The organism is Candidatus Paralachnospira sp. LCP21S3_A2 (assembly GCF_052118925.1).
Classification (GTDB): domain Bacteria; phylum Bacillota; class Clostridia; order Lachnospirales; family Lachnospiraceae; genus Lientehia.
On the sequence record NZ_JBQKGG010000007.1, the window covers coordinates 1 to 114056 of the forward strand.

Genomic DNA, 114056 nt, shown 5'->3' on the forward strand with positions numbered 1-114056 from the left:
AATCGATATAACCAATATATCATGCCTTGGAAAGGGCTGTAGAAAAAGTAAACTAGACCTTTTATAGCCATTTTCAGTTGTCAAAGTACAGGTTTAATTTTTCATTTTAGGCTTATCTGATCCTCATTATAGCTCCTTAGCTGTCCAATAAATATACCTGCTGTTTTCGATTTGTTACTATTCGCGGTTTTTGAGCTTCTGTCAATCCTGAAGTATCAAATTTCTCAAATCAATCCCTTGAAAAGTCTCTCAATGCAGTGCTTTCTTGGGGCAGACCTTCGTACATTCATAACATAAAATACATTCCGTCCCGTTTTTCCGCTTTCGCGATTCGTTGCAGACCTCCACATTCATCGGGCAGACCTTCTCGCATTTTCCGCAGTGCACACATTTTTCTTCCTCGCAGTGAACCCGCAGCAGGGAAAAATAGCTCATGGGCTTCAAAAAGGCCGTGACCGGGCAGAGATACTTGCAGAACGCCCGGTTATCCTTAAACAGAAACGCCAGAAGGATTCCTGCCCCATAATACATCACATTTCCCAAAAGGAACAGCCAGAACATGATCTGTTCCAGATGAGACACTCTGCTGAAGAACAACGCTGCGACCAGCACAAACGACAGTACAAACATCACGTATCGAAGCGCCCCCAGCTTCTTGTTCCGCGGCTTTTCCGGTATTTTATACGGCAGAAAATCAAGAACCATAGCTGTCCAGCAGGCGTAGCCGCACCAACCCCGCCCAAACAGAAGCGGTCCGAAGATCTTTGCCACCGCGTAATGGATCGTCGCCGCCTCAAATGTTCCTGAAAACAGATAATACCAGAAGCCCTCGATCTGCATGTTCTCCCGCGACAGGATTCCCAGATAGACCAGCATATAAAGCCCCACTGCCAACTGCACGACATGTCTCGCATACCGTTTTCCGGCAGTGAACAGCGTAAGCCCCGCCGCCAGGCAGATCCCGATATAGCTGAAGTTCAACAGATAAAACAGATTGTCCTTTGTAAGCCACAATACGACAGCCACTGTCTCAAACAGCATCAGTATGGCCGCCGACGGCAGATACTTCTTCATATGCGCTCCTTTTCCTGCTTCATTATTAGTTTTTAGGTTTCCTGTCTGTTTCTGATCCGCGTGTTAATGCCTCTTGCATAGAAGAATCAGTATTACGGCAAAGCATGTACCGACAGACAAAACTGCAAGGACAGCCCATATCCAGAGTATGCTGTGATCTCCTGTTTTCGGTGCATTTGTCTGCTTTTCTGTTGGCTTAGTTACATTTTTCGAAGGACCGGTGGGCTTTTCCGAAGGAGATGTCGGTTCTTCAGTCGAATCGCCGGGTTTCGGAGCATCCGCAGGCTTGCTCGGATCTGTCGGCTCGCCGTGATCCGGCTTTTCAGCATCAGAATAGCTGCAATTGATCGATCCGATTGTCAACACGCCGCCAGCTACAGCATTAGGATACCTGGCTGCCTCAAAAGCACTGCCGGTATTCTGGTCGATCAGTTTCCCGGCCACGTCGCTGTTTGCGACCGATTCCACTTCATTGATTACAATGGATGGTTTCTGCGTTTGCGCTTCTGTTACAGTATCCGCTGCCAATGCCTGCGAGGGTGCCAGCATGGCTGCTGACAGAAACGCGCATAGCGTTCTTACTGTTCGTTTCATAATCGTCCTCCTGCAAATGGATCTGAAATAGCCAATATTCTATTTATCATATTAGAAGGAGATAAAATCCACAATCAATTGCAGGTAAAATATCCGTCAACTCCGCCTCTCCTGTAATTGTTTCTCCAGTGCCGACTGTTTTGCAAGAATAGCGTTCACTTTATCATAAAGATCTTCAATCATGATTTCGGTTTTCAGATTGACCTTATAGTCATTTTCGGCTCTGCGTCGGTCTTTTTCCTCCTGGCGGTTCTGGCTCATCATAATGAGTGGTGCCTGGATCGCAGCAATGCAGGATAAGACCAGATTCAGCAGAATGAACGGATACGGGTCAAATGCTCGCGCAGCCATTACCGTATTTATGACCATCCACAACACCAATCCACCGGTGAACGAGAAAATAAATGCCCAGCTGCCGGCAAATTTTGCAATAGCATCTGCCGCTCGCTGCCCCAGCGTATACTTTCCTTTTCCACTTTCGGGGCTGACCGAAATCTTGCTGTCTGCCAGCAGGTTTAATACCTCTTCATCAGTCATGTCATGACGGATATCCTTGAGTACTTCTTTTAACAGCTTTCTGTTTTCTTTCATATCAATTATTCCTCTCTCTCTGTTTTATTTGTCGTATACAAAAAGAAATCAGGACTCTTTTTGTGAATCTCACATGACTAAAGCCTCGCGCTTCTCAGCCGCCTTAAGCGGCAAGACTAAATATCGGCGGATACGCCTGTGACTTAGACCCGGCACGGTTACGCGGTTTCGCAGACCGGTCACAGTTATATTCCAGGCGCTGACTCTGGATACTCTGTTTGATTTGCGGTCCTTTGGTGTTCGCAGTTGGGGATGGGTTTTAGCTGCCGGCATCATTCTTAACCAACACCTGCCGCCTGCATTGTGCAAATGGCAGGCTTTTTCAGTTTATCGTTTCAGGACGCTCTTTCTGACAATAGTGATCCCAGCCAAGATTTCCGCAACAGCCAGCCCCATCAGCAGGCCAAGGATCTGCTCATCTTCATAAACCCGCACACTGTCTTCTGCCGCATCCTCGCCGTCCATCAGCTCAGGAAGCGTAACGGAAAGCTCTTTGCAGAGCTGTTCGATCATGCTGTAATCCGGCATACTCTTGCCGTTTTCTCATTTAGAGATCGTCTTGTTTGACACACTGAGTTTCTCTGCCAGTTGCTCCTGCGTCAGATTTTTCTCTCTGCGCTTCTTGAGAATATAACTTCCGATAGCTGTTTGATTCATTGAGTTTTCCTCCTGTGCTTAAGATGCCTCGAATATACAGCAAAAGCCAATGCAGATACATCCCCCGGCAGTAGAATATCGGTAGAATACAGAGAAATCATACTGGTTCTCGACTTTACCAGTCAAAAGCCCCCTGGTCGACACATTCAGATATACCTATCCACGATAATAATACGACGCTCATGTAAAATCCAGCAACCCCTTTTTGCGAAAAATAGGTGAAAATTTTCGATGGTGGCTTGTAACAAACAGGTTAAAGCCGGCGAATCCGGCAAAAAATATCCCGTTGGTTTCCAATGAGGCTCACGATTGTTGCTGCTCTCTAACCTGTTTTCAAAGTCATCTAAAGCAAAAACAGCCAGCGTATCATGTGCTCTACTCCACAAGACACGCTGGCTATTTGTTTTCACCTACTGCTTGTACCGCAGCATACCATTTTTCAATTCAATAAATTTCCCATCAAAGATTTCCTGCAACACCTGCTTGCATGGTATCCGTTGCAATCTTCTGACCTCAGACGTTTCCATTACACGGAAAGTGGTTTGGTGATGATCCTGATAAAATGCAATGAGTGATTCAATGTACGGCTCGGCATCGGCAAGTGTCCAGTTTGATTCTTCTTTTAAGCGTGAGAATACTGATACCAGACTGATGCACCGATTGAGTTCTGTCACGATTTGTGCGTGACAAAAGAACTCATACTCCGGCAATTCCACGACCCGATCAATCAAATGATTATCGCTTTCATCCTGTTGATGAAATATGTTCCTGCTTTCAAACAAACGCAGTACAACTGCCTTATAGGGCATTGCAAACATATCCATTAGCATCAGGATGGAATCTACCGAAACTAAATCTTTATCAAGCCCATACAGCAGAATCTGCTCATGGAGCAGTTGATCCGGCATCAGAAGAAGCCCTGCAAAGGCGTTCGCTTCCAAGTCCTCCTGCGTTCTTCCTGTTTCATCACCAGTTGCCGAATCCAACATAGAACCTTTTTATATAGCTCTGGTCTGCATTTTCCACATAACAGTAGATATGATACAGTTCATGCGCCGCAGCAAAAAACTGCTTACAAAGCGGAAATGCTGTATTTACGAACACAAAAATCGTATCCTGCTTCAAAAAGGTCAATGCCCATAATTCATCATCATGGATCGGGTAACGAAGCATTTCCAGCGCGATTTCTTTCTGGCATAGTTCTGTATAACGGCAAAGATATTATCCTTGATAATGGAATTGCCGACATACTCTGCCAAAAACTGTCTGACGATGGATTGGATTTCATCAAATTTCTTGTTTTGGCTTACAAAGAGGCTATCTTCCAGAACATTATTCATCACTTATCCTTCCAGGGCTGCTCCATCTTTTTGCCATTCTCGCACACCCTAGTATGGAACAGAATCATATCGGACAGTTCATCCGCAAGCTGGATTCCCTTTCTTGCTTTCTCAGTTTTAACAGGACCCATAAACACATGAATCACATTTGTATCCACCTTATTGCCCACGACAGTGATGGCGCTCAGATTATAGTGATTAGTATTGTAGATTTTGCCGTCCGCAGTTATATTGCGCCCAATCTCATCACCGCCCAGGTCGATGACACGCCATCAATAAAGTAATAATAAGTACAATTTTCTTTTATTTGTTACAAGCCAGCCAGCGCAAGGAATTTTTTATCTGACTGAATACTCTGGGTCAGAAACCGACCGTCCCGAAACAGAGCATAGGTCGTGACCGGTGCTGGTACATTCTGTGCAGATTCTTTGTCAGTAATATGGATGGCCTTGAACGGGATACTATGTTCCTTCGCCGCCTCCTGCACCCTTGGAACCCAATAATAGGTATATGGACACTGATCGGTGTAATAAAGAACAAAGCCTGCCTCTTCAATCTCCGGATGCTTCGCACATTCGCGGAATCTTGGCATCTGTGCGGTCGGTTCAATGGGAAGGTACATGAGATTGATCCTGCAATCGGATATGTCTGCCACATGGAATCCCTTGTAAGCAAGGAATTTCGGGTCGGCGAGAAATTCACGCTTCCGCCCCTCCGCGCACAGAATGCAAATCCCTTTCTTCCCCTGCGCTTTGGCATCACGAATACAGGCCTCCAGCAGATCATTCGAGTATCCGTGTCCCTTCATGGAGCCGGATACCCATAAGCAGTTAATGTAAAGATAACCCTCTGTCGTAATAGGCACCCAGGCGTTTTCAGCCGGAATGTATTCGATAAAGCATTTACCGCGCTCCTCGCTGTGATAGAAAACAAGTCCATCATCAAAGCGCTGTCTCAGCCATTCCTTTTTTGCGACACTCTGCTTGCCGGACATGGCGCAGCAGACATGTTCCTTATCAATATTTTCTTTTGTGATCCGAATATAGTTCATCCGTTATTCCTCCTGTTCAAAACAGCTGTCCCGGCAGCTTCTGCTTTTCTTTTGCTGGAAAAGTGGCTTCAAACTGTTTAAACCCCTCCGGGTCTTTCTCACAGACAAAATACCCATCGGGGTCTTTGTATGTGCCGGAGATGCCATCCAGAAATCCGGTTTTCAGTTCTTTGATAAGGAAATAGTCCGCATCCGGGTCGTCAGCATAGCGTACGCCCTTGGTTTTGGCCGGAACAAAGCCGGACTTGCCATAAAAGTCTATATTGCCGGTAATGGCAAGCGCCCCTGCACCCATTTTCCTGGCTTTTTCCATGGAATAGTCGAGCAGCTGCTTTCCGTAGCCCTGCCGCTTGTATGCGGGTGCGATGCTGATGGGACCGAAGGTCATGATCGGCAGGATCCGTCCGTCGTCGCACTCGATTTCCGACCGTACATAAATGACCTGCCCGATCAGCTCACCGCCCAGTTCCATCACAAAATCCAGCTCCGGCACAAATGCCGGGTCATCCCGATAACAGTGCAGCACATAGTGCTCCATGCAGCCGGGGCGATAAACATCCCAGAATGACTCGCGGGTCAGGTTTTCGACAACTCTGTAATCGTCTTTCGTTTCCGGACGAATGATAATATTCTTTTCTGACATAACGCTTCTCCTTCTCTCTTATTAATGATTTTGTGTGATCGGCAGTGCCATAACGCTTTTCGTCGCGGACGCGATATGGACACAATCCGTCCGCTGCTACCTGTTCCATTCCGCGGAGCAGATCTCGTTTCACAATCCATGAATGATCCGCGCGATTTCCATCGTCGCGATTTTCAGCACTGCGCCACTCGACATCACATAGAACCAAACCTCGCGCATCTTTTGTGTTTTTGCAATCGGCGCAGCAATAACGGCAACAATAATCAGCAGTGCGCCGACACAACCAGCAATGACAGGCACGCTGACGAGCGGGAACAGCCCCGGCGCGCAGCTGCCGTCAATGGTGTGCTGAATGGTCTTGTCCAGCCCGTCCCGTGCCGCCGCAAAGCAACATACCACAAGACCGAAAATCAGCAAAACTATGCTCCTGCGCCCCCAGTATTGAATGCTCGTGCGATTGAGAACCGACCAGCCGATAAAACCCAGCAGGGCAAAAAGCATCACAGTTGTCACCGTAGTTATGGCGTTTCCAAAATAAAGTTTCATTCTCACTGCACCTCTCAATACTGAATCATGATCGTTCTGCACACATCACAGCAGTAGGCTTCCACGCTGGTACGGCCACCGACCTTTAAGCCGGTGAGCTTTACAAAACCATCCGTATTTTTTGCATTTTCCAAGGCGCTCGGCACTTCGTCTGCAAAGCTGAACGCGCCGTCTTTACTGCTGAATAAATAGCCCTTTCTCATTTCTTTGCCGCATTTCGGACACATCATCATAATTTTCTCCCCTTCTTTCTGTAATCAGACTCAACCTTGGCAACGAAGTGATCAATATGTGTCTCCAACAAAGAAGATATCGATTCTTTTTTCTCTGCACCATCGTAGACACTGTATAAAAGATACATTGGGCCATAGAAGTCCAACGCCAGCTGCATAGCGTCCTCATCAGAATCTGTCAGCTTACGGAAGATGGCCGCCATGTACTCCAGAGGGCCGCCCGCCAGATAATCATGGTGGAGCTGTGCAAGCTTTGGATCACGATATTGCTCCAGCGTCAGCATTTTACGAAAATTAGAAGAAAACGGTTCCTTTGTCCAATGGTCAAACTGGGCCAGGCTGTATGTGCGAATTTTTTGAATCGGTGTATGCAGATATGCTTCTGCAAAACCATCCGGTTCCGTTTCCGGCATTTCATACGCCTCAGCGCGCTCATAATCCATCTTCTTCATTCGCTCCACGATCTTATCCAGGATTTCCTGCTTACTGGCATAGTGTTTATACAAGGCGGCTTTCGTAAATCCTAACTGCCCTGCAATATCATTCATAGACGTCCCCAGATAACCGTTCTGCGCAAACAGTTCCAGCGCTGTTCTCAAAATCCGTTCCTTTGTACTCTCTGCCATAATTATCTCCTTTATCAAAGTAACCATTCGGTAACTTCATTATAGTTACCGAATGGTTACTTGTCAAGAACTAATGAAAAAATATACCCTTTCGGTAAAGAGCCGAAAAACGGGCAACACCTGATTTCTGCATGAAACACCGTCCAAAGGAAACTCATCAGAACAGCCTATCAAAATGGGGTGATTTGAAGACAAATCCTTTCAAATTAACCCATCGGAATCATGTGATTTCAGGCATAGAAAAAGCCCGGAAAATGGCGTATTTCCGGGCTTTTTTAGCATTTCTAAGTTGTAGATTATCTCTTGCTGAACTGAGGTGCTCTACGAGCTGCCTTGAGACCGTATTTCTTTCTTTCCTTCATACGAGGATCTCTGGTCAGGAAGCCAGCCTTCTTGAGGGCAGGACGATAATCCTGATCTGCCTGAAGAAGCGCTCTGGAGATACCATGACGAATTGCACCAGCCTGGCCGGTGAAGCCACCGCCACGAACAGTTACGATTACGTCAAACTTTCCTTCTGTCTCGGTTGCTGCGAAAGGCTGACGAACAACAACTTTCAGAGTCTCAAGACCAAAGTACTCATCAATGTCTCTTTTATTGATTGTAATCTTGCCGGTACCAGCGGTAAGATATACTCTTGCGATAGATTTCTTTCTTCTGCCTGTTCCGTAGAATTTTGAATTAGCCACTTTTATTTCCTCCTTTCAGTACCTTTCAGTTAAAATGTCAGAGCTTCGGGCTTCTGTGCCTGATGCTTGTGATCAGGACCAGCGTATACATGAAGCTTGTCGAACATTGCTCTTCCTAAAGGTCCCTTGGGAAGCATTCCCTTAACAGCCAGCTCGATAACCTTCTCGGGCTTCTTAGCCATCATTTCCTTTAAAGTTGCTTCTTTCATTCCGCCTACATACTCGGAATGGCTGTAATAAATCTTCTGCTCCAGCTTCTTGCCGGTGATCTGTACCTTCTCAGCGTTTACAACGATTACATAATCGCCTGTATCAATATGAGGTGTGAATGTGGGCTTATTCTTACCTCTCAGGACTGCTGCTACTTCAGATGCCAGACGTCCTAATGTATATGCGGAAGCGTCAACTACATACCATTTTCTCTCGATGGTTGACGGGCTAGCCATAAAAGTTTTCATTGGTTTGACCTCCTTGGATTTCACCTTTCAAATCATTTTCTTACATGGTTTCTATTTTATGACAGCTGCGGGATTCCGGGGCTTTGGTATCCGGCGCCGTCGATGAATAGACAGCTTCAGGGCGCACTCCTTGCGCCACAGCTTTTATATTATAATACACGATTCCAGGCGTGTCAATGGTTTTTCACGATTTTCCAGCTGTCCGGCGCCTGTTCCTCTCCGATCCATAATTCCTTTCCTCCGTCTCGAAATACGTGCTTCGCCGTCCGTTCCTCCATCCGTTCCCGCTCTCCGGGAACACACCGGTGGATGATCATTTTTTCGATTCCCCGGTCATAAAGCTCTGATCGGTCCAGCGTGTAATCCACCCAGTCATTGGTATTCCGCTCCAGCTCCGGAAGGCGGTCCAGATGACGGATCGATACCAGGGTCAGCCCGTTTGCCGGAGCCGTTCCTCCGGCCTGCCTCCGGTCTCTCGCATTCAGGATCCGCTTCATGTCGTCCGGTGTAAGGAATCCCTTTCCTACCTCCAGAAGCGTTCCCGAGATGATCCGTACCATATTATATAAAAAGCCGTTTCCTACCAGACGGATCACGATCTCCTGGCCGTCCGCCTCCACCTGCGCGGTTATGATCTTTCGGATCGTATCCTCCGCCTGACTCCCGGCAGAACAGAAGCTCGAAAAATCATGCTCCCCTGCCAGGACAGCTGCTGCCTGCGCCATGGCCTCCACATCCAGCTCCCACCGGCAGAAATGGGCATACAGGCGCTTCGTCGGGTCCGGAAATCTTCCGGTCATGATCCGATATTCATAGGTTTTCAGAGAATTGCATTTTCTCGGATGATAATCCTCCGCCACTTCATCGGAAGCCTGTACCACAATATCCTCCGGCAGCCGCTGGTTTAAGGCATAACAGAATTTTTCTGCCGGAATCCTCGACTCCGTATGAAACACCGCAATATTTCCTCTGGCGTGGACGCCAGAGTCGGTCCGGCTTGCCCCCAGCACATGGATCTCCTCCCCGGTGAGTCCGGAAATGGCCTTATTTAATTCAGCCTCAATGGTATTTCCGTTGGACTGGAGCTGCCAGCCGCAGTATCTGGTGCCATCGTATGCTACCACAAGACGTACTTGCTTCATGTTCCGCCTCCAACCTGATCAATTATAAAAGGATCCGCAGCACAATCATCGCCGCCAGGAATACAAACAGGATCAAATAGGACAGACGATCCCGTTTCTCATAATGGAGCGGCTTCATCTTTGTCCGTCCCTCACCACCGTGATAGCACCGTGCTTCCATCGCCATAGCCAGATCTGATGCACGCCGGAAGGCTGAGATGAACAGCGGAACCAGCAACGGAATCATGGCTTTTGCTTTTTTGATCAGTCCGCCTGTCTCAAAATCAGCGCCGCGGGCCATCTGTGCCTTCATGATCTTGTCCGTCTCCTCCACCAGGATCGGAATAAACCGCAGTGCAATGGACATCATCATGGCGATCTCATGAACCGGCACACGCACATAGCTTAAAAAATGGAGACTTTTCTCCAGACCGTCTGTCAGCTGATTAGGCGTTGTTGTAAAGGTCAGAAGGGACGTTCCCATGACAAGAAAGATCAGACGGACTGCCATGAGCACCGCCCGGTAAATTCCCTCTTTCGTGATTTTAAAGATCCAGAGCTGTACCAGTACCTCACCGCTTGTCAGGAACAGATTAAACACAGCACTGAACAGCAGCAGGAAGATTACCGGCTTCAGACCCTTTAAAATATGCCCCACCGGCACCTTCGACAGCGCAATGACCAGAAACAGGAATACCGCCGCCAGCACATAGCACACCGGATTATCCGCCGTGAACAGAGCAATAATCAGAATCAGAGTTGCAAACAGTTTTGTTCTTGGGTCCAGTTTATGGAGCACTGACGGCACCGGATAATACTGGCCCAGTGTAATATCTCGCATCATAATGCTTTAGCTCTCCTTATCCGCGTCAAGAGTACAGAGAATGGCTTCTTCCGCCTCCGCCACGGTAATCACATCGGTTTTCATGGGAAAGCCCGCGTCCGCCAGGGCATGGGCAATGTACGTCACCTGCGGAGCCGCAAGACCGATCGCCTCCAGCTCCTTATAATGGGCAAACACGGCACGGGGCGAATCATTGAACACCAGCCGTCCGTGGTTCATGACCATGATCCGATCCACATAGTTTGCCACATCCTCCATGCTGTGGGACACCAGAACTACCGTCTGTCCCCGCTCATCATGAAGCTTTTTTAACTGCCCCAGGATCTCGTCCCGTCCTCTTGGATCAAGCCCCGCTGTGGGCTCATCCAGAATCAGTACATCCGGCCTCATGGCAAGAACACCTGCTATAGCGACACGCCGCTTCTGACCCCCGGACAGCTCAAAGGGCGATTTTTTATATAATTCCTCGGAGATTCCGACCATGGCAAGCGCTTCTCTCGCCCGCGCCTCGATCTCTTCCTGAGAAAGCCCCTGATTTTTCGGCCCGAAACATACGTCGCTGAACACATCTGCCTCAAACAGCTGATGCTCCGGATACTGAAACACAAGACCCACATGGCTGCGGAGCTCCTTCATGGAAAAGCCCCCGCCATAGATACTGGTCCCGTTATAGAGAATATCCCCTGACGTTGCCCGCATGAGCCCGTTCAGATGCTGGATCAGCGTTGACTTTCCCGAGCCCGTATGGCCGATAAGTCCGATAAACTCCCCGTCACGGATCTCCAGGCTTACATCATGGAGCGCCTCCGTTTCCATGGGCGTTCCTTCATTATATTTACAATCCACATGATTTAAGGTAATCATTTTCCGGCCCTCACTTTTACCAGTTCCTTCACCAGGGTGTCAATATCCAGAATGCAGGGGGGCAGCGGCACACCTTTCTGCCGCAGCTCATGGGCCAGCTCTGTCACCTGCGGAACGTCCAGCCGCAGCTCCTTCAGCTTTTCCACCTGGCTGAAGATCTCCTCCGGTGTTCCTTCCATGGCAACTTCTCCATCGTCCATGACATAGATTCGGTCCGCATGGATCACTTCTTCCATATAATGGGTGATCAGAATGATCGTAATCCCTTTCTTCTTATTTAACTCCCGAATGGTACGGATCACCTCATGGCGTCCGTTGGGATCCAGCATGGCTGTCGGCTCGTCCAATACAATACACCGCGGCTCCATGGCCATGACACCCGCAATGGCGACACGCTGCTTCTGTCCGCCGGACAGCTTATTGGGCGACTGCTTCCGATATGCCTTCATATCGACCGCGCCCAGACATTCATCAACCCGTTTCCAGATCTCCTCCGTGGGTACGCCGATATTTTCCGGCCCGAATCCCACATCCTCTTCAACCACACTGGCAATGATCTGGTTATCCGGATTCTGGAACACCATGCCCGCCGTCTGCCGGATCTGCCAGAGCGCACTCTCGTCCTTCGTATCCTTCCCGTCGATCCAGACCGTCCCCTCAGTGGGCAGCAGCAGTGCGTTTATATGCTTGGCAAGCGTGGATTTCCCAGAACCGTTATGTCCCAGAACTGCCACAAATTCTCCCTCTTTGATATCAATATTTACCTGCTTCACGGCCTCCAGGACTTCTTCCACCTGATCCTCTTCGTCCCGCCGGATATAGTTATAAATCAAATCTTTTGTTTTAACAATTCCCATGCTTCACCGTCAACTTCCATTGAAACAACGTTTACATTTATTCAAAGCCTTATTGTACTTGATTCCCCGGCAAAAATCAATAGCAGAGGACAGTTCCCGCTTCCGTCTTTTTATCCAGGCAGATTGCCCCGGCCATCCAGCCGCTTAAAGCCCTCGCCGAACACATCGCTGGTATCCGTCACCATAACAAACGCCGACTGATCTGCATGGTTTACCAGCTTTTGGATCTCATAGGCCTGAGGCTTGGTACAGGCACACAAAAGTACCGTCCGATCCTCTCCGGAATAGCTCCCCGTGGCCCGGATCATAGTCGAATCGCGGTCTGAAACTTCACCAATAAGTCTGGCAATGGCACCGCCCTCCTGGCTCACGATAATAACCAGTTTTCCGGCTCCGACACCGCATAAAATTTTATCCATCGTAAAAGAGCATGCAAACGTGTAAATCAGACCATATAATACTGCATCCATCTTTCCGAATACCAGCCAGCCAAGAGAAATAATCGCAAAGTCGATAAACATCGTCACTGAACCAACAGACAAATGGGGCTTCTTCATTTTTATAGCAGCTGTCAGATAGTCTGTTCCGCCGGAGGACGCTCCGCACATGAAAAAGATCCCGATCCCCGCCCCAGTGCAGATTCCTGAATACAGAACCGCCAGAATCGGCTCTCCTGAGTATGTCGGGAAATGAGGGAATACCAGATCCAGAAACACTGTACAGATCCCCACTGTCAGCACCGACTTAAAAATAAATTTCTTTCCCACGATTCTATAGCTCAGAACCATCAATGGGATATTGATAAGCAATGTGGTCAAACCAATGGGCGCCCCCACCAGATGGTGCGCCATCAATGCCAGGCCGGATACTCCGCCTGGTGCAAAGTCGGCGTTTTTCGCAAAAAAATACAGACCAAATGCATATATAAAACCGCCAAGGATATAGAAAGTTCCTGTTTTCAGTATCTTTTTACCATTTTTCATATATGCCCCCTAAAAAGCATCGTATCACATGAAAGAATATCATAAAAGTCGGAAAATGCAAAGGGGGGATTTCTGTTTGCTCTTCCTGGTGCTTCATGCTATGATAGAGACAGTCTTTATAAAATGATACAACTGTTCAGAAACTGTTCTGATCTATACGTCATGTTTCCGCGCAGTTTTTGATCGAAGAAAGGAACGAATACAACATTATGAATCTCATAAAAATCCTCTGGGGTACTGCCAGAACCGGAGAGCCCGTCTACCGCTATCATCTGTCCAATTCGCATGGGATGTCTGTGGATCTGTGCAATATCGGCTGCAGTATCCTCCGGCTTCTTGTTCCGGATAAATACGGAACTCCGACAGACGTTTCTCTGGGCTACCAAACCTTAACGGAATACGAGCATAACAGCTCTAACTTTGGCTGTATTGTCGGCCGATACGGAAACAGAATCCGAAAGGGACAGTTTTCTTTCCACGGAAAATCTTACCAGCTGGAAACCAATGACCGCGGAAATCATTTGCACGGTGCCTCCGACGGTTTTGCATATCGCTTCTGGACCTGCACAGACGAAGCTGACGATCATGTCACCTTCCGCCTGGAAAGCCCGGACGGGGACGGCGGTTATCCCGGCAGCCTGACTGCTGAGGTTACCTATCGTCTTTCCGAAGACAATGCCCTCACACTTTCTTATCATGCTGAAACCGAAACGGCTGCATTCTGTAATTTGACCAACCACAATTATTTCAATTTATCCGGCGCCGGAAACGGTACGGTTCTGGATCATGAGGTCATGATTTCCTCCGATTCTTATACGGAAACAGAGCCCGATTCCATTCCTACCGGCAGGATCCTTCCAGTCGATGGAACCCCACTTGATTTCCGGAAGCCCAAGCCCATCGGTCAGGATATTCATGCAAGCTGGGATCCGCTCACCTGGGCCGGCGGTTATGATCATAACTTTGTTCTAACACCCGGCATACAGCCTGCAGCTTCCGTTTATGCACCCAAAACCGGAATTTTCATGGAGGTTCTGACCACCTCCCCCGGTATGCAGTTTTACACAGGAAACGGACTCAATGATCCGAATCGAAAAGACGGAAAATCTTATATGAGGTTCGGCGGCTTCTGTATGGAAACCCAGTTTTATCCTGATTCCATCAACCATCCGGAGTTCCCGTCCTGTGAACTGACCGCGGGACATCCGCAGGAATCCCAGACCACCTATCGGTTTTCCTGCCGCTGATCCATGATTCATTAACCGTTTTTTGATTTCTGTTATCAAATGTCCACCCTAAACCTGCAAGATTAATTTTCAACATTTGGGAGGTAATCTATGTCTGACTCTTTTCTTAACATTTTTCAACTCTTCATCGCTATTTATCTATTTTATATGGCTTGGAAAGGCGACAGCACGACCTTTCAGATTGAAACGCTTCCAAAGGATGATCAGCTTCGGACAAAAAGGAAACTGAAAATTCTTTATGTTATCTGTGGGTGCATCGCACTCTCGGAATTCGGTGTCAGCATCCTGAAAAATCAAATGTTTGCTCAAACAGTTTCAGACAGCGGTACACTCACTATTACTCAGAATTTTAAGATCCCGGGGATGTCATTTATCAGTTTTCGTTTACTCAGTATGCTAAGCACTGTCTTGAGTATTCTCGTCTTTGTGATGCTCATCGGAATCGTTATCTGGATATACAAAAAAATCAAAAAAGCAAACGTACAGTCTTAATCCCAGATACACTTTTATATAACAGGAATTTCCAAGGAGTTTCCTGTTATATAAAACATCCGCCAGAATGTTCTTGCCCGTCCGTATTATAGACATGAGCAATTTCATTCTGGCGGATTTCTTTTCATCTGGATTCTTTACCGCTCAATCTTCACTTTTTCTGCTGTTTTCATGAAATCAAGGATCTGCTGCTCCGACTCAATATATAAATGAGCCCCCAGTCCCTGGGAATTCAGTGCTCCGGCCGCACAGGCGAATTCTGCGCAGTCCTCCGGCTCCATGCCCTTCAACAGGCAATGAACAAACGCTGCCACAAAGTTGTCGCCGCATCCGGTCGTGTCCATGGGTTTGATTTGGAACGGATCGGTATAGAACCGTTTCTCGGCATTCTTAAAGAAACAGCCTTCCCCGCCAAGCTTCAGAACCACATTTTTCACACCATGGGCCAGAAAATAATCGGCAATTTCATCTGGATTCTTATTTCCGGTCACATACTCCGCCTCATCAAAGCTGGGCATCAGATAATCTGTATAGGGAAACACTTTATCCACTCCATGAGGTCCCAGTCCGGTACTGTCAAAATTCATATCTGCCACCGTAAAAGCGCCGGACTCCTGCGCTTTTTTAAAGATCTGGTCAATTCCATCGGTGTCCAATTCTCCCAACGCAAACAGACTTCCTGCTGTTACCGCCCTGGTTTTTTCAAATACGCTCATATCAAAATCAGAAAGCTTCGGTGTGAAGTTATGGCCAGGGCCATCAAAAAAGATATGATCTCCCTTCGGATTGATCACAACGATCGCAGTAAAAGTCCGACAGTCATCCGGACGGATCAGCAGCGAGGTATCAATTCCCTGTCTGATCAAATCTCCATAGATCATTTCTCCCACCGCCTGCTTATCCAATCTCGTCAGCAGCGCTGCATGGTTCCCCAGCTTTGCCAGGATTGCTGCCTCATTCACAGCATCACCACCGGAAGACATCAAAATTTCATCTGCCATAAACGTATCTTTTCCACAGGTCATGGCATCCTCCGGAATATTCGTCACCAGAATATCCTGCACAATCTGTCCAATACTGATCACATCAAATTCTTTTTTCTCCACAGTCTTTCCTCATTTCCTTTTTATTTCAGAGGCTTTTTCTTCTGTGAGAAAAAGCCTCTTCTTCCTTATTCTAATTATAATTACACAACAACCCTTGTAAATTCTTTTTCATCCAGCAGAGCATTCATTGCTTTGGCTTCCTCTGACGAAACAGGCTGAAGCGGCGCACGCATACAATCATATTCCAGCACACCACGATGCTGCAGTACTGCTTTAAACCTTGCCTTATCATAGTCATGGCACATAATCTGATTAAGCATATTAGTCCGATGCTGAATCTGCATTGCTTTTTTTGCATCTCCGGCCTTTACAGCTTCCCATACCGCCACATAATGCTCCGGAATCGCCTGTGCATTTCCGGATACAATACCATCCGCACCAGCCAGTGCTGTCATTGCAAACATATCATCGCAGCCACTGAATACTGAAAAGGTTCCTTCTCGGATCTCCATAAATTTCTGAAGCCTGATCATGTCATTGAAGCTGTACTTCAAGCCGATCACATTAGGACACGCCTCAGCAACACGCGCAGCAAGCACCGGGGAGATATCGTTGACCGCACACTGCGGAATTCCATACAAATAAATCGGATAATCCGCCGGCATACTTTCCGCAACAGCCTTATAATACAAAAACAGCTCGTCATCGCTGAGTTTAAAATAGGAAGGCGTTACTACTGCAATTCCATCTGCTCCAACAGATGCGGAACCCCCGCAGAGTGTTGAATGTATGCGGAGCTTTCGTCCGCACGGTTTCAGGAAATCCTTGATCGATTTCCGTTATAAAAAAAGCGATACAGCATTTTGCTGCATCGCTTTAATTATCAATTTAGAAAAGAGATACTGCACAGTATACTCTTCCGGTATTCAGACCGGAAATTCCAATACCATGAGATTCATCGATTGCGTGGATAATCTGGCCGCCACCGATGTACATTGCTACATGATAGATGCTTCCACCGTTTGCGTAGAAAATCAGATCACCAGGCTGAAGATCACCTACAGAAATACTTCTTCCTGCACCGGCCTGAGAACGGGAGGTTCTGGGAAGGCTGATTCCAAAGTGTGCGTACACACCTCTGGTAAATCCGGAACAGTCTGTTCCGTTTGTCAGGCTGTTTCCACCAAACACATACGGATTACCAACAAACTGCTTTGCATACGCTACAACTGCGCTTCTGGTTGCATCTGCAACTGCTTCGGTAGGAGCTGCCGCAGGAGTTGTATTCTTCGAAGCTTCCGTTTCTCTCTTGGTTTCTGCTGCTGTTTCTCTCTTGGTTTCTGTCTTCTCGGAGGTTTCTTCCCGACGGCTTGCAGTCGTCTCAGCTTCGGTTTCCGCCTTCTTAAGCTCTTCCTCAGCCTTTCTTGCCTCTTCCTCTCTTCTCGCCTGCTCTTCCAGCTGCTGCTGTTCTTCCTCAAGAGAAATTGCTTTATCGAATTTTACATATGTATCAACATAATCCTTGGAAACGTATCCAGTAACATCATTGCCATCATCGTCCTGTCCAAGAGAAAGCTTTACGAATTCCTCAGTCTGGTCAACAACCGTATAGGTATCGCCTTCCCAGAGCGTATCAATTACGTTGCTCTCTGTTGTAGGCTCTTCACGGAGTCTTAAACCGCCCTCGGAAACCTCGGCAAAGCTCTTTCCGATCTTCATGGCAACAGCTTCTGCTTCATCGCCGGTTACGAAGTAATCAGACTTAATGTAACCCTCTACATTACCGGACTGGATCTTGTACCAGTCACCGTCTTCCTTTGTAACAGTTTCTTCGATGGTCGCCGCACAGTTATTATAAATCTTTCCTACCACCTCAGCATCGGTTGTTGCATCGGTACGGACATTTACATAACCCTCATCGCTCCCCACCTGGGATACAGCAACATTCGCGTACGGAGATACCTTTTCTTCTACAGGTGCCTCTGCCGCCGGAGCTGCCTGTGCCGTCTCCGTGGTTCCGCTCTGAAGATAATCCTTCAGCTCACTTTCCGGATTCGCAGATCCTGCATAAAAATTATTCATTGCTACGGAAAGACCAGCCATCGCAGAATCAATTTCAACCTTGTTTGCTGCATTGATGGGGGACGTTCCTGCTATCAACATGGATGCGCACACACAGCCTACTGTGACAACAATCCTGTTTTTTCTCATATATTTAACCTCCAGCCTTGTCCAACTGCCATTTGTTACATTTTTGTTACATCCAGAACTATTATACCGTTTTCCGCCCCTCCTGTCAATAAATCACAATCAAAAAGAGTGGCTTTTCCTGCTTTTTTCCCTGCTTTTGTAACAAGTCCGTCACAATTTTATGAAAAGTATAATAACCCTAATATGGAACTAATTATAGCAGTTATCCACAGTGCTGTCAACGTTTTACGCCGATTTTCCACAATTCCTGCGGAGCAAGCTCCTGGTTTTCCACATGAGAAGCATAAGTTTGTAACAATTTCCCTTAAACTTCCCTACCGTGTCTCAGACACCAAAATATTCACATACAGCCCGCGCGATCGCATCAAAGCCCTTTATGGTTCCGAGATTTCTCCCCGGCTCCGCGTTTTTCCCGTATACCAGCCAGGGCACATATTCTCTCGTATGATCCGTGGTCTTTAAAAAACCGGGATCGCAGCCATGATCTGCTGTGATCATCAGAAGATCCTCATCTCTCATACCGGGCAGGAACCGGTCTAAAAACTGATCGAAGGCCGTCAGTGCCGCCGCATACCCGTCAATGTCCCTGCGATGACCATACAGCATATCAAAATCCACCAGATTGATGAAGCACAATCCCTCAAAGTCACTCTTCTGCTTTTCCAGTGCCAGCTCCATACCCTCTGCATTCCCACTGGTCCGGCTGCATTCTGTCTGCCCGGCTCCGGCGAAAATATCATAGATCTTTCCGATGCTGATCACATCATACCCTGCCGCCTTCAATCGCGTGAGCATGGTTTCACCGGGCGGTGTCAGTGAGAAATCATGGCGGTTGGTCGTCCGCTTAAATGTTTCCGGACTGTCCCCCACAAACGGACGCGCGATCACACGGCCCACCGCCAGACTCCCCGTAAGCATGCTCCGTGCGATCTCACAATACCGGTACAGCTCTTTTATCGGAACAATCTTCTCATGAGCGGCAATCTGAAACACGCTGTCCGCACTGGTGTAAACAATAAGCGCTCCGGTGTTGACATGCTCCATGCCAAAATCTTTTATAGCCTGCGTACCGGAATAAGGACGGTTACAGAGGCATTTTCGTCCCACAGCACGCTCAAACTCCCTGATAAACGATTCCGGAAATCCGTTGGGAAATGTCGGCATAGGACGATCACTGATAATACCTGCAATCTCCCAGTGTCCGATGGTCGTATCCTTCCCCCTGCTCAGCTCCTCCAACCGTCCGTAGCTGCCGATAGGTGTGCTGCTTCCCGGCGCTTTACATGTCACACCGTCAATCTGAAACAGCCCAAGCCGCTCCAGATTGGGAACCGAAAACTTCGGGCTCCTGGCCACCGTTCCAAGCGTATTGGCTCCGCAATCCCCAAACTGTGCCGCATCCGGTGCCTCACCGATTCCAAAGCTGTCCAGAACAAACAGAAAAATCCGTCTTGCCATGCTCATACCGCCTTTCTGATGCTACTCCTGATCCTTATAATGATCCAGAAAATGAACACGCTCACCATGCTGCTTATAGGCAATCACCGTGTCTATATTTACATTTTCCATGCTTTTAAAAATATTTTTTTCCACAAAGGGATTTACTTTTTTCAGATCACGGATCAGATTTTTGATCTCCATCCGCTTCGATACCGGACTGCCCTCGGGCCGGCAGGTCGTACAGGTGTCTGTAAACCGGCAGGCACACTGAATGAATTTCAGGCCGTTTTCGTCCCGCCACCGCTTAATATCATCCTCCCTGACCAGATACATGGGACGGATCAGCTCCATCCCCTCAAAATTCGTGCTGTGGAGCTTCGGCATCATGGTCTGTACCTGCGCGCCATAAAGCATGCCCATGAGGATCGTCTCGATCACGTCATCATAATGATGCCCCAGAGCGATCTTATTACAGCCAAGCTCCTTCGCCTTGCTGTATAAATATCCGCGCCGCATTCTCGCGCAGAGATAGCAGGGCGATTTTTCAATCTCATAAACCGCCTCAAAGATCTGCGTTTCAAAGACTGTGACCGGGATCCCCAGATGCTCCGCATTATGCTCGATCACCTTCCTGTTTTCCGCATTATAACCGGGATCCATTACCAGAAAGACCAGTTCAAAGGGGATCTTGTTGTGGCGCTTCAGCTCCTGAAACAGCTTCGCCATGAGCATGGAATCCTTTCCTCCGGAGATGCAGACCGCGATCTTATCACCCGGCTCCACCAGTTCATAATTGGCCACAGCCTTGGCGAATCTGGTAAACAGGCTGCGCTTATAGGTTTTCCGAATACTGTCCTCGATCTCCTCCCGGCTCTTCTCTCCGGTAACGCCGCTTTCCATCTGGCTCATGAGCCAGCCGTTATAGCCGCCGGCAAGGCTTCCCGCCTCGATTCCCCGCTCTTCCAGTTCCTCGCACAGCTCCTCGCTGGCCGTTCCGCGGATGCAGAAAAATACCGGGATTTTCCCCTCCGGCAGCTTCTCCGGATCCTCCAGGATCTCCTCCCGTGTCATGGCAATGGCCCCGGGAATCGTCCCGTATCTCCTGGTTTCCTCGTTTCGGATGTCGATCAGCTGGATATCCGACCGTTTCGCTAAGTCCTTTAATGTAATTTCCATCGTTCTCTCTCTTTCCATGCGTTGCAATGCCTATTCACTGAGCAGCCAGTCAATCAGATTCAGCGCCTTTATGCCATCATAAGAATTGATGAAGCTACGATCCATAGACAGTACGATCTTTTCGTAGTTATCTCCGATCATGCGCAACGGACGAAGCTCCCGTTCACGGGTCTCTGGAGACTGCATACTCTCCGTCACCTGAATATATACCTTATCGTTCGGTTTTTCCGCAACGAAGTCGACCTCCGTCTCTCCGACCTTTCCGACATATACCCGATATCACGATGTAACAGCTCCAGAAATACGATGTTTTCAATAATATGACCGCTGTCTGCATCCCGGTAGCCCAATAGCATATTACGAAACCCCATATCGATGATATCGTTTAGCACAACAATTCTTTTTTTAAATCAAAAACCATAATAGCCTCCCAAATTCCGATTTGAGCGAGTAAAGCAAGGGGCTAATGCCCTTATGCTTTTCTCTTTTCTTTTGCTGTTTCAATTCAAACATTCGCAGTTTTTCCGCTTCTTTTTTCTCTTTGCTTCTAATCTTGCGTTCCTGTTTGTTTTGTTCCTGTTATAATTTCAATGCCTGCTGCGATTTTGTTCCAATACCTGTTTCCTGCACCTCATAATCTTTTGGTTCTGCACCAAAAGTCACCTTTGCTACAGACAACTTACCATCCTAGATACGCTCAAATACGCCTACCCAGAATGGTTCTTCAAAATACACCGTCAGTTTTCCATTTACTTTGTCCATAAGAATCCCTCCTACAATAATTGTTGAACAAAGAATGGACAACCCGGAGGGGCAGGTTACTTACCCTATTTACATATGACGGCTGAGCTACCTACCAGCTCTAGTACATTGCGTTTTTATCTTTGTATCTATAATCAAGCCATATGGCACGATTAACTTAGCATGTCAAACAACGATTTACACTACTCTTCGTATTTCGTGTATTTATCAAGCTGAGCATCAATATCACGACCGCCATACATCACTCGCATAACGGAAACTGTCCTATCATCATTATCTACAATATATAGAATGCAATAATTATCTACCGGAACAATATGAAGTCCACGACTTTTCCACGGTTCTCTATCATAAAAACGATAGCGCTCTGGCATGTCGTCAAGACTCATAATACACTTTTCAATTCTGTCCAGCTGACCACTGGCATTCTCCGGTGACTGCAGTTCGTAGGCAATATACTCATAGATATTACGGATATCATTATCTGCCTGATCTGTAATTTTGATAGCATATATCATAGATTATAATCCTTACGGATGTCTGCAAAAACTGCACTTGCTTCTCTTGTTCTTCCTGCTTTGATATCCGCATACCCTTTCTCAAATTCTGCATTCAGTTCTGCTTCTGATAAAGCGGACATATCTACAGGACGAGAAGATGGAATTTTCACTTCAAAAGGAAGTCCTCTCTGAAGAATTATCTGTTTATAAAACATATTGATAGCATTGGATGCAGGAATACCAAGTGTGGACAAAATGCTTTCTGCCTTTTCTTTTACCTCCGGTTCAATACGAGCATAAAGATTCGCTGATTTTGCTGCCATATAAAGCACCACCTTTCACATATTCTCTGATTATATCATACTCGTTCGTGCGTACAAAAGCAATACATTCCATAAATCTTTACAGTTTATTCACCAAAACTTATCAAAGTCCTCTGCGTTGCAATGCTGTCATATTTTACAGAATCGTTTCCTTTCTCCGTCCAGATATCCATCAGCATTCCAATGGTCAGATAATCCAAGTCTCGAATGGAAAGACCGATTTCTAAGCAGTGCAAGAGGAACAAGGGAGTTGGCATCTCCCTGCTACTGCGTTTAAGTTTTTTTAGAGTCAACATCCGTGATAAGATTCGTACCCCAAAGGGCAAGAATCTTCGGCAGGACTTCATAGATGGAAAACATCTCAAACTGGTCAAGCCAATCATCGATAGCGAACTCTTCTTCCTCTTCCTTACTGCCTTTATAGGGGCTTTCCAACTTTGCTAATTAATTTTGTTTTCAGATGATTTGCTTTGAAAGTAGTCCATATTGTTTTGTCAAATTCATTAGCTATTGAAATATTAAATCCAGCTCTTTCAAAGCCAAGATCAAGACCACCACAACCTCTAAACAAGCTAATAACATTCATTATTTTTCCTCCCATACCTTTGAGTCTGCTTCAAAGGAAATATTGTTTTTTACAAAATTCTTTAGTTTTCTTTAATACCTGACAATTCGGAATTGCCTTTTCATTTTCCCAACGATTTCTGTTGAAAAAGAGACACCAATCGCTTCAGCGAATTCTGTTTGATTCAGCAGACATTTTCTTCTGATATCTTTAATCTCAGTGCTTATACTCATGAGTGACCTCCTTGTCCATTTATATAGCGTTATTACAGCAAATATAAAGCAAAAAGCAAATTGGTTAAGACAAAGATACTATTTGTTGTATTCCATTGTATTCTACAATATCATTAGGCACATACCAAAAAACGGACATCTAAAGTCAATATTTTTGTCCACTCACCCCCAAATCAACACTTCTATCTATCCAACTATAAAATTCAGCCTCTCTGCCGCTCCCAAAACGCAGAAAATCCGAGGACCTGGATTTACGTCCAAATCCTCGGAAAGCCTTATATTTCAAGCATTTTCACACTCTCAATTGTGTACTTTAGTCAACAGAACCACGCTCTCGACGTCGTTTTCGTTGAGCAACACCCTACCACCAGCTTCAGCGTCATAATCTACGCGGAATTTAAATCTGATTCGCTTCAGGATGCTTCCATTTTCCTGTCTTTCAGGAAACAGGTCAATCCTTTCAATAAGTGTATATAAAAACTCTTTTCTCTCCAAGTCGGTCATTTCTTCAAACATTTCATCGAATTGGAGAAGAACCTTGCAGAGCTGCTTTGATGTCAGGTTCTCATCATAGGCTCCGGATATCTTATCAGTCACATCATCGATCTTTTCTTCCAGGTCAGCGATCCTGTCATAAAGTGTATCCAGACGGTCTTGCATGTCCTGATACTTTCGATCGTAATGCCTGTCAGTAACATCCAGTCTATCCAGCTGCTGCATCAACTTATCCTTTGCACCTGTCGCCTGAACCAGCTGAGTCCTGAGACCTTCACGCTCTGCTTCAAAGCTTGATACATCCACCTTCTCATCCAGCTTGCCTCTGATGAAAGCTTCAAACTGTTCATCATTCACCATGTCGTGAATAACACCAATTATTTCGGCATCTGTATCAATCTGGTTTAGCGAAGGTTTGAAATCACATTTCTTACCAGTGCTTTCAATTCGCTTTCGGTGTAAACATCGATAGTAGAATGTGGAATTCACCTTGCCGCTTGGATACTTCTTCCGTCGAACTGTTCCGGCAAGAGAAGCTCCGCAGATCGGGCATTTCAGGATACCTGCCAGAAGATGTTCATGGTCAAGATCATGAATCTTATTCCATTTGACACCGGTCTCTTTTCGCTTCTCACGAGCTTTGTTCCAAGTATCTTCATCTATGATAGCATCATGTCTTCCATCAGCGACAAGATAATCATCCTGCTTAACTCTACGATATTGATCTCTGGTTCCTTTGACTTTTTCTGTGGCACTCTTACCATATACGATCTTACCAACATAGACTGGATTATCAAGTATCTTCATGATATGGCTGCGAGTAAAATAACTCACTTCAAAGTCACGGCTCGTATTTTTCGTATAACCATGATCATTCAGATAATTGCTGATTGAGTCCGCGCCCATATCAGAATTGATGAATTTATCGAAGATAACCTTAACGATCTCAGCTTCCTTCGGATCAACGACCAGTTCGCCTTTTTCTTTATCCAGGCGATATCCAAATGGAGCCAAGCCTCCGTTCCACTTACCCTCTCTGGCCTTCTGCTTCCGACCTTCCATTGTCTGAACAAGAATGTTCTCACGCTCAATCTCTGCAACAGCGGAGAGAACGGTGATGGTAAGCTTACCAGAATCCTTGGAAGAATCGATGCCATCCTCAACGCAGATCAGATTCACTCCGTAATCCTGAATATACTGAAGTGAGTTCAATACATCCGCAGCATTTCTTCCAAATCGAGAAAGCTTAAATACCAGTATATAGGATATTCCGTCTCTGTCATCAGTGATATCCCGAAGCATCTGCGTAAACTCAGGACGACCGGTTATATTCTTTCCAGATCTTCCTGCATCGCAATACTCCCTTACGACCTCCATTCCCTGATAATCAGCAAACTTGTTAAGTCGCTCTCTCTGAGCTTCCAGACTGTATCCTTCCACCTGCATGGAAGTGGAGACGCGGATATATATGTAGCATTTCTGCTGCTTCTTTTTCTTCTTTTCTGTCATACCGCATCCTCCCTGTACTCGACATCCTGCTCCATCAAATCATAGAACTTCAGTGCCTCCATAATCAGCAGTTCTTTTTCTTTTGTGCACTTCGGCACATGGTTCTTATTCTTCTCTGGTTTATTATATGCTTTTCCGATCTCCAGTCCGTACTTTCTCTTGATTTGTGCGATGTAAAGAGTCGGAATCTTGACGTTATATTTCTCAAGAATATACGCCTTAATATTGGCATATGTTCCTTTTCGTACAATCACCTTCTGGCTACCGTCAGCTTGTTTCTTCATGATGATATTGCCTTTGTCCGGCAGATCAATATCTATATCAGCGCAATCAAGCTTGAAAGATATTGTATCTTCTGGCTTAGAATTCTTAACCAGTGGCTTTCCATCAAATACCATCGGAAATTTGAAGGATATGCTTTTTATAATCTTGCCGTCTGTCCTATCCTCCGGAAAAAGCTCAATTTCATCAACAAATGCCTGGAACATTTCCTTCCGCTCTTCCTCCGACATTTCCTCATACATAAGAGGCAGGTTCTCTATAAATGTCATAATCTGAACTGTCGAATCCGCCTTTTGTTTCAGTGCCTCAAGCTTTTTCTTGGTAGCGATAACATCTGTTTCCAAATCATCAATTCGATCATATATGCTGTCGAGCTTATCAGATGTTTCTTCGTATTTCTTGTCATAATCCTTACCAAGAGGATTCAGCCCATCAAGCTTTTCACCAAGCCGGTCTTTGGTCAGCTCCGCTTCCCTAAGCTCCTTACGAAGATCCTGGAGCCGCTTTTCTGTCTTATCAATATTCCCCTGATTACCCAAGGCCACCTGCAAAGCATCTTGGAATTCCTTGTATGTCTGGAGCTTTTGCAGAATCTTCATGACCAAACCATCTATGATTTCCTGATTTAAGCTCTGATCGAAAGGACACGTTTTCCCGTTTTGTCTTGTATTATACCGGCACTTATAGTAATAAATCGGCTTATAGTATCCATCACCTTTCAGGTTCTTCGTTCTACTAATCATCCCGGTGAGTCCCTTACCGCAGATTGGACATTTCACAATTCCCGAAAGCAGATGCACATGGCCACCGTCTTCTGCCTTTTTGTAGCGTCCGGCGATTTCAGTTCTCTTTGCATGAACGCTATCCCACACTTCAGGCGAAACAACAATCTCATGCTTACCCTCAGCCATGATGATATTATCCTCATCCAGCTTTATGGTCTTTCCATCCCTGTCCTTCTTATTGGTTCTTCTGTTGTAATAAACTCTTCCACAATAAAATGGATTATCCAGGATTCTTGATACAAACTCATAAGTGAATGGCTTCTGCTCTCCTTTTCCAGAGATACGAACCAGATTGCTTTTGTTCAACTCATATGCCACAGCAGAAGCTGACATGTTTTCCTGCTGATATAGCTCATATATCTTTCGGATCACTTCTGCTTCAGGCGGAACCAGAACCAATTCATGATTAACGTTCTTATAACCATAAGGAACTGCACCACCAGTCCATCCGCCTTCAAGCATCTTTTGTATTTTTCCGGCCATAAACTGAACAGTAATATTTTCTCTTTCCATTTCAGCAACTGCAGAGAGAATAGCCAGTGTCAATCTGCCACCCTGTGTAGATGAATCAATAGATTCCTCGACACTCACGAGATCAATACCAAAGTCTTCGAGAAGCTGTATCGACTTCAGAATATCAGCTGCATTTCTTCCGAAACGTGACAACTTGAAGACCAGAACAAATGAAATATCATCCTTCTGGCTCTTGATATCAGTCATCATCTGTCGGAATGCTGGACGACCTTTTATATTCTTGCCGGATTTGCCGGCGTCACAATAGCTTCCGACAATCTGCAGTTCCCTATATTCCGCATATGCCTTAAGGCTTTCTTCCTGTGCATCAAGGCTATACCCTTCAGTTTGAGCGGTGGTGGAGACTCTTGTGTAGATATAGCATTTCTTCAATGATCTCCGCCTCCTTTCTTTGGGTGTTGCTCTTTGTCACACAGCAGTTCCTTGTTTGATACAATACCACGATATCGACAGTTTTTCAATACGGTTTTCAAATGAAAAACCGGCAATAGGAATCCTCCCACTGCCGATTTCTCACCACGCTTGAATATGATTTACTCTGCAACTATATCTTCTGACTCTTTGTTTGCTTCCAATCGTTCTTTCTCTTCAATCTTTGCAAGAACCTTTTTACCGTACTTTTGTATCATACGCGCCATGAACTCAGCAGCGATAATCATATTCTGTCTGGATTTTTCATCATCTTCCGGCATACATACTTCAATGCCGTTCTTCATGAAAGTTGTCATTCGTGGCACCTCCGGGAATCAAAGTGAGGTTCTTCCCTCCTATCTTCCTAAGCGCCTTTGGAAAATATTTTTCCGGTCAAAAGGCAAAAAAATAACGGCCAGCAGAGAACTCAATCTCCACCAGCCATCATTCTTAAATCCTACGGACGAAATCCAACGATATCCATCCTATTCCGCTCTTCAGCCTACCCCATCCGGCAGAGCTGCCTTTGCCACTTCTCACTTCCATGATTGTGTACACACCAATCGGAATAAACTGAACCCTGTCATAATCGGTTCCCGGACCCTTCCTGATATTCAGATCCGAAATACTGACCTTCACCAGGAACGGCACCTTCACCGCAGTCTCCGCCGCCTTCGATGCATACACTACCTTGCCATCCGCATCGAACACCTTATATCCCGGATTCTGATCCGCGCATTTCTTCGCGTTGTCCAGGACCTTATAAGCTCCCTTCTGGCTCTTGGCATCCGCCCATGACTTTCTAACACGGTACCAGCGGATCACCTCACCGCCGGTGTCCTTAGCATCATACTGAGTCAGGTTCCACCTTTCGATGATGGAGATCAGCTTCTCCACATAGGTCAGGCTCGTTGCATAGCCGCCATCCTTGATGATCTGCACAGCCTTCTTATAATCCAAGCATCCCTTCAGCCCATCATATCTCAGCTTACTGCCGTTCTTCGCTCCAAGCAGATAAGCGGAATGGTCAGCAATAGAATCCTCGATACAGGGATACTTTCGGAAGTCAGCCGTGATCGTGACCATGCTGCCGTCAGGATTCTGTTCCTGCGTCTTCTTCGTGTACTTGCTCTTACCGTCCCAGCTGGATCCGCTCCAGCTATTCCCAGACAGGCTGCACTTCATTCCGAAAATATTGTTGGCGTTCTGAGCCAGCTCACTCTTTCCATACCCAGATTCCAGAATGAACTGGGCCAGCGATACCGAAGCCAGGATACCGCTCTTCTTCTGATCCGCAGTGAAGAGTGCACCGACCTTCTTGATCGCATCCACCTCAGACAGGTTCTTCAGGACAGAGACCTGTGTCCCCTTTGCAGCCCAACCGCCACCGGAATCAGCGGTTCCCTGCAGTGCCTTCGTCACCTTCTCAGCCAGATCTCCCATCCTCGCATACATCCAGTTCCCCGGACAGGACTTATTCGCAAACCACCTGTGAACGGTCAAGATCATCTCCCCGCTCTTAGGAGAATAATTAAGCGTCTTGTCCTTATCTCCGAACCAGATCAGCTTGCTCTTGCCATTGCGCTTGCAGATATCTATGCAGAGCTTGATCAGCGTCTGATACACCACATCCCTGAAAGCATAAGGCTCTGTGGTATCGGAAGCACACTCGATCGTGATCGCCCTCTGGTCATTGGCATTGCTGGAAGTACACCAGGAACGATTCTTCTCTTCCACGTACAAAGCCACCCTGCCGTCACGATCAATGCCGTAGTTGCTGGATGCCTGCGTGGACTGCTTCTCAAACCATTCCCCCAGGCCTTCCGCCGTACACTGACCGACCACACAATGAGGCGTGATCCGGTCAATGCTGTGCGTCCTCTGGCCAGAATGGTTCGGAGAAAGCTTCTTATAAACCACCATAGAACTGTTCGTATAAGCCATTATTCTTCACCTTCCTTTTCGTCTTTGCCATCCTTGCCATCATCTTCCTTCTCACTTCTGTCATGCAGCTGCTCCAGCACCTTGTGAAGCTTTCCCGGAATCGGAAGTCCCAGATACGCCGCATTCTCTACAAGGCTCAGACCTTCATTGGAAATGTAGAAGAAAATGATCGCGGTTCTGAGCACACCGGCTTCTCCGAAAATGTGAGTATCCAGCAGATGTCCGATACCTACCATCGCAAAGATCAGAACTTTCCTGCAGATCCCCTTGAAGCCCACGGCGCTCGACAGCTTCTTATCTGCCACCGCGCACATGACTCCTGTGATGTAATCCAGCACCACAAAAGCCAGAAGTGCATATAGCAGGCCGTCATTTCCGCCCAGGAAATAGCCAAGCCAGCCGCCTACAGCCGCAAAGATCGCCTGAATCACATTCCAAAACTCCTTCATTTCACATGCCCTCCTTCGCATAAAAATAGGCGGCTCCCATATCGGGATAACCGCCTTAACAACACCTATTCATTTATCCAACCCTTACGTCACCGTCTGCTCCGTCAGCGTATACGTGATCTTCATCGTCTTATCCGCATTTTTGACCACAGCCTGGCTCAGATTACAGATCGTAGCCAGATACGGAGTCAGCAGCCAGGTGTATCTGTACTGATTCAGATAAGCGCCGCCCCAGGCAAAGACATATTCCTTGTACTGGAAGAACTGTGTGGACACATTTCCGCAGCGTTCCCCGGCAAAGGTCGCAATCACGTTATCATTCACATCGATCTCAAAATCATAGCCGATGATGATATCATTCAGAATACTCATGCAGCAGTCACAGCTTCCCGTTTCACCGATGCACCGCATCTTGGAAGTGAACCCCAGGCTTATCAGCGTCACGTCCGTGCTATTGGAGATATTGATCTTGTATACGCCGGTCTTGTCATAAGACGGCACATACAAATATCCGTTTCTCACCACAGCGCTTCTGTTTCCGGAAGGATAACTGGAATCCTCCCGGAAGCTTCCCACCGCCATCAGATGTGCGTTCGACAGCGTCCAGCTGCCTTCCGTAAATGTATAATCACTCTTCTTGATCTTTATCCAGAGCATCGTTGCATTCCCGGAAGAATTCGCCTGATTGGAGAAGCCATACCAGTACCCATCTCCGCCATCGCAGAAGATTCCATACGGTGTGTAGCTGCCATAGAACTTAAAGATGGAACACTGCAGAACCGTTGTATCCTCCAGCACCAGTGTGGAGTCATCCAGCTTCTCATTCAGCCCGATATCAAACACCGGGATTCGGTACCTTTTGATCGTGACCGTATTACTTGCGTAGCCCAGAGAATAAAGCTTCGCATTCTCAAAATCCACCGTCACTGTCCGGAACAAATCATTGATGAATCCATCTTCATCATTCAGACTGACCTTCTTGATCTGAAGCAGCGTAGTGTCCACCGCCACATCGGAGCCATAGGCGTTCGCCCCGCCATGCTTGGATGTAAGCCCGACCGCCGTGATCGTGCCGTTGCCCTGCGAAGGTGTAAACTCCCAGACGAACTTATAACCGTCTGTCAGCTTCGTACTCTCGGTCAGGTTCATGCTTCCCCTTTTCGTATTCGCCGTAGCATTAACATCATTGGAAGCATAAGCTACCGGCAGATTCGTTGACGGCTGATAAATGTTATCCGCCTGCTCCGTAATGGAACTTGGAAAAAGCAGGATGCCTCCGATCATGTTCGGGCAGATCGGAAGCAGCTCGTTATTCCAGGTCAGAGAATCATCATACTCCCCACCGGCCTTATACATGACACCCATCGGATTTACTCCCAGAATGTCATTGACGGCATTGGTGACCATGTTGGTCTCCGATACCGTCTCCACATTTCCTGTATTCTGGTCTTCCAGTTCAATGACCAGATTTCCTGTATATCTCTTCATCGCAACCTCCTTACGCGTTACTGCCCGGCACGTCCACAACCATCGCAAAGCCTCCGATGCCGGATCTTCCGTTCTTAACATCCGAATAGTACCGTCTCATGGTTTCCTTGACCTCCCACTCATCCGCATCCGTGAACGCCTTCACCTGAAGTCTTCCGTTCTGTCTGCCGTTGCCAATCCGGAACAGATCCACGTACTCTTCAATATCGATTCTGCCGTCCCATGCCGCCGAAGCACCCATGCTCTGACCGGAGATGGAAGCAATGCACATCCCGGTATCCACCGCTGCTGTGCCACCCTCGCAGCGCATATAGACATTGAAGATATTCGTATAGTTCGGCACCACATTCTCGATCGGATAATACAGAAGGATCGTATGTCTTCCCGAGTGCCAGTTTTCCTGCGGATAATGCACCGGAATCATCTGGTTATTGAACTCAAAGGAAAAGATCACATCCGCATGACCGTCCTCCTGCCAGCTCATCGGAAGAGATACCGTAATCGTCTGCTCTTCCGTGCTGCCGATCACCACCGGCTCTTCCTCCGGATCTTCCGGATCCACAGGTACCCCGTCAACATTCACCGAAGGGATCACCACATCACCGGAAGCCGTCACCGACCTTGTCATCGGCTGGGCCGTCACATCTACGATCACCTGCCCGAAGAACTGCGCATGGTTCGCTTCAGTCGTAGCAAACTCGATGGAAATGATCTTCGTGTCCACATCCGTCACAGAAAATGCTGAAGCGTTAGTGAAGGTATGGATCCCGATCTTTCCTGCCTCGATCTGAGCCAGAAGCCCTGAAATGTTCTTATCGTTCTTACTCTTCGCCTGGGACAGCTTCGGATTCTTTCCCACGCACTTGATACTCTGCCTGCCGCCGATCTTGATGCTGTTCGATGTGATGCAGGCATACTTCGTGGCATCCGCTTGTCCACCGCTGAATGACAAAACATCGCCAACATCCAGTGCTGGATTTCCGATGGTATCCGAATCAAACGGCACGTAGTTCACGACGGCCAGATCATTCAGGATATTCTCACAGAGTTGCCGCCTGGTCTCTTTCAGACCGAACTGCAGCAGAGGATTAACGCCCAGGTTCATCGTCAACCCATCATCCGGATCCAGTGCATAATACTCCGCAATCTGTGTCCGAAGGTTCGTTGAACTGACCGCTGTATATCGCGTGATAAAGTCCGAAAAGCTGGAAGTGAACCTGTGCTTCCTCTCAACTGTCAGCACCGGCGTATTCCCATACTTCCGAAGCTCCAGCTCCCCGGCTCTGTTGATCACGAAAAAACCGCCAAGCACCTGTCCCACATAGAACAGCACATCGCGGTAAGTCTCAATATCATTATCAGAATAGATGGACAGGTTCTCGGTTCCGTTCGGCATCGCCTCAATGGTTGCCCTGTCCTGAGCCAGCGTCACCTCACAGGCCGTACTGCAGAGCACCATGAAGTCATAAGCGTTACCGATGGATTCAAGGGAAGTGAAAGCCTTCTCAAAGCGAACCATGTAATCATAGGCCTTGATCTCCAGGCACTTAGCTTTCCTGTTCGCCTCTGATACTTCAAAGATCCCCATCGGGATCCTCTCATAAGAACCACCCGCTATCTGCAGGTGATAGAAAAGCTCCACCTTCGCATCTTCCAGCGTATACCGGTTGATCTCGGAGAATAGCGATATCCCCATCTCAGCCGCATAAACCGTTCCCAGTTCTATCTCTGTGGATCCGCAGCACTGACTGGTAATATACCCGCTGCCCTTGACCATATCATCCTGATCAAACTCATAAACTGTTCCGGCAGTCGTTGTGATCCTGCCGGTCCAGTAATATTTTCTTGTATTCGCCTTCACTGCTTCAAGAAAGGCATTGCTGACCGGATACAAATGACCACCTCCCTCCAGACATGAAAAGAGAGCCGGTTTCCCGACCCTCTTAGTAGCTAAATGTGATTTGCTTATTCTGCCTTGTCGCAATAGATTTGAATAGCGTTATCCACGAACTCTGCAGTTCCTTCTCCGCCATACTCATCGATGTTCTTTGTAAAGTCACCGCCTCCTGAATACATCTTACCCAAGCCTCGCAAAATCTTATTTGAGCAGGTGTACATGTTTTCAGTTATATAAGCTTGTATCCTTTTCACCAAATCCTGTGCTTCAGGCGATGCCGGATCCGTATTCCTCATCTCTCCAGCTTCCTTGAAAAGCAGCATAAATCTATCTGCAAGGATATTATCCTCTTCCTTTGTACGATTCTTCTGCTTTTCCTCCATCTCTTTGTACTCAGGCGTATTGCCATATAGTTCCTTGGCCTGTCGGGAATACTCATCCAGCTTACTTCTATCAAAAGCCTTAAAATCCATATGCTTCACTCCTAACAATTTTATTCCAAGCGCAAAGTTCATCAGATTCTCAATATGTTCCTTCTTCAACCGAAGCAGTTCAATCTGCTGCTCTAATGCCGTGCTTCTGTCAAAATCAGGACTGTTTATGATCGCCTTGATGTCCTTCAAAGGAAACTCCAACTCACGAAACAACAATATGTGCTGAAGGCGTTCCAGATCTGCATCGTCATACAGCCTGTAACCTGCATCGGTGTATCCCGTCGGATGCAAAAGACCGATCTTGTCATAATATTGTAGAGTGCGTATACTCACCCCGGCAAGCTTGCTCACTTCATGTATTGTCATCATTGGCATATCCTCCATTCGCTTGGTAATGTTAATATAAACTATTACGCAACGTAGGAGTCAACACTTTTTTTCAAAATTCTTTCAACGTGAAAGATATCTCCCAGAGTGAACCATACGATGTATCACTGACCAGCTTCACCTGATACCCGTCAATGTACATCTGCGTGTTTACGATGTTCATGGTCTCCATATCCAGGTATCCGACCGTAATGCTCGCCAGCTTCTTATATGCCGAAAACTTATTCAGCCACTTCTTCGATACACGGAAGGTCACTCCGATCTGAACCACGCCTTCCCGGACAACATCCCTCTGCGTGGTTCCTGCCTCCGTCACACCCCCGCTATCTGCCTCCACATCCGATAAACTCACAGAATAAGAGGCAGGCATCGGGATATTCTCATTGTTAAAAACAAGATACTGCAAATGAGCCATCTTACCTGCCTCCACTTCTTAAATTCATTCTCTGCTGAGCCGTAACCACAATCTCATCAATCATGTCACCGCCGATATAAACCGGGATCACGATATCCCCTGCAGCGCCTCCACCGGCCAGAGCTGTATTCAGTGCTGTATTGATTCCGGAGATCAGATCTCCGCTCGATGCAGCCGATCCGGAATAGTTACCCTGAGCTGCCATCACCCTCGGAGTAATGGTAAGATCAGAAGTCACACCGTTCATTGCGTTCTCAATCATGCCCCGGCTCTTCTCAATGCCTTTTGCAAGTCCTCCAATGAAGTCCGGCATCCAGCTCTCATAATCCGTCAAAGGTCCTTCATCCGGCACAGAGAAATGCAGGAAGCTCCGGATCTTATTTGCAACAGAAGAAACCGCATCCCCGACCTTACCGATCATGGACTTGATACCATTCACGATGCCGCCAATGAAGTCAGCACCCCACTGGAAAGCCTGCGAAGCAAGTCCCTTGATAAAGCCGATAGCCTTGTCAAAGCCACCCTTCACTGCACCATAAATATTTCCGCAGATATTTTTGATGCCGTTCAGCATAGCATTAAAGGCATTCGTCACGCCGGTCTTGATCGCGTTTGCCGCATTGGATACGGCAGTCTTGATATTGTTCCAGGCTGTCGTGACTGCATTTTTGATTGCGTTCACGATAGTTGTGATCGTATTCTTGATGCCGTTCCAGACCGTAGTAACCGCTGTCTTAATGGCATTCAGCACCGTAGTGATCGCAGTCTTGATCCCATTCCACGCCGTACTCAGGAAGGTGGAGATCGCATTTACCACCGTAGTGATAACCGACTTAATTCCATTCCAGACTGTCGTGAAAAATGTCTTAATCGCATTCCACACGGTTGTCACGGTATTTTTGATCGTGTTCCATGCCGTAGTCAGGAATGTGCTGATCGCGTTCACCACCGTCGTGAAAATGTTCTTGATGCCTTCCCACAGCCCGGAGAAGAAATCCTTGATTGCATTCCAGACTGTTGTAGCCGTGGTCTTGATTGCTTCCCACGCCGCCTGGAAGAATGCCTTCAGCGCCTCCCACACGGCAATAGCGATCTCTTTGATGCTCTCCCACAGGTCGATCCAGAACTGCCGGAACTCTTCACAGTTGTTCCAGAGATAAATGAACGCTGCCACCAAAGCCACGATCGCCGCGATGATTAGCACATACGGATTCGCAGCACATACCGCATTGAAGGCAGCAAATACTCCCTTCGCTGCATTGATCACACCTGCCAGCTTCGGAACCAGAGTCATAATGGTACCGACCGCAGAGATGACTTTACCGATTATGATCAGTATCGGTCCGATTGCAGCCGCCACCAGGGCAATCGTCACAATCACCTTCCTGGTACCTTCATCCATCGAATTGAGCCAGTCCACAAACTTCTGGATCCAACCCACAATCGTCCGAATCGCAGGCATCAACAGCTCACCAAAGGAAATCGCCAATTCTTCCAGCTGAGACTTCAGGATCTGCAGCTGACCGGCAAGGTTGTCATTCATGGTCTCGGCCATACTTGCTGCAGAACCATCACAGTTATCAATCGCACTGGAAAGCTTGGTGATATCCGCTTCTCCGGCGTTCATCAGAGCCAGAAATCCGGACATCGCATTCTTGCCGACAAGACTTTCAGCCGCTGCCGCCTTCTCAGATTCAGACAATCCAGAAAATGCCGTCCGGCAGTATGCAAGGATATCCGACAGATCCCTCATAGAGCCGTCCGCATTGGTCGTAGCAACCGTGACCTCTCCGATAGAGGATCCGCAGATCTTCACCTCTCCGGACAGGTTGTTCATGATCGTCCTGAGTGAAGTACCTGCCTGGGATCCTTTGATACCGGCATTGGCCATCAAACCGATTGCTTCCGCCGTATCCTCCGCAGAGAATCCCAGAGCACCGGCAATCGGAGCACAATACTTGAAGGTCTCACCCATCATGGAGACATTCGTATTGGCATTACTGGAAGCCGCCGCAAGGATATCTGCAAAATGCCCAGAGTCCTTCGCTGTAAGTCCAAACGCTGTCAGAGCATCCGTTACAATATCGGAAGTAGTTGCCAGATCCTCTCCGGAAGCTGCGGCCAGGTTCATGACACCTTCGATACCGGAAAGCATATCCTCCGTCTTCCAGCCGGCCATCGCCATATAGTTCATGGCTTCCGCTGCCTCGGATGCAGAGAACTTTGTCTTCTCACCCATCTCACGGGCTTTATCCCGGAGTGCTTCCAGATCAGAGCCAGTTGCGCCGGATACCGCCGCCACCTTGCTCATGGCGGAATCAAAATCAGCGGCAGTCTTCACCGCCGCCGTACCTAATCCCACAACGCCCAGAGTTACAGGCATGAATTTCTTTCCGACATTGGTAACATTGTCACCAACTGTCTTCAGCTTCTCACCCTTTGCAGCGATCTCCTGAAGAGCCGTACCGGAAGCCTTCGCCTGTTCCTCCAAGGACTTCAACTTCTGTTCAGTTTCGACGATCTCACGCTGCAGGCCGTCATACTGTTCCTGTGTGATCGTTCCATCCTTCAGTGCCTGCTCTGCTTGTTCCGCTGCTGTCTTCAAGGTCTCCAGCTTTTCCTTCGTTTCCTTGACGGCATCCCCTAGGAGCCTGTGCTTCTGTGCAAGCAGTTCCGTATTTCCCGGATCAAGTTTCAGGAGCTTATCGACATCACGCAGCTGGCTCTGAGTATTTCTGATCTCTGTATTTACACCCTTAAGGGCTGTCTGTAGTTTGGTGGTATCGCCGCCGATCTCAACGGTGATACCCTGGATCCGTCCAGCCATGCGTCAGCCTCCTTCCCTTAAAATCGATCCATATCATCCTGAGATGCCAGAGTGCTGTATGCTCCCTGGTTCTCATCGTTCTGCATTTCCGTGTACATATCGTTGATGGTTCCGATCGTCAGAAGATCCATCTCCCCGATCTGCACACCAAGCTGCACCGCCCTTAACAAAAGGAGCGGCGTTGTCATTTCCCGGTCAGTCGCTCGAAGTTTTTTTTACTCTCCACCTGCGTCTGCACATTCAGTCCCCAGAGCTCGATGATCTCCGGAAGCACCTGATAAATGGAAAATGTCCCGAACTGATCCAGCCATTCATCCGGCGTATCCGGAACTCCCTGCGGATCCGCATGCTTCGCCATGATGTAGCTGATATCCTCGAACAGCTCCAGCGAAAAAGAATCCAGTGCGGAGTTTTCGGGATCGTTCTCATCAATGCTCTTCTGCAGATCGTGAAGATCCTTATAAATATCCCTGTGGAACTTGTTCCTGTATATTCTTGGAATGGCAGCGGAAGCCCTGAAGGTAACATCCTTGCCATCAATATTCACTGTCTTTGTAAGTGCCATTTCACTTTCCTCCAATCTAAGGTAAAGGGCAGAGCCGAAGCCCTGCCCCACACATTAACCCTGTCCCTGCTCAGTCGGTTCCGTTGTCGGAGACTGATAAACGGCAGAATACCAGCCGTTGTAGACCTCATCCGTTGTGTTTGCCCCGGTCTTAACCTTCACAAGACCGCTCGGAAGCGATGTTGCCGTGATCTCCAAAGACTCTGTCTGGACTTCCTTGGAGTCCTCATTGGTCTTGCCTTCGATGGTCGGTCTTGCGGCAGTGCAGTAATACATGCAGTGCCTGATCTTTTTCTTGTCCCCGGAGAACTCGAAAAGCAGAGCGAAATGCTCCGGCTCCACCGTGGAATCCTCTACCAGGACACCGTTCGTATCCTCAGTTTCCTTCAGGATGTCCTTCCTGAAGCTGTCCGGGATCAGCGCGATCTCCAGATCACCAGAATAGCCGTTATTGGCCACTGTGGTGTAATACACCATATCGTCCGCATAAAACGGCTCGGTATCCCCTTCAGGATCCAGAGACAGATTCACAGCTCCGGGAATTGCGACAGGCGTACCAAATGTCACGGCATTGGTATCCGGATCAAGTGTCGCCTTCGCATAATGGCAGTTCTTAAGGCCGAACTTCACCTTGTTGTTTGTACTCGGCATAATAAACCTCTCTTTCCGCTATACCGTCATCTGGTACAGCACTTCGTATAGTTTCTCTGACTCGATCCATACCTCCGATTTGTTCCAGAACAGCTCATGGGCATTCAGCACCGCCTCAACCCTGTCTTCCAGTTCCGGATCCTTCTCATCGGTATAAAGTTCAATGCTCAGGTTGGAAAACTCCATATATACCACGTTGTCCGCAGCAAAGTTCTCCGAACCCGGAAATAAAAAGCAGATGAATGGCGGATCAGGACTTTCCCCTTCCGCGAAATGGTCATACGCAAAAGGGATCTCCGTTTCAGCCAGCATCTGCATTACGTCTTCATGCGTCATCCTTCTTCCTCCCGATCTCGATAATGCATTCCGCAGCATGACGGCAGGCCGGGCAGTTATACGGATAACCATGACAATCCTCGCCTCTTCGGGTACCGTGGTAAACGGTAGCGCCGATCACCGCAATCCCAAGAGCGATCACGAATAACAAAAGCAATATCTCCATCATTACTAACCGCCTTTCTGCAGGTCACGCTCGATATCCCTTGTCAGCTGCTCGATGCCCGCCTGCTCCGCTGGTGCGATATGAGGGAACGCCCTTGTTCTTCCACCGCCGCGCTTCGCATGGCCAAACTCCAAAAGATGTGTCAGCTGGTACCGTTTGGAATGCACCACGATCTGGATGGAATCGGACGTTTCCCTGGTCTTTTTCACCGCCCAGCTCTTGGAATACTTTCCCGTCTTCTTCGGAGCCGTGCTTTCGATCTGCTGCTTTACGGTCTTACCTGCTTTCTGGACATCCTTCTTCAGGTCCTCCGCAGCAAGCTTCGCGTATTCTTCCATACCCTTCATCACGGTATCCGCCAGCTGGTCAATCTTTATCGTCTGTGCCATCAGCGCCGCTCCTTCCTGCAGGTGAACTTCAGTGACTTCTTCCGAAAGTTCATATGATCGATGTTCACGATGTTGTAGATCTCACCCATGAACATCACTCGGAAATGCGTGGAATCGATTGCAGCAGCCTTCCGGCAGTACCTGATGGTGACCGTCATGCTGAAATCCTCAACCGTAGTTCCGGCAGTCTGTTCTTCCTTGGAACTGGCCAGCCCTTCACCGCCGATTGTGGCAAAGCAGGTATAATAGTCCGTCCAGGCATTCTTGTGATTACCGTACTTGTCGGTCACGGTCTCATTCTTTTGGAACGTCACCTTTGATCTGAGTGCTGCCACATCCATCAGAATCCCTCCTTCCGGCTGCCGAACAGCAGAGCCCGAAGAGTCAGATCCATCGCATGATGATCAGCTTCTTCCCTGTGCTCATACAGATAAGCCACTGTAAACATCACAGCGATCTTTCCGTTCTGAGCCGCATCCAGATCCGCCTCATCGTCCGTCCGCAGGATATCCATGCACTGCTTCTTTGCCGCCGTTATGAAGTTTTCGATCAGGGAATCGTCATCCTCGAAATCAACCCGGAGATAGCTCTTCATCTCTTCCACAGTCACAGTCATCTGCATCACCTCACAAATTAGCGGCAGCACAATCATCTGTACTGCCGCCGTCATTACTGGTTCTTACGATCAGGCACTTGCCTTCATCTTCAGGAGCTGGATACCTTCCGGAAGGATCACCTTGCCGTCAACACGCTCCGTCGCAACAAAGCCGACCTGGCCGTTGGTGCTGTAGAGCTCATTGAGTCTCTGAACCGTTCTGCCGGATCTGTCAGCGATCCAGTAATTCTTGAAATCACCGAATGCCACAGTCAGAGCTCCCGCCTTCGCCGTAGGAACATACGGAGAAGTGTAAAGGTCATAGCCCAGAAGCTTGTCAGGCTCACCTGCCTGAAGGGAAGGCTGCCAGAGATAAGCATCGTTCTTGTCCTTCAGCTTACGGATCATGGATACCGTCGCGTCATTCATAAGGAACTTCGCGTTTCTGCGGTAAGGGCTCTTCAGCGAATAGATCAGGTTGATCAGCTCATCCGCCGTGATCGCCGTTGCGCTTGCTGCAGTCACACCTACGGTTCCGCCGTTCGCAGTGAAGATACCGGTAGGCTGTCCGGTTCCGGTACCGACACAGAAAGCCTCTTCCTCCGCAATACCAAATGCCCTTGCGAACTCACCGGCAATGTAAGACTCCAGGTCAAACATGGAATCCTGCAGAAGCTCGATGGAAACCTTCACAAGGTCAGTCAGCTTGAAGGCATCAATGGTCTTCTGGTCGAAAGTAGGACCGCTCTCGGTATAAGCACCGTTCTCTGCCGTCCACTGTGCGGTAGAGTGAGTTGCCGCAACCGGGATCTTTCTCTCGGCGCTGGTAGTGATGACCTTCGCAAGGCCTCTCACCACGTTTGCCTCATCCAGACCAGTCACGATCTGACGCTCGAACTCTTCCGGAACAAGATAGCCGCCGTCTGCCTGCACACCCTCGGAAAGGACGTTGTGGACAAGTCTTTTACCGCGGAGATGAGCTCCGAAGTCTTCCTTGTACGCATTGGAAGCACGCCCGGTCTTTTCCTCCACCTGCTTTGCCGGTCTTACGGTAAGCGGAGTATTGATAGGCTGATTAAGCGCCGCCTCTCTTGCCTCGGCTCTCTGCTGACGGTCGATCGCCGCTGTCAGATCCTCGATCTCCTGCTCCATACGGCTGTAAGTCGCGTTATCCTCCGCAGACAGAACGCCGTTCTCATTCTCGTGGGTATCCACAAAGTTCTTCGCGGTCTCCCACACCTTCGCTCTCTTCTCGATCATATCTTTGATAGTCATAGCTCGATTCCTCCTTAAATGAATCTCTTGATAAAGTTCAGGCGTTCCCTGATCTCATCACAGGAACGCCCGTTATCCGTTGTCTGTTCAGTTGCTGCACCGCTGTCCGGTGCCTTGATGTGACATTTCGCCGCGATCTTATCCATCAACGAATTGGTCACTGCCGCCCTAGAATAGAGCATCGATACCTCCGGTGTTTCCAGGTCTTCGCCTTCCGATGCATCCGCTCTCTGCAGTACATCATCCGCAAAGCCCAGCTCCACCGCCTTATGTGCGTCCATCCAGGTCTCCGCATCCATCAGATGTGAGATCTTCGTCCTGCTCATGCCGGTCTTAATCTCATAAGCATTCATGATGGATTCCTTCACTTCAGCCAGCATGTTGATTGCCTTTTGCATCTCCGCCGTATCGCCAAAAGCGATAGTTGCCGGATTGTGGATCATCATCATGCTCACAGGACTCATGAGCACCTTCGTCCCTGCCATCGCGATCACGCTTGCCGCCGATGCCGCAATGCCATCGATCTTCACCGTGACATCGCCCTTATAGTCCATCAGCATGTTGTAGATCTGAGCTGCCGCCACGCAGTCACCGCCCGGACTGTTGATCCAGACCGTAATGTTTCCTGTCCCGGCATTCAGTTCCTCTCTAAAAAGAGCCGGCGTGACATCATCGTCAAACCAGCTCTCTTCTGCTATGGTTCCATTCAGGAAAAGCACTCTTTCATTGACCTCTTCGCCTGAAGCCTGGTCTCTGATCTTCCTGCTTTTCCAGTTCCAAAACTTCTTCATCGGAATCTCCTTCCTCCTTTCCGTTGTTGCCTGCCGCAAATATTCCGGCATCCTCCAGCTTCGTCATATTTCCATTGATCAGGTACAGATCACCGCCCTGTTCCGCCGGGATCCTGTCCAGGTTCTCCAGCTCACGGATATCATTGGCTGACATCCAGCCGTTCTGTCTGGCTGTCGCATAGCCGTTCATCCTGCTCTGGTAATCACCTCTGAGCAGACCATCCACATTGAACTTGAAGAAGTATTTTTTCTTCTCATCCGGAGTCAGCAAGGCTCTCACCATTGCCTGCTCCCAGCGGCTTACCCAGGGATCCAACGTGTACTTCACAAATTCCAGCGACTGCTGCTCAATGTTGTTGAAACTGGACTTCTCCAAGTCACCGATCATATGAGGCGGCACACGGAAGATCCTTGCGATTTCATCGATCTGGAACTTCCTTGTCTCCAGGAACTGGGCCTGCTCCGGTGAAATGGAAATCGGCGTGTACTTCATGCCTTCTTCCAAAACAGCAATCTTATTTGCATTGCCGCTTCCTCCGAAGGTAGCCTGCCAGCTTTCTCTCACCTTGCTCGGATCTTTGATAGTCCCCGGATGCTCCAGTACACCGGAAGGAGCCGCACCGTTCGCAAAGAACTTGCTGCCATACTCTTCCGTGGCGATTGCCAGGCCGATCGCATTCTTCGCCATTGCAATCGGTGAATACCCAACCAATCCGTCAAAGCCAAGCCCCGGAATGTGCAGCACATCGTGAGGCTGAAGTCTTACGGTTCTTCCAACCTTGTTGGTTCCCTTCCTGCCGTCCACATCGTCCGAATCATAGACTGTGTATTCGTAATAGAGCCTTCCATGCTCATCACGATCCACCTTCATCCGATCCGGCATCAACGGATACAGAGCCACGACTTCACCCTTACCGTTCCGGATGATCTGACTGTAGGCGTTGCCCCACAGGAGCAAATGCGTCATCAGAGTCTCCCTGAAGATAAAGGAAGTCATCTCCGGATTCGGCTCATCATGGAGCAAAAAATAAAGCGGATGTTCCACCGCTTTCTCCTTACCGCCATCATCGGTATATCTGTAAAATTGTAATGGCAGGCTTGCCACCGCCTCCGACAGGATCCTTACGCAGCAGTACACCGCCGTCATCTGCATCGCAGACCGTTCCGTCACATACTTGCCACTTGAAGTACCTCCCAAAAAGAAGCTGTAACTGCTTCCTGCAGTCCTGTCTGTAGGCTTATCCCTGCTCCGAAATAGACCGCTCAGTATTCCCATCGCAATTCCCTCCTTCGTCAAAATACAAGTAATCCGCGCTCATCATAAACACTCCCCTGCGGCTCCGTCTGATTGCGTATGCACCGGTCAAGTGCCATGATTGCAGCCACAATGCCGTCAATCTTCTCTTTTGATTTTGCCTTCGTTACCTTGATATTCCCGGCAGGATCCGTATCGACTACCACATTGCCAGCCATCCACCTGAGAACCGGATGGCCTCCGTGAATGATCTTGCCTTCCATGAGCAGACGATAAAAATCCTTTGTCGGTCCGGACATCGAAACAAAGCCCTGGCCGAACGGAACCATCGTGAAGCCATCGCCTTCCAGGTTCTGGATCATCTGTGTGGCATTCCACCTGTCCACTGCGATCTCAACAATGTGGTACTTCTCCGCCAGGTCATTGATGAACTTCTCAATGAAGTCATAATGGATCACATTGCCCTCGGTCGATAACAGGTATCCCTGCTTCTCCCAGATGTCATAAGGAACGGATGCTGCCTTCACTCTCTGCGGTATCGTTTCTTCCGGTACCCAGAAAAACGGAAGCAGGATATACTTCTCATCTTCATCTCTCGGAGGAAACATCAGAACCAGAGCCGTGATATCTCCTGTGCTGGACAAGTCCAGACCTCCGTAACAGTCCCTGCCTTCCAGAGCTGCCAGGTCGATCTCTTCATTTCATGAATATCGAATCCGGTATCCATGCCACAGTACTTGAAACCCACATATTCAGCCTCAACCATTTGAAGGTCACTTCATCCGCCGGATTCTGCTTTGCTTCCCGGTAGGCATCCCTGAGCCTTTCGATATCGACCGTATATCCCAGGGAAGGATTGACCTTGTACCAGTTCGCTTCATCCTCCCAGTCCTCATCATCCTTCAGCCCGTAGACCACCGGATAGAAAGTCGGATCCACACGCCGGCCTTCCAGAATATCCACCGCCTTCGTATGAAGCTCATATGCAATGGAATGTCTGTCCGTACCTGCCGTGGTGATAATGAAATGCAGCGGATTCTGTCTGGCATCCGATGATCCTTTCGTCAGAACGTCATACAGCTGTCTGTTTGGCTGTGTATGGATCTCATCAAACACCAATCCGCTTACCGAAAATCCGTGCTTACCCCCGACCTCTGCACTGAGCACCTGGTAATATCCTGAATTTCCATAATTCACGATTCTCTTTGTTGCCGTCATCAGCTTCGACCGTTTCAGAAGCGCCGGCGACATCTCCACCATCTGCCTTGCCACATCGAAAACAATACTGGCCTGCTGCCGGTCAGCGGCAGCGCCATAGACTTCAGCGGATGGTTCGTTATCCGCATATAAAAGATAAAGAGCGACGGCTGCTGCCAATTCGCTCTTACCTACCTTCTTGCATATTTCCACAAAGGCTGTTCGGAACTGCCGGTACCCGTCAGGTTTGACGATCCCGAAGATGTCACGGATCAGCTGCTCCTGCCAGGGAAGCAGCCAGAACCTCTTGCCAGCCCATTTTCCTTTGGTATGGCACAGGTTCTCGATGAACTTCACAGCCCTGTCAGCCTTCGCTTTATCATAATGAGATGTCGGAAGCATGAACCTTGACGGCTTATAATTCTTCAGCTTCGGATAACCCGCAGGTCTTCTCTCAGCCATTAAGCCTCACCCCCAAGTAATGCCTCCATCTCATCCTCTTCATCCTTGCCAACACCGGATGCCGCCATGATCCTCGATCTGGCAGACGGAGTCAGTCCGAACTCGGATGCTGCCTGCATCATAAGCCTCTGCTCCGTGTTGCAGATCGCAACCCACGGATTCGGTCTTTGCATCCCATTCTCTGTTTCATAGGTGGCACCCTCGGAATTGATATGCTCCTGAGCCTCTTTCCATCTGGCATAGGACTGACAATAGGCTGCAAATGCAGACCGGTCGATCTCCGTCAGCACTCCCATCTGATTCAGCTTTTCCGATAACCGGATCCATTCCGTCTTAGCTTCCGGCAATAACCATGCAGGGCAGTCGGGCATTCCCTTACCCGGATTCGGTTCTTTTGTGTTCAGTTTTCTCTTTCCCGGATTGCCTTCCAGCTTTTTTACAGCTGTAGGCTTCGGCTTTCTTCCAGCCATAGAGCATCGCCCTCCTTCCTTCCAAATTTCACTTTCCATTTCGCGATTTTGCACGCGTGACCCCCGCGCCGTTCCCTGGGAGCCACACCTGTAGAGATTTCACCCGCCCCTACCCGCGATGGTTTCCCCAGTAGTCCCCTCTCTTCGCGTGTATGGTTGAGTGACACGACTTGCACAGCGCGATCAGGTTACTACGATCGTGCGTACCACCTTCACTCAGAGGCAGCTTGTGGTGGATCTCTTCAGTCGGCACGATAATCCCACGTTCAAAACACATCTCACAGAAGGGATGCTCCGCAGCGTACTTGTCACGGATCCTCTTCCATGCACGTCCATATCTCTTCTTCGTAGACTTATCTCTGCCGTACTTCTCATAATTACTGTTGCTCAGCTTCTCATGCTCTTCACAGAACCTCTTGTCTGTCAGCTTCGGGCATCCGGGATAAGAGCATGGATGCTTCGGTTTCCTTGGCATCGTTCCACCTTCTTTCCCATAGAAAAAGCCGCCACGGTATCTTGCTCCGCAACGGCTCTCTCATCTTTCGCTTTTGCCAGTTTAACATTATCACATAGGCTTACTGTATCGAACTTGATTTTACTGTATTGTTTCCGGAATCGTTATTTCATCCAGGGCATTCCTGTGAAGACGGAATACATTATCGATTCCGTACCCAAGCTCAATGGCGATCTCTTCCCATCGCATATAGGACAGGTACCGCAGCTCCAGTATTGTCTGAAGTTCCGCGCTCTCCACTGCTTTGATCCTGCGGATGATATCCTTCTTCAGTTCCACAAGCTTCATCATATCCTGATTGATCTCGTTCTCCAGGTCGATGATTTTTATAATGGCATCTTCCATTCTGGAGCCATCCCTGTTCGGGCTCTTCGGCATATCCGAATATGTCGCCGTTGCTTTGGTGGCCAGGTCATGAAGATCTTCGATCTGTCCCAGCTTGCTCTCGATCCGCTGGTTCAGACCGAAAGCCTGTGATAAATATTTCTTGGCTTCCTGCTGATGTCTGTTCATAAGCTACCTCCGATTGGATTTATTTTTTCTCCCTCGGATTGACTCTGATTGTCTCACTTCGTCCTGAAGCCTCTTGATCAGGTATTCACCGTCCACGCTTGTCAGCTGGCTGTACCAGCCGGAACGGAAGAACCTCTCGATTTCCAAAGCCTCATCTATTGCTTTTCGATCCTTCGGATGTGCCTTGATCTTCTTAAGCGCCACCCTGTAATCAGCGACCGCCTGCAGAATGATTGCATTCGCTAATCGCTCATACGGATCCTCTGCAAGATTCTTATTTCCTGCCATAGGCACTTACCTCCGCTTTCACGGCATCGATCAGTCTGGCCTGCGTATTGCCCTTTGCGTGAAGTGCCTTCATGATTCGCTCATCAATCGAATCGGCTGTAATAATATGCTGCACCACGACTGTCCCGGATTCCTGACCCTGCCTCCAAAGCCTGGCTACTGTCTGCTGGTAGAGCTCCAGACTCCAGATCATACCGAACCACACCAACGTATTGCCGCCGCTCTGGAGATTCAGTCCGTGACCTGCAGAAGCCGGATGTATCAGTCCTACCTCCAGTCTTCCTGCATTCCAGTCCTCAATGCTCTGATCCGAATCCAGCTTTCCGTACTTCACACCCAGGGCTTCCAGCCTGTCGATGATCCTTGTCAGATCGTGCTTGTACCAATACGCCACCAGAATGCTCTTGCCGTTTGCCGCTTCGATGATATCCTCCAAAGCATCCAGCTTCTTATCGTGAATGAACTCGATACCGCCGGCATCGGAATAGACAGCACCATTCGCCATTTGTGTCAGCTTCCCGGAAAGCGTCGCTGCATTGGCAGCTGTAACTTCACCGCCCGGAAGATTGATCACCAGGTCGCTGGCCATCGCCTCATACTTCTCACGCTCATCCGCATCCAGATATACCGGATATTCAGAGTTGATCAGTTCCGGCATCTGCAGGTGGTCGGTTCCCTTCATGGAAATCGTGATATCGGAGATCCTGTCATAAATCCTCTTATCGGCACCCTTCCGGAGCCGGTAGTTGTAAACGATCGGACCGTTTGTCTGATCCGGCACGAAATACTCGACTCTGTACTGGCTGATAAACCTTCCAAGTCTCTCTCCCATATCCAGAACCTTGTATTCTGCAAAGAGATCCATCAAACCATTGCTGGAAGGAGTGCCGGTCAATCCCACAATCCATTTCACTCTCGGCCTTACCTTCATCAGTGCCTTGAACCTCTTCGTCTGCCAGTTCTTGAAGGATGACAGCTCATCGATCACCACCATATCGTAGTCAAACGGCAGCCCGCTCTTCTCGATCAGCCAGGGAACATTCTCCCTGTTGATAATGTAAATGTCCGCATCCGCCTGAAGCGCCTTCATCCTCTCTGCCGCCGTACCAACCGCTATGGAATATCGAAGCCCACGCAGCTGATCCCATTTCTGTATTTCCGCTGACCAGGTATGCTTCGCCACTCGAAGCGGCGCGATGATCAGAACCTTCGTCACATCAAAGCTGTCAAACATCAGATCGTTCAGTGCAGCCAACACGATACTGGTCTTGCCCATACCCATATCCAGCAGGATTGCCGCTATGGGATGCTCCTTTATAAAATTGATCGCATATATCTGATAATCATGTGGATTGTATTTCATCCAGTATTCCTCCAATCTGCTCCGGATCATCAAGTACATAAACCCGGAAACCTAATCTCATCAGAAGCCGGTGCCGTGAAACCTGCAGCGGTCTCGGACGTTCACCCGGAGCCTTGACCTCCACCAGTCCAAAATGTCTTCCCGGAAGAAGCACGATCCGATCAGGCATTCCGTCAAATCCCGGCGACACCCACTTCGGGCAGATGCCGCCTCTGGACTTGACCGCCAGCACCAGCTTTTTCTCAACTTCTTTCTCTCGCATACTCAGCCCACGCTTCATCAAATGCGTCCATGCATCCGCTGCAGGCGTGACAGTCTTCCAGGTACTGACGGATTTTCTTCTTTCCTCCGTCACGTGGAAATTCGCTGTCTTCTTTCATGTCTCTCGCAAGGTCGCCCACCGGTGCCATTGTGTTTATGTGCTTCTTTAATATCCATCTGTAAAAGCTCATCGCTATACCTCCATCAAATGATGGTGCAGGGTGTGCATGACGCCGCATAACCCTCTCTACAGGAATTTTTTCAAGATTTTCCCTGTACGCGTATTAATGTAAACATCCTGCATACCCTGCACCTTTTAGCTTCAGTGCAGGACAAAAACAGAGATAATCCCCGTTTTCGTCCTGCACCGGTTCACATCAATCCGCAAAGTCCGTGTCTTTAAGCTGCAATCCCTGCACCCACATACCGGACTTTTTCTTTTTGCGCATAAAACCGCGCTTCTCGATCTCAGCAATGAAGTCAGCATTGTTACGTGCATACTCACCGGTACGCAGACAATATGCCCTGTACTCCTGATAGAGGTCTCCGGACTTCTGTTCCAGGTCGTCACCGGTCACACAGCAGTCCTCCAGGAAATGCGTCAGCCAGTCGTTCATTCCGCGGTACTCTGCAATAGCGTTTGCCACCACCTTCGGCGGATCGATCTTGAACTCGCGCTCGATCACCTTCCTGGCTCCTTCGATAATCCAGCTCATAACCGCCGGTCCCGCATTGTTGTACAGGTAATCCGCGTAGTTCTTAATGTCAGAAGATCCTTCGATCTTTGCGTGAAACGGAATCACAATCAGTCTTCTCCAGGTACCGTCGTCCGATGCACTGACCTTCGGCAGATGATTGGTATAAAGCACCGCCGTATGTGACGGAGTGAAATCAAAAGGATCCTTGAATTTCTTCTCACCTCTGATCTGGTCCGTAGAACACAGCTGCTTCAGGATCGAAGTCGAAAGCCTTGTTCCCTCTTCCAGCTCCGCCGCAATAATGAGGCGTTTCCCCTTCAGCTCCGCAATCTCAGGCTTTACATTCCTTCTGCAGTTCGCAGTAAGGGAATCTGCCGACATCGCGCCAGAGTAAGTTCCCAGGACTCTGGATATCGTATTTCAGAACGTAGACTTACCATTCCGGCCTTCACCATAGGCAATGATGAGAGCTTCCACATAAACCTTCCCGACCGCTGCCATGCCGACCGTCATCTGCACATATTCGATCAGTTCCTGATCTCCGCAGAAGAACAGCTGCAGCGCATCCTCCCAGAGCTGCTTACCATCTTCGCCCGGAGTGCAATTCGTAATCTTTGTCAGAAGATCCGTTGCTTTGTGCGGCATCATGCCGTTCACGCCTTTTACAAGGTCACAGGTGCCGCCGGGCGTGTTCAGGTAATTCTCCTGAGCATCGAACAGATTGATGTCCGTTGCCACCATCGGTTTCGCTGTGTTCTGAGTATCTGCGATGTGCTTATAATTCCGATACTTCATCACAAATCCGTAATATGCTCTTGCAGCCTGCAGTTCTCCAAAGGCTTCCGCATTCTGCGGTGTGATCAGTTTTTCTAACGCCCTGCCGCCCTTCCGGACCGTAATCTCATCCAATGACGGATCCACTGCCAGCATATGAGCAACCGCTGTTTCAAACTGATCCCTCGACTCCACCAGCTGCATATCCAGAAACTCTTCAACCGCTCCCACAGCTTTCTGCCGATTCTCTCTCCAGCACATGCCGTCATAGCTTAAGAACTGAGTGGCATCCGTATATAGAAGCTCATCGCGGTATTCCTTGATCAAGGCCTTTGCCTCTCCCATATCGGAGAAGTCTTCCGGCTTCAGGGAATCGAATTCCGAATTATACTCATCCGGCTCTACATATCCAGGCTGCGTACAGACTGTGTTCTTATAGAACTTCACCGCACTGTTCCAGATCGTGTTCAGCTCATCCTCCGGAAGCGGCGGATCACATCTTCTCGCATGAAGCTCAAACGCTTCCCTTGCCCTGTCCGTCACGCCGTACTTCTTCAGAACTCTCCCGGCGAAGCGACTCATCGTATTGTTCCGGTTGCCTTCCAGGATCGGTCCGGTGCTGCTGCCGGCATTTTCGTTTTTCGACTCTTCATAGTCCGGCTCGACTTCTTCATCAATAGTCATCCATCCCTCATGCCAGACCACCTCACCGGCATCCGCTCCGAAGATGAACCTTGCAGCATCCAACGCATTTCCATCGAAGAAGTCAAAGCGTTTCTTGATCCCTCTCTTAAGCGCTGCATACCAGCCTGCATCCGCCGTCTCCGTGATCTGGAAATACACATGGAACTTCGGTCTTGCCGCCTTTCCGTCCTTCACCTTCATGTGGTTCCGGCTGAAGGCAATTACATAGGAAATGTCAGGAAGCAGCTCATCCAGCTTTTCCGGCGTGATCCACTCTGCCGGATCCTCGGTATGGTCATTGTCGATATCCATCACCACCACATCCGATCTGGTGAAGTTTCCGATGCTTCGATAGTTCCCTTTGTACTCTGCGCAGACATGATCGAACCGGACTGCTTCCTGCATTTCCTCCGGCGTGGTCACCACCCTCCGGTTCGGATAGCTGCAGTTCGCGGCCTGCCCGGTACAGTCTGCTGTAAACATGGTTATCTGCATACTTCAAACCTCTTTTCTTAAAAAGTAAGGGCATAGAGTCCTCCTAACTTCCTAAGCGCCCTGCAACTCAGATTTTCCGGTCAGCCCGCAAATTTCTTTCACCAAAAATAAGCCGGCAGCGAATCGCTTCCTTTTTATAGCGACACGCCACCGGCAACCTTTTTCAAAAATTATTCCCTCCGACCGGAAAAACCATTCCTAAACCCGCTTAGGAAGATAGAAAGGCCAAGAGCCAATCGGAAAGAGAGGTGCTGCAGATGCAGAAAGAATCTACTGTGAACAGCCAGCCGGATGAGGCTATCGATGAAGAGCTGATCGACACACTGATCGCCATCAGCGTTGTAGCGAAACGACTGGCTGCCAACCTGAGAAAACAGAATCACGAAAACGGAGGTAAATGCGATGAGCAAAATGAGTGAACTCTCCGCCATGATCGACAACTTGATCAGCTGCGGAGAAACATTGGCTGAGACCGGCAGAGCTTTGAAGGAATTCTATTCCGGAACCGAAGAAGCAGCTCCGGCAAAGCCTGAGAAGAAGACAAAGAAACAGGATCCCGCTCCTGCGGAAGCACCTGTCGAAAAGCAGTATTCCAAGGAAGAAGTCAGAGGGATCCTCGCAAAGAAAGCAAAAGAAGCAGAAGGCCGCTTCAAAGCAGATGTCAAAGCGATCGTTCAGAAGTATGGCAACGGAGGCAGCCTTACCAATGTGGATCCGAAGGACTACGCGGCACTTGTCAAAGAGGTGGAAGGATTAACCGATGCCTAAGCACGCATATCTTTCCGCCTCCGCAAGCCACAGATGGCTCGCCTGCCCGCCCAGTGCAAAGCTGTGTGCCGGCATCAATGACAGCGGCAGTCCTTACGCCCAGCAGGGAACTGATGCACACGCCCTCTGCGAATACAAGGTGGAGAAGCTTCTGGGAAGGAATCCTGAGGATCCGACAGAGAACCTGACCTGGTTCGATACGGAGATGGACGACTGCACCGATCAGTATGCAGCCTACGTCGCAGAGCAGATTGAAGAAGCAAAGACACACTGCTCCGACCCGCTGATCCTGATCGAAGAAAAGCTAGATTTCTCCAAGTGGGTACCGGAAGGCTTCGGAACCGGCGACTGCGTGATCATCGCGGATGATGTGCTGCATATCATTGACTTCAAATACGGTCTCGGTGTCCTGGTGGATGCCGAAGAGAATCCGCAGATGATGTGTTATGCCTTAGGCGCTCTGGATACCTATGAATATCTCTACAGCATCCAGACCATCCGCATGACAATCTTCCAACCTCGCCGGGACAACATCAGTACCTATGAGATCAGCAGAGACAATCTGATGAAATGGGCTGATGAAATCTTAAAACCCACCGCAGCTCTGGCCTACAACGGCGAAGGCGAATTCAACGCCGGAGACCACTGCCAGTTCTGCAAAGCAAAAGCAACCTGCCGTAAGCGTGCCGAACACAACCTGGAGCTCGCGCAGTATGACTTCGAGATGCCGCCCAACCTGGATGAAGCAGAAATCGCTGCCATCCTTCCCCGGATCGATGATCTGGTCGCCTGGGCAAACGACATCAAAGAATATGCACTCCAGCAGGCACTCAGCGGCGTTGAGTATCCCGGCTTCAAAGTCGTGGAAGGCAAATCGAACCGTAAATACTCCGATGAGAATGCAGTCGCATCCACGGTAGAAGCTGCAGGCTTCGATCCATATGAAAAGAAGCTTCTGGGAATCACAGCAATGACTTCTCTTCTCGGTAAGAAGAAGTTCAACGAACTCCTGTCCGGCTTCATCACAAAGCCGCAGGGCAAACCGACACTTGTGCCGGAGTCAGACAAACGACCGGCACTGAACACAGCCAAAGATGATTTTAGTGAAGAATAAGGAGGAAAAAATCATGGCAAACAAGGTAACAATTCCGACAAAGGTAATCACAGGCGTAAACACCAGATGGAGCTATGCGAATGTCTGGGATCCGAAGAGCATCAACGGCGGTGCTCCGAAGTACAGCGTGTCGCTCATCATTCCGAAGTCCGATACCGCGACGGTCGCAAAGATCAAGGCAGCCATTCAGGCAGCCTATGAAGAAGGTCAGAGCAAGCTGAAGGGCAACGGCAAGTCCGTTCCTGCCCTCTCCGCTATCAAGACACCTCTCCGTGACGGTGATCTGGAGAGACCGGATGATGAGGCTTACAAGAACGCCTACTTCATCAACGCCAACAGCGCAACGGCTCCCGGCATCGTGGATGCGGACAGACAGCCGATCCTGGAACGTTCCGAAGTCTACTCCGGCGTGTACGGCAGAGCCAGCATCAACCTGTACGCCTTCAACAGCAACGGCAACAAGGGTATCGCCTGCGGTCTGAACAACCTTCAGAAGATCCGCGACGGTGAACCTCTCGGCGGCAAGTCCAGAGCTGAGGATGACTTTGCAACGGCAGACGATGAGGATGATTTCCTCGACTAACCTGACAACCAATGCAGGTGGCGGCAATACCGCCGCTGCCTGCGACTATCTACAGAAAGAATGAGGTAATAATCATGGAATTTGCAAACAGTGTAGTAACTCTTATCGGTAACATCTTCAGCTGCGGCCTTATCCTGGCTTTCCTGATCGGCGTTATCTACGGCATCCGCTTTATGCTTCAGATCAAGCAGCAGGACAAGGAAGAATATGAACGCAAGAAGGCAAAGGATGAGCTGGAACGCAAGGAAACAGAGCTCAGATACCAGAAGATGTTGGAAGATAGAAGTTAAACAGACGGGAGGCGGCAGGCATGTTCTGCCGCTTCTCTTTTCATAGAAAGGACAATGATGATGAAAGAAATGTCAATCGACTTAGAGACTTACAGCGACGTGAATATCACCAAATGCGGTGCTTACAAGTACGCTGAGTCTGAAGGATTTGAGATACTGCTCTTCGGAGTCTCTGTGGATGGTGGCCCCGTCACGGTATACGACCTTGCCTGCGGCGACACCATTCCGGAATGGATCCTTGCAGCATTATCTGATGAAAATGTAACCAAGTGGGCTTTCAACGCTTCCTTTGAGCGCATCTGTCTCTCCAACTGGCTGAGGAAGCATCACCCGGAATACTTCACCGGCTACAGTATCCCGGAGGATCCTGCCGGTCAGTATCTGGATCCGGCATCCTGGAAATGCACCATGATCTGGTCAGCCTATATGGGACTTCCGCTCTCACTGGAAGGTGTCGGAGCCGTCCTGAAGCTGCAGGATCAGAAGCTGAAGGAAGGCAAAGACCTGATCCGCTACTTCTGCAGTCCCTGCAAACCGACCAAAAGCAATGGCGGACGTACCCGGAACCTTCCGGAACATGATCCGGAGAAGTGGTCACTCTTCAAATCCTACAATAAGCGTGATGTGGAAGTGGAAATGGCGATACAGAAGCGCCTGTCGAAATACCCTGTCCCGGACTTTATCTGGGACGAGTATCATCTCGATCAGGAAATCAATGACAGAGGTATCGCCCTGGATATGGATGTAGTGGAGAACGCCATCACCTTTGATGAACGGTCCAAAGCTGCCCTCTCCGAAACCATGCAGGACATCACCGGCGTAGAGAATCCGAACAGTGTGGTTCAGATGAAGGCCTGGCTCTCTGAGAACGGCGTGGAAGCCGAATCCCTCGGAAAGAAGGATGTGGCAAAGCTGATTGACGATACCGACGGTCAAGTGGAAGAAGCCCTCAGGCTCCGCCTGCAGCTGGCAAAATCCTCCGTAAAAAAATACCTGGCCATGCAGAACGCTGTCTGCAAAGACGGCAGAGCTCACGGTATGTTCCAGTTCTACGGAGCCAACCGCTCCGGCAGGTGGGCAGGCAGACTGATCCAGTTACAGAACCTTCCGCAAAACCACATGCCGGATCTTGCAGAGGCCAGAGCCATTGTGAAAGCCGGCGATTACGATACCCTGCAGTTGCTCTATGACGATATCCCGGATACACTGTCACAGCTGATCCGGACAGCCTTCGTTCCCCGTCCCGGATACAAATTCATTGTCAGTGACTTCTCCGCCATCGAAGCCAGAGTGCTGGCCTACCTTGCCGGTGAGACCTGGCGTTCCAAGGTATTCGCAGAAGGCAAAGATATCTACTGTGCCTCTGCCAGCCAGATGTTCGGCGTACCGGTAGAAAAGCACGGTATCAACGGTCATCTCCGTCAGAAGGGAAAAATCGCAGAATTGGCTCTCGGATATGGCGGCAGTGTCGGAGCACTGAAATCAATGGGAGCCTTGGAAATGGGACTGACCGAAGAAGAACTGCAGCCGCTGGTCAACTCCTGGCGGAACTCCAACCCGATGATCACCGCATTCTGGTGGGACATCGACCGCGCCGTCAAAACCACAATCACACAGCGCATCCAGACCGAAGTGCGCGGGATCCGCTTCTTTTATAAAAGCGGCATGCTGTTCATCAAGCTTCCCTCAGGCCGACTGCTCTCCTACGTGAAACCCCGTATCGGAGAAAACCAGTATGGCGGCGAATCCGTCACCTATGAAGGAGTTGGATCCACAAAGAAGTGGGAACGTATCGAATCCTACGGTCCGAAGTTCGTGGAGAACATCGTCCAGGCTGTCAGCCGCGACATCCTCTGCTACGCCATGAAGATGCTCCGGCACTGCTTTATCGTCGGTCATGTTCATGATGAGCTGATTATCGAATGCAGCCCTGACGTTGACCTGAATGTGATCTGCAAGCAGATGGGCAGATCGCCGAACTGGATGCCGGACATCCTGCTCCGTGCCGACGGCTACGAAACCAATTTTTATAAAAAAGACTGACACAAAAATAGCGGCCTGCCGGTTCATCGCCGGAGAGCCGCTATACTGTTTGTGGTTCTTAGTTCAGCGTTGTTAGTTCAGATTGATATCCATCGCATATGCATAGGAAATAATTTGTCCTGTTTTCGTAGCGTTGTATCCTGTCTCCCTATGTGAATAGTTGGATATCTCCGCAGATCCGAAGTTCTTAAACTTCTCATAAATACGTGTAAGAACTTCGATCTCTTCGTCTGAAAGAACTCCTTCAGGAACATCGCATTCGGGAACAACCTGATGATTTTCATACGCTCCATCATAAAACACTTCAATATGAGCAATATGATCTGCTGCCATCTTTCCCAAAATCATATCGAAATTGTCAGGGACCGGTCCATATGGAAGATGGGCATACTTTAATCCGGAAATAGATAATCCGTTTTCTTTATAGAAAATCATATCCGAATAATTGAGCAATTTCATAAGCTTTGTTTTTAACAAGCCCGCACTCTTATGCGCAAAAAACAAAACCATCGCACAGAGTTTTTCATAATCAAATCCCTTAAAGCCGTTTTCCTCACATGGTATCCTGGAAAAGAATAAATCAAAATAGCGCCTGCCTACTCTGAAATCAGTATCCTGCTCCAGTTTATCGACTGTATCAAGCAATTTGACTACTTGTTTTTCCTCAAGAGCAACTTCATTCTCAGTAAGATAGGTGCGCATGTTTTCAGGCTCGCGTAAGAAGAGCAGTAAACTATTGTGTGCTCGATCCTGAACAGCGCCATTCTCATATCTGCGAATAGTCTTGTCGCCCCAGTTTAAGAGCTTTGCAAAACTTCTTTGACTAAGCCCATACTGTTCTCTTATCTTTCTTATTTCCTCCGGTAGGAGAAGCTTATGACGCCTTCTGTATTCATTGTAGGCATTGATGAGTGTCGCAGAATCAAGCTCCTCGTTAAAAAGTTCTTCGCCGCACTCAGCACAGACCATCACCTGGGCATCGACTTCAATGTCTTCTCCGCATACATTAAAGATCTCTTTCCGAGTAATTATCTTAGTTTCAACTTCTCTTCCACATACTTCACAATAATCCATCATTGCCATCACCTCCTTTGCCTAACTATAATCATCCTCATGGAAACTTAGGCATTTGAGGATATCCTTCCCATTTCGATTTTGTATTTTCAATTTCACATAAAACTGTTCGCCATCAACAGTTTTCTTAAACTCCCAAATGTCTCCAGGCTGACTTCTATCAAAGTCTTGCTTAGGCCCCTTGAAGTAATCTCCGACCATTAACCCAAGCATTTCGTCTTTCGCATCTTTAATAGTAAGTCCATGATCTGATAGGGCTTGTAGATTTTTTCCTCTCGGTACAAATACATAATCCCCCGCTGCAATAAGCCTTTTCGCCTGAGCGAGAAATGATGAGATGTCCGATGTGCTCGCTTGATTACTCACTCAGTCACCTCCGTGTACTTTATATTATACTCTTGGATCCTAAAAAGTCAAGGAAAATGCGGTCATATGACCGCATTTCTTATCTAACGTAGAACACATTCAAAATTCCACTATCATAAATCGGCTTAATATGTATTGGCTCTACAGTAAAATCACTCGGCACACTCTTACTTATCCTTCTGACAACTGCTTCTCCATCGGCATTTCGGAGATACAGTTCTCCAAAATCCTTTTTACTAAAATCCACGCTTATAATGCAATCATTGATGTGCTTTCCTCTGCTTCTATCAAGAAAAACCCTGTATCCGTTCAAGACAATGCTATCAAGCAAATTATACTCATCTGATTCATATAGGACGCAGATAACCCGGAGTACTATCTCACAAATAATGTGTCCATAAAATGATTTGAAGTCACTCTGATTCATTCTATGCGCTTTGATAGTGTCCTTCTTTTCTTCATACTCATAGGTTTCAACGTCAGGAACTCTCCTCATAGAAGGCAGTTTCAAGTCCACAGCAAGCATCTTCTTCTTGGGATCATAGAACAAATACTTTTCTGGTTGAACACCAATATAATATCCCTCAATATAGCTGCAATCCTGCTCAATAACCCATGCAAAGAACTCAGCGACTTCACGTGAATCTCCAGATGTGAATAGCTCATTTCTTTTATCTATCGTAGCATTATACTCAGCATTTTTCTTTTCATACGCTGCAGCACGGTCCATATATTCCTGCATACGCTTTTCCAATTCACGCTGAGCATTCTTCTCTGCAGCTAATCTCCTCTTCTTTCTATCTTCGGAAAAGAATTCAACCACGCCGATTTTCCATGGAACCTTAAGATCCCTATTGACTTCTTTCAATGTTGGCGGAGCAGATATGTCTGAATACCTTCGGTTTCTCTTCAACCCATCATAGTAGCGATAAGACGACCATCTTTTAATATAGGACAGCATATGATATCGCAAATTTTGAATCAGCCGCGAGTTTTCTTCATCCATCTGCTGTACATTCTGATATTGTTCAGCAACATACTGTCGGCGCTCCCACTCTGCTTGCTCTTTTTCCCATGCTTTAATCTGCTTCTCGCATTTGTTATTGAGCGCATTTTCGGTAGTCGCTGTTATTTCTATCTCTTCGCCAGTATACGGATTCCGAAGCCACTGTGAAAGCTTCTTGCTATTTGCCATAGGCTTCTCCCTCTCTACAAAGTAGGTGCCGGAAGATTATTCCCGGCACCTACTATTCATAAACACACCGGTTACTTGTCAAATCCAAAATCATCCACTCTAAGCGTCCGGCAATTCTCTGACACCGTGCGGACCGTCTCCGGCGTGAAGCCATCAGGCGCATTCGCACTGACTTCCAGAGAAAGCTCCACCTCACAATTGTCAGTCGTAGACAAATGCGTAATAACTTCGTCCAGATACTTCTGAAGATCCCGGATGACTCTGGTATTATCCAGCTTCACACTCATAAAGAACCTGGTATCCCCGACCTGCTTAGGCTGAACAGTCTCTCCAGAACCAGAGCCAGTTCCTCCGGAAATCTGTTCAGATCCACCGGCAGATGCTGTTGATGTAGAATCATCATTGCCACCGGCGGTTCCAGACTGCTGCTCCTGTTTTTCCTGATTCAGCTGCTTCAGCGCATTGAGCACCTTCACAAGATAGTCACTTGGATACACATCCATAATCGAAGTATCATATCTCAGCCCGGTATACCGTTCATCACTGATAGAAGATGCGATTGCAAATGCCTCATCACTTGCTACGCCAGCACGGATTGTACTCTCCAGTACAGAGAAATTCGCAAGTCTCGGCAGATAGCAATACGTTGTGAGATACTCCCACAGTTTTTTAACCTGAATATGATTGTCATCCTTCCAAAGCAGATTATCCAATTCCATCTTCAGAAGGGACGGTGCCCACTTCGTGATGATCTGTTCATTCTGGATCATCTTTGCTGCTGCCTTGGAGACGATCGGCTCAACGCCTACCAGCCGGTCAGTGTCCCAGATGATGGTCTTCATATCAGCACCACTGTCAATGCTCGGAACGATCAGCCAGCAATACACTTCCTTCAGGCGGCTATTAACAGTTTCATTGCACCTGGAGATATTGCTTGCCGTCTCAGCATTCTGAGCAGCATCCAGATTCAGCCTTGTGCTGTCTGTCTTGATGGATTCCCATGCTAAAAGATCGCTCACAGCCTTCTGAAGGCTCGGAAGCAGCCCTTCGTCCGGTGCAACAAACGCCAGCATATTCCTATAAGTTCTCGGCGCAGTTCCTCTGTTATTCAGAATCTCTTCTGCTTTTGCAAGCGCCTTACAATTCGGCTTATTCTGCTTATATGTATCCGCCGGTCTTAAGACAACCAGTCTTACTGCCTGCTCATCAGACACATCACTTGACGATGCCGGGCAAACATGAAGGCCAGCAAACGGAGTTTCCTTTCGAAGGTCCCTGAGTCTCTTCTCGATCTCATATTCAACATCAGAGCTCGCCATCTGAGAAGAACGATCCGATGCTGTCTTCCGAAGCGTCGGACGGGTATCATACCAATAGCGGTTTCCTGCCGGATCCGCATACAGATACGAAAGCGATCCACGCAGCGTATTCAGAGCATCATTAAAGTCAGCAATGTTTTCACCTGGTTGGATTACTCCAAGGCGAATACGGGATGCCTCAATGCCACGAATACTCTGAGCACGAACCGTAGGAGCACTTCCAAGCATGATCGTTCTGGCGACACGCCTTGCTGCCATCTTCTGCCCATATCTAATCGTCGATTTATCAAGCTGATATGGTACCGCATTCTTACCATCAACCTCAGAATCAATGATGGCATTCCACGTTTCCGGAAGATAACGAACCAGCTCATCCTTTACTGTCGGAATATCCAACGGCAGAGAGCCCGGCATAATCATAGCGCTGGCATCGTTTGCCATCCAAAGTTCATGAATAACTGCTGCCATCAGACGCAGAACGCCACGGGTACGCTGGAAGTGTTCCATTGTTGCCCATTCCTCATACAGACGATCGAATATTTCCGGATGAATCGGATAGCAGGAAATCAAACGATTTCTGTACTCGACTTCTCTTGCATCAATCGGGAAATCACCCTGATTATCCTGATACATCTGGCTGAACGCAGCACAAACCTGATCCCTTTCCTCTGGCTTCTTGCAATCCAGGAAGAGTCTTCTTCTTACGACCTCAAATCCTTCATTTGCTGCTACCGGCTTCCAGATGGATTCTTTACGGCCAAATGTGTGCTCGATTGCTTCCAGTGCCTTCTGGCCGGCATCTCCACCGATTTCAACAGCAGATTCCGGAATCGAAGCTACAACCATACTATTCTTGCTGGCACTTGCCGCTTCTGTTATCTCCTGAATAAAGGAAATGAAATTATCAAAAGAGCCTGAAGGCAGCCCTTCAATGCCATAGATTTTCTTTGCGTAAGCAACCAGCTCGTCCATCAAGATGAGGCAAGGCCCACATGCATCAAACAAGTTTTTCAGGGCAAGGCTTCCCGGTGATACGCCCTTCTTGTCTGCATCCTTTACGTAGTCATAAAGCTTCGGATCTCCTGCAGCAATCGCCAGCTGAGCAGCCATCTCTCCCCAGATCGTATTAATCGTAATCCCCGGAAGGTTGGTCGGTCTCTTTGACCTTGACGGATCCATAGCAGTACCAACCAGTACAGCAACCTTGGCATTCGGCAGTTCTGATACGCCGGCATCTGCCATTACTGCTTTCAGATTCGGTATTTTATCAAGCGGAACCCCGCCACGAGACATATGATACAGCGCCAGCAAGCTGTGTGTTTTACCACCACCGAAAGCGGTCTTCAGCTGCAGGACCGGTTCTCCGTCCTTCCCACCAAAGCGCTTCAGCGCCTGTATCAAAAGTCCCTTCATGCCCTCTGTAACATAAGTACGGGCAAAGAATTCAACTGGATCTCTATATTCAAAAGCTCCTTCGCCTCTGGCAACCTGAGAAAGATCTGCCGCAAACTCAGCGTTCAAATATCTTCCCTGTGCCACATCCGGATGAGGCTCTATGATCTCACGCCAACTCGGAAGCTTAGATCCATTGATCCTTGTAAGAACACCGACCTCTTCCTTTTTCTTTTTTGCCGGTGCCTGCGGCTCAGAATTGCCCTCGGTAACTGTGGTGGACCCCATGCTGGTTCCATACCTCAGTTCTCTGAGAATCGTGCGGATTTCCTCTGCCCCCTGCAGGTCAAAGTCAGCACAAAGCCGCGCCATCGTATCGAGAGCTCGTTCAGCATCATCCTTCGGCATATCCTGAGATCCGGCGTGCGAAACCACATTACGAACGCCCATAAGCTCTGTTGCCCATGCTCTCCTATCTCTAGCAAGATGGCGTCTGAAAAGTGGGCCCCACTGTCTGTCCAGTAAGCGGAGACAATTGGCCACATCCAGAGAATCCACCAGTTCTCCCCATTCTCCGGAAGTTGGGAGATCCCATCCCTGCTCACCGATAGATGACAATACTTCCTGCCACCATCCGTCTTTGTACTCCCGACTCATCTCCTGCGCTATGTACGCAGCCATCAAAGGATGAAGAATCCGGAATCCCTTCTGTACATACTCAAGATTCTCTGCCATGATCTGTTTCCTCCTCACTTACGGCTTTCGATGCTTCCTCGTAATACGCAGAGATCAGCGTATCAATTTCCTGTTCTATGATTCGGGATGCCATATGCGGCTTCATACTGGAACCGTCCGCATCCAAAACCTGCTTATTTCTTGTGTATATATTTAATGCTCGGCCGACAACTGATGCTCTTAGATCCATTATCCCGACCTTACTGCTTGTTTCTTCAATCAGTGTTGGCACTTCTCTTTTCACAGCCGCGACAAAGGAACGCCTGGTAATCTGCGAACTATCCTCTTTCTTCTTCCGCAGAACCACTGTAACCGGAATGCCTCTTGATTCAGCCAGTTCAATACTTTCTTCGTACTTCCTTCCCAAAGGCCAGGATGCTGTAACAGAAAAGCCTGCATTACATACAGCATCAATGAAATACTCCCATTCGCTGAGTTCTTCATTGTCTGAAGAATTGTTTCCCTTATAAATGAATCCGACCAATGACGGAAAGTCTGCTGATGCGCTTACATATAGATTCTTCACTGCTACACCTAAGCTCTCTCCGTAAATCATGTCCGCCTTCTTTTTATCACCCCCATATCGGTGAGAGAATGCGGTCATATCTTCCTGCTTTGGAGAAATATCTCCTGAGAAGTAGGTTGGATAAAGGTCTCCCAGTCCATACTTCATCCACACATAGAAGAAATCTGAAAGATCTGAATAGCTTGCCCTGTCGTAGTACGGCAAAGTTGTAACTATCATTGCATCCTTCACATCATTTGGCATGACTGCGTCGGCAACCTTTGTAATCCCATCAACACCGGCAGGCAAAAGAGCAAGGGTATCACATGTTCGTGACAAAGCGTTTGCGAAGCTTCCTCCGGCCCCTGCAAAAGGATTTCCTTCGGCATAATCCCATATCATTGGCATCGCTGCCCTGGAAAAGACATTTCTGAGTGAGCCACCACTGCTTGTACTCCAGCTGCATATATTGGAACACCGATCAAGTAGCTTACTGATTGTGAGTATCAGCGTAATCCTAACAGCTTCCGCATATGCAAGTGCGCCGCATCCACCATCTGCAAATGTGATTCCGTCATCAACAAAGCCCTTTTCTAATGCATCCTTTTCGATGTCCGATTGCATCTCTTTCGCCAGATCCATCATTGATGTGATGAATACTAACTGCCGGTTCGTAAATAAATCTGCATAATCTGTCAATCCAAACGAAGGCGGAGAGAATCTCTTCGGAAAATTCGGCAGGTCCCCATGAGGGACATTCTTCGGGGTATTAACTTGCGCAGCTTTCTCTTGCTCTGTAGTCGCTTCCAGGTACAATCGCTTCTTTCCATTGTCTGCTACGACTGCGATCAGCTGACTGTCAATGCTATGTTTAATTCCGCATTCTTTCACATAAGCATCTGGAGTGATCTCTCCGCAAGCTGGGCACTTAAATACTGCTGTTTGTGCGACCTTCGGTTTAAGCTTTCCTCCAGGATTAGGTTCCCTGTGCATCTTAAAGGATATCTTTCCTTCTTCAACAACAGGCTCTACCCATGCTTCGCTGCCTTTCTTCTTTGCAAGGTCATAGCTGGAAGAAAGAGGAATATTGCACCCACATGACGGATTCGGGCATTTGACAGTTCTCGCCCAGATCCAAGCAGATACATCCAGTTCCTTATCACTTTCCGGATCCTTCACCTTCGGATATAGATACCCAATCTTCTGGAACGCTTTCTCCTGTAGCTTTTCTCCATAATAGCGGACATCCTCAGCAAATCCGGAAGCGCCTGGGAGCTCTATATCCAGCGTCATTTCAGTTCTCGGATGTACCGGAACTGTATCCGAGAACCGTGACGGAATGTCAGAAACCACTGTGGTAATCATTCCGGCCACAGCATTCAGATCGGAGGAACGACTCCTTAATCCAAGTCGATGTGCCTCAACCGGAATGGTGCCGCCTCCCACAAAAGGATCAAACACTGTTGGCAGTTGCCCGGATGCATTCCTCTGAATCTCCTTTAGGGCAATCTCTAATATATCTTTTCTATCTGCGCTCTCTATCTCAGACAGAGATTCTGCAATTCGTAACAGCCTCTCCCTTTCTGTATCCTGCTCATCCTTTGTCGGAAACAATTCCGGATGCTCTGCAGGATCATCAACCAGAGATTCAAATATGGAAGTACGAGCAACAGCCATAGGATCCCGCGTCCACCAAATATGAACATTCGATGGCATCCCATTCCTGGCAGTCTTTTCCCTTTCTGTCTCTGTGTTGATTTTGGAAACAGGTATGACTGTTTCGATCAACTTCTTATATGGCATAAACACCACCTCATGTTAATTGTTATTGTTCATAAAGTCCTCCAAAGTAAGCTGCTGAGGAACAATTGCTTTCAATTCTGCAGCTCTGGACTGAATCTCCGGCCATGCAACGACCAAAGCATTGTAGGCATACGCTTCCTGAGCCCACTTCTTTCTTTCAGCAATGGTATAAAGGCGATATGCCAGATCCTTCGCCCGTTCTGCGTTGGATCCGTACATATTGGCAATTGCTACTGCACAGCCTTCAATGCCTTCCTTCTCCATCTTGTACGTCAGTTGCTGGCACAGAAGCCAGATGCTACTCTCGTTGGAATCTATTCTGGTTGGCAATTCCGGACGCTCAATCAGATGGACTTTTCCTTTTTGGGCATAAAGTGTTCCGTGGGAAGCCATGATTGCAACAGATGTATTCTTTGCCGTCGCAAGAGTATTGGCATCGCCGAATGGGATCTCATTGAAGGCACTCTGCGAATAGAGATCAACACAGAAACGGCTCTCCGTATCCAAATCGCTATCCTGTTCATTAAAATATAAGTCTAGTTCCTGATTAATGATTTGCAATGCACTTCTAACAGTCATAGGTGTACCATCTGCATCGAGTACCTGAGAATATTTAGAGTATACGCCTATGCCTGGTCCAATTGCCGACTGGGCCAAGTCCACAGGTGCTATATTACTACTCTGAAGATTTCTAAGAGCGGGTTTTAATTCTCTTTTTAATTCATTGATAAAATTTCTTCGGGTACAAACAGATGCATCGCTTGGTCTTTTGCGACAAACCAAGACAATAGATGATGCTAGCGCATTCTGGCCATTACCAACAACTCTTCCTTGTTTTTCAGTTCTTATAGGCCAAGTTCCCGTTATGGAAAAGCCCGCCCTAATTATTGCGGACAGCATTATTTCCCAACCGGTTGACGCTTGCGTCCCTTCTTCATCCGTTTTTTCAGTATCGCTCTGCTTAAATGCATAATAAATGGTTACAGGATATTCATCGCCGCTATATTCATATACTTGACTAAATGTCTCATACATGCCATCTTCAAAGAACTTCTTTGCTCCAGCAATGCCACGATCTTCCCTATATGGGTCAGCCACCAATTCTTCTTTTTTAGGAACTAACATTGTCCTAAACAACTCTGGATAAATACCTTGAATATTTTTTCTCAGCCATACATAGAAGAAATCCGAAAAATCCGCATATGGAACATTGTTATAATATGGTGGATCTGTTGATACTAGGATGTTTCTCATTCCGGTATCTGTTTGTGCATCAAATTGTTTTGCAACTCCTTCTTTTCCTGTCCCAAGCAATTCAAAGCCTTTCACCATCCTCTCAAGGAGATTATTGAAACTTCCGGTTGAGTGACTGAAAAGATTACATTCTGCATAATCCCAAGCCATTGACATTCCCGTCATTCCAAAAGTGCTTCTCATTTGTGTATTAGGGGCATTCCAGCTACAAATCGAAGAACTATGCTGTAGCACCTGATCAATTAAAAATGCCATATAAACCACTATTGCATTTTCATAATCTGCCAAATTGAAATTTCTATAAAGAGGGTTATCACTCACAAATGACGCATCTTCGTGAATATTTGATTTTATTTCATTTAAAGCATTGCACATTTCAACAAGCGTATTAAGCTGTCGATCTGTAAATATTGATTCTATAGTAGTGAATCCATATGCAGGAGGATTAATATAGCCAGGATAATGTGCTAAATCTCCCAATTCTATTTCGGGCCGCTTTACTGAGCTTGCTGCAGACTGTTGTTCGTCATCAGGCGTTATAAATAATCGTCCTCTCTGTCCTTCAGCCACTACGGCAATCAGCCTATCTCCAATCCCCCCAGCTTTTCCTTGTATACGAATATCTGCCAAGTCAACACTAGAACCACAAAATACACATTTTGCACCAGTGCGACTTATGGTTCCATCTACTTTACTCAGCCCTTTTTTCACAATAAATTTAAGGCTTCCTGTAGATGTATCACATTCCACATGTGCTTCTTTTCCCTTTTTCTTAGAAATATTAAAATTCCTAATCAGGGGCATTTCCTTTTTACATGCTGGATTTGTACAAGTACAAGTTCTTGCCCATAACCATGCTATGACTGTCGCATCCCCGCCTCCCATTTCTTTAGGAACAATCACTTTAGGATAATAACTTCCAACTTTGTCAAAGCATTTATCCCTAAGAAGATTTCCATAGTACTCCACATCGCTAGCCAATCCTTCCGAACGTGACCAGACTTCACCAAATTTCTGAACAGTACTTCTCGGGTTTATTGGAGGCATGCCAGAAAATTTCACAGGGATTTCTATCATGGATTTGTTAATAGTTACAGCAACAGGATTGAGGTCATGAGCATGTGCCTCAAGGCCCAGTCGCTGTGCCTCAAGAGGTATTGCTCCTCCACCTGCAAAAGGATCCAATAAAGCCGGAATGTTTCCATGAGAATATCTCAAAATCTCTTCTCTTGCTCTCCCAAGGATTTCTGTATTGTTAGAATTTTCCCAAACAACAAGATCTTCTAGTACTTTAAAAAGCCTCTGCCGTTCTTTATTCTGATCCTCTTCAGTTGGAAAGAGTTCCGGATGTGATGATGGATCATCAACCAATGATGACCAAATCACAGCTCGTGCCGCTGCAAGCGGACGCCTGGCCCACCATAAATGAAGTGTAGATGGATGACCGTGTCTAATTGACTTTTCTCTTGCTGATGCATCATTTATCTTCTCAAGAGGCAATGCGACCTCAATCAGCTTTTTTGTTGCCATACTGTTTCTCCTCACTCTTGGTACTCAATTTCTGCGTTATTGATCAGGTCAACAATGTCGAAGTTCACGCTTGTCGCTGTGAAATCCGGTGCATTTTTAAACGGCTTCTTCAAATAGACGGTTCTTGTCTTATCTCCATCCACTTCAACGATTGCAAGGATGAATTCATCCGGCTTATTCAGACAGGTCAGAATCTCATTCTTGGATACCGTTACTGTAGTGGAGCCCTTCTTACGGCCTTTTACCTCTATCATTCGAAGCGCCCTTGCATATGCTCTTATCCGCTCCGGAATTCGGGATTCGACATCATAACCGCATTTGGCAGCACTAACATCAGTAGGCGTATTGCCTAACCTTAACTCAATGTCCATGACCGCCTTCATTGCTGCATGTTCTACAGCCTGCCGGTCTCCCTGGCTGAATGTGTCAGGTGTTGCCTGATGCGTCAGGATATGAAGCAAGCCTTTGGGAATGACAAGAGATCCGCCTACTATAACTGGCGGCATTGCAGATATCATTCGCTCAGTATCTATTTCGGCAAGCCGTTTCTGCATCCTGGCTTCAAGTTCCTCCGCGCGTCTCGCAGCATTAGCTGATGTCAGTCGTTGATTTCCTTTGCCTGCTGCCTCTTTCTCGCGAAGATCAATTGCTCTGAAATCCCAATACTGAATCTCCTGTGTCATTCGATCCTTAACAGCCTTAGCGATCTTATCCAGCATCTCCAGTTTATGTGCCTTGACTCTTGTGAAATGCTCCGGAATGATTTCGGAGATCGCATACCCCTGAGCACGTTCTTCGACTCCCTGAGACAGCCATGCCTGAGATTTCGCATAATCCAGAATAGCTTTGGTTTCCTCTTCCGAAGCAGCACGATAATCCAGGTATGGAGCATATCCTGCATTCTTCGCAGTTCCGTCTTCTTTCAACTCTACAAAATGTACATTCTTTGAAATGACGCGCTTATTCCCGTTTGGAAGAATCACTCCATCCTGAATGGCATCCTCAATATAGAAAAGCAGCCTCGGATCCCTTCCATAATCCTCATCATCGATGAAGATGGATCCATGCTTCAGCGCATCAGCATTTCTCTCTCTTATCAGATCTACCGTTGCATCCAGGAGCAGATGTCCTGGGCAGATCAATGAAGCCGGCACAAGTCCCGGAATATTACAGTCATCTTTTTCAAAGCAGATTCGTTCATATCTCGGAAGTACTGACTCTCCGAATCCAATCTGCATATCTCTATTACGAATGGCAAAAGGCACCGATGTAATCTCGTACCTTCCATGCTCTCTCTTGTGAATTTTTCCACCAAGAGATTTGAATGCTTCGATAAAGAACGCTTCAATAAAGTGAGGCTGAAGCTTATGTGCCTCTACACGTTCCATCTCTTCCTTGATCTCCATTACCTTGGAGACGTCCATCGAATCCTCTGTGAGAGCATTCTCAGAGATCAGTTCTCTGAACTTATCTGTATTCATTGAATGATCCACTACCTGCCACAGCCGCTCACGCACCTTTGGGTCATTTCCGTAACGGATAGCTTCAATAAGCAGTTCCCTAAGAGGCTTATTCTCAAATGTCATATCGCCAAGGATATCAAATACCTTGCCGCCTAAGGCAGCTCTTTCCTCTTCCAGCTTATTGAACAGACACTGGAAGACCATACCCTCTCTTGTTTCCTGGGATACCAGATTCCAAAGATGGCAGACCTCTGTCTGACCGATACGGTGAATACGCCCAAATCTCTGTTCCAGTCGATTCGGATTCCAAGGCAAATCATAATTGATCATCAGGTGAGCACGCTGCAGGTTGATACCTTCACCGGCAGCATCTGTTGCAATCATGATACGGACATTCTTATCCTGGCGGAACATTTCCTCCACCTTCCGGCGTTCATCTCTGAGCATTCCGCCATGTATGGTAACGACGGAATCATCACTGCCAAACAAAGTTCGGATCTTATCCGTCAAATACCGTAGTGTATCTTTATGCTCCGTAAATATAATCAGTTTCTCGCGCTGGCCATCAGCTGTGAACATGCATTCATTGTCCTGAAGCAGTTTTGAAAGTTCGTCCCACTTACGGTCTTCTCCGCTGAGACGTACTTCATTAGCAATCCTTTCCAGACGCTTAAGAGTCCTGATTTCAGCCTCCAACTCTTGAATGGTTCGAGCCGCAGATGCCTGATCTGCTACATTCTCTTCTTCTCTTTCGATTTCTTCTGAGGAATAATCGTCATCATCATAATCCGCATCATAATTGATGGAAGATCTGTATTCCTCAGCTCTCTTTCCAAGCTTTTCTTCATTCAGCCTGTTTTCCAGCCGTTCCCTTCTTCTGTGCAGGGACTGATAGATAGCCTCAGGTGATGAAGCAAGTCTTCTCTGCAAAATAGTCAACGCAAAGCCAACCGTGTTCTTCCGCTCATTTGAAAGCTGATCAGCACGGTTAAACTCCTCCTGCACATAGGATGTTACTTCGTGATATAGCACTGACTCCTTCGGAGACAGATCATAATTTACAGTATATGCACGGCGCTCCGGGAACAGAGGTGTACCGTCAAACTTCAGCAGATCTTCCTTAACCAGTCTTCGCATAACATCCGAAACATCGATTGCCTGATTACTTGTTCTCTGGGCACCGGCAAATCGCTCCGGATCTATCAAAGACATAAACAGTTGGAAATCTTCATCTTTGCCATTATGAGGCGTTGCCGTCAGCAGCAGAAAATGCCTGGTTATATCAGAAAGAAGCCTTCCCAATAAGAACCTCTTGGTATACTTGACTTCTCCGCCCCACACAGTAGCAGACATTTTATGGGCCTCATCGACTACAATCAGGTCCCATTCTGTCACCTTGAGCTTCTCCTGAAGCGCCTCATTCCTTGCCAGCTTATCCAACCTGACGATGCACAGATTTACCTCTTCAAAGACATTCCCGCTTACAGCCGCTTCAAACCGGTCATTGGTGAGAATTTCAAATTTCAGATGGAACTTGCTGTAAAGCTCATCCTGCCACTGTTCAGAAAGGCTTCCAGGAGATACGATCAGGCATCTCTTAAGATCGCCGCGGATGATTAATTCCTTAAGCAGCAATCCGGTCATGATCGTCTTTCCTGCTCCCGGGTCATCTGCAAGAATATATCTGAGCGGCAAACGTGGCAGCATCTCCTGGTATACAGCAGAAATCTGATGAGGCAATGGCTCAATGGATGATGTATGCACAGCCAGATACGGATCAAAGATGTGAGCAAGATTGATCCTGTACGCCTCTGAAGCAAGGCGCACTGTATCGCCATCCGCGTCGAAGCTCCACGGAAGATTAGCATCCTGCACCTCAAGTCTTGCCTCATCTTCTCGGTACAGGAGCTGATTTGCAAGAAGTCCCTGGCTGTTCTTATATGTGATCTCAAGCACAGAGCTGCCAAACCATTTAACAGCAACTACCTGTACCGATTCATTATTCACAAGACCATTGACGCTGCAGCCAACAGTCAGTTCTTCAAGCTTTGACATATAATGTCAGTCCTTTCATCTACTTATTTCTGTTCCGTGGCATTTTTATCCGTAGTTTCAGCCACTTCAACCATCTCCATGATTTCTGAGAAATCGCACTCAAGAGCATTACAAATCTTCACCAGAACATCTGTCGTAATATTCGCGTTTTTCCCTAGCTTTGCAAGCGAAGCGGTGCTGATTCCGCTTTCCTCCTTCAGTTTTGTGCGATTCCACTTCTTATCAATCAGTTTTTTCCAGAGCTTATCGTAACTTATGGTTTTTTTCATGGCTCTTTCCTCTATCATTTCACATACAATACTTGTTACTCTTCTTCAGGATTTCTTACACTTTGCAGGAATCCATACCGCCCCTGCTCTTCATCCATCGTAAACGTTATCCTATTAGCATTCTGATAATTTACTGTCTCCGGGAGCTCATTTTCAGCCACGATCAGCTGATTATTGCCACAATGATCGATAATGTATTGGATCAACGATTCCCTCATTCCTATTGTGGCCTTCTCGCTTTCTTTGATGCTGTACTTCTTTTCCTTCAGAGACAGGATTGGCGAATCCAACACAAGAAAATGTGCCGCATACTTTCCGCTGCTCTCAAGGTACTTCATCAGGTTGAAAAGCATTATCGTATTAAGAAATGCCCGATATCCTTTACCCTGGTTTTTCTTATGTCTTCCCCCAACAACAACATCAGCTGTATTAATGTTCAGATATGACTCTGGCTTTCCGGTATAAGCGCAATCTTTTATCATTTCATTGACGGACTCACTCAAGTCCTTCCAGATATTTTTATCAAAGTTCTTCTTTGCATCAAACTTTGTCGCAGTCTCATCCTCTTCATTTTCCTTCTCGAAGACATCTGTTCCCAATTCCGTTGACATATATGCAATGGACTGCAGTTGCTGCCTTACATGCTGAATTCTACGGAACTCTGCGACAGCAGCTCTGAGCTCTGCAGCATGAGGTCTGAGATTTTGATTCAACAGTTTTGTAATATTACTGTTCTGAGCATTTAATGCCTTCAGCGTTTCTTCAAGTTCTTTTATCTCTTTTCTGGTATCTGTCTCCGTTACTTCCAGATCACCCAATTGCAGTCTGATACGTGCAAGCTCGGATTTAGCAGATTCAACGTATGAAGTACGATCCTCTTCCTCGGCATCCATCTCATGCCCGCAGAACGGACAATTATCCTTGTGATGAATGGTCTTCCCCTTAGCGTCGCCATCCACGATAAAATTCAATCTCTTAATATCAGACATATATTGTGAATGGAGTGCCCGGTATCTATTGCCCAGGAATCTGGCTTCCTGAAGCTTTGCATTCACTTCATATATTTGTGCAAGTAACTTCCGGCTTTCCTCAGAAGCATCGACAATCTGCCTTTCAACCTTTTCTATTTCAGCCACAAACTCGTCTATCTTGGCATCAATATCTACGCCATCATCAGCAGCCAAAGCTTCTTCGAGCTGTTCCTTCTGTTTTGACAAGTCCGCTATCTTCTGATTCAGGTAACTAATGACCCCTGCCTTCCGGGTAGCTCTCTTCTCTAGCTCCTCAACGCTGATTTTGGGCAGGAAACGGTTTAAATCATCGGCTGTAAGGAGATAGATAAGCGAAGTCAGACTCTTGGTAATCTTGGAATGATCCGGATTATCAAGCGGAGTTCGCTTTTCAAATATATTTTCTTCACTCAGGAAGAAGAAATGAAAGATAGTTCGAATAGTCATTTCTTCATCCGTCGGTGCCTGCGTTGCGATAATTTTAGGGACTTTATCGATACCTATAAGACTCAACAGTAACGTGCTGTATTCCCCGTTACCAACTTTATATTCGTCTTTGTCTACTCCTGGAAAATCAGAGTATACTTTTACAACGTTCGATCCCTTATCACCGCTGCTTCCGTCTTCTATCTTTCTTTCAGCCTTAAATGAATAACCATCGTCAGACTCCATTTCCAGCATGACAGTGTCGTAACCGGTATCATCTTTTGAAAAAGGTACCTCTTTCCCGGCAAACATGAAGTCAATACAGCCAATAACATAAGACTTTCCCGTATTAGAAGGTCCTTCAATAAAATTAACGCCATCCTTAAATGGTACTGATGAATACTCAACCTTCTCTCCGGAGGCAGCAATCTTTGTAATATAAAATCTGCTCATTGATGACCCTCCTGTCGATAAGATTTTCCGCCGAGCTTAAATATCTCTGCAATCAGTGATCTCTCGGACTTTCCTTTTGTTGCATTAATGACAGATTTTGCGGCTTTTCTGTACTCACGAGCATATTCACTCGTTAGAGCACCACAGTAGTCCTCCCCCTCCGGGGTGATGATATATGATAGACCATCCTTGTAGCTGACAGCCTCTGCAGTACCGTTCAAAACAAGTTCCTTTAATGCTTTCTTTACAAGATCCCTTTGCGAAGCAAACTCACTAAATTTCAGGTCATTATCGCCGTTAAGATTCTGCTCTGATAAACCAAACGGCTCACTGTATATCGTCATAAAATCCACCGCATAGAGCATATCCTGCGTCTGCGGCATATCATATTCATCCAGCAATAACAGCAGGCGTAAAGAGTTTTCAAACGTTGAATTAAACAATCGGTCCATCGTCGTCTCTCACCCACCCTTCTATAGTGCCGTCCTTTACAAGGAAGTGACATACCCCTTTTTTCTGGGGTACACCTACCCAATCTGTATCTCTCAAAAGCCAGCATCTATTCGAATTAAAACCTCGTACTCTTCTCAACACGGCTTTAAGTCGAGCCAGGCCGCTTTCTGCAGGATCCTCATAATCATCCTTGATATATTCATATGTTTCACTTTTCAGCAGGTCGAATTGATCCTCTTTGTCGTAAATATCTCGTGTGCTACGTCTGACAGCCTCTGCAGCAAAATAGTACTTACGCTGTTCTGAAAGATGCTTCTCATACTTCGGATACTCTCCGATTCTATCCATAGGAAAGGCTTTTATGTTTTCTGCTTGAGCATAAGCTGCGGCAAGCGCTGTCGTATATTCGTGCTCTTCTTTGATTATCGTTTCCGGTATTTCCGCATCCTCCAGCGGATGTCTCTTATACTCCTCTAACTCTGTATCCAGCTTGGCCTTTGCCTCAGGTGTAAGGACATTATCTCTGGTAAGAGAATACAGATACACTTGTCCTAAGAATTCATCAAATGTTTCCTTCTTGCCTAATCGAAGAAGCTCATCTTTTTTGCTGTCAGATATTTTACCGTCTGCTTTTATATCTCCCCGAAAATGAAAGATAATTTCTTCTTCCATTCCCGGCATAAAGTGCCGTGTGACATTCTTTTTGAAAAGGCTCCAATTGATGACTTAACTTCAGGATCTTGCGAATGGCCTTTTATGATTCTAAGCGGATTGCCCTGTGGTGCCCTGTTCACAATTTTGCTGGCAGTACCTTTCCCCACTTTGCTTAATGTCATCCCCAACGGTTCAGCTACACCTCTATAAAGAAGCTCTATGAGTTCAGGATCACTGATCTCATCAACAAAAGCATTCTTTATTTCTGCCACTACCGTGGCTAAAACCAGCTCCCGCAATCAGCTCACCTCCTCAAAAAGAAACTTTATGATAACTTTATAGGAACCGCTCTAACCCCTTAAAATACTGACTTTTCAAGGTGTTTCGGATATAATGACAGTGTGGGAAGAGACACTCTCCGAACAAAGCCAATACTCCAAATGACAGTATAGCACAGTTCGGGTGATAAGTAAATAAATTATTTGCGTTCGCAGATAAATATTTCATTTGATTCCCGCTGCAATTCCTACTCCGGGCAGTAGGATCACAACCAAATAACCATTAATGCGTAATGCAGCCTGACCATCGGTGGAAAGGATGCAAACCGAAACGGATTTTCCGTTCGATTTGTATGCCTTCCACCGATTTTATTTTGCGTACAAATCTATAACGTTCACAGCGACATAGTTCGGACCTTCCGTTTCGGCCCTGGGTCGAAGGAGGGCCCGAATTATGTTTCAGAGTAAAAATTTCTCAAGCAACGAAAACCAGAGTAAATACGGAAACAAGAAACCGTACAACAACATTCCGCCAGCAGCGAACGAAGAGCTTGCACCGATGCTCATGACGAAGGAAATGTTCAAAGACAAGTCCATCATCAGAGACAACATCGAGACCTGGAATATCAACGGTCACAAAATCCCCGTAGCTTTCGCTCCTATCCAGGCAGGTACCCTTGATAATTGGATGAGATTCTTCAACGCTCAGGTTCGCACATATATTGCAACCGGCGGCACAGAGGATTTTCTCAAAGAAAATGGTCATGAAGACGATCTGTCTTACAACAAGTTTCAGGACGATGCTGAAGGCGACGAAGATCAGAGTGGTTTTGAACCCGGAGAAACACCTTCTCTCGAAGACACCGTACTTCTCGGTATCATCATCAAGGACCTGATTGCAGAAGTAAAAGGCATCAACCCCAAATATGGCAGAATCCTTGAACTTCTCGGCCAGAACCGTTCAAAAGGCCAGATCCTCGAAGAATTAAATCTGGGCAAAAGCCAGGGATACGCCGATATCAAGGCCGCCCAGAAAATGGCACGAGACCTTTACTATAAAGATTGATTCATTGAGATTGCTGACCGATTAAAATAAAGGGAGAGCGGCATGCCCGGATGCTGCTCTCCTTTTTGCTGTGTGCCTCTATATTCGATTTTATCTCTTAGACAGTCTGCCCTGCATCTGCCACCGGTCGTGGCTCTGTATGCTCCGGACAGCCTGCTTCAAACTATTCGCACGACCGTGCTGGTGATATGGATGCGATGCCTTATGCTTGTGGAATATGATGCATGTTCCCGGTGTCGGATACTCAGGATTATGGATGAACCAGTAATGTCCTGTATTCCGGCTCATAACCGTTACATCAAAGGCATCTGTAAAGATGATGGAGAAATACTTCGGATCCAAAGCAGAAAGGTCTTTCGCATCAAACATAGGCCTTCCCCCTCTCCCGATCCTTTGCACACTCCGCCTGCCGCTCAGCTACAAACTGCGCGTGAAGCTCTTTCTTTTCCTTCAGGAAGCGCTCATGCAGTTTTCTGGTTCCTTTCTCCAGAAATGCCTTTTCTGCTTCGATCAGCTCTTCTCTTTCGGTGTCCAGGCTGATGATGAGCTTGCCATCCTCGCATTTAACCAATACCGGATCTCCGATATGGAAACCGGCAGCTTCCAGCCACTGCCCCATCAACCGAATCGCCGGAACGGATTTGTAGTTGTATCCGCTCTGTGCACAAACCTTCAGTTCCCGTTCGTTCTTTTTTGCCATGTGTTTGTCCTCCTTTTTCAATCGACTATTTTGGCTTGAAACAAAACAAGCTGCAGATCTCGGATCATGTCCGCATCTGCAGCTTATCTATTCAAATTCCTATTCGATTGTGAGGCTGAAACTTAGGTGGTAGAATTCTTCCCTTCGTTCTTGATGCGATAGTAATCTGCCATCTCCACATCAAGCGTAATATAGGACTCTTTCTTCTTACTCTGGGTGTTGCTCAAAAGGCACACCGTCTCCACATGCACCCCCTGGGGGAACATATCTACGGGCTGTACCCGTTCCAGGCGATAACCTCCGGCGCAGAGGGTTTTCAGATCTCTGGCGAGGGTAGCGGAGTCGCAGGAGACATAGACGATCCGGGCGGGACACATGGCGAGCATGGTATCTAAGAGGGCTGTGTCGCAGCCCTTCCGGGGCGGATCAACGACAATGACATCGGCTGGTTCCCCGTGGAACTTATACCACTCCGGCAGGATTTCTTCGGCACTGCCGACGAAGAATTCGGTGTTGGCAAGGTGATTTAAACGGGCGTTTTCGCGGGCATTTTCAATGGCCGCAGGAACGATCTCAACACCGTAGACCTTCTTCGCCTTCTGGGCGAGGAATAAGGAGATGGTGCCGATGCCGCAGTAGAGATCCCAGACAGTCTCGGCGCCGGTGAGGCCGGCGAATTCCAGTGCCTTTCCATAAAGACGCTCGGTCTGAAGCGGATTTACCTGGTAGAACGACTGGGGCGAGATCCGATAGGTCAGCGGGCCGATCCGGTCGGTAATGTAGGGCGTACCACTCAGATAGACCATGTCGCGTCCCAGGATCACATTGGTTTTTTCGCAGTTAATGTTTAAGGAAATTGAAGTCATTCCCGGAATGCTGCAAAGACTCTTCACCAGTGCTTCGCTGTGGGGCAGATGCTTTCCGTTAATGACCAGACATACCATGATCTCGCCGGTATGACAGCCGACACGGATCAGTGCATGACGGATCAGACCTCGGTGCGCAGTCTCATCATAAGGCTCAATGGCATATTCTTCCATAAAGGTACGGATCTTTTCCAGAATCTCCCGGTTCACCGGTGCACCGAGAAGACAGTCCTCGGTCTCTATGATGGAATGGGTCCGGCCGGCGTAGAAACCATAGATGATCCGGCCGTCTTTCGCACGTCCGAAGGGGAACTGGCCCTTGTTGCGGTACCGCAGGGGATAAGGCTCGTTCATGCCGATAATGGGCTCCATGGGCAGAGTTTCCTCCGGAAATCCTCCCAGACGGATCAGGTGATTCTTTACTTTATCCTCTTTATAGCGAAGCTGGCGGGCATAGTCCATGGCCTGAAGCTGACAGCCGCCGCAGGGCGCAGCCGAAGGACAGGCTGGCGTGACGCGGAACGGGGACGGCTCCAGGATCTTTATGAGGCGGCCGAAGCCGTAGGTCTTTTTCGCCTTGATAACCTTTCCCTCGATCCGGTCTCCGATGATGGCATCCTTAATAAAAAGGGTATAGCCATCAACTCTGCCTATACCCTCGCCCTGTTCGCTCATATCTTCAATCATTGTCTGAAATATCTGATTTTTCTCCAAAACAGGTCTCCTATTATTTTTATATATCTGTCGTCATTCTCACATTGGAATCCAGAAGCCGGTTGAATCCCAGCCAGTCTTTATTGTCCGCATTGCTGCGGAACAGTTCCGTCACAGTCTGCAGCTTTGCATCCGTGTTATCGGCAAAATTAAGAGCCATGGCCTCTGCCAGTGCCGGCTTCTTGGGAGAGCCATACTCAAACTCACCGTGATGAGCCAGAATACAGTGCTTGATCTCCGATGCCGTCTTGGCCGGGAAGCCAGGAATGGTCTTAATCTGCTCATCAACCATAATGGTTCCGATAACGATATGCCCCAGAAGCTGGCCATCATCGGTATAATCGTTCTCCGGAAACTCGGAAAGCTCTTTTGTTTTTCCGATGTCATGGAACAGCGCTGCAGCGATGAGAAGATCCCGGTTGAGCACAGAATAACGGGTACAGTAGAAATCACAGAGCTTTGCCACACTGAGGGTATGCTCCAGAAGCCCGCCTACAAATCCATGATGAACCGTCTTTGCCGCTGAATGAGCCTTAAACGTTTTAATAAATGCCGGATCCTCCACAAAGAACCGTTCCGCCAGGGTTCGCAGCTTCTCGTTTTTCAGGCTCTTCACAAAAGCCAGAAGCTCACTGTACATGGTCTCAATATCCTTATCGGAAACGGGAAGATAATCCGAGGGGACATACTCGCCCTCAGAGGCCAGACGAACCCTCCGTACATTTAACTGGAGCGCCCCCTGATAACTGGTCACATCGCCATCGATCTTAATATAATTCAATGGCTCAAAATGATCGATCCCGCCGGATAATTCCCAGATCTTCGCATCAATGGTTCCGGTCTTGTCCTGAAGGATCAGAGAATAATACGTCTTTCCCCCCTTCGTTTTGGCCGTCTGCTTTGCTTTACATAAATATACACCGGAGACCCGTTCTCCTTCGCGCAGTGTTTCAATATATTTCATGTCTTTTCCTCAACTCTCTGCCGTCTACCTGGTTCCCAGGTGAACGGAAAATTCTAACTGGGTATAGCCGTCTCTTCCGGCCCGCTGTGCCTTAATGATCACATCCTGTCCGGGGTTTTTGGTCTCCAGACAGCCCTGGAACATTTTCACAGTCAGGACCTCCTCGCCGTCCACCTCCGTGATCACATCGCCGTTCTGGATCCCACTGTTGTAGGCAGGACCCTCCAGGGTCACATCGGAAACATATACGCCCCTGGGGATTTTGTGCTGCTCGCTGATATCTGATGTCACATCCTGACCGATAATCCCCACATAGGCCATGCCGCCTCCATTGGAAAGGCGCTCGATCGCAGCCTTTAGTCCGGAGATTCCGACAGCAGAGGTATTGGTTCCTGTTGTCTCGTCAGTGATCATGCCGATAACCGCACCATCCATATTTAATACAAATCCGCTCGCTCCGTCTCCGGTGGAAACATCGGTACAAAGCAGCCGTACTTCCATATCTTCTTTCTGAACGCCGGAACGGATATAGGTCAGCATACCATAAGCCACAGATCCCACATAATCCTTGGGACTTCCCACCACGATCACCGGCTGGCCCGCCCTGGCATCAATGCTGTTTCCCAGCGGAACGGCACGCAGACGCCCCCGAACCGTCTCAGCAAGATTGGAAAGAGGCACGCTGACAATGGCGATCCCTGTATGGGCGTCTGCTGCTTTCATGACTGCTGCTGTCCTTTCACCGCCGCTGAACGTCACTTCCACAGTTGTCTCGTTTTCCTGCGCCCGATAAGCAGTCAGGATCAGCACCTCGCTGTCAGTGATGTTCCATACAAGACCGGATTTTTTTCCCTCGGTCTCAATGGGATTATCAAACCAGTCGGCGTCCGCTGTCTGGGTTCTGGTTGTTACCGTCACGATTCCCTGGTTTGCCTCGCCGGAAACGTTGTTCAGCGCCCGGTATAAACTCTGGTAGTCCGATACGCTCCACTGATAGGATTCCACCGCTGACTCCACTGCGTCCTTCAGATCCTCTTCACTGGAAATAGTCTCCGGTGCTTCCGTTTCTGTGGACGCTTCCGTGGTCTCCGATGCCTCATCACGTGGCACATAGATTGGAGTTTCCGGTTCTTTTTTCGCAAACCACTGCTCCGCATGGGGCTTTAAAAGGACAAAGACCATGCAGGAAACAGCGCCGAACACCACCGCCGATGCTACAAGAAGCCCGGCCCAGCGCATCCGGCGTCTTCTGGATTCCATCCGGTTCAGCACGCGTTCACGGACAAAGGAATCCTCCGGTTCCGTCCCGCTTTCCGGTTCCCAGGCAGTTCTCCCGCCGGCTGCTTTGTTCTTCTGCTGTTCTGCTTTTTTCTGTTCTTCGTCACGCTTCTTATCTGCCATAGATCTTCTCCCTGCCGTATTCTTTCTGAAAGTCCGCCCGGTCAGTTGAAAATACTCCGGATCTGTTCTCCGGTTAAAGCACTACTCTTCATTATAGATGATATTCCCGTTTTTTTGAAGTCATTTCCCCCAATTTTTTAACAAAACCAGGGAAAAGTCTGGTATACTAACAGGCAAGGAGAGTGTCTATGAATCAGAAAGCATTAAAAATCTTGGAATTTGAAAAAATAAAAGAAATCCTGGCGGGATTCGCCGGAAGTGCAGCCGGAAAAGAGCTGTGCCGCCGCTTAGACCCCATGACCCACATCGAGGATATCCGCCTGGCACAGAAAGAAACCTCTGACGCCTTTGCACGCCTGGTCCACAACGGGCCTGTATCCTTTGCCGGAATCCGTGACATCCGCGGCTCCATCCGGCGGCTGAACATTGGCGCAAGCCTCGGTATGGCGGAGCTGCTGCAGATCTCCGGCCTTCTGACTGCCGCCGCGCGGGTAAAATCCTATGGACGGACTGCCGATGAAAACGGAGCAGGCGACAGCTTAAGTGAATCCTTTTCTCTGCTGGAACCGCTGACACCGTTAAATCAGGAGATCACCCGCTGCATTCTTTCAGAAGAAGAAATGAGCGATGATGCAAGTCCGGGACTCCATCATGTGCGCCGCTCCATAAGGCTCACCGGCGACCGGATCCACACTCAGTTAAATTCGATCTTAAACAGCAGTCGAAGCTGGCTCCAGGACGCAGTCATCACCACCAGAGACGGACGCTACTGTCTCCCGGTAAAAGCCGAGTACAAGGGACAGATCTCCGGCATGGTTCATGACCAGTCTGCCTCCGGTTCTACTTATTTTATTGAGCCTATGGCTGTGATCCGCCTGAACAATGAGCTTCGGGAGCTGGAAATCCAGGAAAAGAAAGAGATCGAGGCCGTTCTCGCATCCCTGAGCAGCCAGGCCGCTGCCCAGACCCTTTATCTGGAATCCGATCTGGAGCTGCTGTCCCATCTGGACTTTGTATTCGCGAAAGCGCAGCTTTCCAGCTACTATCATTGTACGGAGCCGAAGTTCAACACCCGTGGATTCCTGCGGATCAACCATGGACGCCACCCGCTTCTTGATCCGAAAAAGGTCGTTCCCATCTCCCTGGAGCTGGGAAAAGATTTTGATCTTCTGGTGGTCACCGGTCCCAATACCGGCGGTAAAACCGTATCCCTGAAGACCGTCGGTCTGTTTACCGTCATGGGACAGTGCGGGCTTCATATTCCCGCCTCCGACGGCTCGGAGCTGGCCGTTTTTAAAGAAGTATTTGCCGATATCGGCGATGAACAGAGCATTGAACAGAGCCTCAGTACCTTTTCCGCCCATATGACCAACATTGTTTCCATTCTGGATCAGGCGGATGATTCCAGTCTGGTGCTCTTCGATGAACTCTGTGCCGGAACGGATCCTACCGAAGGCGCCGCCCTCGCCATCTCCATTCTTACCTTCCTTCATAACATGAAGGTTCGTGTCATGGCAACCACCCATTACAGCGAGCTGAAGGTGTTTGCCCTCAGCACCGACGGGGTGGAAAACGCAAGCTGTGAATTTGACGTGGAAACTCTGCGTCCCACCTATCGCCTGCTCATCGGAATTCCCGGAAAGAGCAATGCCTTTGCCATTTCCAAAAAGCTGGGGCTTCCCGCCTTTCTGGTGGAAGACGCCGGAAAACGGATCGGGCAGGAGGATGCCGCTTTTGAGGATCTTCTTTCAGATCTGGAACGAAGCCGGATGGAACTGGAAAAGGAACGCCAGGAAGCGGAACGGTATAAATCCGAAGCCGCAGCCTTAAAGGAACGGCTTTCCGGAAAGGAAACAAAATTGGATGAAAGCCGGGACAAAATCTTATCCCGCGCCAACGAAGAGGCAAAACGGATTCTTGCGGATGCCAAGGCAACGGCTGATGAAACCATCCGGCGCATCAACAAGCTGGGGGCTGCCGGAAACAATAAAGAGCTGGAAAAGGAACGCCAGAAGCTCCGGGAAAAGCTTGATAAGGTCAATTCCAATATGACCCAGAAGGCAAAGAAGCCGAAAAGGGCTCATAAGGCTGAAGAATTCAAGATCGGTGATTCTGTCCGGGTTCTGTCCATGAATTTAAAGGGGACCGTCAGCACCCTGCCCAATGCCAGGGGTGATCTGTATGTCCAGATGGGAATCCTCCGCTCTCAGGTCAACATTAAAGATCTGGAGCTTCTCGATGAGGATACCATCAATACTCCGGGCGGCTCTCTCGGCTCTAAAAAGCCCCGACAGAAAAGTACTTCCGGCTCCATCGGCATGTCCAAGTCCATTTCCATCTCTCCGGAGATCAATCTCATCGGAAAGACCACCGACGAGGCCATTCCGGAGCTGGATAAATATATTGACGATGCCTGGCTGGCCCATCTGGGACAGGTTCGTGTGATCCACGGACGCGGCACCGGCGCATTAAAAAAAGCAGTTCACCAGTATCTGAAGCGCAGCAAACACGTGGCCTCCTACCGGCTCGGAGAGTTCGGAGAGGGCGGCGCTGGCGTAACGGTAGCAGAACTGAAGGAATAAAAATTTATCAGGCAAAGCGACTGTTTCAGATTCTGAATCCATCATAAAATAGGAGGAATTTATGGCTTCCAAACAGAAAATCCTGATCGTTGATGATGACGAAAATATTGCGGAGCTGATCTCCCTGTATCTCTTAAAGGAATGTTATGACACCAGAATCGTCCATGACGGCGAATCGGCGCTCCAGGCTGTTCCGGAATTCAATCCGAATCTGATCCTTCTGGATCTTATGCTGCCTGGTATCGACGGCTACCAGGTCTGCCGGGAGCTCCGAAAGGAATCGTCCATTCCCATTATCATGCTGTCTGCCAAGGGCGAGGTCTTTGACAAGGTTCTCGGTCTGGAGCTGGGCGCCGACGACTATATCATCAAGCCCTTTGATTCCAAGGAGCTGGTGGCAAGAGTCAAAGCCGTATTGCGGCGTGCAGTTCCTGCTGCCCCCGTCCCGGCGGAGCTTCCCAAGCAGCAGGGACAGTTTGTGGAATACCCGGATCTCATTGTAAACCTGACCAACTACTCGGTGATCTGCATGGGACATTCGGTGGAAATGCCGCCGAAGGAGCTGGAGCTTCTCTATTTCCTTGCTTCCTCCCCCAATCAGGTATTCACAAGAGAACAGCTTCTGGATCATATCTGGGGCTATGAATATGCCGGCGACACCAGAACCGTCGATGTCCATATCAAGCGCCTCCGGGAAAAGCTGAGCGATCATCCCCATCCCTCCTGGCAGCTTTCTACGGTCTGGGGCATCGGTTATAAATTCGAGGTGAAACGATGAGAATTTCTCTTTATGTGAAGATCCTGATGGGTTATCTGATCTTCGGTATCCTCGGTTTTCTCTCCATCGCCTTCTTTTCGTCCAACATGACACTCCGTTATCTGGAACGGGACCGGGCGGATCAGCTGTATAATGAAGCAAATATGATCGCCGACAGCTGCCGTGACCGCTACGGCAGCACTATCACTGCCGCAGACCCGCTGAATTCCCAGCTTACCTCCATCAGCTCCACCTTCGATGTGGATATCTGGATCGTGAAAGCCGAGGGAACCATCGTTTACCGTACCGATGATATTCCAGCCGGTTCGGTCATTGAAGCCTTTGATCCCTCTGATCAGGGACGGGGCCGTTATGTTATCGGCGATTATTATGGAATGTTCGAGGATTCCATGCTCAGCGTGACCGCCCCCATCTCCGCCAACTTCAATACTTATGGCTATGTGGTGCTCCACCAGTCCTTGACCGGGATCTATGAAGTGCGTGATCAGATCCTGAATATTATCTACATCACGTTTCTGGTGATCTTTCTGCTTTCGTTTGTGATTCTCTGGATCATACGGAAAAGTATTCTTCAGCCTTTAAAGAAGATCACCCGTGCCGCCAACGAGTTCGCTGCCGGCAACTTAAATTACAAGCTGGCCCTCCATTCCGAGGACGAGATCGGCTACCTGGCAGACACCCTTGGCTACATGGCTCATGAGCTGAGCAATAAAGAGGCAGACCAGCGAAAATTCATCTCCAACGTCTCCCATGACTTCCGTTCGCCTTTAACCTCCATCAAAGGCTATCTGGAGGCCATGATCGACGGAACGATTCCTCCGGAGCTCCATGAAAAATACATGAAGCTGGTGATCTCCGAAACGGAGCGGCTGACGAAGCTCACCTCCAGTACCCTTGCTCTCCAGAGTCTGGATTCCAAGGGAAATCTTCTGGACATCACCACCTTTGACTTAAATCAGGTGATCCGCGACACGGTAGCTGCCTTCGAGGGCATCTGTAAACCGAAGCAGATCCGTTTTGACCTGATCTTTTCTGAACGCACTTTCTATGTGCAGGCAGACATGGGAAAGATCCAGCAGGTGCTTTACAATCTGGTGGACAATGCCATCAAGTTCTCCCGCCCGAATTCCACCATCTGGATCGCCACCTATGAAAAGCATGAAAAGATCTTTACCTCTGTCAAGGACAGCGGGATCGGAATTCCGAAGGACAGCATGAAAAAGATCTGGAACCGGTTCTACAAGTCCGACTCCTCGCGTGGAAAGGACCGGACGGGAACAGGTCTGGGACTTTCCATCACAAAGGAAATCCTCACCGCCCATAATGAAAACATCGATGTGATCAGTACCGAAGGGATTGGCACCGAATTCATTTTCACCCTGCCGAAGGCCTCCGGCAGCGGAAACAGTAATCAATAAGGACGCGCGTTTATGAAATCCTCTGATTTTTCCATCAAAGACCTTCTGAAAACTGCGGGGCTCCTGGCAGGCGCTTTTCTGGTAAGCAGCCTGCTGCGCCCCCTGAGCGGTTCGGAAAACAACTCCGCCCTGGTCTTCGTCCTGGCAGTTGTTTTAATCTGCCGGACCACCAGAGGCTATGTTTATGGTCTGGCCGCCTCGCTGGTCAGCATGTTCTGCATCAACTATTTTTTCACCTATCCATTTTCTCAGTTTAATTTTACGCTGAGCGGCTATCCTGTCTCCTTTCTGGCTCTGCTCATGATCTCCACAGTGATCTGTGCACTGACCTCCCAGGCAAAAAAACAGACAGAGCTTGCCCGGAAGCGGGAACAGGAGGCAAAGGATCTTCTGGAGGTCAACCAGCGTCTTTCCGAGGAGCAACAGGAGATCCGCATGTTAGCTGAGCAGGAAAAGATCCGCAGCGATATGCTCCGGGCCATCTCCCATGACCTGCGGACACCACTGACATCCATTTTCGGTTCCAGCGCCGCTCTGCTGTCTGATTCTTCCGAGCAGCTTTCCGATAACGGACAAAAGCTCCTGGAGGATATCCGTGATGACTCCGAATGGCTGATCCGCATGATCGAGAACCTGCTTACCGTCACAAAGCTGAGCGACGGCAGCGCCGCTTTAAAAGAAACAGAGGAGGCAGTCGAGGAACTGGTAGCCGAAGCCATTCTCCAGACAAAGAAGCGTTACCCTTCTCTTTCTGTGGAAGCGCGTGTCCCCGATGACCTGTTATTCGTTCCCATGGACCCCATTCTCATCGAACAGGTGCTGATCAACCTTCTGGAAAATGCCATCCGCCATTCCGGCGATACGAAGCACATCTGTCTGACCGTCTCAGTCGAGGCCCTGACCGAACAGGGAAAAGAACCGAAAGGCAGCGAACAGACAGTCAGATATGCCGTTTTTTCCGTTGCCGATCAGGGACGGGGACTTTCTGCCGAGGTTCTGGACATGCTAAGGAGCGGCGGAAAGAAACCCTTATCTGCCAGCAAGGATTCCACCAGAGGACTGGGGATTGGCCTTTCCGTCTGCCAGAGCATTGTAAAAGCGCACCATGGCTTCTTCCGGGGCGAAAACATTCCCACCGGCGGTGCTCTTTTCCAGTTCGGCCTGCCCCTATCCATTCCATCTGCACAGGAGGTACCCCATGAATCATAAACGAACGATCCTCATTGTTGAGGATGAAACCAGTATCTGTAACTTTATGACGACCATTCTTCATTCCAACGATTACCACACGCTGGTGGCCGGAACTGCCAGCCAGGCAAAGAGCATGATCGCGTCCTACGGGCCGGACCTGATTCTTCTGGATCTCGGACTTCCCGATATGGACGGTCTGGACTTTTTAGCCTCCATCCGCCAGTGGTGCCGTACACCGGTCATCGTTGTGTCCGCCAGAACCCATGAGGCCGAAAAAGTCCATGCGCTGGATCTGGGCGCCGATGATTACATTACAAAGCCCTTCGGGATCTCCGAGCTGACTGCCCGGATCCGGACAGCCCTGCGCCATGCCGACCAGATGGTTACAGCTTCAGGAACTCCGGCTGCCACGGTCTACACCGTCGGTGATCTGACGGTGGATCTGGATAAGCGCCTGATCACTCTGGCCGGGAAAGAAGTCCATTTCACCCAGATCGAGTTCAAGATCCTGGTGCTTCTCATCCAGCATGCCGGAAAGGTTTTGACTTATGATTACATTCTCCGCCAGATCTGGGGACCTTATGCCGTCAATGACAACCAGATTCTCCGCGTCAACATGGCCAACATCCGCCGGAAGCTGGAGCAGAATCCTGCCAGCCCAAAATACATTCAGACAGAGCTTGGCGTCGGCTACCGCATGATGGAGTCTCCACAGTAAAAAGCTCCGCTTCTGCTGTCCGCGTTTTGTTTCTCATCGCTTTCTTAACGCTTTCTTAACGCGTATTTTTTATTTTCTGTCACTATCTTAACAGGTTTTCCGATATAATAAAAACCGGAAAGTCACAGAAGCTGTGACCATCATCTAATTGCCCCTTTCGATCGTTTAACGATCCAATTAGATTCCATAACCAAAAAAACCTGTGTCCCCCCGGCACAGGTTTTTTATTGTTCTATTTCCATTCAAAGCTCCTGGGTTTTCCCATCAGCTCCATGTGAGAAAAGGCATTCTGGCGCAGGGCTTCGTAAAGCACCACCGCCACCGAATTCGCCAGATTTAACGACCGGATCTCCGGCAGCATGGGAATCCGGATTGCTGTTTCCTGATGTTCCTTCAGGATCTCCTCCGGGATTCCGGCACTTTCCTTTCCAAACATCAGATACGCTCCCGGCTCATAGGACACCTCCGTATACACATGAGGCGCCTTGGTGGTCGCCATATAGATCCGCGTTCTCGCTTCCGGGTTTTTCTCCAGAAAATCCTCAAAATTATCATACACCGTCACATCCAGGCTGTCCCAGTAATCCAGTCCTGCACGCCGCAGCATCTTCTCATTGATCTGGAAGCCCAGCGGCTCGATCAGATGAAGCCTGCTTCCCGTTGCCACACAGGTCCGTCCGATATTTCCTGTATTAGCCGGCATTTCCGGCTCCAGAAGGACAATATTCATCCCTCCGGCCGGACATTCCGGTTTATGATCCAGACCGTGCTCTGTTCCGTAGGCCATTATTCTGCCTCCAGCTTTTTCACAAAGTCCGCAAGTCTTCCCAGCGCCTCCTTCAGCGCCTCCAGTGAGTACGCATACGAAATCCGGACAAAGCCTTCTCCGCAGGCACCGAAGGCTGTTCCAGGCACAACTGCAACCTTCTCCTCACGCAGAAGACGCTCCGCAAACTCTTCAGAGCTCATACCAAACCGACTGATGTTGGGGAATACATAGAATGCCCCCTTAGGCTCAAAGCAGGTAACCCCCATTTCCTCCAGCGTCTTTAACACATAATGGCGTCTCTGATCGTAGGATTCCCGCATGGCTGTTACATCATCATCTCCGTTGTTCATGGCCTCCACCGCTGCATACTGGCTGGTGGTTGGCGCACACATGATTGCATACTGATGGATCTTTAACATCTGATCCATGACCAGCTCCGGTGCCGCCGCATAGCCCAGTCTCCATCCGGTCATGGCATAAGCCTTGGAGAAGCCGTTGATCAGTACGGTACGCTCCTTCATTCCGGGCATGGAGGCAATGGTAACATGGGTTCCGTTATAGGTCAATTCGGAATAAATTTCATCTGTGATAACCAGAAGATCATGCTTCAGGATCACCGGAAGGAGCGCCTCCAGATCCTTCTGCTCCATAATGGCCCCGGTAGGATTGTTGGGAAAGGGCAGGATCAGGATCTTGCTCTTAGGTGTGATCGCTGCTTCCAGCTCCTCCGCAGTCAGCCGGAACTCATTTTCTTCCTTTAATTCGATAAGTACCGGAACGCCGTCTGCCAGAACCGTACAGGGAACATAGGAAACATAGCTGGGCATGGGGATCAGTACCTCATCACCAGGATTCAGCATGGCACGAAGTGCCAGATCAATGGCCTCACTTCCGCCGACAGTCACCATGATCTCACGGACCGGATCATATTCCACGCTGCAGCGCCGCTTCAGATAGGCAGAAATTGCTTCCTTTAATTCTTTAAGCCCTGCATTGGAGGTGTAAAACGTCCGTCCCTGCTCCAGAGAATAAATTCCCTCCTCCCTCACATGCCAGGGCGTATCAAAATCCGGCTCACCGACACCTAACGAAATGGCATCCGGCATTTCATTTACAACATCAAAAAATTTTCGGATACCCGAAGGCTCCAGGCCAACAACTTTATCAGATAATGGATTTCTCATAGCATCACCAACATCCTTTCATCTCTATTTTTCTGCTCAAGGATTGTTCCATGATCCTTATATTTCTTCAGTACAAAATGAGTTGCCGTGCTGAGCACTGTTTCCATGGGAGACAGCTTGCTCGAAACAAACAGGGCTACATCCTTCATTGTTTTTTCCTGAATGATCACCATGAAATCAAAAGCTCCGGAGATCAGATACACCGCATGAACCTCATCATAGTTATAAATCCTCTCGGCAATACTGTCGAAACCTATGCCGCGCTGAGGCGTCACCTTTACCTCGATCAGGGCCGTTACCTTCTCCGCTGTCACCTTATCCCAGTTGATCAGCGTATGGTACCCGCAGATGATCCCCTCAGCCTCCATAGCCGCGATCTCATTGACCACATCCACTTCTTCCATATTTAAAAGAACTGCCAGATCATTGACATCGATCCTGCTGTTTTTCTCCAGAGCAGCCAAAATCTTCTCTCTCATAATCTTAACTCTCCATTTCTCTCATCCTGACAATTCAGGCTCTGCCTGAATCATACCAGCTTTTCAATCTCATCCGGTTCCGGCCGGTTCAGATACCGGACATTCTCTCCATTCAGAATCACACGGTCATTGCTGTCTGTGACTTTCCCGATAAACGCTGCCGGAATTCCCTGATCCAGAAGCTCCGGGATCACATCGTTGCTGTTGTCCGTCACCAGGATCGTACAGCCGCCGGACAGAAGCTCATAAGGGTTCCACTCCAGCACCTCACAGATCTCTATGGTTTCCTGGCGCACCGGGATCTTTTTCAGATATACGGTCATTCCGATTTTATGTGCTTCTGCCAGTTCCCACAATGCCGCAAAAATACCGCCGTTCCTCACTTCTTGCATGGCTATTTCACCATGCTGCCGCGCGACTGCGGCCTCCGGACTCGCCTTCAGGTATTCCCGGAAGCTCCGGGCTGTGTCCAGAAGATCCTGAGGAAGCGTTTTTTTCAGCCTGGCCTCCAGCTTCTCGACAGCCAGCACCGTTCCCTCCAGACCGATGTATCCGGTCACGATCATATCCTGTCCTGGTTTCATGTTATTCTCCTTTGCATCGTCTCACAAAAGATATTCCTTTTTGTTTCATCGGACGCACTTTCCTGTGAAACAGGAAAGAGGTCAAAATTCCTTTCCCGGAACCATGACCTCTTCAGTATAGCATACTTTTTTTTTCTTTGCACCAGGATTCTCAGAAACCCTGGCCTGCGCTTTCTCTCATTTCATGAGCTGTACGTCCTGTCTTCGAAGACGTTTCAGCCCTGAGACGGGGATTCCACAGGAGCCGGCGCCGGTGCCTCCGTAGGCGCCGCTGTCGGGGCCTCCGTGGGTGCTTCCGTCGGTGCCGGTGTGGATTCCGCCGGCGCCTCCGTAGACTCTGGCGGTGCCGCTGCCGCATCCGGTCCCTTTACGACCTTTCTCGCCGATGCACGGTACTTATCGGTATGAAGCTTGATCTTCTCCTGAAGCACGCCATCCACATAAACCTCTTTATAGGCCTCGCAGACTGCCGCCGGATAAGAGGTCGACTGGACAACGTTCTCAGTTCCGGGGGCCATACTGGGATCCACGGTTACCTCATCGGGAACATACTCTTCGCTGAGGGTCACACCATAGAACTTTAAGGTCCGGTTCGCCGGTCTCGTCTCCTTGCCCCAGATGGTATAAGTCACATAACCGCCGCCCACTGACGCTTCAATATAGATCGGGAAATCAAAATCGTTGGTCAGCTCCAGATCCTTGGAGCCGCCGTCGTTGATGGTGGCATCCAGACCCCAGTCAGTATAATTTACGATCATGGAGTGGTTGGAGCGCTTGGAAATATGCACTTCTGCCCGCAGTGCTGCGTTATAGAGGGTTGTTGCCAGCTGACAGATCCCTCCGCCGTATTCCTTTACATAACCGCCATTCTGGTATGCGATTTCCTCCACATAGCCGTTCTCTGCCGAGAATGGCGCAAGTGCATCATGCATGGACCAGGACTCCCCCGGCATGATCAGCACATCCGTCGTATGTCCTACACCAGCCTTCAGATTCTTCTGTTTCCCGGCTCCGCCTGTAACACTTGTAGAAAAGGTTCCGATCTTATCCGTGATCTGGGAAAGAAGCTCCTTGGTGCATCTCGGTTCCTTGATTTGAGCCGAAGCAGCAACCGTCAGATCTTCACCGTTCCAGTTTTCCATGGCAGTCATAATGGACTTTGCGGTTTCATCTGCATTGACTTCGATTCCGCTCTTACTGTCTGTTATCTCAAAGCCGCTGCCGACACGTTCCAGCTTTGCCTCCACCGGTTCGATGGACAGCGCCTCCGTCTTTGTATCCACGAAATTCTTTACGGTCGCTTCGTTCACAGCCAGTTCCAGATCAAAGGTATGGCTGCTTACGCTTAAATCTTTTTCTGTCTTATAACGGACGATCAGGTTTCCGCTCTTTCCAAGGGTCACAGCCTCCATGACCACATTGGAAAGATCCTTTGCATAAAGGCCAAGCTCCGAAACCGGCGCGGTAATGGGATCTACCCCGTCTGCTCCGTCAAGCGTCAGCGTCAAGGTCTTTCCTCCCAGCGCTGCAACCTCCGTCTGCACCGCATCCATGGCCTGTGCTGCCGTCATGCCGCTGACATCGGTCGTTCCGATCAGTACGCCGTTGGCCACAGTCGTCTCCTCTGTAAACGGACTTTTCGCCAGTGCCCTCTCCAGAGACTCCTCCGCATTTTCTGTCGGTTCTGTGCTCAGCGTCTGCACTTCTTCACCGTCCGCCGTCGTTTCTCCGGTCTCTGTTTCTTTTTGTGTTTCATCTCCGGTTGCATAAACCGCTCCCGAAAGAACTGTCGTCATCAGGAGCGTCCATATCAGCAGCCAAGTAACTCGTTTCCTCATTCAAACTCCCTTTCTTTCAACCCATAAATAATCTTTACGCAAATAATCTCTGCTCAGTTTGTTGCTAGTATATCAATATCTATCTCTGATTGCAAGTGTCATCACAGAATCTTAAAATACTTAAAGGAACCGCAACATCTTCCGGTATTTCTCCGGCTATATGACCATGCTGAGCACCATGGGAACGACCATAACCAGAACCAGAACTACGGCGATTACGCCAAACAGGATCTGCTTTGTCTTTTTGTTGTTCATATTCATCATGGCAGATATTCCTCCTAATCTGAAGCTTCAAAACTCCTTCTGCGGCACCGTATTCCGTCTGCGGTGCACGGTTTTCTCATCTCCGGACAATACCGGCTGCCTCCGCACGCATTTCTGCCGCCTGCCCTTTGTTATACCGCCAAAACCGGAAAAAGTCCAGCATTTCCCGTTAAAATATCACGCCGTTCATAGTCGAAAATACAAATTTCTCCATTGATCCGCTCCACATGGAACCGCCTTAACAGCTCCTTCATGGAAAGCTCCGGTCTGATTTTAATAAGAAGCTCCCGTTCCTCTTCATGGCTTAATTCCGGCACACAGAAAGCCGGGCGCTTTTTCACATTCTCCCGCAGATAGAAATCCAGGGTCAAAAGGCCGCGAAGCCGTTCTTTTTCCGCCGGAAACCACGTTCCTGCCGTTTCCAGAAGAAATTCATAGACTGCGGCACGTACATGCTTCTTCCCGTTCATGCCGGCCTCCCGATACGCCTTTCCCAGCGCTTCAAAAAGCCCGAACGCAGTTCCGTAAAGTGGTACCAGGACATTTAAGGTATTGGGAAACTGCCCGCTGTTATAATAGATTTCGGTCATATCCTCCACCTGCTTTAGCCGGATGACCTCTTTATGGGACAGCCACGGCGTCTCCAGGACCTCATACGGTGCTTCCGCCTGATAAAGGATCTGATACCGCTTTGCATCCTCATACATGGAGGTCCCCCGCAGAACCTTTAAAAATCCAAGCTGAAGCTGGTCGGGCTTCATCCCGTAGACCACGTCAAAGGAACGGCCGAAGCTCTCATAATCCTCCCAGGGAAGTCCGGCAATCAGATCCAGATGCTGATGGATATTATGTCCGCTCCGGATCGTTCCGGTAATCTCCTTCAGCTTTGTCAGATCGGTCCGCCGGTGAATCGCCTCCAGTGTCTTCGGGTTCGCCGACTGAACGCCGATCTCCAGCTGGACCAGACCGGGGCGAAGAGTTTTTAACAGCTCCAGTGCTTCCGGCCCCAGAATATCCGCCTCGATCTCAAAATGGAAATTAGTGATCCCGTTGTCATGATCGCGCAGAAACTGCCAGATCTCCATGGCCCGCTTTTCCTTACAGTTGAACGTCCGGTCCACCAGCTTGACCTGCGGAACCTTATGCTCCAGGAAAAAGGAAAGCTCTGAAAAGACCTGGTCCAACGGACGAAACCGCAGCGTCTTATCTATAGAAGAAAGGCAGTAGCTGCAGGAAAAAGGGCAGCCGCGGCTTGTCTCATAATAGGGGATCCTGTTTTCAAACTCTTTAAGATTCTGATAAACAAAGGGGATCTTTCCCATATCGGTAAAGGGCGCAGGCGGCGTGATCCCGATGGTTCCGTCCGGCTTCCGCCAGGCACAGCCAAAGGGAACCGGCGAAGACTCCGGCTTTCCCTGTCCACACTTCACCCGTATTTCCCCCTGGTTTTCCACATAATACTGAACCAGCCGGGGAAAACTTTCCTCTCCCTCTCCGTAAAGAATCCCGTCTATTTCCGGAATTTCGAAAAACTGTCGTTCCAGTTCATAGGACACCTCCGGCCCGCCCAGCCAGATTGGCACTCCGGGACAGAGCCGTTTTAAGTTTTTTACCAGCGTTTTTACATATTCAATATTCCAGATATAACAGGAGAAGCAGAGCACATCGGCCTCCCGCAGATAAATATCATCCAATATCTCCGCCGCCCGGTGATTGATGGTATACTCCGCCAGCTCGATCTGCACAGCTTCCTGCAATGCACAATCTGAACAGACCGGCTCCGCCGTATCAGAGACTGCCTCCTCCGGACAGGATGAACCTGACTTTCTCCCATTTTTCCATGTTTTCATTGCCTGCTCCGCGCAGGCCTTCAATGTATAAACTGCCAGATTCGAATGAATATATCTGGCATTGATCGCCACCAGAAGAATTTTCATACTATCTAAATTTCCTCAATATACCGCAGACTCAGCTGCTTCCGAAATTTCCAACCAATTGGATTGTCTTTTAGTATACTTCCCCATGCAAAGCGGTGTCAATATTTTCCTTGGCTCTGCCGCCGGTAAACTCAGCTTCAGAATCGAACCGGCCTCCGGTATACGTCTGTTCCGAAAAATTTCCGCTACAAAAAACGGAAGATTCATGTTAAACTGGAAAATACAAACAAATGATTTTTTATGAGGTTTTTCTGCATACCATAACAATGGAAGAGTTTACAGGGAAAGCCTTCCTATGAAAGGAGTCTCTCAACACATGGAACAAAATCTGACGAGGGGAAGCGTCCTGAAAAATATTTTGCTGTTCTCGCTTCCTTACCTGCTTTCTTATTTTTTACAGACACTCTACGGCATGGCTGACCTGTTCATCATCGGCCAGTTCGACCGGATCGCAGGCACTACGGCAGTCTCCATCGGCAGCCAGGTCATGCATATGCTCACGGTCATTCTTGTAGGTCTTTCCATGGGCGCTACCGTAAGCATCGCCCAGGCCATCGGTGCTGATGACAATGCGCGTGCATCTGCTGATATCGGAAATACGATAACACTGTTCATGATCGTTTCTGTGATCCTCACCGTGCTTCTGCTGTTCTTTGTGAAGCCTGTTATTTCGATTATGTCCACCCCGTCTGAGGCTGTCTCCGGTGCCAGGGCTTACCTTACGGTCTGCTTTATCGGAATCCCCTTCATCACTGCCTATAACATCATCAGTTCGATCTTCCGCGGTATGGGTGATTCCAAAAGCCCCATGTACTTTATCGCCATCGCCTGCGCTGCCAACATCGGACTGGACTATCTGTTCATGGGAGTGCTTCGCATGGGACCGGTCGGCGCAGCACTGGGTACGACCTTATCCCAGGCCATCAGTGTTGTGATCTCCCTTGTGGTAATTCTGAAACGAAACACCGGACTCCGACCCTCCCGCAAAGATTTTCGTCCCGTTCGCCCCGTCATGAGACAGCTTCTCTCCATCGGTCTTCCCATCGCTTTTCAGGACGGACTGATCCAGATTGCCTTTATCATCATTACCATCATCGCTAATCAGCGCGGGCTTACGGATTCTGCTGCCGTCGGCATTGTGGAGAAGCTCATCAGCTTTCTCTTCCTGGTGCCCTCGTCCATGCTGTCCACCGTCTCTGCCCTAGGCGCCCAGAATATCGGTGCCGGAAAACCGGAACGGGCAAAGAAAACCCTGGGTTATGCCGTCATGATCACCGTCTGCTTTGGCCTGATCATCGCTGCTCTGATCCAGCTTATCGCAGAACCGGTGGTGAGACTGTTTACCAGAGATACCGGTGTGATCATCGCCGGCGGTCAGTATATCCGCGGCTACATCTGGGACTGCTTGTTCGCCGGGATCCATTTTAGCTTCAGCGGTTACTTCTGTGCCTGTGGAAGATCCATTCTTTCCTTTATCCATAACATTACCGCCATCACGCTGGTGCGTATTCCCGGCGTGTATCTGATGTCGAAGCTGTTCCCCTCGACCCTGCTGCCCATGGGACTTGCCACCGCCGCCGGATCGCTTTTGTCAGTTCTCATCTGCCTGATCGCCTTTTTTATTCTGGAACGGAAACAAAAAATTCCCGGGCGGGCCGCAGCATAATTGGGGTTGTTTCTGTGCCGGTACTCTCGGTACCTCCTGAACCTCGTCAAAAATTAAAGATGTATGATCCGGATCAATTTTTCGTCCGGCATATAATTCCAGTCCCACGATCAGGCGGTTTGTGTCCAGATCCGATGCAAAAAGCTCTGACATTCGGGAGTTGGGATAAAAAATCCGACCTCTGTATGCGTTTATCACATACAAAGATCGGATTTTTTGTTTACAAATTATTGCCGGAAGCTGTTTCGGATCTCACTCCGGACAGTCCCGCTATCTCATTTTTACGCTGCCACAAATCCCACGATCAGATAGCCGATGGTAGCCAGCGTACCGCAGATCAGTGCGTAGGGAAGCTGTGTCTTTACGTGATCCAGGTGGTCGGATGCGGAGCCCATGGACGAAAGGATCGTCGTATCGGACAGGGGGGAGCAATGATCACCGAATACGCCGCCGCCTGCAACTGCCGCGAATACCGCAACAACAATGGTGGTAAGTTCACCGCCGCTGAAGCTGAATGCCAGAGGCAGAGCAATGGGCATACAGATCGCGAAGGTTCCCCAGGAGGTTCCGGTCGCGAATGCCATGATTGCTGCCACAACAAAGATCAGCGCGGGAAGCACATGAGGGGTCATGAAGCCTTCGCAGATGGAAATAATATAGTTCGCGGTTCCCATCTGCTTGCTCAGGGCGTTGATGGAGTACGCCATGGCAAGGAGTACAACGGCGGGCAGTGCGCCCTTGATGCCGTCCATCATGGTCTTCATTACTTCTTTGAATGGAATGCCCTGGATCATCATGCTGATCATCATAAAGATTCCCACATAAAGGAAGGCTTCCATGGTCTTTGCGGACTTGAAGGCAATGTAGGTTCCCAGTGCGGTGCTGATGATCATCAGAACCGGAAGAACAAAGTTCAGGAATACCCTGGGCTTGAAGCCGGGATAGGGCTGCATCTCCGTCAGCTCTCGGCCGGTCAGAGGCTCTGCGCCGTCTGCCAGTACCTTTCCCTCTTCCATGGCACGCTTCTCGGCCTTCTTCATGGGACCGAAATCCTTGACGATTCCAGACGCAATGAGACCAACGAACAGAACCGCGATGATGGCATAGAAGTTAAAGGGGATTGCCTTGATAAACAGCGATGCGCCGTCCGCCTCGGTGGCGATGCAGCCAACGCCTACCGCCAGACCGCTTAAATAAGCAGCCCAGCCGGTGATGGGAACCAGCACGCTTACCGGTGCGGAGGTGGAGTCGGCGATGTACGCCAGCTTCTCTCTGGAGATCCGCGCCTTGTCGGTGATGCTTCTCATGGTACAGCCGACAAACAGGGGGCTGAAGGAATCGCTGAAGTATACGAACATGCCCAGCACCCATGCCATGAGCTGTGCGCCCTTCCGGCTTAGCTTCTTGTCATTGACCCACTGGGAAAAGCCCTGGATCGCACCGGTTTTCTGGAAATATGCAACCAGAATGCCGATGAAAATGTTCAGCAGCATAACCCAGGAAAAGCTTGTGGTTCCCAGGCTTTCTTTCAATAAGGTGGGGAATCCGAACAGTCCCTGTCCTGCCAGCAGCGTTCCGGTCAGGCAGGCAACACCGAGGGAGACGATGGTATTCTTTGTGGCAAAGGACAGCACGATTGCCAGGATCGGGGGAATGATGGATATAAATCCCATGTTTACTAACTCTTTCATACTCTCTCCTTCTTCAGGTTATTAAAATTTAACGTCTTCTTTTGCGATGAAGTTTTCGGACCGTGTTACCGTTGCGGGCGGTGCGGGATCCAGCTTCTGATCCGCGATTCCGAGAATATCCTCCGGACGGATCCATGCACGGTTCTGAAGTGCACTGGTCTCCTCATGAGTCAGATAGCCCTTGTACGTTGTCAGGCTTCTTCTTAAGAAACCGTCTCTTCTGCATGCTTCCGCCACGCCGTTGTTCATGATGCTGCGGAAATGAGGAAGCACCGATGCCGCATAAGCCACGGAGGTGGAGTTTGCGATGGCGCCGGGAATGTTGCTTACACAGTAATGAACCACGCCCTCTTCAATGTATCGGGGATCCTCATGAGTTGTCTCATGGAAGGTCTCGATCACGCCGACATCGTTGCTGATATCAACGATAACAGAGCCCTTTGCCATGCTGCGGACCATTTCCCGGTCGATGAGATGATCGGTACGGTTCTTCGGCCACTTTACACAGTTGAGCACCATGTCAGTCTCCGGCAGCAGCTTGGCAATATTCTCCTTGGTGGAGATCATAGTGTTGACACGCTCCTGATACTGACGGCTCAGGGTTCTCAGCGTACCAATGTTGATATCCATCACGGTCACCCATGCGCCCAGTGCATACAGCACAGACAGAGCAGCCTGTCCAACCACGCCGCCGCCAAGGATCAGCACCTTCATGCCGGGTGCTCCGCCGAGACCGCTCACGAATTTACCCTTGCCTCCGTTGATGGAAAGCATGGATTCCAGACCCATGAGTGCGCCCTGCTTTCCGGCTGCCTCGCAGTTAGGGGAGCCGTAGCGGTGGGAATCCTCTGCAGTAAACGCGATCACCTTCTTGTCCAGAAGTGCCTGAACCTCCTCGGGATGAGCCGCCGGATGAATACAGGTGAACACGATCTGATTTTCCCGGAGCATATCAAACTCACAGGGCTCAAACTCCTTAACCTTTGCGAGAAGATCACTTCTCTTATACATTTCCTCGGCAGTATCCACAAGCTCTGCGCCCATGGCTACATACTCCTCGTCCTCGAATCCGGCCTTTTCGCCGGCGCCCTTCTGGACAAGCACCTGATGGCCGTCTGCAACAACCGAAGCAACCTCAGAGGGGGTTGCAATCACGCGGTATTCGCCGTTTTTAATGTCCTTCAGTACACCAAATACCATTTCTTTTTCCTCCTGAATAAAATAAAAACGGACCCTGCGCGCAGGATCCTTCATTTACGGCCGCAAAGCCTTTGCTCCGCCGCCACAAGCTCGTTTTTATCCTTCGCCGCGCATATACAGCACTCTTTTACCGACTGGCTGTTCTGTTTCGGTAAAAACAGTCCTGCACTTCTTCAATGCAGGCCCAAGCAGGCTCGCTGCTTTCGGCGGATCACCCTTTTGCCTTCGCTACTCATGTCCTCCGCGCCTCTGAATATGCCTTATTTATTCTACTCTAGCTGTTCTGGATTGTCAACTGTTGTTTCGCGGGCGGCGCGGATAATCCATGCTGGCCGGATCTGGCATATTGACTGCGAAGGGGACGTCCCGAACCCCGGCACTAATATTACCTGTTTAATATCGCATTTCTTCGCGGCTCCACCCAGGCCAGCCAGAGGCAACTTTGGATTGTGCCGATTGGCTGGCCTGGGTGGAGCCGCATAAAGTACAAATATTGATCAGGATTGGGGACGTTCCCGCAGCAGCACCAGACTGAACCAGACTACCACATTCCCGCCCTCAATAAATTCGATCCCGCACTGCTCCGCCATGTTTGTTACCAGGATTCCGTAGCTTTCCACACAGGGAAACATTTTATCCGGATGACGGCAGGGGGCATCCGGATAGGCGCACTTCTTACAGATGGCACAGGACTCTGTCGAAAGCGTCAGAGTCTCAAAGCCTGCCGCCTCAAACTGATCCCGGACGGTTCTGGTGATTTCTTCATGATCGGCCCGATAAGTAAGGGTCTGTTCCAGATTTCCGATGTCCGGAACCTCGCACATGGTTGTAAACAGGAACACATCGGTATATTCCATGCACCGGGCATGGCACTCCTCCACGGTTCCCACCGCCGGCGGGCAGGCCCAGGTCGTCCCGTATCTGGGACACTCGGTTTCACATACATAGCGGACCCGGTCGGAAAATACAATCTGCTCCGGCTTTAAAAATTCATATTGTACGATCGGCAGCCCAGCCAGCTGCTCCTCGATTTCTGCTTTTTTCTCTGCGCTTATCATACTGTACCTTTTCTGTCCGGCTCTACCGGATCACAACCTGTTTTGCTTCTTTTCTCGGCGCAGTCCGGAAATAGCGGACCGCCGGATAACCAATAAGCATACAGATGGAAAGATCCCGATCTCCCAGTTCCAGCCATTCCCGCAGTACCGGAGACCGGTTGATGATCCTGGTTAAATAACCGCTGTACAACACGCCGCAGCCCTCACAGACTGCCATTATCTCCATGTTTGCCGCCGCCAGTCCGGCGTCCAGCTCCGATTGTCCCTGGATTGCCAGCAGCACTGGCGCACCAAAAAACAGAGAATCCTTTCCGTCCGCCGCGTGCGCTTTCGAAAATTCCAAAAACCGTGCAGCCATGGCAGGCGCCTCTTTTTCAAACAGCGGAATCACACCGGGAAGCTCCTCCCACAGTGTTTCCTTTAATTCATCAAGCTCCTTCTGCACCCAGATCAACCGGTTATCCTGGCGGTTCGCCGCCGTTGCCGTATACCGGCCGGTCTCCAAAATCCGGTCTCTCGCCTCGTCCGAAACCATGGTTTTCTGAAACTGCCGGATACTTCTCCGGAATTTCACCGCATGAAGAAACTGCCCCGGTTCCACCGTAAAGGTCTCCGGATCATATTCTTCCGTTTCCCCCATGGCACAGCCGGAAAGACTGACCGCATTCTTCGGACAGACTGCCACACAGTGACCGCAGAGAATGCACCGTTCTCCCGCAGTCACAGTACCTCCCTCCAGCTTCAGATTTGCCATAAGACAGTCTTTTACACATGCGCCACAGCCGATGCAGCGGCTCAGATCGATCGTTATCATGATTTACTCCTCTCCGCTTCCATCTCTTCGATGTACGCCGCGATGCTCTTCATATGCTCCTCCATACAGGCTCTTGCCTCCTCCGGCTGATGGGATACAATGGCGGCTACCAGACGGCGGTGCTGTTCATCCACATCGGCACTGGAATTTTTCTTTTTCATGATATGGGCGCGGATTCCGGTGATCATATTTTCAATGAGCTGGTTGGAAGCACTGATGACACTGAAAATCATAGGATTTCCGGCGATCTGGCCGATCCGGATATGAAGATCTCGGTCCAGATTGGCGCGCATTTTCTCGTCATCGGACGCATCCAGCTTCGCCAGGATCAGCTGAAGCTCTGCCGCCTCTACCTCACTGCAGTTTTCCGCAGCCAGACAGGCCGTCTCCCGCTCCAGGGCGGCACGCAGCTGCTGGGTCTGGCGGGCGCTGCTGTTTTTCAGACGGAACAAGGTAGAGAGTGGGCGGATCAGACAGTTGTCCAGATCCTCGGAAATATAATTGGCGCCGCCCCGTACCGAGGTGACAACTCCCATAAATTCCAGTGAGCGGAGTGCCTCCCGCACCAGCGGTCTCGATACACCGAGAAGCTGGGCCATGGTACGCTCCGACGGAAGCGCATCTCCCTTTTTCAGTGTCCCGTTCCGGATCTTTTCAATGATCTGATCCAGGATCTCATCAACGGCCCGTTCACCTGTTATTTTACTGAACATCTCAAGCTCCATCCTGCTTCTCCGTTTTCCCTGATTTTTCTTCCTGTGCATATCTGCAGATATCGGCAAGACAGCACCGCTCACAGTGAGGTGTTGTCCGCGCCGTACAGACTTCTCTTCCGTGGTTCACCAGCCGGTGGCAGAAATCGCTGCCCTTTTCCGGCGGAATGATCTTCCACAATGCCATTTCTACTTTTTTAGGATCCTTGATCCCGTCCACCAGGCCGATGCGGTTACAGAGACGGATACAGTGGGTATCGGTGACGATGGCCGGCTTTCCGAACACATCACCCATGATCAGATTTGCACTCTTTCTCCCCACCCCGGGCAGCTTTAAGAGGGCCTCAAAATCCTCCGGCACCTTTCCGCCATAGTCCTCCTTCAGCATCCGCATGCAGGCACTGATATCCCGCGCCTTGCTCTTTCCCAGCCCGCAGGGACGGACGATTCTTTCAATCTCCTCCGGAGACGCTGCCGCCAGGGCATCCACGTCGGGAAACTTCTTATATAAGTCTTCCACTACCACATTGACCCGCGCATCGGTACACTGCGCTGCCAGCCGGACGCTTACCAGAAGCTTCCAGGCTTCGTTATAGTCCAGCGTACAGTCTGCATCGGGATATTCCTTTTCCAGCCGCCTGATCACCTCAATGGCAAGTTCCTGTTTCGTCATGGCTTTGTCTCCTTTGTAAAATGTCAGGGTGCCGATCCGTTATGGCCCCATATCAAACGGGAAGTACAGACCGAAGAGGTAATCTATCCGGATCTGCGCTTCCCGCTTTCTTACGATTTCTGCCTTCTTTTGAAGGTTTATTTAACCGCCTTCAGACGTGTCAGTGCTCTGCGCAGTGCCATTTCGGCTCTGGCAATATCCACATTCTCAGCATGTCCCTGAATCCGGCTCTCGGCACGCTCTTTTGCAGCCTCTGCCCGGTTCACATCAATCTCGTCGGGCCACTCCGCGGCCTCGGCAAGCACGGTTACTTTATCCTTCATAATCTCTGCAAATCCGCCGTGGAGCGCCGCTTTTTTCGTCTCGCCGCCGCCAAGATGGATCGTCAGAACTCCGGGGTAGAGGATACAGGTGGTGGGAACATGCTCCTTATAGATGCCGAGCTGTCCCTCCTTGGTATTCATCTCCACCATCACAGCCTTTTCCCGACAGAATACTCTGTCCGGAGTGATCACTTCCAGATCAAATACTTTTTCTTCCGCCACCTGAACACCCCCTTATTTTACGCGGGCCAGTACATCGTCGATATTTCCCGCATTAAGGAAGTAGCTCTCCGGAATATCATCGTATTTGCCTTCGATGATCTCCTTGAAGCCCTGAATGGTTTCCGATACCGGTACATACCGTCCCTCCAGTCCGGTGAACTGGCCGGCCACGAAGAAGGGCTGGGACAGGAATCTCTGTACCTTTCTTGCTCTCGATACGACCAGCTTCTCCTCCTCGGAAAGCTCATCCATACCAAGGATTGCAATGATATCCTGTAATTCCTTATACTTCTGAAGGATCTCCTGAACACTTCTTGCCACCTTGTAATGCTCCTCGCCGACGATCCGAGGATCCAGAATTCTGGAGGTGGATTCCAGAGGATCCACAGCCGGATAAATACCCAGCTCCACGATGGAACGGGAAAGCACGGTAGTCGCATCCAGATGAGCGAAGGTTGTTGCAGGCGCAGGGTCAGTCAGGTCATCGGCAGGCACATAAACCGCCTGTACCGAAGTAATGGATCCGTTCTTTGTGGATGTGATACGCTCCTGGAGCGCACCCATCTCCGTCTGAAGGGTGGGCTGATAGCCTACCGCGGAGGGCATACGTCCTAACAGTGCGGATACCTCAGAACCAGCCTGGGTAAAACGGAAGATATTGTCGATGAAAAGCAGCACATCCTTGCCGCCCTTATCACGGAAATACTCCGCCATGGTAAGGCCCGTCAGGCCGACTCTCATTCTCGCTCCCGGCGGCTCATTCATCTGTCCGAATACCATGGTGGTCTTATTGATAACACCGGATTCCGTCATTTCATGGTACAGATCGTTACCCTCACGGGTACGCTCACCTACACCGGTGAAAACAGAATAACCGCCGTGCTCTGTGGCAATGTTTCGGATCAGCTCCTGGATCAGTACGGTCTTTCCTACTCCGGCACCGCCGAAGAGACCGATCTTTCCACCCTTCTGATAAGGGCAGAGCAGATCAACGACCTTGATTCCAGTTTCGAGCATTTCCGTATTGGTAGCCTGCTCCTCAAAGGAGGGTGCCTTCCGGTGGATCGGAAGATGTTCCTCAGTCTTGGGAGCTTCTTTATTATCAATGGGCTCACCCAGGACATTGAAAATCCTGCCCAGGGTATTCTCCCCAACGGGAACGGTGATGGGAGCGCCGGTTGCGACTGCCTCCATGCCGCGGACAAGTCCGTCCGTGGGGCCCATGGCGATACATCTTACGGTGTCGTCACCCAGGTGCTGGGAAACCTCCACAACCAGGTCGGTTCCGTCGTTTCTGTGAACGCGGACAGCCTCGTTGATCTCGGGGAGCTTTCCTTCACTGAACTTGATGTCCAGAACGGCACTGATGATCTGGGTGATTCTGCCGATATTGGTCTCTGCCATTCTTTGCTCACTCCTTTATAATTTTTTCCTTGCGCCTTTGTTAATCCAGCGCATCTGCACCTGCAATGATCTCCGTCAGCTCCTGGGTAATGGAAGACTGTCTTGCACGGTTGTACTGGAGGGAAAGCTTGTCGATCATCTCCTCCGCATTGCTGGTCGCAGAATCCATGGCCTGCATTCTGGCTCCGTTTTCGCTGGCGATTGATTCCAGCATACCGCCATAAATCAGGTTGTATACATAGCCGGGGATCAGGGCATCCAGAACCTCGTCCTCATCTCCGTCAAAATTCATCGGGCAGTCTCCGTCGGCCTTTGTCTGGCCGGACTGGATCTCCTCATCCGAAAGCTCTATGGGAAGAAGCTTGATCAGCTTCGGTTCATGGCTCACCGTATTTTTAAAGGAGGTGTAGGCAAGATAGATCTCTCCCACTTCGCCCTTTTTATAGGCCTCCAGAACCTGCTTTCCGATGGCGGCTGCGTCTGCATAGGACGGCTCCTCGATCACATCGGAATAATCCTCCGTCAGGGCAAAGCCACGGTGGGTCAGGGCATCCTTTCCCTTCCTGCCAATGGCATAAAGACTTGCTCTCTCCGGACGGATCCCTCCCATGACAGCCTTCACGATATTGGAATTATAGCCGCCTGCCAGACCTCTGTTGGAGGTAATGGCAATGACCGCCTGTTTTTCCGAGGCGCCCTTGATGAGATAAGGGTGGCGCAGGTTCTGAGTATGGGCCAGAATGGAGCACACGGTCGCATAGGTCACATCAAAGTACGGGCGGGTATTTTCCGCCTTGGCTCTGGACTTCTGCAACTTCACCGTAGACACCAGCTTCATGGCATTGGTGATCTGCTGGGTGCTCTGGATACTGGCCTTTCTTCTCTTGATTTCGCGCATTGTCGCCATAGGATCACCTCAAATCAAACTGTCCCTTAAACTCGGTAACAGCATCGGTCAGCTTCTTCGTCAGCTCATCGGAAAGCTCTTTCTTTGTACGGATCTCTTCGGGGATTTCCGGATACTTGGTATCAATGAATGCAAAGAGCTCTTTCTCAAACCGCTGTACCGCATCAACCGGAATGTCCAGCAGGAACTTTCTTGTTGCCGCGAAAATAATGATAACCTGGTACTCAACGCCCATGGGCTGATACTGAGGCTGCTTTAAGATCTCACGGATCCGCTCGCCCTGTGCCAGCTTCTCCTTCGTATCTGCATCCAGCTCGGAACCGAACTGAGAGAACGCTGCCAGCTCACGGAACTGTGCCAGCTCTACACGGATCGGAGCGGAAATCTTCTTAATTGCCTTGATCTGTGCAGCGCCGCCAACTCGTGATACGGAAAGTCCGGCGTTGATGGCAGGACGGAAGCCGGCGTTGAACATTTCGGTTTCCAGATAGATCTGCCCGTCTGTAATGGAAATTACATTGGTCGGAATATAGGCAGAAACATCGCCTGCCTGCGTCTCGATGATGGGAAGCGCCGTTAAAGAACCGCCGCCCAGCTCATCCGACAGCTTTGCCGCACGCTCAAGCAGTCTGGAATGAAGATAAAAAACATCTCCGGGGTATGCCTCACGTCCCGGCGGTCTGCGGAGAAGTAAGGAAAGTGTACGGTAAGCGGTTGCATGCTTGGACAAGTCATCATATACCACCAGTACGTCTTTTCCCTGTTCCATCCACTCTTCGCCGATGGCGCAGCCCGAATAAGGGGCAATATACTGAAGAGGAGCCAGTTCGCTGGCAGTTGCCGCAACGACCGTTGTATATTCCATCGCCCGGTATTCCTCCAGGGTTCTCACGATGCTCGCAACGGTAGAAGCCTTCTGGCCGATGGCAACATAAATACAGTTGACTCCCTTTCCCTTCTGATTGATGATTGTATCGATGGCAAGAGCCGTCTTTCCGGTCTGTCTGTCACCGATGATCAGTTCTCTCTGTCCTCTTCCGATGGGCACCATGGCATCGATCGCCTTGATACCGGTCTGAAGGGGAGTATCTACGGATTTTCTTGAAATAACACCGGGCGCCACACGCTCGATCTGGCGGAATCTGTCCGTATGGATCGGTCCCTTTCCGTCAATAGGCTGTCCCAGGGCATTGACTACACGCCCCAGCATGGCGTCTCCGACGGGAACCTCAACTACTCTTCCGGTAGTCTTTACGGTATCACCTTCGGAAATATTTCTCTGGTCACCCAGAAGAACAGCTCCGACATTGTCCTCCTCCAGGTTCAGGACCATGCCGTATACGTCTCCGGGAAATTCCAGAAGCTCTCCCTGCATTGCTTTTTCAAGGCCGTGAATACGCGCGATGCCGTCCGCAACCTGGATCACCGTGCCCACATCGGACACCTCCAGCCGGGAAGCATATCTCTCAATCTGCTCTTTGATCACAGAGCTGATCTCTTCCGGTCTTAAATTCATGGAGCTTTCGCACCTTCTTTCTATGATAGTCAGGCGAGCTGTATTTTCATGAGCTCACGCTTCATCTCATACAGCTTTGTCTTAATGCTGCTGTCTACGACCCGGTCACCGATGCGGATCATCAGTCCGCCGATCAGGCTTTCATCCACGGAGAAGGTCATCTCAATGGATTCATATTCCGTTGTCTCCAGCAGCCGCTTCTCGATCTGCTTCTTCTGGTCCTCCGAAAGCTCAGACGCCGAGGTGACAGACGCTTTTCCGATATGCTTGTATTCCTTTACCCGGTCAATAAACCAGTTAAGAATCGCCGGAAGCTCACTCTCACGGTCCTTTTCAATGACGACCCGCAGGAAGCCTGTCATTTCGGATGACACGTTTCCCTCGAATACAGATTCCATAACCTTTAACTTTTCTTCTTTGATAATATTCGGGTGATGAAGCAGTTTTAACAGATCCGGATTTTCGTCAAAAATCCTGTTCACAAATGCTGCTTCCTCAAAGAGCCCGTCCACCTTTCCGGTGTCCAGGGCGGTCTCAAACAATGCGTCGCCGTATATTTTTGAAATCAGCTTTGCCATGTTTCCTCACCTATTTCCTTTAACGTCCTGTCGATCAGCTCACTCTGTGTCTTCTCATTCATGGACGCTGCGACCGCCTTGCCTGCCATCATGGATGCAATGGCGATCATCTCCTGCTTCATCTCGTCAAGAGCCTTCTTCTTCTCCAGCTCTGCCTCACGGCCCGCCTGCTCGATGATCCGTGCGGACTCGGCCTTGGCCTCCTCGATGATCTCCTCCTGGCGCTTCGCCGCCTTCTTTCTCGCATCGGAAAGAATGGCTTCGGCCTCCTTATCGACCGTTTTTAACTTTGCTTCGTATTCGGTCTTTAAGCCGGCTGCCGTTTTCTGATCCGCAGCAGCGCTTTCCAGTTCATCTTTGATCTTTTCGGTACGCTTTTCCAGCATACTCCGAACCGGGTTGAAGAGCAGATAGGATAAGGCAAAAAACAGGATAAAGATATTGATCCCGAGAAAAATCGCATCATGGATCAGCTGGGGATCCAGCCCGAGGATCTTTTCATAATCTCCGCTGGCGATCAGCATGTTTCCTGCTGCCATTATGGTTCCCAATGTTCTGCCTCCTTTCGCAATATACAGTTTCTGTTATTAGAAAGGCTTTACGAACATCAGAATGATCGCAACGACCAGACCGTACAGACCGGTGGTCTCGGCAACTGCCTGTCCAAGAAGCATCGTAGATCTGATATCATTCAGCGCACCGGGGTTGCGTCCAACGGCTGCTGCCGCATGTCCAGCTGCAATACCCTGGCCGACACCAGGTCCGATGCCGGCGATCATAGCAAGACCTGCACCAATAGCTGAGCAAGCATAAATTAAATCCTGTCCTGAAATTCCCATAGTAAATCCTCCTTCATGTCTTGTTGATTCTCATAACCTTCCGGGTCCCGTTTTCTACATCTTATCATCCACATAAACCATAGTCAGCATGCAGAATACATAGGTCTGGATACAGCCGGAAAACAGATCCAGATACGCGTGCAGAAACGCCGGAATACCCAGCTTTGCAATTACCAGCGGTATGATTCCATACCACAATGCCATTATGATGGTTCCAACCAGCATATTGGCAAACAGACGCAATGACAATGATATCGGTGTTGCGATCTCGCCGATCAGATTGATCGGGAAAAACAGCGGAATCGGCTCAAACAGGCTCTTGACAAGGCCGAAGCCCTGGCACTTGATCCCGTTGTACTGGATCATGAAAAACGTGATCAGACCCAAGCCAAGTGTGACACCATAATCCGCGGTCGGCCCCCGAAGGCCCAGCAGACCGGACAGATTACAGATCAGGATAAACAAAAACAGCGTTCCCAGATAATTCAGGAATTTTTTCGGCTGTTTCATATTTGTTTTGACCATTTTGTCCAGCATCTCCACAATGGTCTCCGCCACATTCTGGAATCCGGTGGGAACTTCCTTCGCCTTTTTCATGCAGCGATTGACTGCAAAGGCAAAGATTAAAAGCACCACGGTCACAATGATCAAGGAGACATGGGTCGTCGTCAGCCAGAACGTATGTCCGAACAGCTGGTAGCTCACCAGTCCGTGAATCACGAAATCCGCTTCACATAAAATCATTCTCATGCTCTCACCCCTTTCTCGTTGAAGTAGGTTGTGCATCTATCTTTCAGCCTCGGGATCCTTTTTCCCGAAACGGCAGAAAGCCTTATGAATAAGTGGCCATACATACACCCCAAGCTTCAGGGTAAACAGGCCTGCCAGGATCGCCAGCATGTGAAACCAGCCGGATCTCCAGGCCAGAATAAAAATTACCGCACTGGCGGCCACCCGGATGATCCAGGCACGCATGGCATGGTTTTTCGCAGCCCTTTCCTCCATCAATTCCAGGGAGGTTTCCAGGGTTATGCTCATATGAAGAAAATAAGCTGCCGCCATGGCGGTTCCGAGAAGAAAGCCGGGAAGAACCCCGTCTCGAAGCCCCCAGAAGATCAGCACCACGACGGTTCCGACGATTCCCCAGAGCAGAATCCCAAGAAGAACCTCCTTCACCACCCGGTCTGTATGTCTAAGCATCCCGTTTCTCTCCTTTTTCCGTCTTGTCCTTTTCCCCGCGCGTTTCGCTTCGCAGCTCCTGCTCCAGCGTTTCCTCTTCTCCCGGCGTCACAAATTTTTTCGCCATGAGATAGGCGCTTCTCGCACCCGCCAGGACTCCCAGGATCAGCCAGATCAGGGTCGTATGAATGGAAAACTTATGATCCATCCAGATTCCGACCGCCACGCAAAGGACAACCGGAGTTACCATGGTAATACCAAGCTGGCTCACCAGGCCCAGCGCCTTGACCAGCTCTCTGTGATTTTTTTTCATGGTTTCACCATTCCAATGATTATAGCACCATCAAAATTTCGGTTCAATGGGCAAATTATGACAATTGCCATACCAATTTGATATACTGGTTATACCTGTACATTCAAGCTTCTGCCCGAGCGCTGATACCGGACGATCTCAATTCCAGCCGACCGAAGCATCCGCTTGGATGCACGCACGGCCGCTGTATCTGCATACTTATCATCTGCATAAATAATCGTTTTAATACCACTCTGGATAATGGCCTTCGCACATTCGTTACAGGGAAACAGCGTCACATAGATCTTGCTTCCCTCCAGGCTGCCGCCGCGATAATTCAGAATGGCATTGAGCTCGCTGTGGGTGCTGTAAAAATACTTTGTTTCATAGGGGTCTGCGCCCTCCCGCTCCCAGGGGAACTCATCATCAGGGCAGCCCTTGGGGAAGCCGTTGTAGCCCATGGAAAGGATCTTGTTATCCTGGCTCACGATACAGGCGCCCACCTGGGTCCCCGGATCCTTGGAACGCATAGCGGAAAGCTCTGCCACGCCCATGAAATACTCGTCCCACGAAATATAATCCTGTCGTTTTCCAGACATACTGCCTCCGGAGGACTCAGTCCTCGATCTGTGCGATTCTTCTCTTATGGCGTTCCTCGCCGGAGAAGGGTGTATTTAAAAAGGTATCAATGATCTTGATCGCCAGTCCGGGGCCGACTACGCGTGCTCCCATGGCAACGATGTTTGCATCATTATGAAGTCTTGTCGCTTCCGCAGAGAAGCAGTCGGAGCAGAGCGCCGCCCGGATTCCCTTAAACTTATTTGCGGTAATGGAGATTCCGATTCCGGTACCGCAGATCAGGATTCCCTTTTCACATTCACCGCTCTGAATGGCTTTCGCCACCAGCTTTGCATAAACCGGATAATCCACGGCCTCGGTGCTGTAGCAGCCGAAGTCCTTATATTCCAGTCCGTTTTTCTCCAGATAAGCGATCACTTCCTGCTTTAATTCATAACCGCCGTGATCACAGCCAAGTGCTATCATGTCTCTACTCCTCCTTAAAAATAATTTCTGCCGCAACCTTTACCAAAAGGTCTATATGCTCATAACAGGCTCCGTAGTCGGCCAGACTGCCGCCCATGGGCTCTGTGATATCGCCCTCCTGCCCGGTGAATTCCCGAAGGGTAAACACATTGGGATTCTCCGGAAACAATTCCTTCACCTGCTGTTTTTCCGCGCGGGTCATGGTTAAGATCACCGTTCCGGGGATCAGATCCTCGCGGGTTAAAGGCCTTGCCGCTTCATCAAGAAGCTCCAGCTGATGGCTTTTTAAGATCGCCACTGCTTTCTGGTTAATGGGCTCCGGGAACAGAACCACCAGGCCTCTGGAAGCTACCTGGATCTCCCGTCCTCCGCGAACACCCTCAAATACTGCCGCCGCCATGTTGCTGAGACAGGTATTGGCCGTACAGACAAATAAAACCTTTTTTACCCTGCCCATCTCCTCACTCCCGACATTCTATAATCCGATGACCTGCCGCCTTAGTCAGTCGGTTCATGATCGCGCCGCTTAAGGGACTGTCATCAAAGCTCTCCGAAAAGATACAGTCCACGGCCTCCTCATCAAAGGCCCGGAGCACATCATATAAATTATGGGCAATGGTCTCCGGCTGCGTTCTTGTTCCGATGATCTTCTTCACCGGGGCCTCATAAAGCCCAGCAGACTCCTCGGTACAGATCACTCCGGCCCTCTTTCCCTCTGCGGCCGCCGTCCGGAGCGCCTCGTTTATGGCTCTTGCCGCCGCAGGAACGCCTCCGCGGTAAATCGTCAGCTCTGCCTTCGGCGCATAATGGCGATATTTCATGCCCGGTGCCTTCGGATGAACCCCCGGCGCCATCTGTCCCAGGCTCGCCCGGTCAAGCGCCACCCCGCCAATAACCTGTTCCAGCATTTCTTTTGTAATATACCCCGGCCGTAGGATCGTCGGCGTATCCTCAGACACATCAATAATGGTCGACTCCAGACCGATTCCCACCTCGCCGCCATCTACGATCATATCGATCTTTCCATCCATGTCCTCAACCACATGGGAGGCCTTCGTGGGACTGGGCCGTCCGGAGGTGTTGGCACTGGGAGCCGCAATGGGCGTTCCCGCCGCCTTTATCACTGCCCGCGCCACCGGGTGGCTGGGCATCCGTACCGCCACGGTATCAAGACCGCCGGTCGTTCCGTAAGGAACGAGGTCACTTTTCTGAAAGATCATGGTCATGGGCCCGGGCCAGAACGCCTCTGCCAGCGCTTTTGCTGTCTCCGGGATCGCCCGCACCAGCGGCACCAGCTCTTCCATGGATGTAATATGAAGGATCAACGGGTTATCCGACGGACGTCCCTTGGCCGCATAAATCCGCTTTGCCGCCGTCTCGTTTAAGCCGTCTGCGCCAAGCCCGTAAACGGTTTCCGTCGGGAACGCCACCAGACCGCCCTCCGCCAGAATCCTTCCGGCTTCCTCCGCCGCAGCATTATTGATATTGTTTTCATCGATTTGTATAATTTTTGTTTTCATCATAATTTCTAGTATAACATTTTGGAGAGAAAATGAAAAGGAGATATTTTCGTGATGAAAGGAGATTTTGAGAAAGAAGCTGTATTTTTTCCAAGACTTTTAATGCTATATCCGGAGCAGCAGACGCCTGTATATTATTCTCCCCAGAAATCAGGATTTTCCTGTGTTCGCAGCGGAATCCGAAAAAGCTTCCAGAGGAAGTTTTCCCGTTCATCATAAATATCTGTCACATATACGGTATCGTTCTCCAGTCTGTAAAATACATAGTTTCGTCCTGTATGGAGACAGCGATACGGTGTCGGAACTCCCAGCAGTGCCTCCACAGACACTCCCTTTCTCGGCTGATCCTGGAGACCTCTGATTCCACCGGTAATCCTGGATATAACTTTTATGGCCGTTTCCTGTCCGTACATTCCAGTGATCTGTCGCTTTAATTCGGACAGTTTATCTCTGGCATTTGGAGAATATTTTAATTTATAGGTCAAATTCACCCTACCCCCAGTTCTTTTTCCAGCTCATCGGCATCGATCCAGCCCTCGGCTTCGGCTCTTTCTTCTGCTTTCTGTAATTTCAGAAGAAGCGCATAAGCTGCTTTACAGCGATCCAGTTCGTCAATTTCTTCCATCGTAAGAATCCCATATTCACCATGGCCGTTTCTTGTCAGGTATACCCGGCTTGTGCTATCGACTTCTTTTAATACATCGGTATAATTTCTCAGATCGGAAATTGGTTTTATATTTGGCATATTCATTCCTCCTTTCCTTTATTGTACTCCCCATTTCCATAAACAGCAACAAATTCACGTGTGAATTTATCAGCATATTTTCTTTTATTCCCCTGCTGCCTCCCCCAGATACTCCAGTATCCCCTTCGCCAGTGCTTCTGCCACCTGATCCTGATACGCTTCGTCGGACAGCTTCTGTTCTTCGTCCGGATTGCTCAGAAACCCGCACTCGGCGATGACAATGGGGCATTTGACATGAATGAGAAGATAGTAGGAGGTATTTTCCTTGATCCGGCGGTTCTTCTCCCGGCTGATGGTATCGTTGAACACGGTCTGGAGCGCCTCTGCCAGCTTTTTCCCTTCTGCGGAGCTTTTGTAATAAAAAACCTGGGAGCCGCGGACAGACGGATCGCTGTAGCTGTTCTGATGGATACTTACGGCAAAGGCCGCTCCGCTTTCGTTGATGATCCGGCAGCGTTCTTCCAGATCCGAGAGCTTTTGGTTTTTCGCGGAGGCATCGGAAAGCCCCTGATCTGTCTCTCTCGTGAGTATCACGGTGATTCCGTTCTTCTCCAGAAGCGCCTTCGTTTTACAGGTAATAGAACGATTGATATCCTTTTCCTTCGTCCCGGAAACACCGATCTTCCCCGGATCGGAACCGCCGTGCCCCGCATCCAGCACAACAACCGTCTGCGAAGCTCTGCTGTTTCCGGTTTCTCCGCGGTTTTCCGCCTCCTGTTCTCTTCCGTTTTCCACAGGAATGCCGTTTGTCTGTTTTCCGGCCATCTCCCAGACGGGAAACGGGCCGGTGAAGGCGAACACTGCCAGTAAAAGCAGAATTCCCATCAGCAGTTCCATATGCCGCTTCATAAAAAAAGTCCCCCAAATGCTTCGTTTTTTCATCATATGCCGAAGCGTTTGGGGGGTATGACAGCCTACTGCCAGTCTGCGGGATAAACAAAGTATGCATATCTCGTCTTCGCAGGTGTCTGGAAATGGATATGGGAATCCTTCGGAATATAAATAATATCTCCGGGATTTCCGGTCACCACACGGCCGTCGATCTCGATCTCCAGCACGCCATCAATTACCATATCATATTCATCATAGGTCAGAGTCCACTCAAAGCTTGTATGATCCAGCTCCATGATGCCGCAGCCCATTCTGGGGGCTTCTTCCAGTGTCACCACATCCTTCAGCGCCACGCCGTCCTGTTTGAACGGCTCACACTTCACGGTATCCGTCCTGATCTTAATGATTCCGCTGGGATCCTTCTGTTTTTCAAAGCTCTCTTTTGCGGGGCCTGCCTGCGCGGACTCCTCAAGAACCTTCTGAATGACCTGCTGGATCAGCTCTTCACTTACATTCATGTCATTCTCCTTTCTGCCTGTTTCGATCTGTTTCTGTCTGTTTTTATCTGTTTCTGTCTGTTTACGCCTCTTCCCTGCCGTCCTTATCCTCTTTTTCGACAACCGCCTCTACCTTGGAGAGCAGCTTGGGGGAAAGAAGGTTTGCAAGAAGCAGTGCGGTGATACCTGCCACCAGCTTGCCGACGATAACCGGGAAAATCATTTCAGAGTTTACACCTGCGGTAAATCCAAGATGATCACCGAATACGAATGCCGCACTTACTGCAAATGCCACGTTGAGCAGCTTGCCCTTCGCATTCATCTGATCCATGATGTTGAACATAGCGATGTTATTTGCCAGGGTTGCGACAAGACCGGCAGAGCCATTCTCGTCCATGCCAAACCTTCTTCCCAGTGCGTTCAGTGCTTTTCCGAAGGTTCTTGTGATCCACAGTACCATGGGGAATGCGCCGATCAGGACAATGGCAATCTGTCCGCAGGTTAAAAGTCCGGACTCCAACGGGATTGTTCCGGCTGCGTCAGGCTCTACCATAAGATTGAATAACGGAAGCTTGATTTTGGTCTGATACTCAAATACTGCGATCATGGTAAGAATCGTAATTACCACCGTAACACCGGTACCGAATTTATTGAAGCCGTTAATCATCTTTCCGGGCTTGAACCAGAGGCCGAGAACAATAAGACCCGCAATAATGATAACCGGAATCAGGTTTACAAGGATTGTCCCCATACCGATCTTGTACTGGGTCATGTTCATGACAAGACCTCCGACGATACAGCCGATGGGAATCGTGATCATACCGGCAAGAACACCTGCACCGAGATACGGCCGGTCTTTCTTTTTAATGATCGACAGCGCAACGGGAATGGTAAATACCAGGGTCGGTCCCATCATGGTTCCGAGAATCAGGCCGGCATAGTTTCCGACTGCCTGATTGGAAGCAAGCTCCATGGCCAGCGGATAACCGCCCATGTCGCATGCCAGCAATGTCGTTGCAAACATGGAGGGATCAGCGCCCAGCAGCTCATAGATTGGAACGATAATCGGCTTTAAGATAATCGCCAAAACCGGT

120 protein-coding genes, 3 pseudogenes and 1 riboswitch (1 of these 124 running past the window's edge) are annotated in these 114056 nt (G+C 49.0%); of the genes and pseudogenes, 15 read left to right on the forward strand and 108 right to left on the reverse strand.

The features are described 5' to 3' along the window. Positions 1–249 precede the first annotated feature (249 nt). From ACTQ3K_RS06785 to ACTQ3K_RS06875, 19 genes are all read right to left on the reverse strand, one after another. Positions 250–1074 carry a 4Fe-4S binding protein gene (locus ACTQ3K_RS06785; RefSeq protein WP_441566463.1) on the reverse strand — a complete coding sequence of 275 codons (825 nt, stop codon included), beginning with the start codon at positions 1072–1074 and terminating at the stop codon, positions 250–252. 63 nt (positions 1075–1137) lie between these two features. After that, entirely contained in the window at positions 1138–1668 is a 531-nt protein-coding gene (locus tag ACTQ3K_RS06790; RefSeq protein ID WP_441566465.1) for a hypothetical protein, read from the reverse strand. A 96-nt stretch (positions 1669–1764) separates the two neighbouring features. Then, positions 1765–2259 carry a DUF1003 domain-containing protein gene (locus tag ACTQ3K_RS06795; RefSeq protein WP_441566467.1) on the reverse strand — a complete coding sequence of 165 codons (495 nt, stop codon included), beginning with the start codon at positions 2257–2259 and terminating at the stop codon, positions 1765–1767. A 327-nt stretch (positions 2260–2586) separates the two neighbouring features. After that, on the reverse strand, positions 2587–2787 hold the full coding sequence (locus ACTQ3K_RS06800) for a hypothetical protein (RefSeq protein ID WP_441566468.1): 201 nt from the start codon (positions 2785–2787) through the stop codon (positions 2587–2589). 15 nt (positions 2788–2802) lie between these two features. Continuing rightward, positions 2803–2916, reverse strand: a complete 114-nt coding sequence (locus tag ACTQ3K_RS06805) for a helix-turn-helix domain-containing protein (RefSeq protein WP_441566470.1) — start codon at positions 2914–2916, stop codon at positions 2803–2805. A gap of 410 nt (positions 2917–3326) precedes the next feature. Then, complete coding sequence (locus tag ACTQ3K_RS06810) at positions 3327–3905, reverse strand: ImmA/IrrE family metallo-endopeptidase (RefSeq protein WP_441566472.1); 579 nt, start codon at positions 3903–3905, stop codon at positions 3327–3329. A 141-nt stretch (positions 3906–4046) separates the two neighbouring features. Then, the gene (locus tag ACTQ3K_RS06815) at positions 4047–4256 is read right to left on the reverse strand and encodes a hypothetical protein (RefSeq protein WP_441566473.1); all 210 of its coding nucleotides are present in this window, start codon (positions 4254–4256) and stop codon (positions 4047–4049) included. Positions 4257–4566: 310 nt separating this feature from the next. Then, the gene (locus ACTQ3K_RS06820) at positions 4567–5307 is read right to left on the reverse strand and encodes a GNAT family N-acetyltransferase (RefSeq protein ID WP_441566475.1); all 741 of its coding nucleotides are present in this window, start codon (positions 5305–5307) and stop codon (positions 4567–4569) included. A gap of 16 nt (positions 5308–5323) precedes the next feature. Next, positions 5324–5950 (reverse strand): GNAT family N-acetyltransferase, encoded by a 627-nt coding sequence (locus ACTQ3K_RS06825; protein WP_441566477.1) that lies wholly within the window; start codon positions 5948–5950, stop codon positions 5324–5326. Positions 5951–6079: 129 nt separating this feature from the next. Beyond that, the gene (locus tag ACTQ3K_RS06830) at positions 6080–6496 is read right to left on the reverse strand and encodes a hypothetical protein (RefSeq protein ID WP_441566479.1); all 417 of its coding nucleotides are present in this window, start codon (positions 6494–6496) and stop codon (positions 6080–6082) included. A 14-nt stretch (positions 6497–6510) separates the two neighbouring features. Beyond that, positions 6511–6729 carry a PF20097 family protein gene (locus tag ACTQ3K_RS06835; RefSeq protein WP_441566481.1) on the reverse strand — a complete coding sequence of 73 codons (219 nt, stop codon included), beginning with the start codon at positions 6727–6729 and terminating at the stop codon, positions 6511–6513. After that, positions 6726–7355, reverse strand: coding sequence for a TetR/AcrR family transcriptional regulator (locus ACTQ3K_RS06840; RefSeq protein WP_441566483.1), 630 nt, complete (start codon positions 7353–7355; stop codon positions 6726–6728). Before ACTQ3K_RS06840 ends, ACTQ3K_RS06835 begins: the two co-directional genes overlap by 4 nt. 296 nt (positions 7356–7651) lie before the next feature. Beyond that, a complete protein-coding gene (gene rpsI, locus ACTQ3K_RS06845) occupies positions 7652–8044 on the reverse strand; it encodes a 30S ribosomal protein S9 (protein ID WP_441566485.1) in 393 nt (130 codons plus the stop codon). A gap of 29 nt (positions 8045–8073) precedes the next feature. After that, on the reverse strand, positions 8074–8502 hold the full coding sequence (gene rplM, locus ACTQ3K_RS06850; protein WP_441566487.1) for a 50S ribosomal protein L13: 429 nt from the start codon (positions 8500–8502) through the stop codon (positions 8074–8076). A 173-nt stretch (positions 8503–8675) separates the two neighbouring features. Beyond that, positions 8676–9644 carry a tRNA pseudouridine(38-40) synthase TruA gene (truA, locus tag ACTQ3K_RS06855; protein WP_441566489.1) on the reverse strand — a complete coding sequence of 323 codons (969 nt, stop codon included), beginning with the start codon at positions 9642–9644 and terminating at the stop codon, positions 8676–8678. 22 nt (positions 9645–9666) lie between these two features. Continuing rightward, positions 9667–10467 (reverse strand): energy-coupling factor transporter transmembrane component T family protein, encoded by an 801-nt coding sequence (locus ACTQ3K_RS06860; RefSeq protein WP_441566491.1) that lies wholly within the window; start codon positions 10465–10467, stop codon positions 9667–9669. Positions 10468–10473: 6 nt separating this feature from the next. After that, the gene (locus tag ACTQ3K_RS06865) at positions 10474–11331 is read right to left on the reverse strand and encodes an energy-coupling factor transporter ATPase (protein ID WP_441566493.1); all 858 of its coding nucleotides are present in this window, start codon (positions 11329–11331) and stop codon (positions 10474–10476) included. Next, a complete protein-coding gene (locus ACTQ3K_RS06870) occupies positions 11328–12188 on the reverse strand; it encodes an energy-coupling factor transporter ATPase (protein WP_441566495.1) in 861 nt (286 codons plus the stop codon). The genes ACTQ3K_RS06865 and ACTQ3K_RS06870 overlap by 4 nt, the downstream gene beginning before the upstream one ends. A gap of 110 nt (positions 12189–12298) precedes the next feature. Further along, positions 12299–13171, reverse strand: coding sequence for a YitT family protein (locus ACTQ3K_RS06875; protein WP_441566497.1), 873 nt, complete (start codon positions 13169–13171; stop codon positions 12299–12301). Between the two features lie 209 nt (positions 13172–13380). Between ACTQ3K_RS06875 and ACTQ3K_RS06880 the strand changes: the two genes are divergently transcribed. Continuing rightward, the gene (locus tag ACTQ3K_RS06880; RefSeq protein WP_441566499.1) at positions 13381–14418 is read left to right on the forward strand and encodes an aldose epimerase family protein; all 1038 of its coding nucleotides are present in this window, start codon (positions 13381–13383) and stop codon (positions 14416–14418) included. Between the two features lie 90 nt (positions 14419–14508). After that, a complete protein-coding gene (locus tag ACTQ3K_RS06885) occupies positions 14509–14910 on the forward strand; it encodes a hypothetical protein (protein WP_441566501.1) in 402 nt (133 codons plus the stop codon). Positions 14911–15047: 137 nt separating this feature from the next. Here the strand turns inward: ACTQ3K_RS06885 and ACTQ3K_RS06890 are convergent, their stop codons facing one another. The 41 genes and pseudogenes from ACTQ3K_RS06890 to ACTQ3K_RS07090 all read right to left on the reverse strand — a co-directional run bounded on the left by ACTQ3K_RS06890 (position 15048) and on the right by ACTQ3K_RS07090 (position 50765). Next, positions 15048–16016, reverse strand: coding sequence for a carbohydrate kinase family protein (locus ACTQ3K_RS06890; protein WP_441566503.1), 969 nt, complete (start codon positions 16014–16016; stop codon positions 15048–15050). An 80-nt stretch (positions 16017–16096) separates the two neighbouring features. Further along, a complete protein-coding gene (locus ACTQ3K_RS06895; protein ID WP_441566676.1) occupies positions 16097–16786 on the reverse strand; it encodes a dihydrodipicolinate synthase family protein in 690 nt (229 codons plus the stop codon). Between the two features lie 58 nt (positions 16787–16844). Continuing rightward, the gene (locus ACTQ3K_RS06900; RefSeq protein ID WP_441566505.1) at positions 16845–18167 is read right to left on the reverse strand and encodes a C40 family peptidase; all 1323 of its coding nucleotides are present in this window, start codon (positions 18165–18167) and stop codon (positions 16845–16847) included. A 324-nt stretch (positions 18168–18491) separates the two neighbouring features. Next, positions 18492–19625 (reverse strand): phosphopentomutase, encoded by a 1134-nt coding sequence (locus ACTQ3K_RS06905; protein ID WP_441566507.1) that lies wholly within the window; start codon positions 19623–19625, stop codon positions 18492–18494. A gap of 21 nt (positions 19626–19646) precedes the next feature. Further along, on the reverse strand, positions 19647–20783 hold the full coding sequence (locus tag ACTQ3K_RS06910) for an ATP-binding protein (RefSeq protein ID WP_441566509.1): 1137 nt from the start codon (positions 20781–20783) through the stop codon (positions 19647–19649). A 30-nt stretch (positions 20784–20813) separates the two neighbouring features. Further along, positions 20814–20969, reverse strand: coding sequence for a hypothetical protein (locus ACTQ3K_RS06915; RefSeq protein ID WP_441566511.1), 156 nt, complete (start codon positions 20967–20969; stop codon positions 20814–20816). Positions 20970–21251: 282 nt separating this feature from the next. Beyond that, a pseudogene (locus ACTQ3K_RS06920) lies at positions 21252–21545 on the reverse strand (YjdF family protein); the annotation flags it as partial. A gap of 182 nt (positions 21546–21727) precedes the next feature. Then, complete coding sequence (locus ACTQ3K_RS06925) at positions 21728–22063, reverse strand: type II toxin-antitoxin system RelE/ParE family toxin (RefSeq protein WP_441566513.1); 336 nt, start codon at positions 22061–22063, stop codon at positions 21728–21730. Next, on the reverse strand, positions 22060–22368 hold the full coding sequence (locus ACTQ3K_RS06930; RefSeq protein ID WP_441566515.1) for a type II toxin-antitoxin system RelB/DinJ family antitoxin: 309 nt from the start codon (positions 22366–22368) through the stop codon (positions 22060–22062). Before ACTQ3K_RS06930 ends, ACTQ3K_RS06925 begins: the two co-directional genes overlap by 4 nt. Positions 22369–22810: 442 nt before the next feature. Continuing rightward, positions 22811–22954 (reverse strand): annotated as a pseudogene (locus tag ACTQ3K_RS06935) (DNA cytosine methyltransferase); the annotation flags it as partial. A 512-nt stretch (positions 22955–23466) separates the two neighbouring features. Continuing rightward, complete coding sequence (locus ACTQ3K_RS06940) at positions 23467–25170, reverse strand: recombinase family protein (RefSeq protein WP_441566517.1); 1704 nt, start codon at positions 25168–25170, stop codon at positions 23467–23469. Beyond that, complete coding sequence (locus ACTQ3K_RS06945; RefSeq protein WP_441566519.1) at positions 25167–27143, reverse strand: recombinase family protein; 1977 nt, start codon at positions 27141–27143, stop codon at positions 25167–25169. The genes ACTQ3K_RS06940 and ACTQ3K_RS06945 overlap by 4 nt, the downstream gene beginning before the upstream one ends. Before the next feature lie 161 nt (positions 27144–27304). Next, positions 27305–27499, reverse strand: a complete 195-nt coding sequence (locus tag ACTQ3K_RS06950; protein ID WP_441566521.1) for a hypothetical protein — start codon at positions 27497–27499, stop codon at positions 27305–27307. Between the two features lie 133 nt (positions 27500–27632). Then, complete coding sequence (locus ACTQ3K_RS06955) at positions 27633–29126, reverse strand: glucosaminidase domain-containing protein (RefSeq protein ID WP_441566523.1); 1494 nt, start codon at positions 29124–29126, stop codon at positions 27633–27635. Then, entirely contained in the window at positions 29126–29575 is a 450-nt protein-coding gene (locus ACTQ3K_RS06960; RefSeq protein ID WP_278359838.1) for a phage holin family protein, read from the reverse strand. Before ACTQ3K_RS06960 ends, ACTQ3K_RS06955 begins: the two co-directional genes overlap by 1 nt. A gap of 84 nt (positions 29576–29659) precedes the next feature. After that, a complete protein-coding gene (locus ACTQ3K_RS06965; protein ID WP_441566525.1) occupies positions 29660–31063 on the reverse strand; it encodes a hypothetical protein in 1404 nt (467 codons plus the stop codon). A 10-nt stretch (positions 31064–31073) separates the two neighbouring features. Next, complete coding sequence (locus ACTQ3K_RS06970; protein ID WP_441566527.1) at positions 31074–32957, reverse strand: hypothetical protein; 1884 nt, start codon at positions 32955–32957, stop codon at positions 31074–31076. 71 nt (positions 32958–33028) lie between these two features. Continuing rightward, positions 33029–33763: a MerR family transcriptional regulator gene (locus ACTQ3K_RS06975; protein WP_441566529.1), complete on the reverse strand. Its 735-nt coding sequence runs from the start codon at positions 33761–33763 to the stop codon at positions 33029–33031. Between the two features lie 70 nt (positions 33764–33833). After that, positions 33834–34196 (reverse strand): hypothetical protein, encoded by a 363-nt coding sequence (locus ACTQ3K_RS06980; protein WP_441566531.1) that lies wholly within the window; start codon positions 34194–34196, stop codon positions 33834–33836. A 1-nt stretch (position 34197) separates the two neighbouring features. Further along, on the reverse strand, positions 34198–37023 hold the full coding sequence (locus tag ACTQ3K_RS06985) for a phage tail tape measure protein (protein ID WP_441566533.1): 2826 nt from the start codon (positions 37021–37023) through the stop codon (positions 34198–34200). 17 nt (positions 37024–37040) lie between these two features. Further along, the gene (locus ACTQ3K_RS06990) at positions 37041–37211 is read right to left on the reverse strand and encodes a hypothetical protein (protein WP_300782455.1); all 171 of its coding nucleotides are present in this window, start codon (positions 37209–37211) and stop codon (positions 37041–37043) included. Further along, on the reverse strand, positions 37208–37588 hold the full coding sequence (locus tag ACTQ3K_RS06995; protein ID WP_099386431.1) for a hypothetical protein: 381 nt from the start codon (positions 37586–37588) through the stop codon (positions 37208–37210). Before ACTQ3K_RS06995 ends, ACTQ3K_RS06990 begins: the two co-directional genes overlap by 4 nt. Before the next feature lie 54 nt (positions 37589–37642). Further along, positions 37643–38239 carry a major tail protein gene (locus tag ACTQ3K_RS07000; protein WP_441566536.1) on the reverse strand — a complete coding sequence of 199 codons (597 nt, stop codon included), beginning with the start codon at positions 38237–38239 and terminating at the stop codon, positions 37643–37645. Between the two features lie 18 nt (positions 38240–38257). Beyond that, positions 38258–38575: a hypothetical protein gene (locus tag ACTQ3K_RS07005; RefSeq protein ID WP_334336471.1), complete on the reverse strand. Its 318-nt coding sequence runs from the start codon at positions 38573–38575 to the stop codon at positions 38258–38260. Then, positions 38565–38744 carry a hypothetical protein gene (locus ACTQ3K_RS07010; RefSeq protein ID WP_441566538.1) on the reverse strand — a complete coding sequence of 60 codons (180 nt, stop codon included), beginning with the start codon at positions 38742–38744 and terminating at the stop codon, positions 38565–38567. The genes ACTQ3K_RS07005 and ACTQ3K_RS07010 overlap by 11 nt, the downstream gene beginning before the upstream one ends. Before the next feature lie 2 nt (positions 38745–38746). Then, a complete protein-coding gene (locus ACTQ3K_RS07015; protein ID WP_278796351.1) occupies positions 38747–39130 on the reverse strand; it encodes an HK97 gp10 family phage protein in 384 nt (127 codons plus the stop codon). Next, the gene (locus ACTQ3K_RS07020) at positions 39130–39471 is read right to left on the reverse strand and encodes a phage head closure protein (RefSeq protein WP_278796350.1); all 342 of its coding nucleotides are present in this window, start codon (positions 39469–39471) and stop codon (positions 39130–39132) included. The genes ACTQ3K_RS07015 and ACTQ3K_RS07020 overlap by 1 nt, the downstream gene beginning before the upstream one ends. Then, positions 39471–39746 (reverse strand): head-tail connector protein, encoded by a 276-nt coding sequence (locus ACTQ3K_RS07025; protein ID WP_278796349.1) that lies wholly within the window; start codon positions 39744–39746, stop codon positions 39471–39473. The genes ACTQ3K_RS07020 and ACTQ3K_RS07025 overlap by 1 nt, the downstream gene beginning before the upstream one ends. Positions 39747–39815: 69 nt before the next feature. Beyond that, the gene (locus tag ACTQ3K_RS07030; protein WP_441566541.1) at positions 39816–41000 is read right to left on the reverse strand and encodes a phage major capsid protein; all 1185 of its coding nucleotides are present in this window, start codon (positions 40998–41000) and stop codon (positions 39816–39818) included. A 14-nt stretch (positions 41001–41014) separates the two neighbouring features. Next, positions 41015–41791 (reverse strand): head maturation protease, ClpP-related, encoded by a 777-nt coding sequence (locus ACTQ3K_RS07035; protein ID WP_441566543.1) that lies wholly within the window; start codon positions 41789–41791, stop codon positions 41015–41017. After that, positions 41724–43067 carry a phage portal protein gene (locus ACTQ3K_RS07040; protein ID WP_441566545.1) on the reverse strand — a complete coding sequence of 448 codons (1344 nt, stop codon included), beginning with the start codon at positions 43065–43067 and terminating at the stop codon, positions 41724–41726. Before ACTQ3K_RS07040 ends, ACTQ3K_RS07035 begins: the two co-directional genes overlap by 68 nt. 17 nt (positions 43068–43084) lie before the next feature. Continuing rightward, positions 43085–44705, reverse strand: a pseudogene (locus ACTQ3K_RS07045) (terminase large subunit). After that, positions 44705–45175: a phage terminase small subunit P27 family gene (locus tag ACTQ3K_RS07050; protein WP_099386422.1), complete on the reverse strand. Its 471-nt coding sequence runs from the start codon at positions 45173–45175 to the stop codon at positions 44705–44707. Before ACTQ3K_RS07050 ends, ACTQ3K_RS07045 begins: the two are co-directional and overlap by 1 nt. Positions 45176–45284: 109 nt before the next feature. Then, a complete protein-coding gene (locus ACTQ3K_RS07055) occupies positions 45285–45650 on the reverse strand; it encodes an HNH endonuclease (protein WP_441566547.1) in 366 nt (121 codons plus the stop codon). A gap of 120 nt (positions 45651–45770) precedes the next feature. Continuing rightward, positions 45771–46202, reverse strand: coding sequence for a DUF1492 domain-containing protein (locus ACTQ3K_RS07060; protein WP_441566549.1), 432 nt, complete (start codon positions 46200–46202; stop codon positions 45771–45773). 3 nt (positions 46203–46205) lie between these two features. Continuing rightward, positions 46206–46490 carry a hypothetical protein gene (locus ACTQ3K_RS07065; RefSeq protein WP_441566551.1) on the reverse strand — a complete coding sequence of 95 codons (285 nt, stop codon included), beginning with the start codon at positions 46488–46490 and terminating at the stop codon, positions 46206–46208. Then, the gene (locus ACTQ3K_RS07070; RefSeq protein WP_441566553.1) at positions 46477–47853 is read right to left on the reverse strand and encodes an SNF2-related protein; all 1377 of its coding nucleotides are present in this window, start codon (positions 47851–47853) and stop codon (positions 46477–46479) included. Before ACTQ3K_RS07070 ends, ACTQ3K_RS07065 begins: the two co-directional genes overlap by 14 nt. Next, the gene (locus tag ACTQ3K_RS07075; protein ID WP_099386417.1) at positions 47834–48115 is read right to left on the reverse strand and encodes a VRR-NUC domain-containing protein; all 282 of its coding nucleotides are present in this window, start codon (positions 48113–48115) and stop codon (positions 47834–47836) included. Before ACTQ3K_RS07075 ends, ACTQ3K_RS07070 begins: the two co-directional genes overlap by 20 nt. Further along, positions 48096–48305 (reverse strand): sterile alpha motif-like domain-containing protein, encoded by a 210-nt coding sequence (locus ACTQ3K_RS07080; RefSeq protein ID WP_441566555.1) that lies wholly within the window; start codon positions 48303–48305, stop codon positions 48096–48098. Before ACTQ3K_RS07080 ends, ACTQ3K_RS07075 begins: the two co-directional genes overlap by 20 nt. A 186-nt stretch (positions 48306–48491) precedes the next feature. Beyond that, positions 48492–49226, reverse strand: coding sequence for a DNA primase family protein (locus tag ACTQ3K_RS07085; protein ID WP_441566678.1), 735 nt, complete (start codon positions 49224–49226; stop codon positions 48492–48494). 6 nt (positions 49227–49232) lie between these two features. Then, positions 49233–50765 carry a primase C-terminal domain-containing protein gene (locus tag ACTQ3K_RS07090; protein ID WP_441566557.1) on the reverse strand — a complete coding sequence of 511 codons (1533 nt, stop codon included), beginning with the start codon at positions 50763–50765 and terminating at the stop codon, positions 49233–49235. A 257-nt stretch (positions 50766–51022) separates the two neighbouring features. Here ACTQ3K_RS07090 and ACTQ3K_RS07095 point away from each other — a divergent pair, with 257 nt between their 5' ends. The 6 genes from ACTQ3K_RS07095 to ACTQ3K_RS07120 all read left to right on the forward strand — a co-directional run bounded on the left by ACTQ3K_RS07095 (position 51023) and on the right by ACTQ3K_RS07120 (position 55563). Then, positions 51023–51184 (forward strand): hypothetical protein, encoded by a 162-nt coding sequence (locus tag ACTQ3K_RS07095; RefSeq protein ID WP_441566559.1) that lies wholly within the window; start codon positions 51023–51025, stop codon positions 51182–51184. Then, complete coding sequence (locus tag ACTQ3K_RS07100) at positions 51168–51533, forward strand: hypothetical protein (protein ID WP_441566561.1); 366 nt, start codon at positions 51168–51170, stop codon at positions 51531–51533. Before ACTQ3K_RS07095 ends, ACTQ3K_RS07100 begins: the two co-directional genes overlap by 17 nt. Then, on the forward strand, positions 51526–52647 hold the full coding sequence (locus ACTQ3K_RS07105) for a DUF2800 domain-containing protein (protein ID WP_441566562.1): 1122 nt from the start codon (positions 51526–51528) through the stop codon (positions 52645–52647). The genes ACTQ3K_RS07100 and ACTQ3K_RS07105 overlap by 8 nt, the downstream gene beginning before the upstream one ends. A 13-nt stretch (positions 52648–52660) precedes the next feature. Further along, positions 52661–53230 (forward strand): DUF2815 family protein, encoded by a 570-nt coding sequence (locus ACTQ3K_RS07110; protein WP_177965081.1) that lies wholly within the window; start codon positions 52661–52663, stop codon positions 53228–53230. A gap of 74 nt (positions 53231–53304) precedes the next feature. After that, the gene (locus ACTQ3K_RS07115; protein WP_441566564.1) at positions 53305–53520 is read left to right on the forward strand and encodes a hypothetical protein; all 216 of its coding nucleotides are present in this window, start codon (positions 53305–53307) and stop codon (positions 53518–53520) included. A 60-nt stretch (positions 53521–53580) separates the two neighbouring features. After that, the gene (locus ACTQ3K_RS07120) at positions 53581–55563 is read left to right on the forward strand and encodes a DNA polymerase (protein WP_441566680.1); all 1983 of its coding nucleotides are present in this window, start codon (positions 53581–53583) and stop codon (positions 55561–55563) included. Positions 55564–55635: 72 nt separating this feature from the next. Here the strand turns inward: ACTQ3K_RS07120 and ACTQ3K_RS07125 are convergent, their stop codons facing one another. The 12 genes from ACTQ3K_RS07125 to ACTQ3K_RS07180 form a co-directional block, all read right to left on the reverse strand. Next, positions 55636–56646, reverse strand: coding sequence for a type II TA system antitoxin MqsA family protein (locus ACTQ3K_RS07125; RefSeq protein ID WP_441566566.1), 1011 nt, complete (start codon positions 56644–56646; stop codon positions 55636–55638). Between the two features lie 12 nt (positions 56647–56658). Then, entirely contained in the window at positions 56659–57003 is a 345-nt protein-coding gene (locus tag ACTQ3K_RS07130; RefSeq protein ID WP_441566568.1) for a hypothetical protein, read from the reverse strand. A 79-nt stretch (positions 57004–57082) separates the two neighbouring features. Next, complete coding sequence (locus ACTQ3K_RS07135; RefSeq protein WP_441566570.1) at positions 57083–58198, reverse strand: hypothetical protein; 1116 nt, start codon at positions 58196–58198, stop codon at positions 57083–57085. Positions 58199–58269: 71 nt separating this feature from the next. Further along, positions 58270–61644: a DUF499 domain-containing protein gene (locus tag ACTQ3K_RS07140; RefSeq protein WP_441566572.1), complete on the reverse strand. Its 3375-nt coding sequence runs from the start codon at positions 61642–61644 to the stop codon at positions 58270–58272. Continuing rightward, positions 61628–63952: a DUF1156 domain-containing protein gene (locus tag ACTQ3K_RS07145; protein WP_441566574.1), complete on the reverse strand. Its 2325-nt coding sequence runs from the start codon at positions 63950–63952 to the stop codon at positions 61628–61630. Before ACTQ3K_RS07145 ends, ACTQ3K_RS07140 begins: the two co-directional genes overlap by 17 nt. 15 nt (positions 63953–63967) lie before the next feature. Beyond that, the gene (locus ACTQ3K_RS07150; protein ID WP_441566576.1) at positions 63968–66736 is read right to left on the reverse strand and encodes a DUF1156 domain-containing protein; all 2769 of its coding nucleotides are present in this window, start codon (positions 66734–66736) and stop codon (positions 63968–63970) included. A gap of 11 nt (positions 66737–66747) precedes the next feature. Beyond that, on the reverse strand, positions 66748–70254 hold the full coding sequence (locus ACTQ3K_RS07155) for a helicase-related protein (protein WP_441566578.1): 3507 nt from the start codon (positions 70252–70254) through the stop codon (positions 66748–66750). Positions 70255–70277: 23 nt separating this feature from the next. Then, a complete protein-coding gene (locus ACTQ3K_RS07160; protein ID WP_441566580.1) occupies positions 70278–70523 on the reverse strand; it encodes a helix-turn-helix domain-containing protein in 246 nt (81 codons plus the stop codon). A gap of 35 nt (positions 70524–70558) precedes the next feature. Beyond that, positions 70559–72412, reverse strand: coding sequence for an AAA family ATPase (locus ACTQ3K_RS07165; protein WP_441566582.1), 1854 nt, complete (start codon positions 72410–72412; stop codon positions 70559–70561). Beyond that, on the reverse strand, positions 72409–72864 hold the full coding sequence (locus ACTQ3K_RS07170; RefSeq protein ID WP_441566584.1) for an ABC-three component system middle component 2: 456 nt from the start codon (positions 72862–72864) through the stop codon (positions 72409–72411). The genes ACTQ3K_RS07165 and ACTQ3K_RS07170 overlap by 4 nt, the downstream gene beginning before the upstream one ends. Further along, complete coding sequence (locus tag ACTQ3K_RS07175) at positions 72848–73537, reverse strand: ABC-three component system protein (RefSeq protein WP_441566586.1); 690 nt, start codon at positions 73535–73537, stop codon at positions 72848–72850. Before ACTQ3K_RS07175 ends, ACTQ3K_RS07170 begins: the two co-directional genes overlap by 17 nt. After that, positions 73498–73818, reverse strand: a complete 321-nt coding sequence (locus tag ACTQ3K_RS07180; protein ID WP_441566587.1) for a hypothetical protein — start codon at positions 73816–73818, stop codon at positions 73498–73500. The genes ACTQ3K_RS07175 and ACTQ3K_RS07180 overlap by 40 nt, the downstream gene beginning before the upstream one ends. Before the next feature lie 433 nt (positions 73819–74251). Between ACTQ3K_RS07180 and ACTQ3K_RS07185 the strand changes: the two genes are divergently transcribed. Next, positions 74252–74863: a hypothetical protein gene (locus tag ACTQ3K_RS07185; protein ID WP_441566589.1), complete on the forward strand. Its 612-nt coding sequence runs from the start codon at positions 74252–74254 to the stop codon at positions 74861–74863. A gap of 90 nt (positions 74864–74953) precedes the next feature. On the opposite strand, the gene ACTQ3K_RS07190 is transcribed toward ACTQ3K_RS07185, so the two are convergent. The 5 genes from ACTQ3K_RS07190 to ACTQ3K_RS07210 all read right to left on the reverse strand — a co-directional run bounded on the left by ACTQ3K_RS07190 (position 74954) and on the right by ACTQ3K_RS07210 (position 79508). After that, a complete protein-coding gene (locus ACTQ3K_RS07190; RefSeq protein WP_441566590.1) occupies positions 74954–75232 on the reverse strand; it encodes a hypothetical protein in 279 nt (92 codons plus the stop codon). Then, on the reverse strand, positions 75225–75563 hold the full coding sequence (locus tag ACTQ3K_RS07195) for a SymE family type I addiction module toxin (RefSeq protein WP_441566592.1): 339 nt from the start codon (positions 75561–75563) through the stop codon (positions 75225–75227). Before ACTQ3K_RS07195 ends, ACTQ3K_RS07190 begins: the two co-directional genes overlap by 8 nt. A 122-nt stretch (positions 75564–75685) precedes the next feature. Further along, on the reverse strand, positions 75686–77143 hold the full coding sequence (gene rlmD / locus ACTQ3K_RS07200; protein WP_441566594.1) for a 23S rRNA (uracil(1939)-C(5))-methyltransferase RlmD: 1458 nt from the start codon (positions 77141–77143) through the stop codon (positions 75686–75688). A 19-nt stretch (positions 77144–77162) separates the two neighbouring features. Continuing rightward, positions 77163–78107, reverse strand: a complete 945-nt coding sequence (locus ACTQ3K_RS07205) for a 3'-5' exoribonuclease YhaM family protein (RefSeq protein ID WP_441566596.1) — start codon at positions 78105–78107, stop codon at positions 77163–77165. 24 nt (positions 78108–78131) lie between these two features. Beyond that, entirely contained in the window at positions 78132–79508 is a 1377-nt protein-coding gene (locus tag ACTQ3K_RS07210) for a S1C family serine protease (protein WP_441566598.1), read from the reverse strand. A 188-nt stretch (positions 79509–79696) separates the two neighbouring features. Between ACTQ3K_RS07210 and ACTQ3K_RS07215 the strand changes: the two genes are divergently transcribed. The 5 genes from ACTQ3K_RS07215 (at position 79697) to ACTQ3K_RS07235 (ending at position 86195) form a co-directional block, all read left to right on the forward strand. After that, positions 79697–82090 carry an endonuclease MutS2 gene (locus tag ACTQ3K_RS07215; RefSeq protein ID WP_441566600.1) on the forward strand — a complete coding sequence of 798 codons (2394 nt, stop codon included), beginning with the start codon at positions 79697–79699 and terminating at the stop codon, positions 82088–82090. Positions 82091–82151: 61 nt separating this feature from the next. Then, on the forward strand, positions 82152–82868 hold the full coding sequence (locus ACTQ3K_RS07220; protein WP_441566602.1) for a response regulator: 717 nt from the start codon (positions 82152–82154) through the stop codon (positions 82866–82868). Continuing rightward, positions 82865–84286, forward strand: coding sequence for a sensor histidine kinase (locus ACTQ3K_RS07225; protein WP_441566604.1), 1422 nt, complete (start codon positions 82865–82867; stop codon positions 84284–84286). The genes ACTQ3K_RS07220 and ACTQ3K_RS07225 overlap by 4 nt, the downstream gene beginning before the upstream one ends. A gap of 12 nt (positions 84287–84298) precedes the next feature. Then, positions 84299–85495 carry a sensor histidine kinase gene (locus tag ACTQ3K_RS07230; RefSeq protein ID WP_441566605.1) on the forward strand — a complete coding sequence of 399 codons (1197 nt, stop codon included), beginning with the start codon at positions 84299–84301 and terminating at the stop codon, positions 85493–85495. Continuing rightward, positions 85485–86195, forward strand: a complete 711-nt coding sequence (locus ACTQ3K_RS07235; RefSeq protein ID WP_441566607.1) for a response regulator — start codon at positions 85485–85487, stop codon at positions 86193–86195. Before ACTQ3K_RS07230 ends, ACTQ3K_RS07235 begins: the two co-directional genes overlap by 11 nt. 232 nt (positions 86196–86427) lie before the next feature. On the opposite strand, the gene ACTQ3K_RS07240 is transcribed toward ACTQ3K_RS07235, so the two are convergent. The 6 genes from ACTQ3K_RS07240 to ACTQ3K_RS07265 form a co-directional block, all read right to left on the reverse strand. Next, complete coding sequence (locus ACTQ3K_RS07240; protein WP_441566682.1) at positions 86428–86925, reverse strand: tRNA (cytidine(34)-2'-O)-methyltransferase; 498 nt, start codon at positions 86923–86925, stop codon at positions 86428–86430. A 56-nt stretch (positions 86926–86981) separates the two neighbouring features. Beyond that, positions 86982–88148: an aminotransferase class I/II-fold pyridoxal phosphate-dependent enzyme gene (locus ACTQ3K_RS07245; protein WP_441566609.1), complete on the reverse strand. Its 1167-nt coding sequence runs from the start codon at positions 88146–88148 to the stop codon at positions 86982–86984. After that, on the reverse strand, positions 88145–88627 hold the full coding sequence (locus tag ACTQ3K_RS07250) for an Lrp/AsnC family transcriptional regulator (RefSeq protein ID WP_441566611.1): 483 nt from the start codon (positions 88625–88627) through the stop codon (positions 88145–88147). The genes ACTQ3K_RS07245 and ACTQ3K_RS07250 overlap by 4 nt, the downstream gene beginning before the upstream one ends. Before the next feature lie 50 nt (positions 88628–88677). Then, positions 88678–89211, reverse strand: a complete 534-nt coding sequence (locus ACTQ3K_RS07255) for an AIR synthase-related protein (protein ID WP_441566613.1) — start codon at positions 89209–89211, stop codon at positions 88678–88680. Positions 89212–89426: 215 nt separating this feature from the next. Further along, a complete protein-coding gene (locus ACTQ3K_RS07260; protein ID WP_441566615.1) occupies positions 89427–91007 on the reverse strand; it encodes a VanW family protein in 1581 nt (526 codons plus the stop codon). 437 nt (positions 91008–91444) lie between these two features. Further along, a complete protein-coding gene (locus ACTQ3K_RS07265; RefSeq protein WP_441566617.1) occupies positions 91445–93250 on the reverse strand; it encodes a B12-binding domain-containing radical SAM protein in 1806 nt (601 codons plus the stop codon). A gap of 316 nt (positions 93251–93566) precedes the next feature. On the opposite strand from ACTQ3K_RS07265, the gene ACTQ3K_RS07270 reads away from it, so the two are divergent. Beyond that, positions 93567–94916 (forward strand): MATE family efflux transporter, encoded by a 1350-nt coding sequence (locus tag ACTQ3K_RS07270; protein ID WP_441566619.1) that lies wholly within the window; start codon positions 93567–93569, stop codon positions 94914–94916. A 281-nt stretch (positions 94917–95197) separates the two neighbouring features. Here the strand turns inward: ACTQ3K_RS07270 and ACTQ3K_RS07275 are convergent, their stop codons facing one another. The 25 genes from ACTQ3K_RS07275 to ACTQ3K_RS07395 all read right to left on the reverse strand — a co-directional run. Beyond that, the gene (locus ACTQ3K_RS07275) at positions 95198–96607 is read right to left on the reverse strand and encodes a Na+/H+ antiporter NhaC family protein (protein WP_441566621.1); all 1410 of its coding nucleotides are present in this window, start codon (positions 96605–96607) and stop codon (positions 95198–95200) included. Between the two features lie 21 nt (positions 96608–96628). Continuing rightward, a complete protein-coding gene (locus ACTQ3K_RS07280; protein ID WP_441566623.1) occupies positions 96629–97807 on the reverse strand; it encodes an alanine dehydrogenase in 1179 nt (392 codons plus the stop codon). Positions 97808–97916: 109 nt separating this feature from the next. Further along, positions 97917–98067: riboswitch (Lysine riboswitch) on the reverse strand. A 237-nt stretch (positions 98068–98304) separates the two neighbouring features. Then, positions 98305–98865, reverse strand: a complete 561-nt coding sequence (locus ACTQ3K_RS07285; RefSeq protein ID WP_441566625.1) for a DUF2284 domain-containing protein — start codon at positions 98863–98865, stop codon at positions 98305–98307. Between the two features lie 22 nt (positions 98866–98887). Beyond that, a complete protein-coding gene (locus ACTQ3K_RS07290) occupies positions 98888–99679 on the reverse strand; it encodes a nitroreductase family protein (RefSeq protein ID WP_441566627.1) in 792 nt (263 codons plus the stop codon). Next, a complete protein-coding gene (locus ACTQ3K_RS07295; protein WP_441566629.1) occupies positions 99676–100404 on the reverse strand; it encodes a FadR/GntR family transcriptional regulator in 729 nt (242 codons plus the stop codon). Before ACTQ3K_RS07295 ends, ACTQ3K_RS07290 begins: the two co-directional genes overlap by 4 nt. Next, the gene (locus tag ACTQ3K_RS07300) at positions 100394–101065 is read right to left on the reverse strand and encodes an endonuclease III domain-containing protein (RefSeq protein ID WP_441566630.1); all 672 of its coding nucleotides are present in this window, start codon (positions 101063–101065) and stop codon (positions 100394–100396) included. Before ACTQ3K_RS07300 ends, ACTQ3K_RS07295 begins: the two co-directional genes overlap by 11 nt. Positions 101066–101202: 137 nt before the next feature. Then, the gene (gene atpC / locus ACTQ3K_RS07305; RefSeq protein ID WP_441566632.1) at positions 101203–101610 is read right to left on the reverse strand and encodes an ATP synthase F1 subunit epsilon; all 408 of its coding nucleotides are present in this window, start codon (positions 101608–101610) and stop codon (positions 101203–101205) included. A 12-nt stretch (positions 101611–101622) separates the two neighbouring features. Next, the gene (gene atpD / locus ACTQ3K_RS07310; protein ID WP_441566634.1) at positions 101623–103014 is read right to left on the reverse strand and encodes a F0F1 ATP synthase subunit beta; all 1392 of its coding nucleotides are present in this window, start codon (positions 103012–103014) and stop codon (positions 101623–101625) included. Positions 103015–103054: 40 nt separating this feature from the next. Further along, positions 103055–103921, reverse strand: a complete 867-nt coding sequence (atpG, locus tag ACTQ3K_RS07315) for an ATP synthase F1 subunit gamma (protein ID WP_441566636.1) — start codon at positions 103919–103921, stop codon at positions 103055–103057. A 4-nt stretch (positions 103922–103925) separates the two neighbouring features. Beyond that, positions 103926–105437 (reverse strand): F0F1 ATP synthase subunit alpha, encoded by a 1512-nt coding sequence (atpA, locus tag ACTQ3K_RS07320; RefSeq protein WP_441566638.1) that lies wholly within the window; start codon positions 105435–105437, stop codon positions 103926–103928. Positions 105438–105466: 29 nt separating this feature from the next. Next, positions 105467–106015: a F0F1 ATP synthase subunit delta gene (locus tag ACTQ3K_RS07325; protein ID WP_441566640.1), complete on the reverse strand. Its 549-nt coding sequence runs from the start codon at positions 106013–106015 to the stop codon at positions 105467–105469. Beyond that, on the reverse strand, positions 106003–106566 hold the full coding sequence (gene atpF, locus ACTQ3K_RS07330) for a F0F1 ATP synthase subunit B (protein WP_441566642.1): 564 nt from the start codon (positions 106564–106566) through the stop codon (positions 106003–106005). The genes ACTQ3K_RS07325 and atpF overlap by 13 nt, the downstream gene beginning before the upstream one ends. Before the next feature lie 36 nt (positions 106567–106602). Beyond that, the gene (atpE, locus tag ACTQ3K_RS07335) at positions 106603–106854 is read right to left on the reverse strand and encodes an ATP synthase F0 subunit C (RefSeq protein WP_441566644.1); all 252 of its coding nucleotides are present in this window, start codon (positions 106852–106854) and stop codon (positions 106603–106605) included. Between the two features lie 54 nt (positions 106855–106908). Beyond that, complete coding sequence (gene atpB / locus ACTQ3K_RS07340) at positions 106909–107604, reverse strand: F0F1 ATP synthase subunit A (RefSeq protein ID WP_441566646.1); 696 nt, start codon at positions 107602–107604, stop codon at positions 106909–106911. Positions 107605–107640: 36 nt separating this feature from the next. Continuing rightward, complete coding sequence (locus ACTQ3K_RS07345; RefSeq protein WP_441566648.1) at positions 107641–108054, reverse strand: ATP synthase subunit I; 414 nt, start codon at positions 108052–108054, stop codon at positions 107641–107643. Further along, positions 108047–108346: an AtpZ/AtpI family protein gene (locus ACTQ3K_RS07350; protein ID WP_441566649.1), complete on the reverse strand. Its 300-nt coding sequence runs from the start codon at positions 108344–108346 to the stop codon at positions 108047–108049. The genes ACTQ3K_RS07345 and ACTQ3K_RS07350 overlap by 8 nt, the downstream gene beginning before the upstream one ends. Positions 108347–108435: 89 nt before the next feature. Next, positions 108436–108924, reverse strand: a complete 489-nt coding sequence (locus ACTQ3K_RS07355) for a deoxycytidylate deaminase (RefSeq protein WP_441566651.1) — start codon at positions 108922–108924, stop codon at positions 108436–108438. A gap of 16 nt (positions 108925–108940) precedes the next feature. After that, complete coding sequence (rpiB, locus tag ACTQ3K_RS07360) at positions 108941–109369, reverse strand: ribose 5-phosphate isomerase B (protein WP_441566652.1); 429 nt, start codon at positions 109367–109369, stop codon at positions 108941–108943. Between the two features lie 4 nt (positions 109370–109373). Further along, entirely contained in the window at positions 109374–109826 is a 453-nt protein-coding gene (locus ACTQ3K_RS07365) for an arsenate reductase/protein-tyrosine-phosphatase family protein (protein WP_441566654.1), read from the reverse strand. 4 nt (positions 109827–109830) lie between these two features. Beyond that, a complete protein-coding gene (locus ACTQ3K_RS07370) occupies positions 109831–110889 on the reverse strand; it encodes an L-threonylcarbamoyladenylate synthase (RefSeq protein WP_441566684.1) in 1059 nt (352 codons plus the stop codon). 134 nt (positions 110890–111023) lie between these two features. Next, on the reverse strand, positions 111024–111374 hold the full coding sequence (locus ACTQ3K_RS07375) for a type II toxin-antitoxin system RelE/ParE family toxin (protein ID WP_441566656.1): 351 nt from the start codon (positions 111372–111374) through the stop codon (positions 111024–111026). Between the two features lie 2 nt (positions 111375–111376). Then, entirely contained in the window at positions 111377–111634 is a 258-nt protein-coding gene (locus tag ACTQ3K_RS07380) for a prevent-host-death protein (RefSeq protein WP_441566658.1), read from the reverse strand. Positions 111635–111718: 84 nt separating this feature from the next. Then, entirely contained in the window at positions 111719–112483 is a 765-nt protein-coding gene (locus ACTQ3K_RS07385) for an N-acetylmuramoyl-L-alanine amidase family protein (RefSeq protein ID WP_441566660.1), read from the reverse strand. A 65-nt stretch (positions 112484–112548) separates the two neighbouring features. Then, positions 112549–112983 carry a cupin domain-containing protein gene (locus ACTQ3K_RS07390; RefSeq protein ID WP_441566662.1) on the reverse strand — a complete coding sequence of 145 codons (435 nt, stop codon included), beginning with the start codon at positions 112981–112983 and terminating at the stop codon, positions 112549–112551. A gap of 61 nt (positions 112984–113044) precedes the next feature. Beyond that, positions 113045–114056 carry the 3' portion of an ethanolamine utilization protein EutH gene (locus tag ACTQ3K_RS07395; RefSeq protein ID WP_441566664.1) on the reverse strand. The gene runs 239 nt beyond the window's last position, so only the last 1012 of its 1251 coding nucleotides appear in the window; its start codon lies off the right edge, out of view; it ends in the stop codon at positions 113045–113047.

What these genes read in the sequence shown, in the direction of transcription:
- ACTQ3K_RS06785 (WP_441566463.1), bottom strand. Translation starts at nt 1,074, where the DNA reads ATGAAGAAGTATCTGCCGTCGGCGGCCATACTGATGCTGTTTGAGACA.
- ACTQ3K_RS06790 (WP_441566465.1), bottom strand. Translation starts at nt 1,668, where the DNA reads ATGAAACGAACAGTAAGAACGCTATGCGCGTTTCTGTCAGCAGCCATG.
- ACTQ3K_RS06795 (WP_441566467.1), bottom strand. Translation starts at nt 2,259, where the DNA reads ATGAAAGAAAACAGAAAGCTGTTAAAAGAAGTACTCAAGGATATCCGT.
- ACTQ3K_RS06800 (WP_441566468.1), bottom strand. Translation starts at nt 2,787, where the DNA reads ATGCCGGATTACAGCATGATCGAACAGCTCTGCAAAGAGCTTTCCGTT.
- ACTQ3K_RS06805 (WP_441566470.1), bottom strand. Translation starts at nt 2,916, where the DNA reads ATGAATCAAACAGCTATCGGAAGTTATATTCTCAAGAAGCGCAGAGAG.
- ACTQ3K_RS06810 (WP_441566472.1), bottom strand. Translation starts at nt 3,905, where the DNA reads ATGTTGGATTCGGCAACTGGTGATGAAACAGGAAGAACGCAGGAGGAC.
- ACTQ3K_RS06815 (WP_441566473.1), bottom strand. Translation starts at nt 4,256, where the DNA reads ATGAATAATGTTCTGGAAGATAGCCTCTTTGTAAGCCAAAACAAGAAA.
- ACTQ3K_RS06820 (WP_441566475.1), bottom strand. Translation starts at nt 5,307, where the DNA reads ATGAACTATATTCGGATCACAAAAGAAAATATTGATAAGGAACATGTC.
- ACTQ3K_RS06825 (WP_441566477.1), bottom strand. Translation starts at nt 5,950, where the DNA reads ATGTCAGAAAAGAATATTATCATTCGTCCGGAAACGAAAGACGATTAC.
- ACTQ3K_RS06830 (WP_441566479.1), bottom strand. Translation starts at nt 6,496, where the DNA reads ATGAAACTTTATTTTGGAAACGCCATAACTACGGTGACAACTGTGATG.
- ACTQ3K_RS06835 (WP_441566481.1), bottom strand. Translation starts at nt 6,729, where the DNA reads ATGATGATGTGTCCGAAATGCGGCAAAGAAATGAGAAAGGGCTATTTA.
- ACTQ3K_RS06840 (WP_441566483.1), bottom strand. Translation starts at nt 7,355, where the DNA reads ATGGCAGAGAGTACAAAGGAACGGATTTTGAGAACAGCGCTGGAACTG.
- rplM (WP_441566487.1), bottom strand. Translation starts at nt 8,502, where the DNA reads ATGAAAACTTTTATGGCTAGCCCGTCAACCATCGAGAGAAAATGGTAT.
- truA (WP_441566489.1), bottom strand. Translation starts at nt 9,644, where the DNA reads ATGAAGCAAGTACGTCTTGTGGTAGCATACGATGGCACCAGATACTGC.
- ACTQ3K_RS06860 (WP_441566491.1), bottom strand. Translation starts at nt 10,467, where the DNA reads ATGATGCGAGATATTACACTGGGCCAGTATTATCCGGTGCCGTCAGTG.
- ACTQ3K_RS06865 (WP_441566493.1), bottom strand. Translation starts at nt 11,331, where the DNA reads ATGATTACCTTAAATCATGTGGATTGTAAATATAATGAAGGAACGCCC.
- ACTQ3K_RS06870 (WP_441566495.1), bottom strand. Translation starts at nt 12,188, where the DNA reads ATGGGAATTGTTAAAACAAAAGATTTGATTTATAACTATATCCGGCGG.
- ACTQ3K_RS06875 (WP_441566497.1), bottom strand. Translation starts at nt 13,171, where the DNA reads ATGAAAAATGGTAAAAAGATACTGAAAACAGGAACTTTCTATATCCTT.
- ACTQ3K_RS06880 (WP_441566499.1), top strand. Translation starts at nt 13,381, where the DNA reads ATGAATCTCATAAAAATCCTCTGGGGTACTGCCAGAACCGGAGAGCCC.
- ACTQ3K_RS06885 (WP_441566501.1), top strand. Translation starts at nt 14,509, where the DNA reads ATGTCTGACTCTTTTCTTAACATTTTTCAACTCTTCATCGCTATTTAT.
- ACTQ3K_RS06900 (WP_441566505.1), bottom strand. Translation starts at nt 18,167, where the DNA reads ATGAGAAAAAACAGGATTGTTGTCACAGTAGGCTGTGTGTGCGCATCC.
- ACTQ3K_RS06905 (WP_441566507.1), bottom strand. Translation starts at nt 19,625, where the DNA reads ATGGCAAGACGGATTTTTCTGTTTGTTCTGGACAGCTTTGGAATCGGT.
- ACTQ3K_RS06910 (WP_441566509.1), bottom strand. Translation starts at nt 20,783, where the DNA reads ATGGAAATTACATTAAAGGACTTAGCGAAACGGTCGGATATCCAGCTG.
- ACTQ3K_RS06915 (WP_441566511.1), bottom strand. Translation starts at nt 20,969, where the DNA reads ATGCAGTCTCCAGAGACCCGTGAACGGGAGCTTCGTCCGTTGCGCATG.
- ACTQ3K_RS06925 (WP_441566513.1), bottom strand. Translation starts at nt 22,063, where the DNA reads ATGATATATGCTATCAAAATTACAGATCAGGCAGATAATGATATCCGT.
- ACTQ3K_RS06930 (WP_441566515.1), bottom strand. Translation starts at nt 22,368, where the DNA reads ATGGCAGCAAAATCAGCGAATCTTTATGCTCGTATTGAACCGGAGGTA.
- ACTQ3K_RS06940 (WP_441566517.1), bottom strand. Translation starts at nt 25,170, where the DNA reads ATGACAGAAAAGAAGAAAAAGAAGCAGCAGAAATGCTACATATATATC.
- ACTQ3K_RS06950 (WP_441566521.1), bottom strand. Translation starts at nt 27,499, where the DNA reads ATGACAACTTTCATGAAGAACGGCATTGAAGTATGTATGCCGGAAGAT.
- ACTQ3K_RS06955 (WP_441566523.1), bottom strand. Translation starts at nt 29,126, where the DNA reads ATGGCTTATACGAACAGTTCTATGGTGGTTTATAAGAAGCTTTCTCCG.
- ACTQ3K_RS06960 (WP_278359838.1), bottom strand. Translation starts at nt 29,575, where the DNA reads ATGAAGGAGTTTTGGAATGTGATTCAGGCGATCTTTGCGGCTGTAGGC.
- ACTQ3K_RS06965 (WP_441566525.1), bottom strand. Translation starts at nt 31,063, where the DNA reads ATGAAGAGATATACAGGAAATCTGGTCATTGAACTGGAAGACCAGAAT.
- ACTQ3K_RS06975 (WP_441566529.1), bottom strand. Translation starts at nt 33,763, where the DNA reads ATGATGACAATACATGAAGTGAGCAAGCTTGCCGGGGTGAGTATACGC.
- ACTQ3K_RS06980 (WP_441566531.1), bottom strand. Translation starts at nt 34,196, where the DNA reads ATGGCTCATTTGCAGTATCTTGTTTTTAACAATGAGAATATCCCGATG.
- ACTQ3K_RS06985 (WP_441566533.1), bottom strand. Translation starts at nt 37,023, where the DNA reads ATGGCTGGACGGATCCAGGGTATCACCGTTGAGATCGGCGGCGATACC.
- ACTQ3K_RS06990 (WP_300782455.1), bottom strand. Translation starts at nt 37,211, where the DNA reads ATGACAACGCCGCTCCTTTTGTTAAGGGCGGTGCAGCTTGGTGTGCAG.
- ACTQ3K_RS06995 (WP_099386431.1), bottom strand. Translation starts at nt 37,588, where the DNA reads ATGGCACTTACAAAGACAGTGAATATTGATGGCAAGGATGTTACCTTC.
- ACTQ3K_RS07000 (WP_441566536.1), bottom strand. Translation starts at nt 38,239, where the DNA reads ATGCCGAGTACAAACAACAAGGTGAAGTTCGGCCTTAAGAACTGCCAT.
- ACTQ3K_RS07005 (WP_334336471.1), bottom strand. Translation starts at nt 38,575, where the DNA reads ATGACGCATGAAGACGTAATGCAGATGCTGGCTGAAACGGAGATCCCT.
- ACTQ3K_RS07010 (WP_441566538.1), bottom strand. Translation starts at nt 38,744, where the DNA reads ATGATGGAGATATTGCTTTTGTTATTCGTGATCGCTCTTGGGATTGCG.
- ACTQ3K_RS07015 (WP_278796351.1), bottom strand. Translation starts at nt 39,130, where the DNA reads ATGGCACAGACGATAAAGATTGACCAGCTGGCGGATACCGTGATGAAG.
- ACTQ3K_RS07020 (WP_278796350.1), bottom strand. Translation starts at nt 39,471, where the DNA reads ATGGATGTGGCAGCACTCAGATCAAAGGTGACGTTCCAAAAGAATGAG.
- ACTQ3K_RS07025 (WP_278796349.1), bottom strand. Translation starts at nt 39,746, where the DNA reads ATGACTGTGACTGTGGAAGAGATGAAGAGCTATCTCCGGGTTGATTTC.
- ACTQ3K_RS07030 (WP_441566541.1), bottom strand. Translation starts at nt 41,000, where the DNA reads ATGACTATCAAAGATATGATCGAGAAGAGAGCGAAGGTGTGGGAGACC.
- ACTQ3K_RS07035 (WP_441566543.1), bottom strand. Translation starts at nt 41,791, where the DNA reads ATGAAGAAGTTTTGGAACTGGAAAAGCAGGAAGATCAGAGACCAGGCT.
- ACTQ3K_RS07040 (WP_441566545.1), bottom strand. Translation starts at nt 43,067, where the DNA reads ATGGGAATACTGAGCGGTCTATTTCGGAGCAGGGATAAGCCTACAGAC.
- ACTQ3K_RS07050 (WP_099386422.1), bottom strand. Translation starts at nt 45,175, where the DNA reads ATGGCTGGAAGAAAGCCGAAGCCTACAGCTGTAAAAAAGCTGGAAGGC.
- ACTQ3K_RS07055 (WP_441566547.1), bottom strand. Translation starts at nt 45,650, where the DNA reads ATGCCAAGGAAACCGAAGCATCCATGCTCTTATCCCGGATGCCCGAAG.
- ACTQ3K_RS07060 (WP_441566549.1), bottom strand. Translation starts at nt 46,202, where the DNA reads ATGAACAGACATCAGCAGGAAGCCAAGAAATATTTATCACAGGCTTTC.
- ACTQ3K_RS07065 (WP_441566551.1), bottom strand. Translation starts at nt 46,490, where the DNA reads ATGGCAGGAAATAAGAATCTTGCAGAGGATCCGTATGAGCGATTAGCG.
- ACTQ3K_RS07070 (WP_441566553.1), bottom strand. Translation starts at nt 47,853, where the DNA reads ATGAAATACAATCCACATGATTATCAGATATATGCGATCAATTTTATA.
- ACTQ3K_RS07075 (WP_099386417.1), bottom strand. Translation starts at nt 48,115, where the DNA reads ATGCGAGAGAAAGAAGTTGAGAAAAAGCTGGTGCTGGCGGTCAAGTCC.
- ACTQ3K_RS07080 (WP_441566555.1), bottom strand. Translation starts at nt 48,305, where the DNA reads ATGAGCTTTTACAGATGGATATTAAAGAAGCACATAAACACAATGGCA.
- ACTQ3K_RS07090 (WP_441566557.1), bottom strand. Translation starts at nt 50,765, where the DNA reads ATGCAGATAACCATGTTTACAGCAGACTGTACCGGGCAGGCCGCGAAC.
- ACTQ3K_RS07095 (WP_441566559.1), top strand. Translation starts at nt 51,023, where the DNA reads ATGCAGAAAGAATCTACTGTGAACAGCCAGCCGGATGAGGCTATCGAT.
- ACTQ3K_RS07100 (WP_441566561.1), top strand. Translation starts at nt 51,168, where the DNA reads ATGAGCAAAATGAGTGAACTCTCCGCCATGATCGACAACTTGATCAGC.
- ACTQ3K_RS07105 (WP_441566562.1), top strand. Translation starts at nt 51,526, where the DNA reads ATGCCTAAGCACGCATATCTTTCCGCCTCCGCAAGCCACAGATGGCTC.
- ACTQ3K_RS07110 (WP_177965081.1), top strand. Translation starts at nt 52,661, where the DNA reads ATGGCAAACAAGGTAACAATTCCGACAAAGGTAATCACAGGCGTAAAC.
- ACTQ3K_RS07115 (WP_441566564.1), top strand. Translation starts at nt 53,305, where the DNA reads ATGGAATTTGCAAACAGTGTAGTAACTCTTATCGGTAACATCTTCAGC.
- ACTQ3K_RS07120 (WP_441566680.1), top strand. Translation starts at nt 53,581, where the DNA reads ATGAAAGAAATGTCAATCGACTTAGAGACTTACAGCGACGTGAATATC.
- ACTQ3K_RS07125 (WP_441566566.1), bottom strand. Translation starts at nt 56,646, where the DNA reads ATGGCAATGATGGATTATTGTGAAGTATGTGGAAGAGAAGTTGAAACT.
- ACTQ3K_RS07135 (WP_441566570.1), bottom strand. Translation starts at nt 58,198, where the DNA reads ATGGCAAATAGCAAGAAGCTTTCACAGTGGCTTCGGAATCCGTATACT.
- ACTQ3K_RS07140 (WP_441566572.1), bottom strand. Translation starts at nt 61,644, where the DNA reads ATGGCAGAGAATCTTGAGTATGTACAGAAGGGATTCCGGATTCTTCAT.
- ACTQ3K_RS07145 (WP_441566574.1), bottom strand. Translation starts at nt 63,952, where the DNA reads ATGCCATATAAGAAGTTGATCGAAACAGTCATACCTGTTTCCAAAATC.
- ACTQ3K_RS07150 (WP_441566576.1), bottom strand. Translation starts at nt 66,736, where the DNA reads ATGGCAACAAAAAAGCTGATTGAGGTCGCATTGCCTCTTGAGAAGATA.
- ACTQ3K_RS07155 (WP_441566578.1), bottom strand. Translation starts at nt 70,254, where the DNA reads ATGTCAAAGCTTGAAGAACTGACTGTTGGCTGCAGCGTCAATGGTCTT.
- ACTQ3K_RS07160 (WP_441566580.1), bottom strand. Translation starts at nt 70,523, where the DNA reads ATGAAAAAAACCATAAGTTACGATAAGCTCTGGAAAAAACTGATTGAT.
- ACTQ3K_RS07165 (WP_441566582.1), bottom strand. Translation starts at nt 72,412, where the DNA reads ATGAGCAGATTTTATATTACAAAGATTGCTGCCTCCGGAGAGAAGGTT.
- ACTQ3K_RS07170 (WP_441566584.1), bottom strand. Translation starts at nt 72,864, where the DNA reads ATGGACCGATTGTTTAATTCAACGTTTGAAAACTCTTTACGCCTGCTG.
- ACTQ3K_RS07175 (WP_441566586.1), bottom strand. Translation starts at nt 73,537, where the DNA reads ATGGAAGAAGAAATTATCTTTCATTTTCGGGGAGATATAAAAGCAGAC.
- ACTQ3K_RS07185 (WP_441566589.1), top strand. Translation starts at nt 74,252, where the DNA reads ATGTTTCAGAGTAAAAATTTCTCAAGCAACGAAAACCAGAGTAAATAC.
- ACTQ3K_RS07190 (WP_441566590.1), bottom strand. Translation starts at nt 75,232, where the DNA reads ATGTTTGATGCGAAAGACCTTTCTGCTTTGGATCCGAAGTATTTCTCC.
- ACTQ3K_RS07195 (WP_441566592.1), bottom strand. Translation starts at nt 75,563, where the DNA reads ATGGCAAAAAAGAACGAACGGGAACTGAAGGTTTGTGCACAGAGCGGA.
- ACTQ3K_RS07205 (WP_441566596.1), bottom strand. Translation starts at nt 78,107, where the DNA reads ATGAAATATATTGAAACACTGCGCGAAGGAGAACGGGTCTCCGGTGTA.
- ACTQ3K_RS07210 (WP_441566598.1), bottom strand. Translation starts at nt 79,508, where the DNA reads ATGGCAGATAAGAAGCGTGACGAAGAACAGAAAAAAGCAGAACAGCAG.
- ACTQ3K_RS07215 (WP_441566600.1), top strand. Translation starts at nt 79,697, where the DNA reads ATGAATCAGAAAGCATTAAAAATCTTGGAATTTGAAAAAATAAAAGAA.
- ACTQ3K_RS07220 (WP_441566602.1), top strand. Translation starts at nt 82,152, where the DNA reads ATGGCTTCCAAACAGAAAATCCTGATCGTTGATGATGACGAAAATATT.
- ACTQ3K_RS07225 (WP_441566604.1), top strand. Translation starts at nt 82,865, where the DNA reads ATGAGAATTTCTCTTTATGTGAAGATCCTGATGGGTTATCTGATCTTC.
- ACTQ3K_RS07230 (WP_441566605.1), top strand. Translation starts at nt 84,299, where the DNA reads ATGAAATCCTCTGATTTTTCCATCAAAGACCTTCTGAAAACTGCGGGG.
- ACTQ3K_RS07235 (WP_441566607.1), top strand. Translation starts at nt 85,485, where the DNA reads ATGAATCATAAACGAACGATCCTCATTGTTGAGGATGAAACCAGTATC.
- ACTQ3K_RS07240 (WP_441566682.1), bottom strand. Translation starts at nt 86,925, where the DNA reads ATGAATATTGTCCTTCTGGAGCCGGAAATGCCGGCTAATACAGGAAAT.
- ACTQ3K_RS07245 (WP_441566609.1), bottom strand. Translation starts at nt 88,148, where the DNA reads ATGAGAAATCCATTATCTGATAAAGTTGTTGGCCTGGAGCCTTCGGGT.
- ACTQ3K_RS07250 (WP_441566611.1), bottom strand. Translation starts at nt 88,627, where the DNA reads ATGAGAGAGAAGATTTTGGCTGCTCTGGAGAAAAACAGCAGGATCGAT.
- ACTQ3K_RS07255 (WP_441566613.1), bottom strand. Translation starts at nt 89,211, where the DNA reads ATGAAACCAGGACAGGATATGATCGTGACCGGATACATCGGTCTGGAG.
- ACTQ3K_RS07260 (WP_441566615.1), bottom strand. Translation starts at nt 91,007, where the DNA reads ATGACGACAGTTCTTTCGGGAGCGGTTTATGCAACCGGAGATGAAACA.
- ACTQ3K_RS07265 (WP_441566617.1), bottom strand. Translation starts at nt 93,250, where the DNA reads ATGAAAATTCTTCTGGTGGCGATCAATGCCAGATATATTCATTCGAAT.
- ACTQ3K_RS07270 (WP_441566619.1), top strand. Translation starts at nt 93,567, where the DNA reads ATGGAACAAAATCTGACGAGGGGAAGCGTCCTGAAAAATATTTTGCTG.
- ACTQ3K_RS07275 (WP_441566621.1), bottom strand. Translation starts at nt 96,607, where the DNA reads ATGAAAGAGTTAGTAAACATGGGATTTATATCCATCATTCCCCCGATC.
- ACTQ3K_RS07280 (WP_441566623.1), bottom strand. Translation starts at nt 97,807, where the DNA reads ATGGTATTTGGTGTACTGAAGGACATTAAAAACGGCGAATACCGCGTG.
- ACTQ3K_RS07285 (WP_441566625.1), bottom strand. Translation starts at nt 98,865, where the DNA reads ATGATAAGCGCAGAGAAAAAAGCAGAAATCGAGGAGCAGCTGGCTGGG.
- ACTQ3K_RS07290 (WP_441566627.1), bottom strand. Translation starts at nt 99,679, where the DNA reads ATGATAACGATCGATCTGAGCCGCTGCATCGGCTGTGGCGCATGTGTA.
- ACTQ3K_RS07295 (WP_441566629.1), bottom strand. Translation starts at nt 100,404, where the DNA reads ATGGAGCTTGAGATGTTCAGTAAAATAACAGGTGAACGGGCCGTTGAT.
- ACTQ3K_RS07300 (WP_441566630.1), bottom strand. Translation starts at nt 101,065, where the DNA reads ATGACGAAACAGGAACTTGCCATTGAGGTGATCAGGCGGCTGGAAAAG.
- atpD (WP_441566634.1), bottom strand. Translation starts at nt 103,014, where the DNA reads ATGGCAGAGACCAATATCGGCAGAATCACCCAGATCATCAGTGCCGTT.
- atpG (WP_441566636.1), bottom strand. Translation starts at nt 103,921, where the DNA reads ATGGCGACAATGCGCGAAATCAAGAGAAGAAAGGCCAGTATCCAGAGC.
- atpA (WP_441566638.1), bottom strand. Translation starts at nt 105,437, where the DNA reads ATGAATTTAAGACCGGAAGAGATCAGCTCTGTGATCAAAGAGCAGATT.
- ACTQ3K_RS07325 (WP_441566640.1), bottom strand. Translation starts at nt 106,015, where the DNA reads ATGGCAAAGCTGATTTCAAAAATATACGGCGACGCATTGTTTGAGACC.
- atpE (WP_441566644.1), bottom strand. Translation starts at nt 106,854, where the DNA reads ATGGGAATTTCAGGACAGGATTTAATTTATGCTTGCTCAGCTATTGGT.
- atpB (WP_441566646.1), bottom strand. Translation starts at nt 107,604, where the DNA reads ATGAGAATGATTTTATGTGAAGCGGATTTCGTGATTCACGGACTGGTG.
- ACTQ3K_RS07345 (WP_441566648.1), bottom strand. Translation starts at nt 108,054, where the DNA reads ATGCTTAGACATACAGACCGGGTGGTGAAGGAGGTTCTTCTTGGGATT.
- ACTQ3K_RS07350 (WP_441566649.1), bottom strand. Translation starts at nt 108,346, where the DNA reads ATGAAAAAAAATCACAGAGAGCTGGTCAAGGCGCTGGGCCTGGTGAGC.
- ACTQ3K_RS07355 (WP_441566651.1), bottom strand. Translation starts at nt 108,924, where the DNA reads ATGTCTGGAAAACGACAGGATTATATTTCGTGGGACGAGTATTTCATG.
- rpiB (WP_441566652.1), bottom strand. Translation starts at nt 109,369, where the DNA reads ATGATAGCACTTGGCTGTGATCACGGCGGTTATGAATTAAAGCAGGAA.
- ACTQ3K_RS07365 (WP_441566654.1), bottom strand. Translation starts at nt 109,826, where the DNA reads ATGGGCAGGGTAAAAAAGGTTTTATTTGTCTGTACGGCCAATACCTGT.
- ACTQ3K_RS07370 (WP_441566684.1), bottom strand. Translation starts at nt 110,889, where the DNA reads ATGAAAACAAAAATTATACAAATCGATGAAAACAATATCAATAATGCT.
- ACTQ3K_RS07380 (WP_441566658.1), bottom strand. Translation starts at nt 111,634, where the DNA reads ATGCCAAATATAAAACCAATTTCCGATCTGAGAAATTATACCGATGTA.
- ACTQ3K_RS07385 (WP_441566660.1), bottom strand. Translation starts at nt 112,483, where the DNA reads ATGAAGCGGCATATGGAACTGCTGATGGGAATTCTGCTTTTACTGGCA.
- ACTQ3K_RS07390 (WP_441566662.1), bottom strand. Translation starts at nt 112,983, where the DNA reads ATGAATGTAAGTGAAGAGCTGATCCAGCAGGTCATTCAGAAGGTTCTT.